This is a genomic window from Lentibacillus sp. CBA3610, assembly GCF_013373365.1.
GTDB lineage: Bacteria > Bacillota > Bacilli > Bacillales > Amphibacillaceae > Lentibacillus.
Genome location: NZ_CP035925.1, coordinates 922,747 through 1,038,089 on the forward strand (window position 1 = coordinate 922,747; position 115,343 = coordinate 1,038,089).

Here is a 115,343-nt window from a genome sequence, read left to right on the forward strand (position 1 = left end):
TGTGGGTGATTTTGATTCCATGGACGAAACAGATAAAGGTGAAGTACGGAAGCAGGCAAATGTGTTTGACCAATATCCAGATGAAAAGGATGAGACGGATCTTGAAATTGCACTGAATACAGCGTATGTCCTGAATCCAAAAAAAATTTATTTGCTTGGCGCCACTGGTGGACGCCTTGACCACGGTTTAATCAATATTCAGCTTCTGCACGCCATTATGGAGCGGGGGATACAAGGGATTATCGCTGATCATCAAAATCTGCTCGAATTAACACATCCGGGCAACTATGAAATCAGCCATGATTACCCGGCAGTTCTTTTTTTATTCGTTTCACTCGGTTTTTGTGAAAGGGCCTGACTTTAGAGAGGGTTTTTATTATTCGCTGACTGATGAAAAACCATTTCTGGGGATCAACACTCTGTATTTCAAACAAGCTTTTTTCAGATTTTGGTACTTTTTCGTATAAAGAAGGCATACTATTAGTAATAAAGAGTCGTGATGTATAGTCAGACCATAGAAAGCTTTGTTTGTAAACAGAGGAGGCGGAGATCTCATGAAATTTTATACCATTAAGCTCCCAAGGTTTATCGGCGGATTTGTCCGGGTGATTGCAGGCGTTTTCAAAAAAGATAAATAATAAGTAAGATTTAGCTTTTGTCATTTCTTTGGCAGAAGCTTATTTTTTGATAAAGGCCTTTTTCGTAAACTTGTTGCTTTAAGTGATGTATACTGCGAACACACTAAAAAATTGAGCGCGATGAACCACCGCTCCGGAAATACGCCTCCGCGCACTTAGGGCGGCTGGTGAGCCTCCTCGTGCTCGTCGTGTTGCAAGTGTTTTTCGTGGAACAGCACTCCTCGCAGAAAAAATCGCTAACGCGCTGCGGGGTCTCACCTATGGCCTATCCTCCCGCTGGAGTCTCCCGCGTATTTCTCCGCTGTTTGCTGTTTTATAATCTCATTTTGGTGTGTTTAATTAAAACCTCTCTTGTGGATGTTGATTGGAGTGAGGGCAGGGAGACTCCTGCGGGAAAGCGGGCAGCTAGACCTGAACAGGAAGCGGTTTTCTTCCGAGGAGGCTGAAGCGTTGCCCTAAGGTGCGCGACTGCCCGAAACGGAAATCAACAAAGCACTCTGTGTCGCAGTTTATGGGTTTGTGGCAAAAACAACAATCTTATAAACAATGTGAAAAAATCACGAAATGAAAAAGCACCCTTTATGCGGGTGCTTTTTAGACATTTATTAGTTAAACGCGTTGTACTTTGCCTGATTTCAAGGCACGGGTAGATACATAAACACGTTTTGGCTTGCCGTCGACCATAATACGAACTTTTTGCACATTAGCTTTCCAGTTGCGTTTACTTGCATTCATAGCGTGGGAACGATTATTTCCGCTGCGGGTTTTACGTCCAGTCACGGTACATTTTCTAGCCATGGTAATCCCTCCTGTTTAACACTTACTTATTTCCCATAATTACTTATCCAATTTACCATACTTGAATTGGTTATGCAATTATCATCGGAGTTATAAAGAAAAACAACTTGACAGAACAATATAAATCATTCATTGTAATAATGGGTTATCATCCAGTCATTCATTGAACGCTTTTAATACACGTATGATTATAGTAAAATATCCTTATAAATGACCGTGGTGTCAAAGGAGGATGAAGATGTCCATAGAATTGAATACAAACGATGGTCAGGTTACCATCACAAATGACGTGATATCTACAATTGCCGGTGGTGCGGCCGTTGAGTGCTACGGAATTGTCGGCATGGCATCAAAAAGTCAAATCAGGGATGGTATTGCTGAAATTCTCAGGAAAGAGAACTTTTCAAAAGGTGTTGTTGTCAGACAGGAGGAAACGCACCTCCATATTGATATGTATATTATCGTCAGTTATGGCACGAAAATTTCCGAAGTTGCGCATAATGTACAATCACAGGTGAAATACACATTAAGCAAATCATTAGGTCTTGAGATTGATTCGGTCAATATCTATATTCAGGGTGTCCGGGTAGCTAAGGATTAACCGCGGTATCCGGATCGCTCTTGTCGGCTTATTGCTGTTATGAGGGAGGAAAGTATTGTGGCGCAAGAAGAATTAAGTGGCACGATGTTTACACAAATGGTGCTGTCAGGGGCACACCATTTAAAAAACAATGCCGAAAAAATAGATGCATTAAACGTTTTTCCTGTTCCGGATGGTGACACTGGTACGAACATGAATTTATCGATCACGTCCGGAGCAGATGAAGTCAAAAAACTGAGCAGTGAAAACATCTCAGAAGTTGCAGGTGCCTTTTCAAAGGGTTTGCTAATGGGGGCGCGGGGCAACTCCGGTGTTATATTATCCCAACTGTTCCGCGGATTTGCAAAAGGGATGGAAAAGAAAGAAACGTTATCAGCCCAGGATTTGGCAGGTGCTTTTGACAATGGTGTGACGACAGCGTATAAGGCGGTCATGAAACCTGTTGAGGGTACAATTCTGACAGTTGCCAAAGATGCCGCAGAAACCGCAGTTGTCGAATCGGAAACAGAAAATGATGTAATCGCTTTAATGGAGAAAGTTATACAGGAGGCCAAATCATCCTTGAAGCGTACGCCGGATCTTTTGCCTGTCCTTAAAGAAGTTGGTGTTGTCGATTCCGGCGGGCAAGGGCTTGTGACGATTTATGAAGGTTTCCTGGCTGCGCTGAAGGGTGAAGAAGTGCATGAATCCGGGGCAGATGATATTGAGATGAATGAAATGGTCAATGCTGAGCACCATAAAATTGCTCAGGACTTCATGGATACCTCGGAAATCGAATATGGTTACTGTACGGAATTCATGGTCAGATTTGAAGCGGACAAGCTGAAAGAGTATCCATTTGATGAGGAAGCCTTCCGTAACGAATTGAGTGAATATGGTGATTCGCTGCTGGTTGTTTCAGATGATGACCTTGTCAAGGTGCATGTCCATGCGGAATATCCCGGTGAAGTGATGACTCTGGGACAACGTTTTGGTTCTTTGACCAATATGAAAATTGAAAACATGCGTGATCAGCATACAGCGATTGTTGGCGATGAAACGAAAAAAGCATCCCAGGGTGAAAAGGCTGAATATGGCATTTTGACGGTGGCGATGGGTTCCGGAGTCAAGGAACTGTTTGAAAGTCTTGGCGCAACAGTTGTGATTGAAGGCGGTCAAACGATGAATCCGAGCACGCAGGATATTACGGAAGCTATTGCAGAGGCGAATGCAAATAACGTGCTCATCCTGCCAAACAACAAAAATATTGTCATGGCAGCTGAACAGGCAGCAGAATTGGCAGAGGTAAATGCAGCGGTTATACCGACTAAAACCATACCACAAGGGATCAGTTCATTGCTGGCATTTCATCCGGAAACAGAAATCGGGGAAAACCGTGATGCAATGGAAGCTGCCGGCAAAGAAGTCAAATCCGGACAAGTTACATATGCGGTTCGTGACACACAAATTGACGGTATAACCATTGAGAAGGATCATTTTATGGGGCTGGTCGATGGGGCGATCAAAGCTTCCAATCAGGATCAGCTCGAGACGGTCAAATCACTGCTTGATGACATGATTACGGAAGACGATGAGATTCTGACCATTTTACAGGGCGAAGATGCCACTGATGACGATGTAAAAATGATCGAGCAATATGTGGAAGATAAGTTTGATGATATTGAGATAGAACACCATAAAGGCAACCAGCCGATATATTCATTTATTTTTTCAGTGGAATAAGAGATAAAAATTGCCTCCCTGCTAAAAAGGGAGGCAATTTTATAGTCCGGCAATCTTCATGATGAAGTAGGTCAGGAATAACCCAGAGATTATCAAGAGTACTGCCGGGAGATCTTTTTGTTTGCGCATGGCAATTTTTACAATCGGGTATGCAATGAACCCAAAAGCCATACCGTCTGCGATGCTGTACGTGAATGGAATCATCGCTGCAATCAGAAATACAGGAAGTGCTTCTGATAAATCATCCAATGGAACGTTGCGCAGATTTTGTGCCATCAACACACCGACAATGATCAAAATAGGGCTGATTGCCGTATCTGGAATCATGGAGATCCATGGAATGATGAATAACGTTAATAAAAATAGCAATCCTGCTGTGATAGCAGTTTTTCCCGTTCTGCCGCCAGATGTAACGACAGCTGCATTTTCGGCCGCTGAAACGGTTGGTGATGTTCCGAAAAAGGCGCTCATTAATGATGAAAAGGCAGTGGCCTGATAAGCTTTATTATAGCTGTTCTGCCGTTTCAGCATATGAAGTTGTCCATGCAGCAAGCCCATATTTTCGAAAATAAGAATAATGGTAAGCGGAAAAACAGCCAGCCAAAATTCAAAATCACCCATTGCTGTAAACGATGGGATGAACAGCATATCACCCGCGTTCACATCAATGTTTGTTTCGGTTGTATCCAACAGCCCAAACAGATAAGCAATGAGTGTTCCGGTTACGATGGTCACGAGGAAATTAGCCGGAATATTTTTCATGAATAAAAAGATCGCAATAAATAACGTCAGCAGGCTGGCAATAAATCCAGGTGATGTGAAGTCACCAATGGCAATGATCGTCTGTTCGCCACTTACGATAAGCCCGCTATTTTCAAGACCAATCAAAATAAGGAAAAAACCGAGCCCGACCGTAATCGCATGTTTTAACGATTCAGGGATTGCCTCTTTTAAAATAACGCCCAGTTTCGTGAACCCGGTGATAAGAAACAGAACGGCGGCAACGAGAACAACTGCCAGTCCTTCCTGGAATGAAAGGCTTGTACTGCCAACGATTGAGTAGGCAAACAGTGCATTAATACCCATTCCCGGGATAAGAATTAAGGGCAGTTTTGCGTACAGACCCATCAGTAAGGTGCCGGAAAAACTGGCAAGAATCGTTGCGACCATCCCGGTTTCCAGTGAAATACCAGCTTCACTGAGAATCGACCCGTTAACGATCACAATATAGACAGTTGTCAAGTAGCCGATCAAACCAGCCATTATTTCTTCGCGCCAATTTCCCTTGATGTCCTGTAACGACGTGTTGCTTTGATTGGACATGTTTATTCCTCGATGTTTTGCTGTCCCTCTCCCGCCCGATAATACATTGCTCTAATGTACAATCCACAAATGCTTATTATAGCGTTTTTTGTTATAATTAGCAAAGAAGAAAAAATCTATACGGGGAATAGGCGGTGTTGTGTTGTGAAATTCAATTCAGTATTTGACATCATCGGACCGGTTATGATCGGTCCATCCAGTTCACATACAGCAGGAGCAGCACGGATCGGGAAAGCAGCACGCAATCTATTGGGAAAAGAACCAAAATGGGCGCGTATCCATCTGTATGAATCATTTGCCAAAACATATAAAGGTCACGGGACGGATTTTGCTTTAGCTGGGGGGTTGTTGGGGTATGAGACGGATGACCCCAGAATGAACCAGGCATTGAAAATTGCTGAAGAGCATAATCTTGACATCGAATTTATTGAAGATAGTGCCGGTGTCGATTATCCGAACACGGCAAGGCTGATTATCGGTAATGAGACGGATCAAATTGAGCTTGTCGGTATTTCAATCGGCGGCGGAAAAATCGAAATCACGGAACTGAATGGATTTGAATTGCGTTTGTCAGGCAATCATCCAGCTATTTTGATTATGCACAATGACAGGTTCGGTGCCATTGCATCGGTTACAGAAATTTTGGCAAAACATGAAATCAATATCGGTCATATGGAAGTGAATCGTAAGGATGTCGGAAAAGAAGCACTGATGGTTATTGAAGTGGATCAGAATGTTGATGACCATGTGCTGAAAGAAATGGAAAATGCTGACCATATTGAACAGATTTCCAAAATTGTGAGTTAGCGAAAGTTAACAAATGGTTCCGCGCGTTCTATTTTACACGATAGTTATAAATATCGCGCAACACGTACCTTTTTTCGCGCGGCAAACGAAAATATCGCGCAATCAGCACCCAAAATCGCGCGATAATCGAGAATTTCGCGCGACAAACAGCCAAAATCGCGCGAGAAACGAAAATATCGCGCGACATCAAAAATAACGCGACCGGTAACTCATCAACATTTCGCTCGATACGCGCTTAAACCGCGCATTCATACTGATGCAATGTAAATAAATAACATGTTGTTCTTAGGAGAGGAGAAAATGGTATGTTTCGTACAGCTGCTGAATTGGTAGAAATAGCTGAAAATGAAAATATATTAATTTCGGAGGTCATGATCCGTCAAGAGATGGATGTAAAAGAAAAATCCCGGGAAGAGGTCTTTTCCGAGATGGAGAAGAATCTGGACGTGATGGAAAAGGCTGTGGAAGACAGTCTGAAAGGTGTTGAATCTGTTACAGGACTGACTGGCGGAGATGCCGTCAAAGTACAGGAATACATGAAAGAAAATACACCACTGTCGGGCAATATTGTCATGGATGCTGTCAGTAAAGCCATGGGCACTAATGAGGTCAACGCCGCAATGGGAACGATTTGTGCAACTCCGACAGCAGGCAGTGCGGGTTGTGTACCCGGAACATTATTTGCTGTTAAAAATCAGCTTAATCCGACTCGTGAACAGATGGTGCGTTACTTGTTCACGTCTGGTGCATTCGGATTTGTCGTGGCCAATAATTCGTTTATTTCCGGAGCAGCCGGCGGGTGTCAAGCCGAAGTGGGGTCAGCAGGGGCCATGGCATCAGCGGCCATTGTGGAAATGGCAGGCGGTTCACCGCAGCAATCGGCCGAAGCATTCGCCATGACACTGAAAAATATGCTCGGACTTGTTTGTGATCCGGTTGCCGGTCTGGTTGAAGTACCCTGTGTCAAGCGTAACGCGGGCGGTTCATCACTTGCTATCGTTTCCGCAGACATGGCACTTGCCGGCGTAACAAGCACAATTCCGTGTGACGAAGTAATTGGTGCTATGTACCGGATTGGCAAGCAGATGCCATCCAGTTTGCGTGAAACAGGTGAAGGCGGTCTTGCCGATACACCAACCGGACGTCTTTTAAAGGAGAAAATATTTGGAATGTCGGTATAGAAGGAAGTGATCAAATATGCTCAGTGATCCAGTAACAGCCATTAATGGTATCGGGGAAAAATTGGCAGAGGACTTAGGCGACATGGGGATCCAAACCGTGGATGATTTACTGAATTATTTTCCCTACCGTTATGATGTATTTGAAGTCAAGCCACTCAGCGAACTAATTCATGAGGATAAGGTCACTATCGAGGGAAGGATTGTCCATGAACCTTCCCTTAATTTTTATGGCAAGAAAAAATCCAGGCTGTCGTTTAATGTCGAAGTGGAAGGCATTGCGGTAAAGGCAGTCATGTTCAATCGGGCGTTTGCCAAAAAGCAGCTGAACCCCGGGGACACGGTGACATTAACAGGCAAATGGGATGCGTATCGTCTGCAAATAACGGTCAGCAATTACAAGAAAGGTCCGGCAAATGAGCAGACGGCCATCCAGCCGATGTATTCTTTAAAAGGCGATATAACCAATTATAAGGTGAAAAAAGCCGTCAGGAATGCTATCAAAGCTTACCAACATGAGATAACAGAACTTTTGCCGGAGCGTTATCTAAGTTCCTATAAACTTCCTGATCGGGCTTCGGCAGTGATGACAATGCATTTTCCAGTGAGCAGAGTTGACTTGAAACATGCACGGCGGCGCTTTACATATGAAGAATTTTTGCTGTTTCAGCTTAAAATGCAGTTACTGCGGAAAATAAAACGGGAATCTACCAGCGGGAACGCCCAGCATTACGAAGCATCCAGGCTGAATGAATTTATCAGCAGCTTTCCTTTTTCCTTCACAAATGCCCAGCAAAAAGCACTGAACCAGGTTTTGGCTGATATGAAATCGCCATACAGGATGAGCCGTTTGCTTCAGGGTGATGTCGGATCTGGTAAAACGGCGGTGGCAGAAGTAAGTCTTTATGCCTCGATTACTGCAGGCAAACAAGGAGCTTTGATGGTCCCGACTGAAATACTTGCTGAACAACATTTCGATTCATTAAAGGAGACATTTCGCGACAGGGCTTCCATCGTTTTATTGACCGGGTCTGTCAAAGGAAAAAAACGCAAAGAAACACTTGCGGCCATTGAAAATCATGAAGCAGATATTGTGGTCGGAACCCATGCTTTGATCCAGGATGATGTCTTTTTCAATGACCTGGGTTTTGTGATAGTCGATGAGCAGCACCGGTTTGGGGTGGAACAACGCCGGGCGCTGCGGGAAAAAGGGCTTCATCCTGATGTGTTATTCATGACGGCAACCCCGATTCCAAGAACATTGGCCATTACCGCATTTGGCGATATGGATGTTTCTGTGATTGATGAATTGCCATCAGGTCGAAAACCAATTGAGACGTATTGGGCCAAGGAAAATACATTCGAACGCATCCTGCAGTTTATCGATAAACGTGCCCGGCAAGGTGAACAGGCTTATGTTGTCTGCCCATTGATCGAGGAGTCGGACAAGCTGGATATTCAGAATGCCGTCGATTTATATCATCAGCTGGAAGAATTTTATACCGATTCCTTGCGAATAGGACTTATGCATGGGCGACTTTCAACCGATGAAAAAGATAGTATCATGAAACAGTTTGCCAATGGCGAAGTGGATGTCCTTGTATCGACGACCGTTGTGGAAGTCGGTGTGAACGTCATCAATGCAACGATCATGGTCATTTATGATGCGGAACGTTTTGGCCTGTCCCAATTGCACCAGCTGAGAGGCCGGGTTGGCCGTGGTGAGAAGCAAAGCTACTGCATTCTGATTGCCGACCCGAAAGGTGAAACCGGCAAAGAACGGATGCGGATTATGACCGAAACGAATAACGGTTTTGAGCTGTCCGAACAGGATCTGAAACTCCGCGGTCCGGGTGATTTCTTCGGGAAGAAGCAGAGTGGCTTGCCGGAATTTAAAGTTGCCGATATGATCCATGATTACCGGGCACTGGAAACTGCTCGGGGGGATGCTGAGGAAATGATTGAAAACGGCATGCTGGAAAATGATCCTGCTTTTAGGGACTTACAACGATATTTGGAAGATGAAGCTGTGTTACATGAAAAATTGGAATAAAATTTTTCAAGGATGTTATCTAAAAGATTGTTGTTTCCAACGCAACATCCATATACCGCGACGTAAGTGCATTGTTGATTTACGTTCCGGCCAGTCGCGCACCTTAGGGCAACGCTTCAGCCTCCTCGGAAGAAAACCGCTTCCTGCGGGGTCTTCAGCTGTTGCTTTTCCCGCAGGAGTCGACTGGCCTCCACTCCAATCAACAACCACAAGAGAGGTTAAATTACACGATAAATAATTTTGATTAAAAGTAAGTAAAAACAGCGTAGGAAATACGCGTAGACTCCAGCGGGAGGAAAGGCCTTGGTGAGCGTCAGCGCGAGGAGGCTCACCAAGCCCGCCGCGGAAAGCGGACGAAGCAAAAACATCCACTGAGTAAGCTACGAGTTGCGAGGAGTGCTACTCCCGAATCTCTTGCAACACGACGAGCACCAAGGTATTCCGAAGCGGTATTATTGCACTCAAATTTTTCACTGTGTCGCTGTTTATATCAACTGGTAATTAAAAGTAACATAGATTAACAAAAAGAGCCTTGTTTAAAAATCCGATATTATTTATGATAACTTGCATATTTTGATGTGGTATTATATACTATTAGTACAAGTCATAAGGATTACAGATAACATTTATTAAAGGAAAACAATGTTGCGCCGCACATGACTCGCGAATACCGGGTTTCCTATTGGACGGTGCTGTCAATGAAAATGAGTAAAGTAGAACGTCAACGGTTATTAAAAGAAACGATTGAAGCAACACCATTTATAACGGATGAAAAATTAGCGGAAAAATTCAGTGTTAGTATACAGACGATCAGGCTTGACCGTATGGAGCTTTCCATCCCGGAACTCCGTGAGCGCATCAAGTCTGTCGCTTCGTATCAGTGGAATGAGACTGTCAAAGCACTTCCTTTGGATGAAGTCATCGGCGAAATTATTGATCTTGATCTTGATAAACGCGCAATTTCGATATTGGAGATTAAACACGAACATGTTTTCCCGAATAAAGATTGCACGCGGGCATCATATATTATTTTGCCCAGGCCAATTCTGGCAGTTGCGTCATATAGACCTACAGAAAAAAAAAATAGTTCACCAGACAGTTAAAGCAGGGAACGTGTTGTCGCCAAGGCATTTGTTTGAAGAATGTGGAACGATAAAGGTTTGACCAAGTGATTCAAGTGAAACGTTTTGTCGATAAAATGAAGAAAAGTGTTTACCCGGTGTATTTCATATGTATCGTTCAGACAATCCAAAAGGGGACATTGGAAATGAAGATAGCAATTGATGCAATGGGAGGCGACCATGCACCAGAGGCAATTGTCAAAGGTGCAGAAGAGGCCGTATCCCACATTGAAAATTTGAATATAACGCTGGTCGGTGACGAAGAAAAAATTAAGCCGCATTTGACTGGTTCAGATCGAATCGACATTATCCATACGAATGAAATGATAACAGCTGATGATGAGCCGGTCAGGGCAGTCAGGAGCAAAAAGGATTCATCATTGGTATTAATGGCCAAAGAAGTGAAGGAAGACCGGGCGGATGCGTGTATTTCAGCAGGGAACACCGGTGCTTTGATGAGTGCGGGATTGTTTGTTGTCGGAAGAATCCGCGGAATTGATCGCCCGGCATTAAGTCCAACGCTGCCAACGACTGATGGAAAAGGCTTTTTGCTCTTGGATGTCGGTGCCAATGTTGATACTAAAGCACATAACCTTGTTCAATATGCCATTATGGGGTCGATTTATACCGAGCAAGTCCGATCGATTCAAAACCCGACTGTCGGTCTCCTGAATATTGGTACAGAAGAAGGTAAAGGCAATGAATTGACGAAAAAAGCATTCAACCAGTTAAAAGAGGCCCCGATTAATTTTGTTGGAAACGTTGAAGCACGTGATATTCTCTCAGGTGTTGCCGATGTTGTTATAACAGATGGTTTTAGTGGCAATATTGCCTTAAAAACAATCGAGGGTACGGCGATGACCATGTTTTCGATGCTGAAAGAAACATTTACGTCGTCCGTCAAAACGAAAATCGCTGCCGGCCTGGTGAAAGATGATTTAAAGGGGCTGCAGAGTCAATTGGATTATTCGGAGTATGGCGGTGCAGGGCTGTTTGGTCTTTCGTCACCAGTTATAAAAGCGCATGGATTTTCCAACAGCCGTGCCGTTTTCAATGCAATCCAGCAGGCTGCACATATGGTTGACAACAATGTAACAGATACGATCAGAACGACAGTCGAATCGATTGAGTGGGAGAAGGGAGACTAATCATGAAACGTGTCGCATTTTTATTTCCCGGTCAGGGGTCACAAGCGGTCGGCATGGGAAAAGATTTTTACGATCAGTATGCCGACGTAAAAGAACTCTTCCATCAGGCTGATCAGCTCCTGGGGAAAGAACTGACAAAGCTGATGTTTGAAGGTCCAAAAGAGGAACTGACCGAAACGGAAAATGCACAACCGGCATTATTATTGTCCGGAATTGCTGTCGGGAAGCTGCTGCAAAAAGAAAATATTCAGCCGGTGATGACTGCCGGTCATAGCCTCGGGGAGTACAGTGCACTTGTGGCTTCCGGTGCCATGTCATTTGAAGAGGCATTGCCGCTTGTTGCCACCAGGGGAAGACTAATGGAGGAAGCATTTCCAAAAGGCAGGGGCTCAATGGCAGCAGTGCTCGGCATGTCACAGGCTGAGATTGAACAGACATTGAACCAGTTGGATGACGATGAGGTTGTTGATCTTGCCAATCTGAACTGTCCGGGTCAGATCGTTATTTCCGGATCAAAAGAGGGCATTGATAGAGCTGCGGAACGGCTAAAGGAAAATGGTGCCAAACGTGTCATGCCTTTGAATGTTAGCGGCCCATTTCACTCCAGGCTGATGAGGCCGGCCAATGAACAGTTTACAAAAGAACTGGATGGCGTATCATTTAGGAACGCTGAGATCCCGGTTTATGCCAATGTAACAGCTGAACCAGTGACAGATAAAAACAACGTGAAAGATTTGTTGATCAGACAGCTTTATTCACCTGTCCGATTTGAGGAATCGATCCGCAATATGCTGAATGAAGATATCGATGCCTTCGTTGAGCTTGGAACAGGGAAAGTTTTGAGTGGTCTTGTGCGAAAAATTGACCGCAAAGCCAAAACGTTCGTCGTACAAGATCCCGATTCATTCAATACATTTCTATCGTGGTATAAGGAGGACTCCTAATGCTGGAAGGAAAAAATGCGTTAGTGACAGGTGCTTCTCGCGGAATTGGCCGTGCGATCGCCCTTGAACTGGCACGGCAAGGCGCAAATGTTGCTGTTAATTACGCTGGAAGTGAGGACAAGGCACAATCGGTTGTTGAAGAAATGAAGCAAATGGGTGTACAATCGTTAAAGATTCAGGCAAATGTTGCAGATGAAAATGAAGCAAAATCCATGATAAAAGAAGTTGTCAGTGAATTCGGCAGCCTTGATATTTTAGTGAATAATGCGGGTATCAATCGGGATAACTTATTAATGCGGATGAAAGAAGATGAATTCGATCAGGTGATTGATACAAATTTGAAAGGTGTCTTCCAGTGCATCAAAGCTGTCTCAAGACAGATGATGAAACAGAAAGGCGGCCGAATCATTAATGTATCGTCAGTCGTTGGCGTCAGCGGCAATGCCGGTCAGGCGAACTACACAGCTGCCAAAGCGGGTGTTATTGGTCTGACAAAATCAACAGCAAAAGAATTTGCATCGCGCAATATACTCGTTAATGCGGTTGCACCCGGTTTTATTTCAACGGATATGACCGATGCATTGACCGACGAACAAAAAGAAGGCATGCTCTCGCTTATACCGCTGGAAAAGTTGGGTGATGCGGAGGATGTGGCTCGTGTTGTTCGTTTCCTCGCCTCCGAGGATGCTAAATACATCACGGGTCAGACGATTAATATCGACGGCGGTATGGTGATGTAGAACAGGAGCCAGAGACCGGAAGCCGGATTTGGTGAAATCGGTGAATGAACTGATTTTGGTTATATAAAACAACTCGAAAGGGGGTGACGAATCGTGGCAGACGTATTCGATAAGGTAAAAGATATTATTGTTGATAAATTGGAAGTGGAAGAAGCACAAGTGAAAATGGAGGCATCTTTTAAAGACGACCTTGAGGCAGATTCACTTGATGTGGTTGAACTTGTTATGGAACTTGAAGATGAATTTGACATGGAAATTGCCGATGAAGAAGCCGAAAAAATCAATACGGTTGGGGATGCTGTGGAGTACATAAACAGCAATCAGTCCTGACTTCATATAACATTTGCAAGTCCCGCACTGTGCGGGGCTTTCTGTTTACGCTACATTCCGTCTTCAGTACAATGAATCTAATCTTAAATTTGAGTGGTGATCATCGATATGAACCTTTCACAACTGGAAGAACAGCTTGACATAACGTTTAACGATCAAGACCTGCTGAAGCAAGCTTTTACACATTCATCTTATGTGAATGAGCATCGGGATAAAAATTTTTCGGATAATGAACGCTTGGAATTCCTGGGTGATGCTGTCCTTGAACTGGGCGTTTCCCAATATTTATACAAGCAACAAGGGCAATTGCCTGAGGGGGACCTGACAAAACTGCGTGCATCGATTGTTCGTGAAGCCTCTCTGGTTGAGTTTTCCCGTGAGCTGAACTTTGGTGATTATCTTCTGCTCGGACGGGGTGAGGAGCAATCCGGCGGCCGTGAGCGACCGGCAATCCTGGCTGATGTGTTTGAAGCATTCCTGGGAGCATTGTACCTGGACCAGGGGTATGATGCCGTCATCCAATTCCTGAAACAATATGTCTATCCGAAAATAACAACAGGTGCTTTTTCGCATGCGATGGATTATAAAAGCAAGCTGCAGGAAGAAGTTCAGCGGCATCGTGATCATAGTATCGATTATGTGATTGCCGATGAAAAAGGGCCATCCCACGATAAGGAGTTCGTCGCGCAGGTGATTATAAATGGCGATGTCTCAGGCGAAGGGGCAGGCAATACCAAAAAAGAAGCCGAACAGCGTGCCGCCAAATATGCGCTGGATGCGTTGGATGAATAAAACAAAAGGCTGTGTGTTTTTGGATGAGCACCAGCCTTTTCGAGTATTCTGAGTGATAAACTGTCTTGGCCGCTTTTATGGCCATCAATTTCACATTATTATTTTATCCGATAAAATAATCGACTCATCAAACTAGTATTTTCGCTTTCCAATCATTAAACACTACCTAATCATAAGAGAAAAACTGGTTCCGCCTAATCGCGAACCAGTTTTCCACCTGCCAGGCTATTATGATGTTATGATTTCCTCACAGACCGCAGCTCAGCAATAAATGCCTGTGTCTCGGAAGCACTCAGATGCCCTTTTTGTTTCACCATATCATACATGAATTTGATGTCTTCATATTTTTCCAGATCATAGTCTGCCGAATCCAGCAACTCGGGATTGACCACACTCAATTGTTCAGCCAGTTCATCGAGCATAAATTTCAGGTTTTCCTGTGTCGGGTTTTCCAGATTCACGTGAACACTCCTCTATAAAATAGTTCCACAAAGCTTATGTATTGGATTAAGCCTTCTTTTGTGCTTCTCTTTATGATAAAATAAATGCGTTAAAAAGCCAACAGGCTGACGACATATTTTAAAAAGATAAAAAGGATAGGTCGGCTAAATTCGTCACGTCCTGTGCGTCGAGATAACTAGGAGAATGTTTATGTATTTGAAACGATTGGAAAGTGTGGGCTTTAAATCATTTGCCGAACGGATCAGTGTTGACTTCGTTCCGGGTGTGACATCAGTTGTAGGCCCAAACGGAAGTGGGAAAAGCAATATCACCGATGCAATCAGATGGGTGCTTGGTGAGCAGTCGGCACGGTCATTGCGCGGCTCGAAAATGGAGGACGTCATTTTCCAGGGAAGTGACACGCGGCGGGCGCTTAATGTTGCGGAGGTCACGCTGGTACTGGAGAACAGTGACAAAGAACTGCCGATTGATTATGATGAGGTCAGTGTCACCAGGCGTGTCTATCGTTCCGGTGAAAGTGAATTTTATATCAATAAACAGTCCTGTCGGCTGAAAGATATTGTCGATTTATTTATGGACTCTGGACTTGGACGTGAAGCATTCTCGATTATCAGTCAGGGAAAAGTTGAAGAAATACTCAGCTCCAAAGCAGATGAACGGCGGACGATTTTTGAGGAAGCCGCCGGTGTCTTAAAATATAAGCAACGCAAGAAGAAATCCGAGTATAAATTAGCCGAAACGCAAGAAAACTTAAACCGTGTGGAAGATATTATTCATGAAATTGAACAGCAAATAGAACCGCTGGAAGAGCAGGCGGAAACGGCACGCAACTATCTGGATAAAAAAGAACAATTGAAACAGCACGAAATTTCCTTGCTTATTACTGAGATTGAACAACTTCATGAAAAATGGCAGGCATTGCTGGATGAATTGGATAAAGAAAAAACGGATGAACTGAATCAGAAAACAGCCATTCAGACGAAAGAAGCCGAGCTGGAACATGAACGACAGGAACTTCAGAAGCTTGATGACGAAATCGAACAGCTGCAGGCGAATCTGCTGTCTACTACCGAACAGCTGGAACAATACGAAGGCAAGAAACAAGTGTTCAATGAACGGACCAAACATTTTACCGAAAACAAGGAAAAGCTTGAAGCACAAAAAAAGGAAACAGCCGAACGAATCGAAATGCTGCAGTATGAGCTCAACGAGGAAAACGCGAAACTATCGTCATTGCAGAGTAGCCGCAACGAAACGAAAGACCAGGTCAAACAGCTGGAAACAAAACTGACGACCGAGAGCGAAAATATTGCCGAACAAATTGAAGAACTAAAATCCGATTATATCGAATACTTGAATGAACAGGCTGCCAAACGTAATGAAAAACAATCGGTCCAGCAGCAGCTCCAGCAAATAGCCGGCAAAAAAGAAAAGCAGGCTGCAAAATTTGAGGATTTGCTGCAAGAACGGGAAGAACTTAGTACGAGAACGGAGAAGTTGAAGTCCGATTATGCGGAGCAGGAAGAAACTTGCCAGTCAAAATCTCAGGCTGTCCAACAGCTGAAAGATGACCTGACAAGCAAACGCAATGCTTTTCAGGAAGCACAGACTAAGCTGTATCAAGGCTATCAATATATCGAAAAATTAAAGTCTAAAAAAGAAATGCTGGAAGACATGAAAGAGGATTTTCAAGGCTTTTTCCACGGGGTTAAAGCTATCCTCAAAGCCCGGGAGGAAAAGAAACTTGACGGTATCCACGGGGCTGTCATTGAGTTGATCGATGTTCCGAAAAAATACATAACAGCAATTGAAACGGTTCTGGGTCCTCAGGCTCAGCATGTTGTGGTGAATGATGATCAGGCAGCACGCCAAGCAATCAGTTGGTTGAAAAAGACAAACAGCGGCCGTTCTACCTTTTTGCCGCTTAGGTCGATTCAGGCACGATTTGTCCCTAAAGGTTTGCTGGCCAAAGCGGAGAGTCATCCTGGCTTTGTAGGCGTTGCAGGTGATCTCGTATCGGCACCGCCTGAGTTTCAGAAGGCCGTCAACCATCTAATGGGTCATAATCTGGTTGCTGAAACATTACAAGATGCCAATGAAATCGCTAGCCTGATCAATCGGAAACACCGGGTCGTCACGCTGGAAGGTGATGTAGTCAATCCGGGCGGTTCCATGTCCGGCGGGGCACAAAAAAAATCAAAGCAATCATTATTCACGAGAGAAAAAGATTTACAGGAAGTGACTGAAAAACTCACGAACTTCCAGCAAAAAGCAGATGCCTTTGAGCAACAAGTTGACAACGAAAAGCAGCAAATCAGCGAGTTGGAAGAGAAGCTTGCAGAAGAAGAGAATCAAGTGTCAGAAGAACAGGAAAAGCTGCAGACGATTCATTCGTCCTTCAAAGAAACTGAAATGAAATTGGCATCATTAAATGATAACCTTGCATTATATGATCAGGACAAACAGCAATTTAATCAGGATACAAACGAATTGAACGAACGTGACGAACAGCTGACGAAAGCACTCGAAACCATTTCGGAGCAGCTCGAATCAACACAGCAGGAAATTGATAAGCTATCAGAACAGGAAGAGACGTTCCGGGAAAATCAGGAACAACTGAAAGAAGATTATCAGAGCGCACAAGTTGCTTTAGCTGAACAGGAAGAACGGTTAAAGAACCAGCGTGAAAAAACCAACAATGTCCAAACACAGTTGAATGATTATGAAGAGCAATATGAAATTTATGCCAATGACTTAAACGAGCTCCTGGATGTGCAGAATTCAGAAGAAACAGAGGAAGACATTGAAGCAACTATTTCGGAAGCGAAGGCCAACAAAGACACGATTACAGCCAAAACACAGGAAATGCGTTCGAATCGATCCGAACGCACCCAAATTTTGCAGGACCAGGACCGGGAGCTGAAAGAGGAAAATAAACAACACCAGGCGGTTAAAGAAGCTATTCAGGAAAAAGAAGTCAGAGCGAACCGTCTTGATGTTGAACTGGAAAACCGGTTGTCCAAGCTGCAAACGGAATACACGATGACATTTGAAAAAGCCAAACAGGATTACGATAAAACGGACAATGTCCAGGAAACACAATCGATGGTAGAACAAATCAAACAGGCTATTGATCAACTGGGCACTGTTAATCTTGGAGCCATTGATGAGTATGAACGTATATCCGAGCGGTACGAGTTTTTGTCGGAGCAGCGAAATGATCTTGTCGAAGCAAAACAGACACTGCATTCGGTTATTGCGGAAATGGATGAAGAAATGGAAAAACGCTTTGGTGACACGTTTGATCAAATTAAAAAAGAATTTTCCGTTGTCTTCAAACAATTATTCGGCGGGGGCAAGGCAGAACTGAAATTGACCGATCCGAAGAACCTGCTGGATACCGGAGTGGAGATCATAGCACAGCCGCCCGGGAAGAAATTACAGCACCTTGGACTTTTGTCAGGCGGTGAGCGGGCTTTGACGGCAATCGCCCTGCTGTTTGCGATACTCCGTGTCCGTCCGGTGCCGTTCTGTGTGCTGGACGAGGTTGAGGCAGCTCTGGACGAAGCAAATGTCGTCCGGTTTGCCACGTATTTGAAGACTTACAGTGAGGACACGCAATTCATTGTTATTACCCATCGCAAGGGGACCATGGAAGAATCAGATGTCCTGTACGGTGTGACCATGCAGGAATCCGGTGTGTCACGGCTCGTATCGGTCCGGCTGGAAGACACGGAAGAGCTTATCAACGCATAAGGAGGTATTCAATTAATGGGATTCATGGATAAACTTAAAAATAAATTCAAACAGAATGACGAAGATACAGAAGATGTTTCCAAAAAGTATAAACAAGGCATGGAAAAAACACGCAGCTCATTTTCCAGTAAAATCAATGACCTGATTGCCCGCTACCGCAAAGTGGATGAGGACTTCTTTGAAGAACTTGAAGAAGTGCTGATTGCAGCGGATGTCGGCGTCAATACGGTTATGGATCTTATTGACGAATTGAAAATGGAAGTGAAACGGCAGAACATTAAAGATACCAAAGAAATCAAAGACGTTATTTCGGAAAAACTGGTGGAAATCTACTACGGTGACGATGATGAAGAAGTTGAGAAGCTGAATATCCAGGAAGATGAACTCTCCGTCATCCTGGTTGTCGGTGTGAATGGTGTCGGCAAAACAACATCCATCGGAAAACTTGCCCATCAATTAAAACAGGAAGGCAAAAGCGTCATGCTGGCTGCGGGTGATACATTCCGCGCCGGTGCAATTGAGCAGCTTGATGTCTGGGGTGAACGCGCCGGTGTTGATGTCGTTAAACAAGGAGAAGGCAGTGATCCGGCAGCGGTTATTTTTGATGGGATTAAAGCAGCGAAATCACGCAACGCCGATGTTCTCATCTGTGATACGGCCGGCCGCCTGCAAAACAAGGTTAATTTAATGAATGAACTTGCCAAAGTGAAGCGGGTGATAGAACGGGAGGTACCGGGCGCACCTCATGACGTATTGCTTGTGCTTGATGCAACAACCGGTCAGAATGCATTAAGCCAGGCCAAGACATTTTCCGAAGCAACCGATGTATCAGGGATTATCTTGACGAAATTGGATGGAACGGCAAAAGGCGGGATTGTATTGGCAATCCGAAACGAGCTGCAAATCCCGGTTAAATTCGCCGGGCTGGGTGAAAGAATCGAGGATCTGCAGCGGTTTGATGCACACGCATTTGTTTACGGCTTATTTGCGGATCTGCTTGAAGATGATACTGAATGATGGTAAACTTTTTTGTAAAGGGATTTCACTTAACAATGGACCAAATAAATGTGCTAAGGGGTGGTTAAAATGCTGGAAAAAACAACGCGTGTCAATTACTTGTTTGACTTTTATCAGTCACTTTTGACCCCTAAACAGCGCAATTATATGGATATGTACTATCGGGAGGATTATTCACTTGGTGAAATTTCCGACTTATTGCAGGTGTCGCGGCAAGCGGTGTATGATAATATCAGACGAACCGAAACGATGCTTGAATCATACGAAAAAAAATTAGGTTTATATGATAAATTCCAAAAGCGTGCAGCAATTTTGGACAGGATGGATAATCATGCAACAGATAACAGTGAGATGCAGGCTTTTATCCATCAACTAAAAGAATTGGAGTAGGGGGGCACCTTCTATGGCATTTGAAGGATTGGCCGAGCGTTTACAAAGTACGATGAAAAAAATTACCGGAAAAGGGAAGGTTTCTGAGCAGGACGTTAAAGAAATGACGCGTGAAGTCCGCCTTGCACTGCTGGAAGCTGACGTTAACTTCAAGGTTGTCAAAGATTTAATCAAACGCATCAAGGAACGTGCTGTCGGACAGGAAGTAATGGATAGCCTGACACCCGGTCAGCAGGTCATTAAGGTTGTGAAAGAGGAATTAACCGAGCTGATGGGCGGCGAGCAGAGCAAGATAGCTGTAGCCGACCGTCCGCCAACTGTTATTATGATGGCAGGTTTGCAGGGTGCCGGGAAAACAACGACAAGCGGCAAACTGGCCAATCACTTGCGGAAGAAACACAATCGCTCACCACTCTTGGTGGCCGCCGACGTTTACCGGCCGGCAGCCATCGACCAGCTTGAAACGGTTGGAACTCAGCTTGATATGCCGGTTTTCTCCAAAGGCACAGATGCAGGTCCTGTCGATATAGCACGGGAAGCACTTGAACAAGCTAAGGAAGAACATCATGATTACGTGATTATTGATACAGCAGGCCGGCTTCATGTTGATGAAGATCTGATGGATGAGCTGGCGCAAATTAAAACAGCCGTCAATCCGGATGAGATTTTCCTTGTTGCTGATGCCATGACTGGACAGGATGCTGTCAATGTGGCTGAGAGTTTCGATCAACAGCTGGATCTCTCGGGTGTTGTCCTGACGAAACTTGACGGTGACACACGCGGTGGTGCTGCCCTTTCCATCAGAGCTGTAACCGGCAAGCCGATTAAATTTGCGGGTATGGGTGAAAAACTTGATCAGCTTGAACCATTTCACCCGGAAGGCATGGCATCACGTATCCTTGGTATGGGTGACGTATTGAGCCTGATCGAAAAGGCGGAAACGAACGTCAATGAAAAACAGGCGAAAGAACTTGAGGAAAAGATGCGTACAATGTCCTTTACATTTGACGATTTTCTGGAACAAATGGGTCAGGTTAAAAATATGGGACCATTGGAAGACTTGATGGCCATGATACCGGGCGCCAACAAAATGAAAGGGCTGAAGAATGCGCAACTTGATGAGAAACAGCTTGTTCAAGTAGAAGCGATTATTCAATCGATGACCAAAGCTGAACGCCAGGATCCAAATTTAATGAACGCAAGCCGCAAAAAGCGAATTGCTAAAGGTTCCGGCACATCCGTATCACAAGTGAACCGGTTATTGAAACAATTTAATGAGATGAAGAAAATGATGAAACAAATGACCAACATGCCAAAAGGCAAAAAAGGCAAAGGCATGAACCTGCCGTTTATGTAGATAAGAAAAATTCGGCGACGCCTCATTTTTCCAGATGCCGGAAGAGGTAAGATTTGCGGAAGTCAGCGAATTAGCCGATTTCTGAAAATACTGGTCTGTAATGGAAAAACACTTTACAGACATTATAACATCTGTTAGAATCTAAAATTGTGAAACAAAAGTTATTGGAGGTGACATCATGGCAGTAAAAATTCGTATGAAACGTATGGGATCAAAACGTAATCCATTTTACCGTATTGTCGTAGCCGATTCACGCTCACCAAGAGACGGACGTTTTATTGAACAAATCGGAACGTATAATCCTGTTGTGAACCCTGTGGAAGTTAAGATAAACGAGGAAAAAGCATTGGATTGGATGACAAATGGTGCTAAACCGAGTGATACAGTCCGTAACCTTTTCTCTAAACAAGGCATCATGAAAAAATTTCACGAACAGAAAAATTAATCGTAAAGTAGTGTGATAATCATGAAAGCCCTGATTGAAACCATTGTGACACCATTGGTTGATCATCCTGACGACATCGTTGTGACGGAAACAGAAGAAGATTCAAAAATTGTCTATCATCTGACCGTCAACCAAAACGATGTCGGCAAGGTAATTGGAAAAAACGGCCGAATTGCCAAAGCAATTCGGACAGTCGTTTATGCTGCAAAAACAGAAACAAACAAGCGTATTTATTTAGATATTATGTAAAGGGAGAGGGTATACCTTTCCCTTTTTACAAATCTGATGGATTCATCTCTATTTCAAAGTGTAGAGAGAGTGGGGAACCAATATGCAAATAATCAAAAAGGTCCTGGTTAAACAAGTGGTCACTGAGAAAAGCAAGGACAAATTACGAAAGAATTTTACTGATCACAAAATGCGGCTTGAACAAGAGTGTCAACAATTAAGGTTTGAACAGCGTAAACTTGAAAATAAACGCAATATGTCAAAACAGGAACTTTCCCAGCGATTTCAGCAAGAAATCAAAAATCGCAAAGAAAAGATCAAACTTGTTGATTTTAAAATCGAGCAGCTGGATATTCTTGAAATCGGCAGTGAAATCACCGAAAAAGAAGTTGAAGCTCTTGTTGAGGTCAAAGAAGGTTCGCATTGGAATGAAATTATGGAAGCGTCGGCCATTGTTATAAAGGATGATGTCGTTGTCCGAATTGATGAATAGCAGGTGATGACATGACAGACATGTTTAATGTAGGCAAAATTGTAAATACACATGGCATTAAAGGTGAAGTTAAAGTATATCGGATCACTGATTTTGATGACCGGTTTGAAATCGGTAATAAGTTAATTCTTGAGAAGAACGATAAATTGGTGGATTTGAAGATTGACGGACACCGGATTCACAAAGGGTTTGATTTGCTTCATTTCGAAGGCTATGACAATATTAACGATGTTGAACAATTTAAAGGGCTTCACCTGAAAATTAGTCATGATCAATTGACCGAACTGGATGAACATGAATTCTATTATCATGAAATCATTGATTGTGGTGTGTATCTGACAAACGGTGACTACATCGGGGTCATAAAGGAAATCCTATCACCAGGCGCGAATGATGTATGGGTGGTTGACAGGGAAAAGGAGAAAGATGTATTAATCCCTTATATTGCGGATATTGTAAAAGAAGTAGATGTTTCAGCACAAAAAGTAACCATCGAACCAATGGAAGGATTGCTTGACTGATGCATATTGATGTATTGACGCTATTCCCGGAAATGATATCAGGTATGTTTGATGCCTCGATTTTAAAAAAAGCACACGAGAAAGAAAAATTAAGTTATAACCTGGTGAATTTCCGTGACTACTCGGAAAATAAACATATGAAAGTTGACGATTACCCGTATGGCGGTGGAGCTGGAATGGTGTTGACCCCGCAGCCGGTGTTTGACGCAGTGGATTCGATAACAGCTGATAAAACAACGAATCCAAGAGTGATTTTAATGTGTCCCCAAGGCGAGCCATACAATCAGAAGAAAGCAGAAGAACTGGCTAAAGAAGATCATCTTGTGTTTATTTGCGGCCATTATGAAGGTTATGATGAGCGGATCAGGGAACATCTCGCTACTGACGAAATATCAATCGGTGATTATGTACTGACCGGCGGGGAACTTGGTGCCATGGTTGTGATCGACAGCGTTGCCAGATTATTGCCCGATGTACTTGGGAATGAGGCGTCTGCACCAGAAGACTCATTTTCCACCGGACTCCTGGAACATCCCCACTATACACGCCCTGCTGACTTCCGTGGTATGAAAGTTCCGGATGTGCTGTTATCAGGTGATCATGCAAAAATTGCCGAATGGCGCAGGAAAGAGTCGCTGAAACGGACTTGTGAGAGGCGAAAAGACCTGATAGATGAGAAAAACTTATCAGATAAGGATAAAAAAATATTGGGAGAAATAGAGTGTTGAACTCACCCTTTTAGTATGATATATTTATGATTGTGCTTAAGTACGTATGAGCGCGTAAAAACGATGTTCCGCTGTCCTGTAGTGAGATAAGAGCATTAGTTTGGAAGGAGTGAACCAGGATGCAAAATATTATCGATGAAGTGACAAAAGATCAGCTTCGTACAGATCATCCTGATTTCCGCCCGGGTGACACTGTTAAAGTTCACGTTAAGGTTGTTGAAGGTACCCGTGAACGTGTTCAGGTATTTGAAGGTGTTGTCATCAAACGTCAAGGCGGCGGAATCAGTGAAACATTCACGGTAAGAAAACTTTCCTATGGTATTGGTGTCGAGCGTACATTCCCGCTGCATTCACCACGTATTGCGAAAATCGAAGTTTCCCGCCGTGGTATTGTTCGCCGCGCGAAACTATACTATCTTCGTAATCTGCGCGGAAAAGCAGCACGTATTAAAGAACGTCGCTAATCCGTCAAATGAAGCGGTTATTGTAAAGGGGCTTGTTTTATTCACACAAGCTCCTTTTTACTTGGAAATCTCACTTGGATAACATGATATAATAGATATGTTATGACATATATGTTGCAGGCGGTGGGGAAAATATGGAGAAACTTAAAAGTGAATGGTTTGACTGGGTAAAGGCTCTATTAATAGCTTTTGGCCTGTTCTTTATCATTCGAACCTTCTTTTTTGCTCCGATTGTCGTTGACGGACCTTCCATGATGCCAACGTTGCATGATGGGGATCAAATGATTGTCAATAAGTTCATCTATCAAATACAAGAGCCTGAGCGTTTTGATATTGTCGTATTTCATGCTTCTGAAGGGAAGGACTTTATCAAACGTGTCATCGGCTTGCCAGGCGAACATGTGGCAGTAGAGGATGAAGAGTTATATGTCGATGGTGAAAATGTGGAAGAGGCCTTTTTACAGGAACGAAAAGAAAAAATGCCGTCCTATCAGCCATTGACTGGTGACTTTCAGCTGGAGGAGCTCCCTGGTGGGCACGAAGAAATTCCTGAAAACCATGTGCTGGTGTTAGGTGACAATCGGAATAACTCGACGGATAGTCGTATACTGGGTCTGGTTTCAATGGATCAGATTGTCGGAAAAACAAGTTTGATTTATTGGCCGCTCGATCGCATACAGATAATACATGATTAGGATGAGCGAAATGACGATACAATGGTTTCCTGGACACATGGCAAAAGCAAAGCGTGAAGTGGAAGAAAAACTGAAATTGGTTGACTTTGTAATGGAGCTTGTTGATGCGCGGGCACCTTTATCTTCACAAAACCCAATGCTTCAGGATGTTTTGCAGCAAAAACCGAAAATGATTGTCATGATGAAAAAAGATCTCGCGGACGATCGGGTAACGGATGAATGGCTGAATCATTTTAATAATCTTGGAATTCCGGCTGTTGCGATTGATGTCAATGATAAAGCCGATATGAAACGCGTTATTCAAACGGCTAAAATGCTAGGTCAGGCTAAAATGGATAAGTTGAAGAAAAAGGGCGTTAATCCGCGTCCTGCGCGTGCGATGATTATTGGTATACCGAATGTCGGTAAATCAACACTCATAAACCGTCTGGCGAATAAGAAAATAGCCCAAATCGGCGATAAACCGGGCGTGACCAAAAAACAGCAATGGATAAAAGTAAAAGATGATTTTGAACTGCTTGATACACCGGGTATTTTGTGGCCTAAATTTGAAGATGAAATAGTAGGTTATCGGCTTGCAGCTATTGGTACCATTAAAGATCAGCTATTGCCGCTGGATGATGTTGTCGCTTTTGCCGTAGAGTATATGCAGGAACATTACCCGGAGAGACTGGGAGAACGTTACGGGATTGACCGTGATATGGACGACATGTGGCATATATTCGTTTCCATCGGCAAGCAGCGAGGAGCACTGGAAAGCGGCGGGAATGTTAATTTTGACAAAGTTGCAGGTTTGGTTATCCATGATTTGCGATCAGGAAAACTTGGTGACATGACGCTTGAAACCCCTCCGGAAAGCGAATAGTTGCCGGTGACAGGTCCTTCCCCGCTGATTGAAATAAGCACAAAACAATCCATAAATCGTTTTGTGCCTATTTTTATTATAGTATCAATACTTAATGTTTACAGAGACTTCGAATCATCAAAACGCACCAGCACCGCCGCCACCAGTTGAAGAAGTGGTTGTATTGGTACTGTTAACGTGTATGGCAGTTGTGTAAAGTGCAATATTGGAGGCGCTGAATGATGTTGTCGCAAATATTGGATTCTTTAGCAGCGGATAATATACTTCCGTTGCAGGAAGTTGTATTGAAGATTTACACTGTTCTCCATATTCTTCTCCTGCGCCAAGTATAATGGCATATTCCAGCCTCTCTTCAATGGCAGTCGGATCCTCCCCAACAGGATAATGACTGCCCTTAAATGTACGATAAGCCTGTTTTATGGCATATTTCAGCTGTCTGATATCCTTAGTCCAATAAAATTCCGGAATCACTAATAGCGCTGTAACCGACAGACCGTAAAAAATCAGCGTCATAATCACAGCTGGTTCAAATGAAAAACCGATCGCTGTCATCAATAGCATAACGAAATAATAGCCCAAGAGCACCCATTTATTCCGGTTAAATAGAAGGCCAACAGCAGTTATACCACCTGCAATAAGCGGTAATACCCATTGTTCTGTCCTGCTGATCGTATCAATGGTGGTAAAGTAGTAGAACAGGCCAAAAGATGCTATGAGCAGTGGAATCGAAAACAATGGGAACCCTTTGAACGATTTTTTTAAACCTTGATAGTTATTCCGATTCTCCACTTTTTCTGTCCACTTATCAAAATGATTTTTGAAATGATCTGCTTTTTCTTCTTTTGCTTCATCGGATTCATCATCTTGAGCAATGAGAGACTCCAGTAAAAAATAAGCACCTTTGTCGTCTTTTTCGGTGAACAGCCAGTCAAGCAAGTATACGTCAGCTTCATCGACACCAGCCTGATGGCAGATCCGGTTAAACCTGTAAGTTTCTTTGCCGTCAGTTATTGACGAAGGGACCTTTTCAAGTGTTACGATCCCTCGCTGTTTTAATGAAAATAAGCCGGCAATAAAGCTGTCATCCGGAAATCGTCCATCATTATTCAGATATTTAACGAACAATGGATCGGTTTTTTCAACCAGTCGTTGCAACGAATCGATATCGTTACTCCCGCGGTATCGATTGGGGTGAAAGATGAACATGAATAGTGAACCGATTGCTAGTAAGCCAAGCAGGATCAGCACAACCGGTGTTATCCGGGACATATTTAACGCAAGGCTCTCAGCACGCTCAGCAAGCTCCTGTTCTTCTGCCAGAATCGTATCTTCCATATTGTTATCACGGTTTGCTTCCATACCTGTCAATTGATCAGATGGAAAAACAAATCGAATCTGTGAGTTGCTTCCGGCTTCAAGCAGAGAGCTTTTATATTGCACACCATTTTCTGATGCCGACAGTTTCCCTGTGTTATCTTCATGTAAAAAGAAGTGCTGATTTTCTGCACCAGTCCCCTCAGGCGGGCGTAGCGTAATGGTAACATCATTTAAATCCGTTTCGTTTGAATCATCAAAAAAGGCGTATTTTAAATCGGCGACATCGCTATACTTTTTAACAGATCCCTCCACGTCATAGCTATACAGTACACTTTTCGTTTCATTTGTTGAATCTGAAAATATTTGGTACGTATCATCCTCTTCTTCCGCTTCCAGGGAATCAAGATTTTCCGTTGAAACTGAAGGATCCTTGCCATCTGTGAGATAAGCATTAAAGTTTTTCACATCTGATTCAATTGACCGGGTCATCCCTTCATACGAGCCGTTAAATGTATACGTAAATAATTCCCGGACATGCATGGAGCCGTCCTTCTGAATTTGTGCATCGATGGTCACTTCATCTATGGAAAAGGACCGGTCGTCTGTACAAGCAGTAGAAATAAATATGAGAGATAATAGTATGACTCCGGTAAATAATTTTTTCATAAACGTGTTCCTCCTGATTAGCTTCTAATAATAATACGATTCAATCAAGAAAAAGTTTCAAGTGATAGATTGACATTGAGTATTTGCTTTTAATTCCGCTTTTATCAATGTAAAATAATTTAGTGACCACAGTATTCAGGTTCACGATATTTTAGCCGATATAATTACTATAGAATGCAGGTGATGAATTTGGAGAAACAATCGATAACAGTACTGAAACAATTATTCGAAGCAGATAAATTGAATGAAACATATATAAATGAACTGAAATCGGATAAGCGAAAAGGCGTTCAACAGCTGATTGAACGATATGAGCGAAAAAAATTAAACGAAAAAGCATTGGAAGAAAATTTTATCCGCATGTGCCGCCATGAACAACGAAATTATAGTGACGATTGCCATTACATAGCTGGTGTCGATGAAGCAGGGCGTGGTCCGTTAGCAGGTCCGGTTGTTGCCGCTGCCGTTATCCTGCCTCGGGATTTTAAACTGCTGGGATTAAATGATTCCAAACAGTTAAACGAAGCAACCCGGGATGAATATTTTTCTATTATAAAAAATGAAGCTGTGAGCTGCGGTATTTCCATTATCGATAATCTTAAAATTGATCAGGTCAATATCTATGAAGCTACGAAACTGGCCATGTATGATGCGGTTAATCAGCTTGACCCGTCTCCTGACCATGTATTGATTGATGCTGTGTCACTCGACCAATTGCCTTGTACGTCTGAAGCCATTACGAAAGGCGATCAGGAGAGCATCTCGATTGCAGCAGCGAGCATATTAGCAAAGGTTACCCGAGACAATTTAATGAAATCGTTACATAAGGAATATCCGGCATATGGATTCGCATCCAATATGGGATATGGTACAAAACAGCATTTGGATATACTTAAGGAGCAAGGAATTACACCGTATCACCGGAAATCATTTGCACCGGTACTTCTTGCTGAATAGGGGGAGATATTTTCATGAACGTGCAGCATCCTTCAGGAAACCGAATAACGTCATCACCCGCTATTTCCAATTCGGAACAGGCATTAAGACCCGGGCAAATTATTCAGGGAAAAATCATGAAAATATACCCGAATCAAACTGCGCAAATACAGCTTGGCGCTCAAAGAATGGTGGCCCAGCTGGAGGCCTCTTTAAATGTCGGTGGGAGATACCATTTTCAGGTACAGCCTTATATGAACGAAAAACGGCACAAAGCTGCGGCAATGCGATATGACCAGAAACATGAACAGGCACCAAAGGTTACTGCAGCGGGTAAAGGGCTGACGGCTAAAGCTATCATTCAAAAAGCCAAAGAAAATAATGTTCCTGTACAGGAAGACGAATCACTGGTTGAGCTGCTTGCCGAACTGAATATCAATGAAACGATTCCTGAAGAGCTGTATCAGGCTGTGGCTGAAGTGTTTGCTTTCGTGTACAGAACAGATCAGCGTATGGGAGAAAATTAAACAATACCCCTGTTCACTTATACAATCGAAAAAAATCGCAAAAAGGGGGCGTCGATTTTTAAAAATTTCATGCCCCTTTTTACAGATTGGATACGATTATAGTAGTGAATAGGATATATTTTGCTATAAACCTTCGACAGGGTTTGGCATGCACGGTCAATTATCCGCATCTTTACGGGGATAAACCGCTATTTCTTGTGAAATCTATCGTTTTTTTATACAATAGTGATGCAGTGAAATTTGATGGGAGGAAAAAAGATGAACATTCATGAGTATCAAGGCAAAGATATTTTGCGCGAATCCGGCGTAAATGTCCCGAACGGGCATGTCGCATATACGATTGATGAAGCAGTTAACGCTGCCAAAAAGCTGAACAGCGATGTGACCGTTGTAAAGGCGCAGATTCATGCTGGTGGACGGGGTAAAGCCGGCGGTGTCAAAATTGCTAAAAATTTGGATGATGTGCGTACATATGCAGATGAAATTTTGGGTAAAAACCTGGTGACCCACCAAACCGGCCCTGAAGGTAAAGAAGTCAAACGTCTGTTAATTGAAGAGGGCAGCGATATTCAAAACGAATATTATGTAGGACTTGTAATGGACCGCGCAACTTCCCGTGTTGTCATGATGGCATCAGAAGAAGGCGGGACAGAAATTGAAGAAGTTGCTGCCGAAACACCGGAGAAAATTTTTAAAGAAGTGATTGATCCGGTAGTAGGACTGTCCGGCTATCAAGCTCGCAGGTTAGCATTTAACATCAATATTCCGGATGAGTTGATCGGCAAAGCAGCTAAATTCATGATTGGACTTTATAACGTATTTGTGGAAAAAGATTGTTCCATCGCTGAAATCAACCCGCTTGTTACAACGGGTGATGGACAAGTAATGGCGCTTGATTCCAAACTGAACTTTGATGATAATGCTATGTTCCGTCAAAAAGATGTTATGGAATTGCGTGATTTGGAAGAAGAAGACGAAAAAGAAATCGAAGCTTCCAAATATGATTTAAGCTATGTTGCACTTGATGGCAATATCGGCTGCATGGTTAATGGAGCAGGGCTTGCGATGTCAACAATGGACATCATTAAACATTATGGCGGCGAACCTGCAAACTTCCTGGATGTTGGCGGCGGTGCAACAGCTGAAAAAGTGACAGAAGCATTCAAAATCATTTTGTCCGATTCACATGTTAAAGGGATTTTCGTGAACATTTTCGGCGGTATCATGAAGTGCGACGTCATAGCTGAAGGTGTTGTGGAAGCGACTAAACAAGTGGGACTCGATATTCCGCTCGTTGTGCGCCTTGAAGGCACTAACGTTGAATTAGGTAAACAAATTCTTGATGAATCCGGATTAAACATTACATCTGCCGGATCCATGGCAGACGGTGCAGAAAAAATCGTTTCCGCAGTTAAGTAATTTTTTTGATCGTGATTAGATAATTTAAGAAAGGACGGACGAAAATGAGTGTATACGTTAATAAAGATACAAAAGTAATTGTCCAGGGTATTACTGGTGGTACGGCCAAATTCCACACAAGACAAATGCTTGACTATGGTACCAAAATCGTCGGCGGTGTCACACCGAAAAAAGGCGGTACAGAAGTAGAAGGGGTGCCTGTATTCAACACAGTACAGGATGCTGTTGATGAAACAGGAGCTAATGCATCGGTCGTTTATGTACCGGCACCAGCTGCAGCAGATGCTATTCTGGAAGCAGTGGATGCAGAATTGGACCTGGTTATTTGTATAACAGAACATATTCCGGTTATGGATATGGTCAAAGTGAAACGGGCGATGGAAGGTAAAAAGACACGTCTCGTTGGTCCGAATTGCCCGGGCGTTATTACAGCTGATGAAAGCAAAATTGGTATTATGCCGGGCTATATTCATAAAAAAGGCCACATCGGCGTTGTATCCCGTTCAGGTACTCTGACATATGAAGCTGTGCATCAGCTGTCTGAAGCGGGTTATGGCCAGACAACCGCTGTAGGAATTGGCGGCGACCCTGTGAATGGAACAGATTTTATTGACGCCTTGTCAGCCTTCAATGAAGATCCGGAAACAGAAGCTGTCGTCATGATTGGTGAAATCGGCGGTACAGCTGAAGAGGAAGCATCTGAATGGGTCAAAGCGAATATGGATAAACCTGTCGTCGGTTTCATTGGCGGCGCAACTGCACCTCCGGGAAAACGGATGGGGCATGCCGGTGCGATTATTTCCGGTGGTAAAGGGACTGCCGAAGAGAAAATCCGTGTCATGAACGAATCCGGCATTCAAACAGCAGACACACCTGCTGATATTGGTGAAACCATGATTAACGTACTAAAAGAAAATGGTCTGCAGGAAAAATGCAAAACACACTAATTAAGAGCGGTTCTGTCGATTGTTGCTTTAAATGACAACAATCGATATGGCAAAGTTGAATATAATAGGGAACCCGGGACCCGGAATAATGGGTATTTGGGTTCCCATTATCAATATGAAATATAATAAGGTCGTGATTTATTGGAAGTATTTCGTAAACGCTTAATCCATATTCACCGTTGTCGTGGTGTTACCCGCAGGACCATCCGAAAGTTTATCCGCTATGATCCCACATTAAAAAGTATTTACAGCCTCAATGCCTCTGAAATCAGTCAATTTTTTTCTCTGCCTCTGAATAAAGCTTCTTTATTTCATTCAGATCTCCGAAATCCGGCATTAAAATCCAGGCTACGGCATGATTTAAAAACCGTAGATGTCATAACAGCAGTTGACGGTATCTATCCTTATGTGTTAAAAACTATTAAAGATGCGCCGCTGGTATTATATGCTATTGGTAACATAGATTTGCTGAAACAAAATCCAATTTTCAGTGTGATTGGTACAAGACGACCATCACGTGAAGCGATGTTAAAAATGGAAAAATACGTGCTGCCTTTAATTCAAAATAATTGGGTGATTGTCAGTGGTATGGCAACAGGAATTGACAGTTATGCACATCAGCTGACAATCAGCAATAATGGAAGTACAATAGCAGTGCTGGGCAGCGGCTTTAATCACATTTATCCAAGACAAAATACAAAGCTTTTCAGACGGATTGCCGAAAAAGGTTTATTACTATCCGAATACTCCCCGGACACCCCGCCGGAACGGTTTTACTTTCCTGAACGCAATCGGATCATCAGTGGTTTAAGTTTTGGCACATTCGTAATTGAAGCAACTGAAAAAAGCGGTACGTTGATTACAGTTGACCAGGCATTGGATCAGGGGAGAGAAGTGTATGCGCTCCCGGGATCCCCTTTGACACCGTACACAAAAGGATGTCATAAAATGATACAGGACGGTGCAAAACTTGTTCAGGAGCCGGAAGATATTCTGGAAGACTGGGTGAGAATCGAACCAAATTGGGTCATATGACTCAAATGAACTTCATAACATGTTTGACAAACACGGTGTAACTATTTAATATTTAGTGAAGATTTTCAATGCAATTTATGGATGCAAATCTGGGAGGAAACGATATGTCTGATTACCTGGTGATCGTGGAATCGCCGGCGAAAGCGAAAACGATCAAACGTTATTTGGGAAAAAATTATAAAGTAAAAGCTTCAATGGGTCATGTGCGTGATTTGCCCAAAAGTCAAACGGGTGTCGATCCGGATGACTCATTTAAACCAAAATATATTACAATCCGAGGCAAAGGTGATGTACTTAAGGAATTAAAGTCAGCTGCAAAAAAGGCTAAAAAAGTTTATCTTGCTGCTGACCCTGACAGGGAAGGCGAAGCAATTGCCTGGCATTTGGCATACGCTTTAAACGTTGATGAAGATTCTGAATGCCGGGTGGTTTTCAACGAGATTACAAAAGATGCGATTAAAGAATCGTTTAAAAACCCGCGTTCGATTGATTATGATTTGGTGGATGCCCAGCAAGCCAGACGTATCCTCGATCGTCTTGTTGGTTATAAGATAAGCCCGCTGCTATGGAAGAAAGTCAAAAGAGGTTTAAGTGCTGGAAGAGTTCAGTCGGTAGCAGTCAAGATGATCATTGATCGCGAAAAGGAAATTGAGAATTTCAAACCGGAAGAATACTGGTCCATTGATGCTCATTTCCAAAAAGACGATGATGTATTTGAAGGATCTTTTTACGGTATTGATGGTAAAAAGCAAGAACTGAAGTCTGAGGAAGATGTTAAAGCGATTACGGACCGATTGGATGGCAAGCAATTTTCAATTGATAAGGTGAACAAACGCGAGCGCAGACGCAATCCTGCCAAACCGTTCACGACGTCATCACTGCAGCAGGAAGCAGCACGGAAACTTAATTTTCGAGCCAAAAAAACCATGATGGTAGCTCAGCAGTTATATGAAGGGATTGATTTGGGCAAAAAAGCAGGTGGAATCACCGGTTTAATCACTTATATGCGTACGGACTCAACAAGGATTTCAGAGACGGCCAAACAAGAAGCTAAAAGCTATATTGAGGATAACTATGGCAAAAACTATTTGGGCTATCCCGGAAAAGCCAAGCAGCAGGAGGGTGCCCAGGATGCCCATGAAGCAGTAAGACCGACATCTGCTATGCGTGACCCGAAATCATTGAAAGAAGTATTGCCACGCGATCAACTTCGTCTTTATAAGCTTATCTGGGAACGTTTTCTGGCAAGTCAAATGGCGCCGGCCGTCATGGATACGATGACTGTCCATTTACTTAATAATGGAGCCGAATTCCGTGCAACTGGTTCAAAAGTTAAATTTAAAGGCTTTATGAAAGTATATGTCGAAGGTACCGATGATAAGAAAAAGGATGATAATAAGTATTTACCTGACTTGTCTGAAGGTATGGTTGTGGAAGCTAAAGATATCAAACCAAATCAGCACTTCACGCAGCCACCCCCCAGGTATACTGAAGCAAGGCTGGTCCGCACCATGGAAGAACGGGGGATTGGACGGCCTTCAACGTATGCGCCTACGCTTGATACGATTCAGCGCAGAGGATACGTTCAATTGGACAGTAAGCGGTTTGTCCCGACTGAGTTGGGTACCATTGTTACTGATATATTGAAGGAATTTTTCCCCAGAATAGTTGATCTTGAATTTACAGTAAAAATGGAAGAGGATCTTGATGCCGTTGAGGAAGGGAAAACTGAATGGATCAAGGTACTGGATGAATTTTATGGCGGATTTCGAAAACGCCTGGAGCGAGCGGAAGAAGAAATGGAAAAGGTTGAAATCCGCGACGAACCTGCTGGTATAACATGTGAAAATTGTGGACATGAAATGGTTTATAAAATGGGAAGATACGGTAAATTCCTGGCTTGTTCCAATTTTCCGGAATGCCGAAATACAAAACCGATTTTAAAGAAAATCGGCGTCACATGCCCGAAATGTAAAGAGGGCAATGTTGTCGAACGAAAATCAAAGAAAAACCGAAAATTTTTCGGGTGTGACCGTTATCCGGAATGTGATTTTGTTTCATGGGATAAGCCGGTTTCAAGACCCTGTCCGAAATGTGAATCATTACTCGTCGAAAAGAAAACGAAAAAAGAAACGCGAGTTCAATGTACGAACTGCGATTATAAAGAAAGTGCCGAAAACTGACTGCCTGTAATCAACAGGCAGTTTTCTTTGTGGCTTTTTGGGGTAATTGATTAACATTGAGGGATTTTCACGATTAAATAGGAATACTTTTCACATTTTGTACACAGAAGAGGAAGTTTTTTGATAATTCAATTCCTATTTGTTGACTATTTAAAGTGAAACAGATATAATTGCGCATTGGTAAGGTAATTTACTTGACAGGCCTAGTGACTGAGTCCTGAATTATAAATTGGATAAGTTAAATTTACTAATCTTATCAGAATGGATTGAGGCCATTTCAGAATTTTGTTATAATTTCGTTAAGTTTATTGCCTTGAAGTAATTTCTATGGTATGCTTTATTCGCTGCGTGAGCGGGGTGTGAAATTGGATAATTTTACTGAACAAAGCAATGCATTTAAGGTGTATTTGCAAATTGAAAAGAATGCTTCACCATTTACCGTTCAATACTATATGGATGATTTGAAAAACTTTTTCACTTTTTTGCAACAGGAAAATATCAGTAATTTTCAGGATGTCACTTATCGGACCATTCGTTTATATCTGACAAGATTATATGAAAGAAAACTCGGAAGAAGATCTGTATCCCGTAAAATATCCAGCTTAAAAAGTTTTTATCGTTTTCTGGAACGTAATCGTCAGGTGACAGATAACCCGTTCATCCATATCAGCCTTCCAAAAGCTGCAAAGCCTATACCGGGATTTCTGTATACGGAAGAATTGGAAAAACTGTTTGAGATAAATGATCTGACTGATCCAATAGGTCAGCGAAATCAGGCTTTAATTGAAACACTTTACGCAACTGGTATACGTGTCAGTGAGTGTCAGCGCATGAATATTGAAGATATTGATTTTAGCATTGGCACCATGTTCATTACCGGGAAAGGCAACAAGGAAAGATATATTCCATTTGGCCGTTTTGCTGAGGTCGCTCTGGAAACGTACATAAACAATGGAAGAGAAAAACTGCAGAGTAAATCAACTTCTTCTACCAACGCTGTCTTTTTGAATGCCAGGGGTGGTCCGTTAACCGCCAGAGGAATTCGCTTAATATTGAATAAAATGGTTGAGAAGGCAGCTTTGACCGTTCATGTACATCCACATAAGCTGCGCCATACATTTGCAACCCATATGTTGAATGAAGGTGCTGATCTCCGTACAGTTCAGGAGTTACTGGGGCATGATAATTTATCATCAACTCAAATATATACACATGTAACGAAAGATCGTTTGCGAAATGTGTATATGAACAGTCATCCACGCGCTAAAGAGTAATCTTCTCAGAGAGAGGTGATGGAAGTGGCAGCTGAGATACATGCAACAACAATATTTGCAGTCCGTCATGGCGGGCAATGTGCCATGAGCGGTGACGGGCAGGTAACGATGGGCAATGCTGTTGTAATGAAGCATAAGGCCAAAAAAGTCCGCACACTGTATAACGGCCAGGTGCTTGCGGGATTTGCCGGATCTGTAGCAGACGCATTCACATTATTTGAAAAGTTTGAAGGAAAACTGGAGGCTTTTGATGGCAATCTGACAAGGGCTGCAGTGGAATTAGCTAAAGAATGGCGGAGTGATAAAGTTCTTCGCAAACTGGAAGCGATGCTTATCGTTATGAATAAAGAAAAAATGTTTCTTGTGTCAGGAACCGGTGAGGTCATTGAGCCTGATGATGGTATTCTTGCAATTGGTTCTGGCGGGAACTATGCATTGAGTGCCGGCAGGGCATTAGTCAGACACACAAACAGGCTGACAGCTGAAGAAATTGCAAGGACAGCTCTGGAAATAGCTAGCGAGGTCTGTATCTACACGAATGACCATATTTCAGTGGAAGTCCTTGGTGAATAAGGAGGCTTTAGTGAATGGGAATTGACTATACTCCAAAACAAATAGTGGAGCAACTGGATCAATATATAGTAGGGCAGTCAGATGCTAAAAAATCGGTTGCCGTCGCATTAAGAAACAGATATCGCCGGCTGAAGCTTGAAGATAAAATCAAAGACGAAATTGTCCCTAAAAATATTCTGATGATCGGCGCGACTGGAATAGGTAAAACTGAAATTGCACGACGATTGGCAAGCATGGTCAGTGCTCCGTTTGTAAAAGTGGAGGCAACCAAATTTACCGAAGTTGGCTATGTCGGCCGTGATGTCGAATCAATGGTCCGGGATTTGGTTGAAATGTCTTTGCGGATGGTCAAAGATGAAAAAATGAATGAAGTAAAAGACCGGGCGGAAAAGGAAGCAAATAAAAAATTGGTCGAACTGCTCGTGCCGCAAGCCAAAAAACAAAACAATATGAAAAATCCATTTGAAATGTTATTTTCCGGCCAGGAAGAAGATGATGATAACAATGATACAACTGAAAAAGACGAGGAAATCAGGAATAAGCGCAAACGGGTTGAACATCAGCTGGCATTAGGCGAATTAGAGGATAGAACAGTAACAGTGGAGATTGAGGAGCCTCAGCCATCAATGTTTGATATGCTGCAAGGATCGGGCATGGAACAAATGGGGATGAACATGCAGGACGCACTCGGGCAGTTTATGCCGAAGAAGTCGAAAAAGCGCAAGCTCCCGGTTTCCGAAGCAAGGAAAGTATTAACAACACAGGAAGCCGGGAAACTTGTGGACATGGAAGAAGCAGCACAGGAGGCCATTAACCGGGCTGAGCAATCGGGAATATTATTCATCGATGAAATTGATAAAGTTTCCGGGAAACAGGAGAATTCCGCGAATGTGTCACGGGAAGGTGTGCAGCGGGATATTTTACCGATTGTGGAAGGATCAACGGTTGTTACCAAGCATGGCCCCGTGAAAACAGACCATATGCTATTTATTGCAGCAGGTGCATTTCATACGGCGAAACCATCCGACCTGATACCGGAACTCCAGGGAAGATTTCCGATACGCGTGGAATTGGAGAAATTAACTGTTGAGGATTTCAAGCGGATATTGATGGAGCCATCCAATGCCTTATTGAAACAATATTCCGCATTATTAAAAACAGAAGGTATAAATGTTGTGTTTACAGACCAAGCTGTAAATAGATTGGCAGAAATTGCCTTCCAGGTTAATCAGGAAACGGACAATATCGGTGCAAGAAGGCTTCATACGATATTGGAAAAACTTTTGGAAGATTTATCGTTTGAAGCTCCTGAGATTAACATGGAGACAATTGAAATTACAGATGACTATGTTGATCAGAAATTAAGTAATATTGTCAAAAATAAAGATTTAAGTCAATTTATTCTTTAAGTGAATTGAACGAAATGGAGGATATTTAACATGGAACTTTTAGAACGTGCAAGAAAGATTAATGCGATGCTGCAAAAAACGACAGGGAAATCAGTGAATTTTAACGACATGTCAGCGACACTCAGGGATGTTATCAAAGGTAATGTGTTTATTGTCAGCAGACGAGGAAAATTATTGGGTTATGCGATTAACCAGGAAATTGAAAATGAGCGCATGAAATCGATGCTGGAAGAAAGACAGTTTCCTGAAGAATATACACATGGATTGTTTAATATTTTTGAGACAACAGCGAACCTGGATATCGACAGTCCATTTACGGCATTCCCGGTGGAGAACCGTGAATTATTCAAAAACGGTTTGACAACAATAGTCCCGATCATTGGCGGCGGTGATCGATTGGGGACATTGGTACTGAGCAGATTATCAGAAAGTTTCAATGAAGACGATTTGCTGCTGGGCGAATACGGGGCAACGGTTGTAGGTATGGAAATTCTGCATGAAAAAACGGAAGAAATTGAAGTGGAAGCCAGAAGTAAGGCTGTTGTGCAAATGGCCATCAGTTCGCTTTCCTACAGTGAACTGGAAGCAATCGACCATATCTTTGAAGAGTTGAATGGTCACGAAGGATTGCTTGTTGCCAGCAAAATTGCTGACAGAGTTGGAATTACAAGATCAGTCATCGTTAATGCACTCAGGAAACTCGAAAGTGCCGGTGTCATTGAATCCCGTTCACTCGGTATGAAAGGAACGTATATTAAAGTATTAAACGATAAGTTCCTCGTTGAACTGGAAAAATTGCGTTCCAGATAAAATAGTCAATTCATATAAAAAACGGTTATCCAAACGATAGCCGTTTTTTTAATGCTGTTTTCTCAATATTGCTGTATTTGACCAAAAATCCATAAACTGCGACGTAGAGTGCTTAGTTGATTTCCGTTCCGGCCAGTCGCGCACCTTAGGGCACGGCTTCAGCCTCCGTTGCGGAAAACCGCCGCTGCTCAGGTCCAGACACGTGCTTTTCCCGCAGGAGTCGACTGGCCTCCACTCCAATCAACACTCACAAGAGAGGTTTAATTAAACAAGACAAAATGAGATTAACTTCAAACAGCGGAGGAAATACGCGGAGACTCCTGCGGGAACAGTGACCAACGTGAGACCCCACAGGGCGAATGCCCGAGGAGGCTCACGGGGCACCCGCGGAAAGCGGAGTGTATTTCCGGAGCGGTGTCATTACACTCTTCAGTGTCGCAGTTTATATCAACTGCGAGGTAAAAGACCATATGAAAATAGTAATGAAAAAAATTTTTAAGTCAATTTATCGTTGTAAAATTGATAAACAGACACAAATTTTGTCATTTTAAGGAATGAAAATGATTTAAAAGTCATAGGTACATATAACCAAATATTTCTTTCGTTGTGAAAAGTGTCGAAATATGATGGACTTTATAGTCTATTTAAATTACAATGTTATTCGTATGGAAAAAGTTGTTTACGTCCGTTGTTTTTAATTTGTAAAAACGATAGGAGGAAATGTCATGGAGTTTTTTTCAGGCTCCTTTCAGACGCTTGAAAATTCCTTGAAGTATGCGTCCGCTAAGAATCGCACTATTTCCAATAATATTGCCAATGTGGATACACCTGGATATAAGGCGAAGGATGTTGAATTTAAAAATGTTTTGAATGATGAATTAAACGCTTCTTTCGGGACAAAACGTACACACTCAAAACACCTTCCTTTTAATTCCCTGGATAGGGATCAAACAATACATACCGTTACACGCCAGGGAACGGCATATAACCATAGTGGAAATAACGTGGATATTGACAAAGAAATGGCAGAATTGGGGAAAAATCAAATTTACTATCAAGCGTTGGTTGATCGCATTAATGGCAAATTCTCAACCTTGAAAACGGTTATCGGAGGAGGGAATTAGAGTTGTCGATATTTCATGCGATAAACACAAGTGCAAGTTCGTTAACAGCCCAGCGCCTGCGTATGGACGTTGTGTCGTCAAACATTGCTAACGCGCAAACGACACGGGCTGTTTTGAACGAAGATGGCGAGTATGAACCTTACAGAAGGAAAATGGTAACGTTGGAACCATCCGGAAATAGCTTTCAGTCTTTTTTAAACCAAGCTGTCGATTCAGGTTCAGATGGTTCGGGTTCAGGCGTAAACGTATCACAGATTACCGAGGATGAGTCCCCATTTAAAGTTGTTTATAATCCGGGTCATCCAGATGCAAACGACGCCGGCTATGTAGAGATGCCCAATGTCGATCCGTTAAAAGAAATGGTTGATATGATGGGTGCAACAAGATCCTATGAGGCGAATATAACATCATTGAACGCAAGCAAAAATATGTTATTGAAAGCACTTGAAATAGGAAAATAGTCATGTGAGAGATCTAGTCTTAACTGTCAGACATAACGGTGTGTGACTAAAGACATAAGGAGAGGTACGATGAATACTTTTGTGAATGGGATTAACAACGATCCGGCCATGCCAAATTCTGAAATAGCAAAACAGACCGTTACGCCGAATGAAGCGCATCAAAATTTTGCCAACACACTCAAAACGGCGATTGAGAATGTTAATAATGCTCAGGCTGAGTCAGACAAAAAGACAGAAGCACTAGCGAAAGGGCAGATCGATGATTTGCATGATGTCATGATCACAGCTCAAAAAGCAAGTGTTACGTTGGAGACCTCCGTAGAAGTTCAACGTCAAGTGATTGATGCTTATAACAAAATAATGCGAATGCAGATATAATGAGAGACTTAGCAGGGTGGGTGATACCTGATACAGCAACTAAAAACAATTTTCTTCAGGTACTAAGAGTTACTTTTAAGCCCAGGTTTTAGAGAGCGTTTTATTTAAATCAGAAATTTTTGTTGACCTTTGAAGAAAAGGTTCGGCACCCGCATTGGTGAGGAGAATGCCGAATTTTTCCAGGGATTTGGCGGGGGAATATATGAAGAACAGGATAATTGAATTCAAGGATACAGCTAAATCTTTTTGGACTGAGCGATCCAGGAGTCAAAAAGGTATTTTCATAGGTTCTGCTGCAATCGTTTTTGCTTTGATTTTGACAATTATATTATTTTCCACTGGTTCAAAACTTGTACCGCTGTATAATGATTTATCAGTGCAGGAAGTCAGTCAAATCAAGGAGGAGTTGGATTCCCGGGGTGTGCCATATGAAGTGGAAAACGGCGGGACAACGATTAAAGTCCCGGAATCTGATGTTGATTCCCTGCTGGTTGACCTTGCCGGCCAGGGGATTCCGAACAGCGGTAACATTGATTATTCCTTTTTCAGTGAGAATGCGTCATGGGGTATAACCGATAATGAATTCGACATGATCAAGCTTGATGCCATGCAAACAGAACTGGCCAATCTTGTAAAAGGTGTTGAAGGCATTAACGAAGCTGAAGTTATGATCAATATGCCTGAGGAGCCTGTTTTTGTCAGTGATGCCACGCAGGAAGCCAGTGCTTCCATTGTTATTAATACCCAGCCCGGGTTTGACTTCGAGGGGAATCAGATTAACGCCCTATATCACTTAGTGGCGAAAGCAGTGCCTGACTTGAACGAGGAAAATATTGCTATTATGAATCAGTACTTTGAATATTTTGACCAGGATTCTCCTAATGGCTCGAATCAGGAAAATACATATACATACCAGCAAAACGTCAAGAAGGATATTGAAAAAGATATACAGCAGCGTCTTCAGCAAATGCTGGGGGCAATGGTCGGAATGGAAAATGTTATCGTTTCGGTGACAGCTGATATTGATTTTACTGAGGAAAATCGTGTTGAGGAATTGGTTGAACCGGTGAACCTGGAGGACATGGAAGGTCTGCCGGTAAGCATTGAGAGCATTGAAGAAACATATGAAGGGAATCCGCCTGTCGGTGGTGAGGCCGGTACAGGTGATGAGGACATCGCAAATTATGAAGGTACCGAAGAAGGCGGAGACGGTGAATATGAATTATCGCAAGAAACCATCAATAACGAGTACAATCGTATTCGCAAAGAAATTGTTGAAAGCCCATATAAGATCCGTGATCTAGGGATCCAGGTTGCGGTTGATGAATTAAAGGGTGAGCAGGATGGCGAAGTGCAATACTTGACGGCCCAGGAGCAGGAAACAGTGACTGCTGGTATCTCATCAATTATGAATTCGATAATCAGTACGTCCATTGATGGTGACTATGACGGAGAAATACAGCCGGAAGAAAATACATCGATTGTTTTTCAGGAGTTTAGTGAAAGTGTTGGATCACCACAAGCGTCAACACCAGTTATACCATTATGGATGTATATTGCCGGCGGTGTATTACTTGCTGTCATCATTTTGTTGATTATCCTCCTGCTGCGTAACCGTAAAGGTGAAGAAATAGAAGAAAGAGAAGTCGGGAATACAGTGTCGGTTGAATCGGAAAAAGAGGTGCCGGAAATTGGTTATTCAGGGGAATCAGAATCGGTAACACGCAAAAAACAACTGGAAAAAATGGCGAAAGAAAACCCGGAAGATTTCGCCAAGTTATTGCGTAGTTGGATTTCAAATGATTAAGGGAGAGATTGACGATGCCTAAACAAAAATCACTGACCGGAAAACAGAAGGCGGCCATTCTATTGATCTCTCTTGGCCCGGACGTATCTGCACAAGTTTATAAACATCTTTCAGAGGAAGAGATCGAGCAGCTTAGTTTGGAAATTTCCTCTGTGAAAAAAGTGGAATCCCATCTAAAGGAAGATGTATTGGATCAGTTCCACCAAATTGCTTTAGCACAGGAATATATATCCCAGGGTGGCATTGGCTACGCAAAAACGGTGCTGGAGAAAGCATTTGGAAACCAGGAAGCCAATAATATCATTGACCGCCTGACTGCTTCACTTCAGGTTAGACCTTTTGACTTTGCCCGGAAGGCAGATCCGCAGCAAGTGCTGAATTTTATCCAGACTGAGCACCCCCAAACGATTGCACTTGTGTTATCCTATCTCGATCCGGAACAGTCCGGACAGATTCTATCTGAACTTCCACAGGAAATGCAGGCGGAAATTGCCAAACGGATTGCGACAATGGATTCAACTTCACCGGAGATTATAAGTCAGGTCGAACAAGTTTTGGAACGCAAAATTTCATCTTCACTTACGGAGGATTACACACAAACCGGTGGAATTCAGTCAGTCGTCGAGGTGTTAAATGGTGTTGACAGGAGCACCGAGAAAACAATACTGGACACACTTGACATTCAAGAGCCCGAATTGGCAGAGGAAATCAAGAAACGGATGTTTGTCTTTGAAGATATTGTTGTTCTTGATAACCGGGCTATCCAACGGGTGATTCGGGAAGTGGATAACGAAGATTTGCGTCTTTCCCTCAAAGTTGCCAGTGATGAAGTGAAAGAAATTGTGTTTAAGAACATGTCACAGCGTATGGCAGAAACCTTTAAAGAAGAGATGGAATTTATGGGTCCTGTTCGGTTACGTGATGTAGAAGAGGCGCAAACAAGAATTGTCAGTGCTATCCGGCATCTTGAAGAAACCGGAGAAATAGTCATCGCACGTGGCGGGGGTGACGATATCATTGTCTAATAGCCATTCCTGCCAACCGGGAACAGCAAAGAAGAAACAGATAAATATCAGGCCAATCAACGTCAACAGACAAGTGGAATCTCAATCTGCTGAAGATAAAAACGTAACCAAACAGCAGGTACAGTCGGAAATTGATCAGGCGTATGAGGCATTACAGCGTATTAAAGATGAGCAGACAACCCTGCTGGAACAAACAAATGCGGAAATCGAAGCAGCCAAAGCGGATTGGGAAAAGGAAAAACAGAAATATATCGAAGAGGCGAAAGATGAAGGTTATACTGAAGGGTTTGAACAAGGCAAACAAAATGGACTTGAGCAATATAAACAATTAATTGCAGATGCCTATGAAGTGGTGAAGGCTGCAACAGAAGACTACCATTCTACTATAGAACAGAGTGAAGAAGCAATTTTAGATCTCGCAATCCACACGGCGGAAAAAATTATACATCAGCAGCTGGAAGAACATCCGGACAGATTCATGACCCTGGTCAAAGCAGCTATCAAAGAAGTGAACGATAAATCGGAACTTGCCGTTTATTTGCATCCGGCGAATTATCATTTTGTTATCAGGCAAAAGGATGAGCTTATACATTTTGATGACCGTAAGTTAAATGTTTCGTTTTATGCAAGTGATGCGTTAAATGAAGGGAGCTGCCTGATTGAGCATCCATCCGGACAGGTTGATGCCAGCATAGATTCACAGCTGCAGGAGGTACGGGAAGCGTTATACGAGGTTAGTATGGAGAATGATTCATGAATGTAAGCAAGTATCTTAAGAAAATTGAGCAGGCCGATTCATTTAAACGCTATGGAAAAGTTTCACGTGTTGTTGGCCTCATGATTGAATCACTTGGACCAAAAGCTAAAATCGGCGAAGTTTGTTTAATACATAGCAGTACACAAAATAAATCTGTTATGGCCGAGGTTGTTGGCTTCAGCAAAGAAAAGATTATTCTCATGCCCTATGCAGAAGTTAGTGAAATTGGCCCTGGATGCCTGGTGGCGTCAACAGGAAAAGCATTAACAGTCAAAATTGGCAGAAGTTTAATCGGAAAAGTGGTCAATTCAATTGGTGAAAGCTTGGATGATTCGAAGCTGCCGAAAGGATTGTCCAATTATCTAACCGAGCAGTCACCACCCAATCCACTAGCACGTCAGCCTATCTCAGAACCGATACAAGTAGGTGTGAAAGCAATTGATTCCCTTCTGACAGTCGGTAAAGGTCAGCGTATAGGTATTTTTGCCGGCAGTGGTGTCGGTAAGAGTACATTGCTCGGTATGATTGCACGCAACAGCAGTGCAGATGTCAATATCATTGCTCTGATTGGCGAGCGGGGCAGGGAAGTTCGCGAGTTTATCGATTATGAACTTGGAGAGGAAGGCTTGAGAAAATCGATTGTTGTTGTTGCCACCTCAGATCAGCCGGCCCTTATGCGGATTAAAGGGGCTTATACCGCAACAGCAATCAGTGAATATTTCCGGGATTTGGGGTTTCAGGTTAATTTAATGATGGACTCGGTGACCCGGGTTGCAATGGCTCAGCGGGAAGTTGGTCTGGCAACGGGTGAACCGCCAACAACAAAAGGTTATACACCATCAGTGTTTGCCGCGCTTCCCAAATTGCTTGAGCGAACAGGGACAAGCCAACATGGTACAATAACAGCTTTTTATACCGTATTGGTTGATGGTGATGATATGAATGAACCGATTGCTGATAGCGTCCGGGGCATATTGGACGGTCATTTCATCCTTGACCGCAAATTGGCTGAACAAGGCCAGTTTCCAGCTATTAACATTTTAAAATCCATCAGCAGGGTGATGAGCAAAATTGTGAGCCAGGACCATCTGGATGCAGCACAACAAATCAGAGCGTTAATGGCAACTTATGAAGAAAATAGTGAATTAATCCAGATTGGTGCCTATAAACGCGGAACAAACCAGGAAATAGATCGTGCCATTTCATACCATCCCAAAATAAACGCCTATTTGAAACAGGGAACATCCGATTATCATTCATTGGAAGATTCGATCGACGAGATGTATAAGTTGTTGAATGGAGGAGTTTAGTGGCGGGCACAGCAGCACTTTCAAAAGTCTTACATATCAGGGAAAATGAAAAAACACGTGCACAGAAAGCATATCAGAAGTCCATTGATGATTTTGAGGAAGTGGCAACACAGTTATATGAATTGCTTCGAAAAAAAGAAGCAGCGGAAAGCTTGTATGAAACGTATTTGCAGCAATCAAGTCCCATTGGCAAAATCAGGGAACAGGCGCTTTATATCGAGAATTTAAAAAAGCAGATAATAGCCCTGCAGCAGGAAGTACAGCATGCCAGAAGTGAAATGGAATCGAAACATGAAGATTTGTCCGAAGCATATGTCGAAGTGAAGAAGTTCGAAAAAGTAATCGAACATCGGGAAGAGGAAGCGGCCGCATTGATTAAGAAAGATGAAAAGGATTCGATGGACGAAATATCGATCCGACAGTATTTAAGCCGGAAAACGGGTGATTAATATGGCAGCGAAACCTAAAAACGAAAAAAAGAAAATGAATCCTCTTTTGTGGTTCCTGTTTGCGATTGTCATTCCCGGCGTGATAGCACTGACTCTTGCCATTATTATCCTGACAGTTGCCGGTGTTGATGTGGTCGGGTGGGCTAAAGAAAAAGGCAATGATGTCCCGGTGTTAGCCAGCGTCATTACAACTGATGAAGAAAAAGACAAACAACGGACAGAAGATCAAATGCAAGAAATGATCACAAGTAAAGATGAGGAAATTGCTGCATTAAATCAGCAAGTTACCGATTTGGAATCAGCGGTTGATGAAATGGAACGCGAAATCATCAGGCTGGAAAATGAAGAGGCCCCTGACGAAGAAAAAACAGAAAATGAGCAAACGCCTGAGAATGAATCATTAGCGGCCATTTCATCATCGTTCTCGGATATGGACAATGAACAGGCTGCACAAATTTTACAAAATATGGACCAGGATCTAGCGGTCTCGATTTTGGAAGATGTACCAAATGACGCACGCGGTGAGATCCTTGAAGAAATGGAACCTGATTATGCAGCCGCGTTAACACAAATGTTTGTTAACGAGACACAATAAGGCAGGTTATCACTTGAAAGGGGGTGATCAATTTGAATGCGGCAGGAACGATGCTTCAGCAAATCACACAATCAACGGACCAAGTACAGCCAGCTCGCAGTAAAGATGTGTCACCGGATCAGACAAGTGGTTTCCGGAATCTGTTAATGGGTTTCAGAAACAATACGGGAAATGTAGATGACAGCCAACATAATTTGGCCGACGTACGTGACTTGGTTAAGAAATTTTTGGATTCAGATGAGGTTAATAAACTGGCAGACCAAGCGTCATCAGAAAATGACGCGAAACAGATGCTGACCCGGCTCATGAATCATATTACCGGGCAGGATGGAACACTGCCAGTTAACAGTGGACAACTTCAAAACACTCTGAATCGTGATCTTGGAATCATGCAGGGTGGTGACGCAGAAGAGGATAATGTGGGTGAGTCACGTCTTGTAAATTTACAGCCACCCCATCAAATATTGAATGATCAGACTCTTCAAAAGCAATTTTCAGCATTGTTCGCAAAAGTTGAAGACCTGCTGGCACAAATAACCGATCAAAAAAGCATTTCCAAATCTGCACCTGAATTTCTGAAGCTATTAGAACAATGGTCGGCGCTGGCGAAGGATTCAACTAAACAAACGAGCGCTCTAATGCAATCATTACCGGCGCGCAATGAAAACAATAAGGCGGTTTGGCAGGAACTTGTTCAATCGTTTCAAAAACGAAATCAACTTGCTGTGAATCATCAGTATAATACGAATGCAAAAGTTACTATTAGGGACGTGGCTAAGTGGCTGCAGCATGCCATCCGGAATCAAACGCAATTGGATAAGGCAACGGCACAGCAGGCGTTAACGTTTACATCGTCAATGCCGATGTCGAAAGTTGAGCAGTATGTTATCCATTTGAACCAGACAAACACCCAGACTGTTGACCATCAATTAATCGAACAGTTTCAAAAGGTTATGAAATCAAGCAAATTTATGGCGATACAAAATGGAACATCACAGTTAAATCTATCATTACGTCCTGAAAATCTTGGGGACATGATGGTTAAACTGACGCAGATGAATGGTGAAATGACAGTCAAAATTGTCGTTACATCCGCAGCTGCCAAAGAAATGCTGGAGTCAAACATGCATCAGCTGAAAAATATGTTTTCACCACAACAGGTCGTGGTGGAAAAACAGGAAACCAGTTCACAGCAAACCCAAACCACTCAGCATGAAGAAGACGGACAGCCAATGGATGATCATAATCAGGAACACTCAGACGCCGACCAGGATGATAAGCCTCATACGGAAGAGGACGATTTTGACTTACAATTACAAGAGGTTTTAATGAATGAGAAGGTGTAGGTGAAAAACATGACGACTATTGATTCGTCACTTTATTTGCATAACCAGCAATTAGAGCGGGTCCCAAGCCCTGAGCTGGGCAAGGATGAATTTCTGAAGATTTTAATGACACAGCTGCAAAATCAGGATCCGACAAGCCCAATGGATGACAGCCAATTCATCTCACAAATGGCATCCTTTTCACAGCTCGAACAAACCATGAATATGGCTAATTCGATTGATCAGCTTGTTCAAAAGCAGAACGTTTCACCGATTTTACAATACAGCCACATGATAGGCAAAGATGTTTCCTATCATACTTATGATGAAGACACCGGTGCACAGCTGGATACAGAAATGAGTACAGTTATTGCTGTGAGTCAATACGAAGGCCAGGCTGTTCTGGAGCTCGAAAACGATGAAAAAATTTACGCTGAATCGATCACGCAGGTAAGTGAACCTGAAGCTGATACTGGCACTGAAAGCATAGGTGAAGATGGAGCAGGAGCAGGTGCCGGAGGTCGTGATTAATATGGATCACCGCATACAGCCATTACAGCAGCATCATTTGATGCCACAGCCAACTGTCAAAAAACCCGTGGATAATAAACCGGACATAAGTTTCAAAGATGTGCTGAAGGATGCCCAGGGGATTAAAATCAGCAAGCATGCAGAACAACGGCTGAATGAGCGAAATATCAACATCAATGAAACACAATGGGAGATGATTTCAGAGAAAATGTCGGAAGCAAAACAAAAAGGTGTTACAGATTCATTAGTTTTGACCGATGAAGCAGCGTTATTGGTAAGTGCTGCCAACAACACCGTCATAACGGCGATGAATAAACAAGAGGCAGCAAGTAAAATTTTCACGAATATAAATGGCACGATTCTGATAGATAAATAGGCCGGACCTGATGAGGAGGCCGAAACTGTTGACCGACGGATACAGTGTTGAATCGTAAAACAAAACTGATAAAGGGGAGATATGAAACATGTTACGTTCCATGTATGCAGGAATTTCCGGAATGAAAGGATTCCAAACAAAGTTGGATGTCGTGGGAAATAATATTGCGAACGTCAATACAAACGGATTTAAAAAAGGCCGGGTGACGTTTCAGGATCTACTAAGTCAGACGACAACAGGGGCATCGGGACCAACGGATAACCGTGGAGGTGTTAATCCTTCACAGGTCGGTTTAGGTTCACAGTTAGGTTCAATAGATGACATTCATACACAGGGGTTCAGTCAAACGACAAACAACCCGCTGGACCTTCAGCTGGAAGGAGATGGGATGTTCGTACTTGATACACCTGATGGACGTGCCTATACACGTGCAGGCAATTTTTACTTGGATTCTGAAGGCAGCATGGTAAATTCGGATGGTTATTATTTAGTTGGCAGTGATGGAACTGCGCCATTAAATATACCGGAGGATGCAACAAGCATCAGCATTGAAAAGGATGGCACCGTTACGTATGTGGACGGTGAAGGTGCCATGCAGGATGACCAGCAAATCGGTATCGCTATTTTTTCCAATCCTGAGGGTCTTGAAAAAGATGGCGGGAGTTTATACCTTGCATCAGGTAATTCCGGTGCAGCAAATTTAGTGGAACCGGAATCTGATGGAGCTGCCACCATCGTCAGCGGTGCTCTGGAAATGTCAAATGTTGATCTTGCTGAGGAATTTACCGAAATGATCACGGCCCAGCGCGGTTTCCAGGCGAACACACGAATTATTACAACATCAGATGAAATTCTGCAGGAACTCGTCAATCTAAAACGATAAATAAGGGGGTAGGGAGTGTTCAGGTAAAGAACACTCCCGCCAACATATGATCCAGCTGACGAAATTAAATGGCGATTTATTCACACTGAATGCATTGATGATTGAACAGGTTCAGTCATATCCGGATACAACCATAACCTTAACAAATGGGAAGAAAATCGTTGTCAAAGATTCAAAGTCCGATGTCGCGAAGTTGGTAACAGATTATTATAAGCAAATCGGGTTGAGTAGTGGATTTAAAGAGGCGGGTGATCGTAATGGGTAAACTGGCAAAAACAATGATAACGTCACTTGTTGTCCTTTTACTGGCGGGTGGCGGCACATTAATTGCCGTGTTATATATGACGGATGATCCAACTGAAGGCAGTGCCCAATCCATTGACACGGTTCTGGAGCACTCGTATGAAACACCTGAAATCACAACTGATTTAAAAAATGGCAGTTTTGTACGGATTCAATTCCAGGTTGTTACCGATAGTGATAAGGCGAGGGAAGAGGCTGAAAAAAGGGAATTTCAGCTAAAAAATATTCTGATCAAAGAGCTTGCTAAAATGGATGAAGAAAAGTTTAAATCCGGACTCTCTGATTTGGAGGACGCTGTTCAGCTGAAATTAAATGAAGTCATGACAGAAGGAAGTATCACGGATGTTTATACGACAAGCAAGATTTTACAGTAATGGTCCAGGTTGTTTAAAAGCAGGAAAAGCTGTTGTGGGGGTGAGGTTTTTTGGTCGAAGAAGTCTTATCACAAAATGAGATTGATGCATTATTGTCTGCTATTTCATCGGGTGAAATGAATGCGGAAGAGTTAAAACAGGAAAAGGAAGAGCAAAAGGTCCGTGTATATGATTTTAAAAGGGCACTCCGGTTTTCCAAAGACCAGATCAGAAGCCTTGCACGGATTCATGATAATTATGCCCGTTTACTGACGACCTATTTTTCAGGACAGTTACGAACATATGTCAATATTTCTGTAGCCTCCGTTGATCAAATACCATATGAAGAATTCATTCGGTCGATTCCGAAAATGACGGTATTAAATATATTCAGCGTTCAGCCACTGGATGGCCGGGTTTTAATGGAGGTCAACCCAAATATCGCTTACGCCATGCTTGACAGGCAGCTGGGCGGACGCGGCAGCAGTGTTAATAAAGTGGAAAACCTGACCGAAATCGAAACGATGCTGATGTCCCAGCTTTTTGAGAAATCCCGGATGAGTTTGTATGAGGCATGGTCATCAATCGTTGAAGTTGATCCGGTGCTGGAAGATTTTGAAGTCAATCCGCAATTTCTCCAATTGGTCTCACCCAATGAAACCGTTGTAATTGTTTCACTTGATACAACCATCGGAGAGACAAGCGGTATGATCAATATTTGTATTCCGCATATTGTTTTGGAACCGATTATCCAAAAGTTGTCGGTTCATTACTGGATGCAAACAAACACAAAAAAACAGGACCCGGAAGCTTACGAGAAAATAACAGACACTATTCAGCATGCTCGAGTCGAAGCCAAAACATTACTCGGTGAGACAACCATCAGTATTGATGAGCTGCTGCATTTACATACGGATGATGTCATTGCATTAGATCAGCCGATTGATCAACCATTACAATTGCAAGTCAATAGTCATCCCAAGTTTTACGTGCAGCCCGGCAAATCCAAACATAAAATGGCTGTGCAAGTGCTGGAGGAATTTAGGAAGGGGGAACGAAGATGAATGACGGAAAGCTTTCCCAGGATGAAATTGATGCTCTTCTGAAAGTCGGCGAGGAAGACGAGAATAGCCCCAATACAACTGAGTTATTATCGACTGTCGAAAAAGATACGTTGGGCGAGATAGGCAATATATCATTTGGCAGTTCAGCAACGACCCTGTCAACATTGTTAAACCAAAAAGTGGAAATCACGACACCTGAAGTATCCATCATAAGGAAAAGTGATTTTGACAATGAATTTGAATTGGAACAGGTGAGCATTCATGTCAATTATTCCAAGGGTTTTAATGGTCAAAATGTACTGTTAATGAAAGCAGATGATGCGGCGATTATCGCGGATATTATGCTCGGGGGAGATGGCGCCTCACCGGATAGCGTATTACAGGATATCCATTTAAGTGCCATTCAGGAATTCATGAATCAAATGATGGGGACAGCTGCTACCAGTATGTCGACTGTTTTTAATAAACGGATTGATATTTCCCCTCCAACGATAAGACTGGAAAAAGGGGAAAATGTCCAAAGTAATGAGGTCATTTCGGATGATGATTATCTTGCCAAAGTGTCATTTCGTTTGAAAGTCGGTCATTTAATCGATTCAAATATAATGCAGGTTATTCCGCTTTTATTTGCCAGGGAATTAGTTGAAGAGGTGACAGAGACTTCCTCAGAGAAGAGCAGAAAGGAAGTTGCTGTGACAGCAGAAGTGGACAAACAGGATCAATTGAACCATCAAACCTCTGACGGTGTGACTGAGCGTCCGCAATATTTGGGTGATAAAGTCAGTCAGGATGCTTCATCGATTCAACAGGCAGCCTTCACTGATTTAGAGCAGGCGGGTTTAGGTCAAAATGAAAAACGGAATCTTGATATGTTGCTCGATATCCCGTTAAAGGTCTCAGTTGAACTTGGGCGAACAAAGCGATCGATAAAGGATATTTTGGAATTATCTGCCGGGTCAATTGTCGAATTGGACAAGCTGGCCGGAGAACCAGTGGATATTCTGGTCAATGAAAAACTGGTTGCTAAAGGTGAAGTCGTTGTTATCGATGAAAATTTCGGTGTCCGGGTAACGGATATTATCAGCCAGTCAGATCGGCTTATGACATTGAAATAATAAACTGGAGGAAGGAGTCACCGTAATGGGACAACGTGTATTAATAGTAGATGATGCAGCATTCATGCGAATGATGATAAAAGATATCCTGGACAAAAATGGTTTTGAGGTGGTTGGTGAAGCGCGTGATGGTCAGCAGGCTGTCGATCAATATAAGGAGTTACAGCCGGATCTTGTCACACTTGATATTACCATGCCGGAAAAGGATGGCTTGACGGCATTAAAAGAAATTAAGGAAGTTGATGCAGACGCAAATGTCATCATGTGTTCAGCGATGGGGCAGCAGGCAATGGTAATCGATGCCATTCAGGCCGGAGCAAAAGACTTTATCGTCAAACCTTTTCAGGCAAATCGGGTCATCGAAGCAATCCGGAAAGCTATGGGATAGGAACGAGTGAGTTGCATGAAGTGGAAAATAATAGCATGTATGTATATAGTTGGGTTATTTTTTGTGATATCTCCAAGCGGATTTGTACAGGCTGACATGAATGTCAAAGAGTGTATTGAAAATGAAGATTGCGGTGAAGATGAAGCACCAGCCGGTACAGTTGAAGACAGTGATACGGAGGGAAGTGGCGGAACCGGTTCATTATTGATTAATTTAGTTAAGATGGCTTTTGCTTTACTGCTTGTTTTAGGTCTCATTTATATACTATTGAAGTTTATAAATAAAAGGAGCAAACGATTTCAACAAGTAAGGGGATTGGAAAATATTGGGGGAGTTTCAGTCGGTTCTAATAAATCGGTTCAATTAGTCAGGATCGGATCGAAAGTGTTTTTGGTTGGTGTAGGTGAAAATGTCGAGCTGCTGAGAGAAATTACCGATGATGAAACGAAAGAAGAAATTTTACATAATGACAGCTCTGAAGACAATCACCCAGTGGGGGGACTGGCCTCTCTATTACAGCAAAAAGCTGCCGGAAAGTCAGAAAATAAGCATTCGAGTCATTTCAGTCAATTGTTTACAACAGAACTGGAAAAATTGAAACGGACCCGAAGTTCACTCCTCAAGCAGTCGAAACAGAAGGACGATCATTATGAATGAATTTATTGATATATTTTCCGGATCTGACCCTGCAAATGTATCGACAGCGGTACAACTTTTGCTTTTATTGACTGTTTTGTCGCTGGCACCGGGTATTTTGGTCCTGATGACGAGTTTTACACGGATTGTTATCGTTTTGTCCTTTGTCAGAACATCACTGGCAACACAGCAAATGCCGCCAAATCAGGTATTGATCGGATTAGCACTGTTTCTGACGTTTTTTATCATGGCGCCGACGTTTCAAGAAGTCAATAATCAGGCATTGCAACCGCTTTTTGCAGAAGATATAACGTTGGATGAAGCATATGACCGGGCAAGTGCACCGATTAAAGATTTTATGGCGACGCATACGAGACAGCAGGATTTGCAGTTGTTCATGGATTATTCCGGAGCGGATCAGCCGGAAACGATTGAGGATATCCCGCTGACGACACTTGTTCCGGCATTTGCAATCAGTGAGCTGAAAACCGCTTTCCAAATGGGTTTTATGATATTTGTTCCATTTTTAATTATAGATATGGTTGTAGCAAGTGTTCTAATGTCGATGGGAATGATGATGCTGCCCCCTGTCATGATTTCATTACCATTTAAAATTCTACTATTTGTACTGGTGGATGGCTGGTATTTAATCACCCAATCCCTGTTACAAGGTTTTTAAGGCAGGTGTTGTCTTGTGAACAGTGAATTTGTTTTATCTCTGGCTGAAAGAGGCGTTTATGTTATTTTGATTGTTGCTGGTCCATTGCTGATTCTGGCATTGGCTGTCGGGCTATTGGTCAGTATATTTCAGGCTACGACTCAGATTCAGGAGCAGACGCTTGCTTTCATTCCAAAGATTATCGCTGTGTTTGTCGGAATTGTGTTTTTGGGTCCGTGGATGCTCTCGCAAATGGTCGAGTTTACAGTCAATTTATATCAAAATCTGAATCAGTTTACAGGGTAGCATATGCTGGAACTTATTAATCTTTCAGCGATACCTGTCTTTTTACTTATTTTTGTCAGAATAGCAGCGTTCTTTGTGACACTGCCGTTGTTTTCATATACAACCATCCCAACACCATTCAAAATCGGATTTTCATTTTTCCTGGCTCTTATCATGTACTATACCGTGGATGGTTCGGCAATCCCAATTGATTATAATTATGTGTTATTGCTCGCCAAAGAGGCGATCGTTGGATTACTGATTGGGCTGCTTGCTTATATTATTCTCTCAGCAGTCCAGATTGCCGGCGGTTTTATTGATTTTCAGATGGGTTTTGCGATTGCCAATGTTATTGACCCGCAGACTGGTGCCCAAAGCCCGTTAATCGGTCAATATTTTTATATTTTTGCCCTTCTGTTTCTATTATCGGTCAACGGTCATCATTTATTAATAGAAGGCATTTTTTACAGTTACCAGTTTATACCGGTGGAAGCCTTTATGCCCTTTCAGGATGGCAATATTGCTGAATTTATTATTCAAACATTTAATCAAATGTTTCTAATCGCTTTCCAAATGGCTATTCCGATTGTTGGCTGCCTATTTCTTGTGGATGTGGCACTTGGGATTATAGCCAGGACTGTACCTCAGTTGAACGTGTTTGTGGTGGGGCTGCCGTTGAAGATTTTTGTGAGTTTTGTTGCAATTTTGGTGTTCCTGGCCTTATATATCGTGCTGGTCGAAAATCTATTTGAAGCGATGTTCGCAGCCATAAGAGATTTGATGCAATTATTCGGAGGTGCTTGAATGCGGTTAAAACTGGATTTGCAATTTTTTGCCGATGCGGAAGAAAAAACCGAAAAAGCGACTCCGAAAAAACGCGAGGATGAGCGGAACAAAGGGAAGGTCGCTAAAAGTCAGGATGTCAATACAGCATTTCTATTGTTTTTTTGTTTTATGATTTTATTTGTATTTGGAAGTTTTATGTTAAACCACATGATGGCACTGTACCAGCATACATTCACGGAATATATTCATTGGGATCTATCCATCAATTCAGTCAATCAGGTGATGATGGAAGCTTTTATTGAAATGGCCACAATACTCGCTCCTGTTATGACTGTGGCCATTATTGCGGGACTGGCGGCTAATTTCACCCAAATCGGTTTCCTGTTTACAACAGAGCCGCTGAAATTTGATTTGAAAAAGATTGATCCCATTCAAGGGACAAAAAAAGTTTTTTCCACCAGGGCACTGGTTGAGCTTTTAAAGTCGTTATTAAAAATTGTATTTATCGGCGCTATCACATTTTTTGTCATCTGGATTTTTAAAGATGATATGATGATGCTTGCCTTTAAAACACCTGAAAATGCCATTGGTTTTTTTGGTGAAGTCACTATCATTATGGGGGTTGCAGCGGCAATTGCATTATTATTCCTCTCTGTTTTGGACTATGTTTATCAACGGTATGACTTTGAAAAAAACATAAAAATGTCCAAAAAGGATGTTAAAGATGAACATAAAAATATGGAAGGCGATCCCCTGATCAAATCGAAGCGAAAAGAAAGACAGCGTGAAATAGCAACCAGACGAATGATGAGTGAAGTGCCTTCAGCTGATGTTGTCATTACAAATCCGACACATTATGCGATTGCTGTCAAGTATGATGAAACAAGCGCGGCAGCCCCATTTATCGTTGCAAAAGGGGCTCATCAAATAGCTTTAAAAATAAAGGATGTCGCTAAAGCAAACCATGTCGTTACGGTCGAAAACAGACCACTGGCAAAAGAATTATATGACACGATCGAAATCGGTGATGAGATACCGGAAGCGTTTTATAAAGCCGTTGCAGAAATATTGGCATACGTATACAGGCTGGAGAAAAAAGTATAATTTTTTTCTTTAAATGTTGTTGATTTTAATCCGAAGTTTAATGGAATAAGGGGGGTCACCTTTCATGAGAGCACGTGATTTATCTGTATTATTAGGCGTCATTTTAATCATTATTATGCTTGTTGTGCCATTGCCGGGATGGCTGTTAAGTGTTCTTATATTATGTAATATTTCTTTGGCGCTTGTCGTCATACTGGTATCCATGAACACTCAGGAAGCATTGCAATTTTCCATATTTCCTTCATTATTATTGCTGCTGACTTTATTCCGGCTTGGCTTGAATGTGTCCACAACGCGGTCCATTTTATCAGAAGCTGATGCCGGCGGTGTTATTGATACATTTGGCTCGTTTGTCATTGGTGATAACCCGCTGGTTGGTTTTGTTGTATTTGTTATTTTGGTTATCATTCAATTTCTCGTGATTACAAAAGGGGCTGAGCGGGTGTCAGAGGTCGCGGCGCGTTTTACCCTTGATGCGATGCCTGGTAAACAGATGAGTATCGATGCTGATTTAAATGCCGGTTTAATTTCGGAGCAGCAGGCGAAAGAACGCCGTGAAAAAGTGGAGAATGAAGCCGATTTTCATGGAGCGATGGATGGAGCCAGTAAGTTTGTTAAAGGTGATGCAATAGCAGGTATTGTGATTGTTTTAATTAATATTATATTTGGTTTTATCATTGGCATGGTTCAGATGGGATTCACTTTTACCGAGGCAGTCAATACATATATGCGTCTGACAGTCGGTGATGGTCTTGTGAGTCAAATACCTGCTTTATTGATCGCCACAGCTACAGGCATCGTTGTTACAAAAACAACGACATCAGGTAATTTGGGCAGCGATGTATCCGAACAGCTGCTGCAATATCCTAAACTGCTGTTTATTGCAGCAGGGACCATCTTTCTGCTGGGATTAACACCCATTAATTTTATTTTAACGACGTTGCTTGCCGGTTTTTTAGCTATAGGGGGGTACATACTTCTACGGCAGACGAATGAACCGGAAGAACCCGATGCAGCGGAAGAGGAGCAGGCAGAAGCATCTTCCATGAATGCACCTGAGAATGTTATCAATTTATTGAACATGGATCCAATCGAATTTGAATTCGGTTATGCACTTATTCCCTTGGCAGATGCAGACCAGGGTGGTGATTTGCTCAATCGGGTTGTCATGATTCGCCGGCAGCTGGCGATTGAACTCGGTATTGTTGTCCCTGTTGTCAGGATCCGTGACAACATTCAGCTTGAGGCGAATGCATATCGACTGAAAATAAACGGGAATGAAGTGGCATCCGGAGAGCTATTGCTGGATCATTATCTGGCGATGACGCCTGAATTGGAAGACGATGAAATCGATGGTATTGACACGAAGGAACCAGCATTCGGACTGCCTGCCAAATGGATTAGTGAAGACAATAAAGATGAAGCAGAACTTTCCGGTTATACTGTTGTTGACCCGCCATCTGTCGCGAGCACACATATTACTGAAGTCATCAAACGACACGCACATGCCCTGTTAGGACGCCAGGAGACAAAACAATTAATCGATCATTTAAAAGAAAGTTATCCAATTTTGGCCGAAGAAGTCACGCCTGAGCCATTGTCCGTCGGTGATGTGCAGAAAGTGCTTGCAAAACTGCTTCGGGAAAATATTTCGGTCCGTAATTTGCCGATCATTTTTGAGACACTGGCGGACTTTGGAAAAATGACAAATGATACCGATTTGCTGGCTGAATATGTCAGACAGGCATTGGCACCGCAAATCACCAAACAATATGCCGGTGATGATATGGCACTTAAAGTGATAACTGTCTCAGGAAAGGTCGAGAAAATGATTGCAGAAAACATCCAACAGACCGAATACGGGAATTATTTGGCTTTAGATCCTGAATCACAGGAACAAGTCATCAAGACGATACATGAAGAAGCTGAGAAGGCAGCGTTACAGGAGGAAACTGCCGTTGTATTATGTTCACCGGCTATCAGAATGTATTTGAAACAGCTCCTGGAACGTTTTCTGCCGCAAGTGGCTGTGTTATCGTATAACGATTTGGAACCGGGTGTTAACGTACAAAGTATCGGGGTGGTGAATGTAGCATGAGGGTCAAAAAGTTTGTAGCACCAACAATGCCGGAAGCTATGAACCATATTCGCAAAGAACTGGGTCCGGAAGCTGTCATTTTAAATTCAAAAGAAGTTTTCAAAGGCGGCATTCTGGGTCTGTTTAAAAAACGGAATATTGAGGTTGTTGCTGCCCTGGATCCGCAGCCTAAGCCGCAAAAACAGGAAAAAACGGACGTGCGGCAGTCCGCCGCTTCTGAAACCCGAACAAGTCATAATCCTGTTATTATAAATGAAGAATCAAACAGCTGCGGAAGATGGTGAAGCACAAGGCTGCCAATAATACGGACTATCCCAGCTGATTATCAAGTCCATCTATCATTATTTGCTCATGCAAGAGATAAATGAAGATTTGGCAAAAGATCTAGTGGATGAAGTCATCCAAAAGCACCAAAATACAGGTCACTGTCTAACTGATCACGATGCGATTTTGCAGGATGTGAAAGCCGAAATAGAAAATAGATTAAAGGCATTAACCTCTAAGGGATTATCTGCTGATAAAAAACTTATTCAGTTTGTCGGCCCAACAGGTGCAGGGAAAACAACAACGATCGCCAAGTTGCAGCATCCAGTGTGGATGATGACCATAAGCGGGATTGCACTCATTACCGCTGACACTTATCGGATTGAGCAATCGAACAGCTAAAACTATGCCTAGATATTCTCAATTATCGCTTTGGAAGTTGTTTACAATCGATGATACAAGCTGCTATCAAAATTTGCGTCTTTTAATGATTCAATTCTTGTTGATACAGCCGGGAGAAATTTCGTGACGAAAATTATGTACGGATCTTGAAAAAACATTTCAATTTACGGAGGACGAGAAACGTGTCTGGTCCTTTCCTGACAGCAAAAGCAAAAGATAATTAACGGAAATATATATCATTTCAGCATTGCCGATAGAAACGTCATTTTCACAAAAATAGATGAGACACGGCAATACGGAAGTATATTGAATATCACATTAAAGAACAAATTGGGTATTGCTTTTCTGACAAATGGCCAGGATGTTCCGGATGATATTCTGAAACCATCAGCGCAAATGATCAGAGTGAAATGATAGCAGGTGAACCAAATGGTGGCAATGATCAGGCAGCAAATTGGCGGCAAAACTCGAAACCATGCCCGGACCTGCACGAAGCCAAAACAATTGCGATTGCGAGCGGTAAAGGCGGAGTGGGCAAGTCGAATGTGGCATTAAATTTTTCGCTGGAACTATTGAATCATGGGAATAAAGTGCTTTTGTTTGATCTTGATATCGGGATGGGGAATCTTGATATTTTACTGGGCTGAAACAGAGGCAACGCTTGCAGATATGTTCACAGAGTCTTTTATCCGTGGCATGATGTTATTGCAGCAGGCCCCGTGGTTTGGCTTACACGCAGCGGCTGGTCGGCACTTAACGATTTCCAGGGCATTGGATCAACACAAGAAGGATTACTTTTTCCAGCAATATGAAGAACTGATTCATTTAAATGATTATATTATTTTTGATATGGGGGCTGGCGCAGCACAAGACATGCTTTCATTTGTATTTGCAGCTAATGAATGTATTGTAGTGACAACACCTGAACCAACATCCATTACAGATGCATATGGACTAATCAAACATATTGTGAACAACAGGCCGGATATGCCAATTTCCGTCATTATGAATCGTTCAGCCTCAACTAAACAAGGTCACCAAGCCTTAGAGAGGTTTCGTCAGGTGATTAGGCAATTTCTGAATATCGAGATCCGAAAAATGGGGGCCCTTCCTGAAGACAAAACGGTTTCAGCTGCTGTCATTGCGGCAAGCGCCATATGTACTATTAAAATGAAAAAGCTGCCATTTTCAAAAGCCATGAAGAAATGGTCCATTGTTTATCTTGAAGACAAACGACAGACAAGGGCTATCAAACATCGTTTCCTTTGTCCAAAAATTAAAGAAGCTCATGCTGGAGCGATATCTATGGAATCAAACGAAAACCATTTTTGTTATTTTAGAAAGTTAACATGAGGGTGGGCTGAAATTATGAGCACTAATGAATCTCCTCGAGTACAGTCATTGTGGAAGCAGTGGCTGGAAAATAACGATCAATCAGCTGCTAATGAATTGATTGATCATTATATGTACCTTGTCAGTTTCCATGTCGAAAGGATTTCAAGTAATCTTCCTGGTAATGTCAGTAAAGATGATTTAAAAAGCTTTGGCATGATGGGGCTGTTTGATGCGTTAACAAAATTTCAGCATGATCGTGAATTGAAGTTTGATACATATGCATCCTTTCGTATCCGCGGTGCAATTATTGATGGATTGCGAAAGGAAGATTGGCTGCCGAGATCCATCAGAGAAAAAACAAAAAAAGTGGAAGTGACTTCACAGGAATTGGAACAATTGTATCAGCGGGAACCAACCTCCGATGAAATTGCCGAAAAACTGCAAATAACAGCAAAGAAGTAGAGAAATCACACGGGATCAACTAATCGCCATATATTATCCATTGAGGAAAAGCCGAATAAAGACAGCAAGCATCGTGAGGGTATCGGCTACACCATACCGGATTTCACAGTCGTACAACCTGATGATCACATGCTGCAATCAGAATTAAAAGAGGAATTGATTGAAAGCATGCAATCACTTAATCAAAATGAACAAATGGTAGTCAGTCTGTTTTTACATCAGGGGAGCTGGACATTGAGAGATTGGCCGGTGCTGGAATTGACAACATCAAGGATATCACAATACATCGTAAAGCGATTTTAAATTGCGGAAATCACTGCAGAAAATACAAGCCAATTCATAAACTTTTAAATGAAGCCTCTTTTTTGGCACCAAAATTGATTTTAATGGATAGAGGGATTTTATGACATCGATGCTATTATTTTTAAGTTTATTATTGCACATCATTACATTAACGGTCATTTTTCAATTGTTTAAACAGGTGCAGTTGCTGAAGCAAAACAACTCAGGAGAAATGGCTGATTTAATGGAAACCTATTTGGAAGATATAAAAGAAGAAAACCGTCTGCTGGAAAATGCTTTGTTTCACAGAAGTGCATCATTTGAATCATCTGCACGAGAAAGAACAGACAATTCGTCTGAAACAGCCATAAAAAATGAAGATGACTATATACCGAAAACACATGTAACGGATAAAAATGAATTATCGCTTGAAGCACAAATTTTACAGCTGCATGATAAAGGGATGACAGTGATGCATTTGCTCGTCAATTACTGTGGCAAAACGAAGCGGAACTGATTATAAATAAACAAGAAGCTGATAATAATGCTTGATTGGTCATGATGTTGTGATATATTTATTTTTGGTGTAAACTGTGGTTTGCAGGCAGAATGTAACATAAACACACGCTCCAGTGATTGTATATTGGTGCCATGGTAAAAGGGTTTCAAAAGGCTGGAACTTATCGTCATGGTCTTATGCAAAGATGACTGAAGCGGAGGAAAACCAATAGGAGGAATTTTTTTTTATGTCAGTTATTTCAATGAAACAATTGCTGGAAGCTGGGTGTGCATTTCGGGACATCAGACCCGCCGTTGGAATCCGAAGATGAAGAATATATATCTTCATTGTCTGCAAATGGCGGTTCACTTCTTTTCGTAGGTACGAAAAAACAGGCTCAGGATTCTGTCCGTGATGAAGCAACCCGTTTTCTGGTATGTTTTTACGTTAACCAGCGCTGGTTAGGCGGAAACGTTAACAACTTCTCAAGACCAATCCCGGTAAACATATTCAATGATAATTTGAAGCGCATGGAAGAAGGATGGCACGTTGGATGTGCTGCCGAAAAAAAGAAGTGGTCGGTCTGTTGAAAGAAAAAGACCGTCTTGTTAAATTCCTTGGTGGAATAAAAGAAATGAATAAACTGCCTGATGCTATGTTTGTTATTGACCCGCGCAAGGAACGCATCGCAATCGCTGAAGCACATAAATTGAACATCCCGATTATTGCAATGGTTGATACAAACTGCGATCCGGATGAAATTGATTATGTTATTCCAGCCAATGATGATGCCATCCGTGCTGTTAAATTGCTAACATCAAAAATGGCAGATGCTATTCTTGAAGTGAAACAGGGCGAAGAAACAGAAGAAGTGCAGGCTGAAGCAGAGCAACCTGAAGAAGAACCGGTTGCTGCTGAATCTGAAACAAATAACGAGTAGTATTTTAAAAGGACAGGTGATAAGAGGGACAAGAGCCTTTTATCACCTTTTTTTCAAGATGAAAATGATTTGATAACTTAAGGAGGATTCACAATGGCGATTTCGGCTAAATTAGTTAAAGAACTTCGTGAAACAACCGGAGCCGGTATGATGGATTGTAAAAAAGCTCTTCAGGAAACTGATGGAGATATGGATAAGGCAATCGAATTCCTGCGTGAAAAAGGAATGTCGAAAGCGGCGAAAAAAGCAGATCGCATTGCTGCAGAAGGTTTAGCCCATATTGAACTTGACGGTAATACTGCGGTAATTTTGGAAGTTAATTGTGAAACAGATTTTGTCACAAAAAATGATCAATTTAAACAATTACTTTCAGAGCTGGGCAAGCATCTTGTCAAGCAGCAACCTGAAACAGTTGAAGAAGCATTGAGTCAGCCGCTGCATGGCGATGGCGATACAGTTGAAAAATACATCAGCGCAACAGTTGGTAAAATCGGTGAAAAAATTTCACTCCGCCGCTTCTCATTGATGAATAAAACAGATAATGATGCATTTGGCGCCTATCTTCATATGGGCGGATCAATTGGTGTCCTGACTTTGCTTGAAGGCACTACAGATGAAGAGCTGGCAAAAGATATTGCCATGCATGCCGCTGCAGTAAGCCCGCGTTATGTATCAAGAGATGACGTTCCGGAAGAAGAAGTTAACAGCGAGCGTGAGGTGCTTAAGACGCAAGCATTAAATGAAGGAAAACCGGAACATATTGTGGAGAAAATGGTCGAAGGTCGTCTCGGTAAATTCTTTGAAGAAATTTGCTTGCTGGAACAGAATTTTGTAAAAGATCCAGACCAGAAAGTGAAAAAATATGTATCTGATAAAGGTGCTGAGGTGAAGACATTCACCCGTTATGCTGTGGGTGAAGGCATGGAAAAACGGGAAGAAAATTTTGCAGAAGAAGTTAAAAACCAAATGAAAAAATAGCAGGATGGAAATTGCGGCCGATTATTACCTATTTCGCTAATAGATGATTAAATACAGCGAGAAAACCTATATAAAACACTATATCATTCCGATGGAGGTAAACATGACAACAGCTCGATACCGTAGAATTGTGTTAAAATTAAGTGGTGAAGCATTAAGCGGCGAACAAGGCTATGGAATTGAACCGCAAGTCATTCAGTCGATTGCATCCCAGATAAAAGGGGTTGCTGAATTGGGTGTTGAAGTGGCTGTAGTTGTTGGCGGCGGAAATATCTGGCGCGGCAAAGTCGGAAGTGAAATGGGCATGGATCGTGCTACAGCTGACTACATGGGGATGCTGGCGACGATTATGAATTCCCTGGCGCTTCAGGATAGCCTGGAGAATAATGGTATTCCGAGTCGTGTACAGACTTCCATTGAAATGCGGCAAGTTGCTGAACCTTATATAAGGAGAAAGGCAATACGCCATCTTGAAAAAAAACGTGTTGTCATTTTTGCTGCAGGAACCGGAAATCCTTATTTTTCAACAGATACGACAGCAGCATTACGGGCTGCTGAAATTGAAGCGGAAGTTATTTTAATGGCTAAAAATAATGTCGATGGTGTCTATTCCGACGATCCGAAAGTTAACAAAGATGCGGAAAAATACACAGAGATTTCTTATATGAAAATGCTGAATGAAGGACTGGGTGTTATGGACTCTACCGCCTCTTCGTTATGCATGGATAATGATATTCGCTTAATCGTATTTTCCATAACGGAAGAAGGCAATATTAAACGAGTTGTTCAAGGCGAGCCGATTGGTACAACAATAAAGGGGGACCGATGATGTCCGATCAAACCATTAAGGAAACGCGAAGTAAAATGGAGCAAGCTGTTCAAGCTTTTTCTAAGAACCTTGCAACAATAAGAGCTGGACGGGCAAACCCGTCTATTTTAGATAGTGTTGTTGTTGATTATTACGGTGCTGCAACACCATTGAATCAATTATCGACAATTTCAGCACCGGAAGCGAGACTTCTGGTCATTACACCCTTTGACAAATCATCAATAAGCAATATTGAAAAAGCCATCCAAAAAGCTGATTTAGGTTTATCACCGTCCAGTGATGGCAACGTCATTCGGATTAATATTCCTGCGTTAACCGAAGAACGCCGCAAAGAATTAGTGAAAGTTGTCGGTAAATATGCTGAAGAAGCACGTGTTCAAGTAAGAAACATTCGACGGGAATCCAATGACCAGCTGAAGAAAGCCGAGAAAAATAGTGATTTGACGGAAGATGACCTTAAAAAAGAACAGGCAAATGTACAAAAAGAAACCGATAAGCATATCGATCAAATCGATCAGCTTGTTAAGGATAAGGAAAAGGAAATATTGGAAGTATAGGATGAAGGTATAGTCAAAAAATGCTGTGGCCCTCTTATTTAAGAGGGCTTTTGTTTCTAACGTCATGAAATTTAATATCTTTCGGGAACGTTAATTCGAATATCTTTAAAATATAAGAAAAGCTCAGGCTTACATCTTAAGACAGGTTTTTCTTATATTTTAAGGAATTCATAATAAAATATTGACTAACAGTGATATAATGGTAACTCATCCTAATAGGATAATAATATCGCATCATTCTTTGATCAGTTGCATCGAGAAGTTATAGATGCAAAATGATTTAAAAGCTTCATCAATGGTATCGGAGGACAAACTATGTCAATGAAACTTCCCTTTTTTAACAATAAGAAGATAAATAAAAATGAAGAACCGGAGTTGGATAATATCCCGAAACATGTGGCAATCATTATGGATGGGAATGGACGCTGGGCCAAAAATCGGGGTCTTCCAAGGGTTGCCGGTCATAAAGAAGGGATGGATGTTGTAAAAAAAGTAGCTAAAACGGCTGCAAATTGTCATGTGGAGATTCTGACGCTATATGCTTTTTCAACAGAAAATTGGAGCCGGCCAAAATCAGAAGTTGATTATCTTTTAAGGCTCCCTAAAGAATTTTTACATATATATTTACCTGAACTGATTGAAAACAACGTCAAAATAAAAACAATTGGTAATTTCGATGTGCTGCCTGAGCATACAAAGGAAGCCGTCAATTATGCTAAAGAAAAAACAAAAGATAATGATGGATTAATATTAAATTTTGCTTTAAACTATGGAAGTAGATTTGAAATTATACAAGCTGTCAAGCAAATCATTAGTGATATGAACACCTCCGGATTGACAATGGATAAACTGGATGAACATTTATTCTCGGAATACCTCTATACAACAGGGCTGACGGAACCGGATTTATTAATTCGGACGAGTGGTGAGCAGCGGTTAAGTAACTTTTTGTTATGGCAGATCGCTTATTCCGAATTTTGGTTTACGGATGTTTTATGGCCGGATTTCACAGAGGAAACATTTATGCAGGCCCTGTATGATTTCCAGCAAAGAAAACGGCGGTATGGAGGTTTATAAGGTGTGGAGTAATCAATGAAACAACGAATCCAAACATCAATTTTGGCTTTTCTTATATTTATCCCCTTAGTTGTAATTGGTGGAATCATTTTTGAATTATTTGTTTACCTATTAGCTGTTATTGCCTTGATGGAACTGACCCGTATGCGAAATACGACCAATGGTTATTTACCGGTCATATTTTCGGTTATATTTTTAGTGTTATTATTGCTCCCTGAATCAGTTGGTATTTTGCAGGGTATTGAGAAACCTGAGCTGCTGATGCTATTCGTCTTAATCCTGTTGTCATATACGGTGGTGGCGAAGAATAAATTTACATTTGACGATGCCGGTTTTATTTTGCTGACGATTGTTTATGTTGGAATGGGATTTTATTATCTGATCGAAACTCGGGATGGAAATAGTGCTTCTGGTTTAGCAAATCTCTTTTATGTTCTGGTAGTCATTTGGGCAACTGATACCGGGGCGTATTTCTTTGGGCGTGCCTTTGGCAATCGTAAACTATGGCCGAAAATCAGCCCGAATAAAACGATTGAAGGCGCAATCGGAGGTATTGTACTTGCTACTCTCGTTGGTATCATTTTTCATATTGCCTATCCGTTTTCGTATGATATCATAATTATAATTGCGGTGACCATTTTAGTATCAATCGCAGGTCAGATCGGGGATTTGGTGGAATCGGCGTACAAACGTTATTATGATGTTAAAGACTCCGGGAAGTTATTGCCGGGGCACGGTGGCATTCTCGATCGGCTGGATAGTCTTTTATTCGTTTTGCCGCTGCTGCACTTCATCAATTTCTTTACATAATACCGTTATACGAATAGGATTGATAAATCAGAAGATGGTATTTTCTGATCTGTGTATTAAGAATATAACCTCTATCATTTAAAGGACGGTGCTGCTAATGACCACAGTTATAGCTTTTGTATTCATGTTTGGTCTGCTTGTGTTCATTCATGAATTCGGTCATTTGATTTTTGCCAAGCGGGCAGGAATGCTTGCTCGCGAGTTTGCTATCGGCTTTGGACCTAAAGTGTTTTCTTTTATGAAAAACGAAACGGTTTACACAATCCGTCTGCTTCCAATAGGGGGTTATGTACGTGTAGCCGGAGAAGACCCGGAAATCATTGATTTAAAACCTGGTCAGCACATTGGTCTTGAATTCAATCAGGATGAAAAAGTGAACAAAATAATTGTGAATCATAAATCGAAACATCCAAACGCCCGTATTATCGAGGTTGAGCACGTTGATTTAGACCACGAGCTGCTCATTCAGGGGTATGAGCCTGATGAGGAAGATGGGAAATTAACGTTTCAGGTGGATCGTAAAGCTTTTTTTGTTATGGACGAGGAAGAGACGCAAATCGCGCCATACGACCGGCAGTTTGCTTCAAAGAGTGTCGGCAAACGCGCTATGCAATTATTTGCCGGTCCGATGATGAACCTGCTCTTGGCAATCGCCATTTTCGTTATCGTTGGAATGGTTAATGGTGTGCCGGTTGATGAAGCCAAAATAGCCAGTGTTGTGCCGGATAGTCCGGCTGATGAAGCAGGCTTCCAGGTGGGGGATGAGGTTGTCCAGATCGATGGCACATCCATTTCCACGTGGGAGGAATTTACCGAAATCGTTCAGAACAATCCGGAAGAAGAACTTTCGATGACGGTACAACGGGATGAAAGCACGGAAATGCTGACGATAACACCGGCCAAACTTGAAACACAACAGGACATTACCATCGGACAGGCTGGCGTCCATCAGGCATCTGAAAAAACATTCTTCGGATCATTCGAGTACGGTTTTGAACAGACATATGATACGACAACATTAATTTTGACGAATCTTTTTAAGTTGGTTACCGGACAATATTCAATTGAAATCATATCTGGCCCTGTCGGTATTTATAACGCCACAGATCAGGTTGTCCAGACGGGTATTATGAATTTCCTGATGTTTACAGCGATTATAAGTGTTAACCTGGGAATTATTAATATGGTGCCGCTTCCGGCGCTTGACGGGGGTCGCCTGATGTTTGTTGGGATTGAAGCTGTTCGAGGGAAACCGGTTGAACCAGAAAAAGAAGGGATTTTTCACTTTGTTGGGTTCGCGTTGTTAATGTTATTGATGCTTGTCGTCACATGGAATGACATTCAGCGGTTGTTCTTGTAAATGTACCAGTAAAAACGCTGCACTGTTGAAACCCTTGTCTGAAACTGGACCGGCAAGGGTTTTCTATCATGTCAGGATTGACCAATCATTGGGAGGAAGTATAATGAGTATCTCAACACAAGAAAAAATGAATTTGCTCCTGGAACAATTGGAAATTCCCGGAGATTACACAGATGCTTATTTTAGTGATAGTCAGTTAATCAAACTTGAAGTTCATAAGCAATCAAAAATGTGGCATTTCCACATTCGAATCAAACAACTGCTGCCGACAGAAATATACGCTTTGCTTCATGCCAAGTTGCAGGAGACATTTCAGCAATTTGCACAAGTTGACCTGACGTTATATACCGATGAAAAGGATTATGACAGCGAGACGATTTGTACCTATTGGCAAACATTTCTCCAGTCTGTATCCAACTTATCACCAGCCTATAAAGATCTTGTACTTAATCAAAAACCCAAAGTTGACAATAATAAAATTATGTTAACTGCGAGGAATGAAGCAGAAGGTAACGCACTTAAAAAAAGGCTGGAAAAACCATTTCAGGAATTTTGCCAAAAAATCGGAGCACGTCCTTTTTCGATGCATATTGACGTGAAACCGGAAATGGCCGAACTGAAAAAATTCAGGGAGCAAAAAGCGCTGGAAGATCAAGAACTGGTTTTAAAAACGGTTCAGGAAAAAGAAAAACGTGACAAGGAAAAGCAAAATACAGAGCGAAACCAACCGTTTATGCTCGGTTATAACATTCAGGATGAACCGATTCAGATGGAAGAAATTCAGGAGGAAGAACGGCGTGTAACTGTACAGGGGTATGTTTTTTCCGCAGATATTCGCCAGCTTCGTTCCGGAAGAAGTTTATTAATCGTTAAAGCGACTGATTATACCGATTCACTGCAAATTAAAATGTTTTCAAAAGGTGATGAAGATGCAGCGGCGTTTGAACAACTGAAGGAAGGCATGTGGATCAAGGCCAGAGGAAGTATTCAGACAGATATGTATACGAATGAGCTGGCAATGATGGCAAATGACATTCATGAAATCAAGGTTGAAACACGCCGGGATACAGCCGGTAAAGATGAAAAGCGTGTTGAATTTCATGCCCATACGACAATGAGTCAGCTGGATGCGGTGGTGTCACCATCAGCTCTCATTGAACAAGCGGCAAATTGGGGCCATAAAGCAATTGCGATTACCGACCACGGTGGTGTCCAAGGTTTTCCGGAAGCACATGCCGCCGGTGAGAAACATGGTGTTAAAGTACTCTACGGTGTCGAGGCCAATTTAGTTGATGATGGTGTACCGATTGCGTATAACGAGAATGATGTTGGTTTAGAAGAGGGCACCTATGTTGTTTTTGACGTTGAAACGACAGGTCTTTCAGCCGTCTATGATACGATTATTGAGCTTGCAGCAGTGAAAATCCATAAAGGTGAAATCATTGATCGGTTTGAATCATTCGCCGATCCGCATCAGCCTTTGTCACAAACGACGACTGATTTGACCGGTATAACTGATGACATGGTCAAAGGTGCACCTGAGGTTGATGAAGTTTTGAGAGATTTTCATGGTTGGATGGAAGATAGTATTCTGGTAGCACATAATGCAAGTTTTGATATCGGATTTTTAAATCAGGGATTCCAAAAAATCGATTATGACAAAACAATTAACCCGGTTATCGATACGCTTGAATTATCACGGTTTTTGTATCCGGAATTGAAGAATCACCGCTTGAATACGATGTGCAAGCATCTGGATATTGAACTTACACAGCACCACCGTGCCATCTATGATGCGGAAGCAACGGGTTATCTATTATGGAAGCTGGTAAAAGGGTTGCTTGCTGAAAGTATTAGCAATCATAATCAATTAAACAACCATATGGGCGAGGGTGATGCCTATAAGCGTTCACGTCCGTCCCATTGCACATTAATTGCACAGACAAACGAGGGTCTGAAAAACCTTTATAAGCTTGTCTCTTATGCTCATGTGAACTACTTTTACCGAGTACCACGAATTCCAAGATCACTCCTCGAGAAACATCGTAAAGGTCTTCTTGTCGGATCTGCCTGTGATCAGGGCGAAGTGTTCGAAGCAATGATGCAAAAATCAGCAGATGAAGCAGAAAAAAAGCTGCCGGGTTCTATGATTATATTGAAGTTCAGCCGCCTGCCAACTATGCGCATTTAGTTGAGAAAGAGCTCGTTCAGAATGAAGCTCAAATTTTGGATATCATTTCAAAATTGACTGAAATGGGAGATCGTTTGAATAAACCTGTTTTAGCAACAGGAAATGTTCATCATCTTGAGGAGCATGATAAAATCTACCGGCAAATTTTAATTGCGTCACAAGCCGGTAATCCATTAAACCGGCAGACATTGCCAGACACATCATTCCGGACAACTAATGAGATGATTGATATTTTTGGTTTTCTGGGAGAAAATGAAGCGAAGAAAATCGTTGTGGATAACCCCAATGTGCTGGTTGACAAAATCGAGGATATTTCCCCGGTCCAGGATGGTCTTTTTACACCAACAATTGAAGGGGCGGAACAAGAAATACGTGATCTTTGTTACAATCGCGCCAAACAAATTTACGGTGATTCAGTGCCGGAAATCGTGACGGACAGGCTGGAAAAAGAACTTTCCAGCATCATTGGAAATGGTTTTTCGGTCATCTATTTAATTTCACATAAACTTGTCAAAAAATCGCTTGATGATGGTTATTTGGTAGGGTCACGGGGATCAGTCGGCTCATCACTTGCTGCCACCATGCTGGAAATAACCGAAGTCAATCCACTGCCGCCGCATTATGTCTGTACGGAATGCCATTATCATGATTTTATAACAGACGGGTCAGTCGGCAGCGGCTTTGACTTAAAAGATAAAGCGTGTCCGGACTGTGGCAGGCCGTTAACAAAAGATGGACATGATATTCCATTTGAAACATTTCTCGGTTTCGAGGGTAACAAGGTACCGGATATTGACTTGAATTTTTCCGGTGAATATCAGCCGGTAGCCCATAACTATACAAAAGTTCTGTTTGGTGAAGAGAAAGTATATCGTGCCGGAACGATAGGCACGATTGCCGAAAAAACAGCCTATGGTTATGTGAAAGGCTATGCATCTGACAAACAGTTAGTCTATAAGAATGCGGAAATTGATCGACTTGTGCAGGGATGTACAGGCGTGAAGCGGACAACCGGACAGCATCCGGGCGGTATCATTGTCGTACCCGAGGAAAAGGAGATTTTTGATTTCACGCCGATTCAGTACCCGGCAGATGATCGGAACAGTGAATGGCAGACAACGCATTTTGACTTCCATTCCATTGAGGATAATTTATTGAAACTGGATATACTCGGGCACGATGATCCTACTGTTATCCGGATGTTACAGGACCTGAGCGGGATTGATCCGAAAACGATCCCGACTGATGACGAAGAAGTGATGAAGATATTTTCCGGTCCGGAATCGTTAGGGGTGACACCTGAACAGATTAATTGTAAAACAGGTACACTGGGGGTTCCGGAATTTGGAACCAGGTTTGTAAGACAAATGCTTGAGGATACAAAGCCGAACACATTTGCTGAACTTGTTATTATATCCGGACTGTCGCACGGTACGGATGTATGGCTCGGGAATGCCGAGGAACTGATTAATGACGGTATTTGCGAATTGCCTGATGTTATCGGCTGTCGTGACGATATTATGGTTTACCTGCTTCATAAAGGGCTGGAATCATCACTTGCCTTTACCATCATGGAGTATGTCCGTAAAGGAAGAGGACTTAAAGACGAATGGATCGACGAAATGAAAAAACATGGTGTGCCTGACTGGTACATCGAATCATGTAAAAAAATTAAGTATATGTTCCCGAAAGCCCATGCTGCTGCTTATGTCCTTATGGCAGTTCGCATTGCATATTTTAAAGTTCATTACCCGATCTACTTTTATGCTGCCTATTTTTCAGTACGTGCCGGTGATTTTGAGCTGGATACAATGGTTAAAGGTTCCAATGCCATCAGGCAGCGTGTCGAAGCTATTATGGCCAAAGGAAATGATGCCCCACCAAAAGAGAAAAGTCTCCTGACTGTATTGGAAGTAGCTTTGGAGATGTGTGAGCGGGGCTATTCATTTCAAAAGGTTGACTTGTACCGGTCAAAGGCTTCTGAATTTATCGTCGACGAGGGTACATTGATTCCACCATTTGATGCAGTGGATGGCCTCGGTACAAACGCTGCCATAAATATTGTCAATGCACGGGAAGATGGGGAGTTTCTCTCCAAGGAGGATCTGCGCCAGCGCAGCAAAATCTCCAAAACAGTACTTGAATATCTTGATAATCATGGCTGCCTTGAGGGTATGGCCGATCAAAACCAGTTATCGTTATTTTAATATGACGATCCTGTTTGACGGTAAACGCATCAATCAATATTCTTGCAACTTTATCAAACCTATGCTATAGTCTAACGGTATGGAATGATTCGAACGGTTAAAGAGTGGGCCCCGCCCACTCTTTATTCATACAGCCATTTTTCTGCACCTAGCTTCCCTTGCCACGTCATCCGGCAGGGGTTTTATATTAAAAAGCCATTAATACAGCTTCTTTCCGGGGATGAGATGGAAGGTGCCGGATTTGAACCCCTGGAAATTGGTATAACGGTGCAAATGAAATGGTATATGATGGTTCATACTAATCATAACGACAACTGAATAAAGGAGGTTATATCTTGAGTTCCGAAATTGTGAAAACAACAGAGGAATTAGCAGAACCGATTCTGCGGGAAAAAGGATTGGAATTAGTTGATGTTGAATATGTAAAAGAAGGTAAAAATTGGTTTCTTCGGGTTTTTATTGATAAGGACGGCGGCGTGGAGATTGATGAGTGTGGTATTGTATCAGAACAATTAGGCGAAAAGCTGGACCAGGTCGACCCAATCAAGGGAACCTATTTTTTGGAAGTGTCATCACCGGGGGTTGAACGCCCGCTGAAGACCAAAGAAGATTTTAAGAAACACGTGGGCAGTAATGTCTATGTCAAACTTTATGAGCCAATTAACGGTGAAAAAGAGTATGAAGGACTATTGCAGTCGTTTTCGGATGAAACGGCAATTATTGCCTACAAGATAAAAACAAGAGAAAAGCAGGTTGAAATACCATACCAAAAAATTGCTAAAGCAACACTAGCGGTATCATTGTAAAGGGGGAACGAAGAGTGAGCGATCAGCTGTTTGATGCGATTGAGTATTTGGAAAAGGAAAAAGGAATTGACAAGGATATACTAATGGAAGCTTTAGAGGCTGCTTTAATCTCTGCCTACAAAAAGAACTTTAAATCGGCAACAAATGTCCGGGTGGATATTGATGAAGAGACAGCTTCAATGCGCGTTTTTTCACGGAAAACGGTTGTGGATGAAGTTGAAAACAACCAGGAAGAAATATCATTGCAGGAAGCCCGGGAGATTAATCCAAACTATGAAGCTGAAGACGTTATTGAGGTTGAAGTCACACCAAAAGATTTTGGTCGAATTGCTGCTCAAGCTGCAAAACAAGTTGTTACCCAACGTGTCAGGGAAGCAGAACGCGGTGTTATCTTCAGTGAATATGTTGATCGTGAAGAAGATGTTATGACCGGAATCATTTCAAGGAAAGATCCGCGTTTTGTTTATGTGAACCTGGGAAAAATTGAAGCAAAATTAGCGGAATCAGAACAAATGCCGACCGAAGATTACTATGTGCATGACCGCTTGAAAGTGTTTGTCAATAAAGTGGAAAATACAAGTAAGGGACCACAGATTTACATATCCCGCTCACATCCGGGATTGTTGAAACGTCTGTTTGAAATGGAAGTACCGGAAATATATGATGGTACTGTTGAAATAAAATCTGTTGCACGCGAAGCAGGCGACCGTTCCAAAATTTCCGTTCATGCTGATGATCCGGAAATCGATGCTGTCGGTTCCTGTGTCGGGCAGAAAGGGCAGCGTATTCAAGTTGTCGTCGATGAACTTAAAGGCGAAAAAATCGATGTTGTTGAATGGTCAGACGATCCTGTCGTGTATGTTTCCAATGCACTGAGCCCTTCAAAAGTGGTGGATGTATTGGTCGATGAAGAAGATAAAGCAACAACAGTCATCGTCCCGGACTATCAATTGTCCCTGGCAATTGGGAAACGGGGTCAAAATGCTCGTTTAGCTGCCAAGCTAACAGGATGGAAAATTGATATAAAAAGTGAATCAGAGGCTCGTGAACAAGGGCTTTTAGACGATTATGACGGTGAAGAGGCCGAAGATTCCTATTCTGACATTGACGAAGACTTGTTTGAATAAGGGGGAAGACATATGGCCAAACAGAAAAAAGTACCACAGCGAAAATGTGTCGTAACGAATGAAATGAAGCCAAAAAAAGAATTGATTCGTATTGTCCGTAATAAAGAAGGCGAGGTATTTGTCGACCCGACAGGTAAAAAAAATGGCCGTGGGGCATACCTGTCAAATGATATAGCCGTTATTGAAAAGGCGGAAAAAACGGATATTTTAAATCGCCAGCTGGATACACAAATTGACCCAGTGATTTATGATGAACTTAAAGAATTCGTCAAAGGAAACTCAGATGAAAAATAATTATTTAAATCTAGTCGGTTTAGCCTATCGAGCCAGAAAGTGTTCATTGGGGGAAGAAACGATTGTTAAAGATATTCAGCAGAAAAAGGCAAAACTCGTTCTTCTGGCAAGTGATATCGGGCCCCAAACACGGAAAAAAATTACAGACAAATGTAATAGCTATGAAATTCCTTATAAAATAGTTGATGATAGAGAAACATTATCGAATGCTATTGGAAAATCCCAAAGGGTAGCTGTAGCAATTTTGGATGCGGGATTCGCCGCCAAAATCAGAACGCTCTTGGGATAATTAATCTTGGGGGTGGACTTATGAGCAAAATGCGTATATATGAATATGCGAAGCAGAATAATACAACAAGCAAGGAAGTTATTCAGCATTTAAAAGACTTGAATATTGACGTTAAAAATCATATGTCAACGGTTTCGATTGAAACGATTGTAGAATTGGATAAAAAGTTTGGTTCGAAGCAGCCTGAGAAAAACACAGAACAAAAAAATGATCAGCAAAATCGAAAATCATCCAATCAATCAGGTAATAAAGATAATCAGCAAAAGAAACATAAACCAAACCAGAATCCAAAGGGCCGGAATCAGGAACGCAAAGGAAACCAGCAAAATAAAAATAAAAAACATAAAAACAGCAAAAAAGGAAATAAAAACTACTCTGCATCAAATTCACAGCAGCAGAAACGCCAACAAAAGCCTGTGAAAAAAATACCAGAGAAAATCACCTATAGTGAAACATTGACTGTTGCTGATTTAGCCGGGAAGTTGAATAAGGACACGTCAGAAATCATTAAAAAATTAATGTTTTTAGGTGTCATGGCTAACAAAAATCAGGATCTTGATGATGATACTGTCGAGTTGTTATGTGACGAATTCGGTGTAGAAGTTGAAAAAGAAATTATTTTGGAAGATACCGATTTTGATAAGTATCTTCAGGAAGACGATCCAGCTGATTTAGTTGAACGTCCGGCTGTTGTTACGATTATGGGCCACGTTGATCACGGAAAAACGACACTCTTGGATGCAATCCGTCAGACGAAAGTAACCGCAGGCGAAGCAGGAGGCATAACACAGCATATCGGGGCTTATCAGATTGAAAATGACGGTAAAAAAATCACGTTTCTTGATACACCGGGGCATGCTGCATTTACCAGCATGCGTTCCCGCGGTGCTCAAGTAACGGATATTGCCGTATTGGTTGTTGCAGCAGATGATGGTGTTATGCCTCAGACAGTTGAAGCAATCAATCATGCCAAAGCTGCCGAAGTACCAATTATTGTAGCTGTCAACAAAATGGATAAAGAAGGAGCCAACCCTGATCGTGTCATGCAGGAATTGACGGAATATGAATTGCTTCCTGAAGATTGGGGCGGTAATACCATTTTCGTTAACATGTCGGCGATGAAATACGAAGGTATCGATGACCTTCTGGAAATGCTGCTGCTTGTAACCGAAATGGAGGAATTGAAAGCGAGTCCGAATGCCAATGCATTTGGCACTGTTATTGAAGCACAGCTCGAAAAAGGAAGAGGATCTGTCGCAACCTTATTGATCCAGAATGGCACATTGCATGTCGGTGATACGGTTGTTGTCGGCAATACGTTTGGCCGCGTACGTGCCATGGTTAACGATGAGGGTGAACGTGTTAAAACTGCTGACCCGTCAACACCTGTTGAAATCACAGGGTTAAATGACGTTCCGCAAGCCGGGGATCAGTTCCTTAAGTTTACAGATGAGAAAAAAGCGCGGCAAGTTGGTGAAGCACGTCACCAAAAACACATTCAGGAAAGCCGGTCAGAATCATCGAAAGTTAGTCTGGATGATTTATTCGAACAGATTAAACAAGGTGACATGAAAGAGATCAATATTGTTATTAAAGCAGATGTTCAAGGCTCTGCCGAAGCTCTTGCATCATCACTTGAAAAAATTGAAGTGGAAGGCGTTAATATTAAGATTATTCATACTGGTGTAGGAGCTATTAAGGAATCGGATATCATTTTGGCATCAGCATCGAATGCCGTTGTGATTGGCTTCAATGTACGCCCGGATGCCAATGCGAAAAAAGCCGCAGAATCCGAGAAAGTCGACGTCCGTCTGCATCGTGTTATCTATAAAGCAATTGAAGAAATAGAGTCTGCCATGAAGGGAATGCTTGATCCGGTATACGAAGAGAAGGTTATCGGACAGGTAGAAGTCCGCGAAACGTTCAAAGTATCCAAAATCGGAACAATTGCAGGGAGCTATGTAACAGATGGCAGAGTTACACGTGACTCAGGGGTGCGCCTGATCCGTGATGGTGTTGTTCAATTTGAGGGTGAAATTGACACACTGAAACGCTTTAAGGATGATGTGAAAGAAGTAGCTCAAAATTACGAATGCGGGATAACGATAAAAAACTTTAACGATATTAAAGAAGGCGATATACTGGAAGCCTTCGTTATGGAGGAAATTGAACGCACATGATTATGTATGCTGAAGTGGAATGCATGCTGTATGATAATCATTCGCTGAAGCAAAAACGTTCAGTCATCAAACGTATTACCGCTAAATTGCGGAATGATTTAAATGTTGCCGTCACAGAACTGGATTATCATGATTTATGGCAGCGCACAAAGCTGGGGGTCGTTACCCTTTCCAATGACAAAACACATGCCGAACAAGTGATGCAAACAGCTTTTAAAATCATTGACACGTATACCGAAGTAGAACGTACGATCACGGATGTGGAGTCTCTGTGATCTAAAGAGTTAAAGACCGTTCATTTTATCGAGGTGAATCAATATGAGTGATATTCGTGCAAACCGTGTAGCAGAACAAATGAAGAAAGAGTTGGGCGAGATTATCGGTCAAAAACTTAAAGATCCGCGCGTCGGGTTTGTGACGGTTACAGACGTGGAAGTTACCGGAGATGTGCAGCAGGCAAAAGTGTTTATTTCCGTGCTTGGAAGTGAGGAGGAAAAGCATGATACACTGCTCGGTCTCGCTAAAGCGAAAGGGTTCATCCGTTCGGAAATCGGCAAACGTATCCGGTTAAGGAAAACACCCGAAATAACGTTTGAATTTGACGAAGCTTATGAGTATGGCAAACGTATTGAGGAAATACTGCGTGAGTTAAATAAATAGGTAATGTAATATGCAGGTTAATCTGACTCCCCCGCCTGAGTCAGATTTTTCCATGCATACTGTGGGTTAATTATTGGAGCTGGTGATATAATGAATGGGATTTTACCTTTATGGAAGCCAAAGGGAATGACCTCACATGATTGCGTTATGAAAATACGCAAATTATTTCAAATAAAAAAAGTTGGGCACACCGGGACGCTTGACCCCGAAGCTGAAGGGGTTTTGCCGGTTTGCATTGGTCAGGCCACTAAGATCGCGCCTTTTCTGACTGATACAAAAAAAACCTATCTGACCGAGGTGAAACTTGGTGCTGCAACAGAAACTGAAGACAATTGCGGAACGGTTGTGGAAACGGAGCAGGTAATAAATCCTCCATCTCAACAGGAAGTTGAAAACGTGTTACAATTATTTCGGGGATCGATAACCCAGGTTCCGCCTATGTATTCTGCAATTAAAGTTAATGGGAAGAAATTGTACGAGTACGCCCGGGCGAATGAATATGTTGAGCGCCCGAAACGTGAGACTTTTATCTATCAATTGAACCAGTTGGAGAATAATCGTCATCACGATCGTTTTTGGTTAAGAGTCGTATGCTCGAAAGGTACATATATCCGAACGCTATGTGTCGATATCGGGAATTGTCTTGGATACCCGGCACATATGTCTGCCTTGTACAGAACGGGGACAGGTGCTATAAACAAGGAAAACACTGTAACGTTCGGCGGAATTGAACAGGCACTCAAGGTAAACAAAGCCGACCAATTATTGCTGTCAATCAGCAGCTGTCTGACACATATGCAGCGGACTTATGTGGATGGACCAACGGGAAAACGGGTTCTTCATGGTCAAAAACTGGCAAAACCCGATAATCTTCCTGAAAAAGATCCCTTTTTGGTTATGTATGAAAACCAGGTTATAGCAGTCTATAAAACACATCCCGAAAATAAAACGATTATGAAACCGGTGCGTGTTTTTAATGATGACTAAGTAAAGTGCAGGTGAAATAATTTGCGGACAATCAGATTAACGTATCCTCATACATTATTGTTGGATGAATTACCGGAAACAGCTGCTGCCATCGGTTTTTTTGATGGTATTCATAAAGGCCATCAAAAGGTTATTAATACAGCTGTAAGTAAAGCGAAGGATCAAAATATGGAAAGTGCTGTGATCACTTTTCATCCGCATCCCTCCGTCGTTTTGAAAAAAGATGTGCAGCATGTTCAATATATAACACCATTGCAGGAGAAACAGAAAATACTGCAGCGATTGGGAGTAGACCGACTTTATATTATTGCTTTCGATAAAGAGTTGTCTTCCCTTGAGCCGCAAGCATTTATTGATCATTTTATTATACATTTAAACATAAAACACCTTGTATCCGGATTCGATTTTTCATACGGTTTTAAAGGCAAAGGGAATGTACAAACGATCAGGGAACATTCAAAAGGATTGTTTGATTATACGATGATTGATGAAGTTCAATCAGGTGATCAAAAAATAAGTTCTACAAGAATAAGAGAGCTCCTGCAATCCGGTGAAATTGGAAAAGCCAATGCGTTATTGGGCAGGCCTCTGATTGTCCGGGGTATTGTCAAAGAAGGCGAAAAACGCGGCAGAGAAATCGGATATCCGACAGCGAATCTGGAAGTTTCCACCGATGCGCTTCTCCCTAAAATAGGCGTTTATGCTGTTAAAGTGCTGTTTAAAAATGAAGTATACGAGGGGATGGCCAGCTTGGGTTATAATCCAACCTTCACCGCTGACAGGGACGAACCTATAATTGAAGTGAATATATTTGATTACAATAATGATTTATATGGTGAAGAACTTGTTCTCGAGTGGCATCAATATATACGGGATGAAATAAAATTTGACAGTGCTTCGAAGCTTGTGAAACAAATTGAAGAAGATGAAGAGCGTATCCGAGACTATTTTTTCCCCGCATGTAACGGGCAATAATTATTAAAATTCATGCTGACTCTTGCATTTTTGATGAAAAAGATGTACCCTTGAATACGTAAACCATCGCTCGGCAAATCGTAACTCCGGCGATTGCTGGGGGAATGGGGATATTTATCAATTTATGGAGGTGAACCGGTTGGCTATTACAAAAGAACGTAAAAATGAAATTATTAGTGAATATAAGGTTCATGATGATGATACGGGTTCCCCGGAAGTACAAATTGCTGTATTGACTGAGGAAATCACAAAATTAAATGAACATTTGCGCGTTCACCAAAAAGATCACCATTCACGCCGGGGTCTTTTAAAAATGGTAGGTAAGCGTCGTAATTTATTGCACTACTTACGAAATAAAGACGTTACACGCTATCGTGAATTAATTAAAAAACTCGGCCTGCGCAGATAATTGTAAAAGTAGGTACAAAAGGGTTTTAAAAAGCAGGAGAAATCCTGCTTTTTTTCTTCTTATACACATAAAATTTACATTTATGCTTATTAACTATAAAATGAAGGTAGTAAGTGTTTTGGAAGGGAGTTTTAATACGAATGACAGAAGAGAAAAAAGTGTTCTCCATGGAAATAGCCGGTAAAACCTTTACTGTAGAAACCGGGGAACTGGCAAAACAGGCAAATGGTGCATGTATGATCCGTTATGGTGATACTGCTGTATTATCGGTGGCGACTGCATCTGATGAACCAAAGGACCTGCCATTTTTCCCGTTAACGGTTAACTACGAAGAGCGATTATATGCTGTAGGTAAAATTCCTGGGGGATTTATTAAACGAGAAGGGCGTCCAAGTGAAAAAGCAACGTTAACATCCCGGCTGATTGATCGCCCCATCCGTCCGCTCTTTCCTGACGGATACAGAAATGAAGTACAAGTTATCAGCACAGTAATGAGTGTTGATCAGGACTGTTCTACTGAAATAGCGGCGATGATTGGTTCATCGATTGCACTATCCATTTCGGATATTCCGTTTTCCGAACCGATAGCAGGTGTTCATGTTGGACGAGTCGATGGTGAATTTATTATTAACCCGACCGTTGAGCAGGAAGAAAAAAGTGATATTGATTTGACTGTAGCCGGAACAAAAGATGCCATCAATATGGTTGAAGCCGGGGCAGATGAGGTTCCGGAAGACGTTATGCTTGAAGCGGTCATGTTCGGACATCAGGCAATTATTCGTTTGATCGAATTCCAGGAAACCATCATTGAATCAGTCGGCGTAACAAAGCAGGAATTCAATGCCGAAACAGCAAGTGATGAACTGGTTGCTAAGCTTGAGGACCAAGCGAGAGGCAAATTGCTTGAAGCTATTCAGACTGAAGGCAAAAAAGAGCGGGAAGCAGCAATCGATAAGACGAAGGATGAGGTTCTTTCCCTTTTCGAAGAGGAAGAAGATGAAGTTATTGATCAGGTCAAATCAATTTTGAAAGATATGGAAAAGGAAGAAGTCCGTCGTCTAATAACAAAAGAAAAAATCCGTCCTGATGGGCGTAGAGCTGATGAAATTCGCTCACTGTCATCGAGAGTCAATGTGTTGCCGAGAACACACGGGTCTGGTTTATTTACACGTGGACAAACTCAGGCTTTGAGCGTGTGTACATTAGGAGCATTGGGTGATGTACAAGTATTGGACGGCCTTGATCTGGAAGAATCCAAACGGTTCATGCATCATTACAACTTTCCGCAATATAGTGTCGGGGAAACTGGCCCGATCAGAGGACCAGGCCGACGGGAAATTGGACATGGTGCATTAGGTGAACGGGCTCTTGAAAAAGTTGTACCATCTGAAAAAGAATTTCCATATACAATCCGTCTCGTTTCAGAGGTGCTGGAATCAAATGGATCGACATCACAGGCAAGTATTTGCGCCAGCAGCTTGGCGATGATGGATGCAGGTATACCTATAAAAGCACCTGTCGCAGGTATAGCAATGGGTCTTGTTAAATCCGGTGAAGACTATACGATTTTAACCGATATCCAGGGCATGGAAGACGCTCTGGGCGATATGGACTTTAAAGTTGCCGGGACGGAACAAGGTGTAACGGCACTGCAAATGGACATCAAGATAGAGGGCTTATCCAAAGACATTCTGGAAGAAGCTTTGTCACAAGCTAAAAAAGGCCGCATGCAAATTCTTGACTCGATGCTCGCAACGATTAAGGCACCAAGATCCCATCTGTCAGAACACGCACCTAAAATTCTGACAATGAATATCAATCCGGATAAAATTCGTGATGTGATTGGACCGAGCGGGAAACAAATCAATCAAATCATTGATGAAACAGGCGTCAAAATTGATATCGAACAGGATGGAAGTGTATTCATTTCCTCGCCTGATGCTGAAATGAACCAAAAGGCAAAACAGATCATAGAAGATCTTGTCCGGGAAGTTGAAGCAGGTCAAATCTACTTGGGCACAGTTAAACGGATAGAAAAATTCGGTGCGTTTGTTGAATTGTTTAAAGGAAAGATGGCTTAGTCATATATCGAATTACAGGAAGAACGTACGAAAAAGTGGAACGCCGTATCGATGTGACCAAATTATGGTAAAAGTAAAGGAAATCGATAACCAGGGGCGCGTTCAATCTGTCACGTAAAGCTGTTATTGAAAGAAAGAACGGAAAAGCAGGAGAAATCACGATCATAGTTAAACGAAACAAGAAGCTGGAAAACCAGTTTCTTTTTTTATGTCTGAAAAATAAGTGATGTGTTTAATCATGATTATAAAGCGAGCACCGTCTGTTCTTTTTATCGCAAAACCATAACTGCGACGTAACCAATACTCCGCTTTCCCGCGGGGGGAACGCTTTTTCGCAAAGCCTCCCCTCGCCCTTCGCCGGGCCCACACGATGTTTGGGTCAACAAAGGCGTTGCCACAGGACGTGGCGAATTTAGCCTTTGTTCCTTGAACGCTCGCTGTGGGGTCTTCAGACTGTTCCTTTCCCGCAGGAGTCTCGCTTTTTTCCGCAGCGGTGTCATTGCACACCAATCAATTCTTTGTCGCAATTTATATCTATTACGTTAATAGCAACAAAGCTTACGAAAAGGGCTTTTCATAACTTGTCCATCCTCTTCATATGAATTAGTGAGGGGGGATATGGATGTATCGCTATCACTGGCTTGTACATGTTTGTGTATTTATACTGATTGTCACCGTTTCATTCGATTTTACGTATGATCCGTTTGAACCCAATCACACTGTTACATTTTCCAATGCAGTTGAGGAGGTTACAAAGACTGACGATCCGTTGTATGAAAAAATACAGGAGAAACGAACGGATTATGAAGAAGCTCCCCAGGATGCCAAGATTGATCAGGTCTGGAAGAAGGTGCCCGGACGAAATGGTGTAAAAGTGAATGTTGATAAATCATATGAACAAATGAAAGAGAATGGCGTTTTTGATGAAACATTGCTCGTTTATGAACAGATCCCTCCGGAAATTACAATGGATGATTTACCGGCTGCACCGATTTTTCGGGGAAATCCGAATAAAGAGATGGTTACTTTTTTAATTAATGTATCATGGGGAACAGAACATATACCTGCCATTTTGAATATTTTAAAGGAACATAACGTAAAAGCTACCTTTTTTGTTGAAGGAAAATGGGCAATGGAAAATACGGATTACGTTAAAATGATTCATGAACAGGGACATGTGATTGGGAATCATGCTTACAATCATCCTGTCATGTCACGCCTTTCAAGACAGGATATTTTGGAGCAAATCAGTCAAACCAATGAAATTCTGGAAGCTATAACAGGTGAAACACCAAAATGGTTTGCCCCGCCCAGTGGCGATTACAATGACCAGGTAGTGAAAGCAGCAGCTGAGCAAAATATGGAAACGATTCTTTGGAGTGTTGACACGATTGATTGGAAGAATCCATCAACATCTGTTATGATGAATCGAGTAAACAGCAAAATTCATCCTGGTGCAACGTTGTTAATGCACCCAACGCCTTCGATTGCAGAGGGGTTGGATTCAATAATCAGGAGTATTAAAGACAGAGGTTATAAAATTGGAACTGTCAACACTATGTTGAGTGCCGACAGATGAATTCGAGTGGATAACAGCTTAGGAGGCAATACATTGGTGGAAAAACATACAAGTGACAACGGACTTCGAATTGTTCTGGAAAATATACCGGCTGTGCGGTCTGTAACGATTGGCATATGGGTGAAGACTGGCTCACGTAATGAAACAGAAGAAATAAACGGTATTTCACATTTTTTAGAGCATATGTTTTTTAAGGGAACCAGCAGCAGGTCCCCCCAGGATATCGCCGAAGCTTTTGATGCAATTGGCGGGCAGGTTAATGCGTTTACTTCAAAAGAGTATACCTGTTTCTATGCCAAAGTGATGGATACGCATAAAGAAAAAGCTCTGGAGATTCTGGCAGATATGTTCTTCAATTCTTCTTTTGATGAAGAAGAGATGGAGCGTGAGAAAAAGGTTGTACTAGAAGAAATTAAAATGTATGAAGATACCCCGGATGATATCGTTCATGATATTCTTGCGCGTGCATCATTTGGTGATCATCCGCTGGGCAATCCGATTCTGGGGACGGAAAAACAATTGCAATCATTTACTCCGGATACTTTAAGAGGCTATATAAATGAACGTTATACACCCGGGAATGTTGTTGTGTCGATTGCAGGTAATGTGGACGATACATTTATACAGACGGTTGAAAACTACTTTAACAGGTTTCAAGCAGATGCCGGACATATAGAAGTAGAGAAACCAGCGTTTTTAGGTAAACAAATTGAGCGGCATAAAGATACGGAGCAGGCACATTTATGCCTTGGTTACAATGGTTTGCCTGTGGATGATGAGAATATGTTCAGTCTGGTTATTATGAATAATGTTCTTGGCGGCAGTATGAGTTCCCGCCTTTTTCAGGAAGTCAGAGAAAAACAAGGTTTGGCATATGCTGTGTTCTCGTATCACGCATCATTTCTGGATAACGGTTTATTAACCATTTATGCCGGTACAGGGAATGATCAGCTGCCACAATTAAAAGATACGATTAATCGAACAGTTGACGATTTAATGCAAAATGGGTTGACGGATAAAGAATTAATAAACAGTAAAGAACAATTGAAAGGTAATTTAATGTTGAGTCTGGAAAGTACCAGCAGTCGTATGAGCCGCAATGGCCGGAATGAATTAATGTTAAATAAGCATCGCTCGCTGGATGAGATGATTGCAGAAATTGATGCGGTCAACCATGACAAGATTCAGCAAGTGATTGATTCAACTTTCCGGCATGCGCCATCGAGTGCACTCATTGCACCGGAGCCTGTTGCACAAGCATAATTTCCAGCCATTTAACATATGTATATGTAAAATGGGTTGACCCGGGGGGATTTTTTTGCGATATAAGGATATTAGTGCCAAGGAAATTGTTGATATCAATCAGGGTGCACGACTTGGTGTCTTAGGTCAGACAGATCTTGAAATCAATGAAAGGACCGGACAGATCGAATCGTTTATTATCCCGAATTATAAGTGGTTTGGTCTGAAAAAGGAAGGTGCTGAAACAAAAATCAGGTGGCGTTCCATCCGGAAAATCGGCGAGGACATGATTATGATTGAGTCAGATTAATATATAAAGCTGGTGTCATTTCGATATGATGCCAGCTTTTTTTGTGACGTCAGGAAAGATCAATTATGGATGACCTTATGGGAAAAACTTCGACACACGTTATAAGACGAGACGAATGTCGCGTTTTTTTATGTTGGTAATCACTAACTTGCAAGAAACACATAAGCTATTTTGAACACCTATTTAGAAGAAAGGCGTACGGAGGGATTTTTTAGTCATGACGCAACAAATTGCTGTAATAGGCGGTGATGCACGCTATTTGGAATTGATACGCCAGCTGCAGGCACTGCCTGAGGTTACCATTTCGTTAGTAGGTTTTGACAAATTGGAAAAGGGATTTACGGGATTAAACCAAACCGACTTTGCCGATTTGAATCAGGAAAATCTGGATGCGGTCATTTTGCCTATCACAGGGACAGATTCTCAAGGCTATGTGGAAACCGTTTTTTCAGATCAAACCGTTCAGCTGACAAATGAGTGGTTTGACGGATTAAATGATCGTACTGTCGTTTTTACCGGGATTTCGAATGACTATCTGGATAACGCAGCGGACCAGGCGAATGTCGAACTGATTCCATTACTTAACCGTGATGATGTAGCCATTTATAATTCGATTCCGACAGCTGAAGGAATGATCATGATGGCGATAGAACATACCGATTATACCATTCATTCTTCACGTGTAATCGTTGTCGGATTTGGCCGGGTTGGAAACACTGTAGCAAATAAATTTGCAGCGCTTGGGGCGAAAGTTTCGGTTTGTGCTGAAAGTATTATGGATTTAGCCAGAATAACGGAATTGGGTCATACGGCCATTCCATTTGATCAATTGCATGAACATACCCGTGACGGCGATTTATTAATCAATACGGTTCCGGCTCAAGTTGTCACAAAGGAAGCGATTCAGCATTTACCACCGCATGGAATTATTTTTGATCTTGCCTCGAAGCCCGGTGGCACTGATTTTGCATATGCCAAACAGCGAGGCATTAAATCGATTCTGGCTAAAAGTCTTCCGGGGATTGTCGCTCCGAAAACTGCCGGAAAGATTTTGGCCGATGTGATTAAACAATTATTGCTTAAGAAGGAGGAGAGGATATGATGGAACTGGAAGGAAAACGGATCGGATTTGGTGTGACCGGATCGCACTGCACATATGATGACGTATTTCCACAGCTGGAGAAACTGATGAAAGCAGGTGCAGAAGTGATACCAGTTGTATCCTATACAGTGCAGAATACTGATACCAAATTCGGAAAGGCAGATGATCATGTCGCAAAAATTGAATCGATAACAGGTAAACGCGCCATTAAAACCATACCTGAAGCAGAACCGCTCGGACCGCAACTACCGCTTGACTGCATGGTCGTTTCGCCTTTAACCGGGAATTCGATGAGCAAACTGGCCAATGCACTGACTGATACACCGGTATTAATGGCGGTAAAGGCAACAATACGGAATCAAAATCCGGTTGTATTGGGAATTTCAACGAATGATGCCCTGGGATTAAATGGTGTCAACTTGATGCGGCTTATGGCCAGTAAATTATTTTATTTTATTCCATATGGGCAGGATAATCCGTATAAAAAGCCGAATTCTCTCGTGTCTGATATGAATTTACTTTCTGATACTGTTAAGTCAGCATTAAACTATCAACAACTTCAGCCAGTGATTATTCCTCATATTGATGATAATATGATAGAATAAATGGAAACAATCTTTTAGTGAGGTGTCTTATAGAATGGCAGAAAATAATCCAGTTAACATTGCAGTAGTTGGTGCTACTGGAGTAGTAGGAGAAAAAATCATCGAAATACTTGAAACTAGGAACTTTCCGATTAACGAGATCAAACTGTTGTCATCGAAGCGATCAGCGGGCAAGAAAGTTTCCTTTAACAGCCGGGAGTTGACGGTGGAAGAAGCTAGGCCGGAAAGTTTCGATAATATAGATATTGCCTTATTCTCAGCCGGTGGATCAGTTTCCAAAAAATTAGCGCCGGAAGCAGTGAAACGAGGAGCAGTAGTCGTCGATAACACAAGTGCTTACAGAATGGATGAAAATGTACCATTGGTTGTGCCTGAAGTAAATGAAAACGACCTTCAATCACATAATGGTATCATTGCAAACCCAAATTGTTCCACGATTCAGATGGTCGCAGCACTAAACCCGCTGCAGGAAGCATTTGGATTGTCACGTGTCATTGTCTCGACCTATCAGGCTGTTTCCGGAGCGGGAAATGAAGCAAATAATGAATTGGAAGAACAAACCAGACAGTATTTAAATAATGAGGAGATGACAGCGGAATTGCTCCCTGTCAAAGGGGATGAAAAACATTTCCCGATCGCGTTTAACGCATTACCGCAAATCGATGTATTTCAGGAGAGCGGCTATACATTTGAAGAAATGAAAATGATCAATGAATCGAAAAAAATTCTTCATGCACAGAATTTAGCAATAGCTGCTACCTGTGTCAGACTGCCGTTTTTTACGTCACATGCAGAAAGTGTCTATATTGATGTTGAAAAAGACGGTTTAAAAGTTGAGGATCTATGGAATGTACTAAAGGAAGCAGATGGTGTAACACTTCAAGATGACCCGGGCACACAGACGTACCCGACACCGCTCGATGCAGCCGATAAAGAAGATGTCTTTGTCGGGCGTGTCCGCAAAGATCTGGACAATGATAAAGGCTTCCATTTATGGGTTGTATCTGATAATCTTGTCAAGGGTGCTGCCTTGAATACAATTCAAATCGCAGAACGTTTAATTCAAAATAAATGGCTTTAAGATAGAGGTGAAACAATGCAGATATTAGTCCAAAAATTTGGTGGCACATCTGTTCAGACTGAAGAAAATCGTCATCATGTTATCAGGCACATTAAAAATGCACTCATGAACGATTATAAAATAGCCGTCGTTGTATCTGCATTAGGTCGAAAACCCGATCCGTACGCAACTGACTCGTTGCTGGATCTGGTTGGCTTCCCGAAAAATTATAATTCCAATCGTGAATTGGATATACTAATGTCATGTGGTGAAACAATTGCATCTGTCGTATTGTCAAATGAACTGCAAAAAAACCATATCAATGCCACAGCTTTGACAGGGGCTCAGGCAGGATTCATTACAAATGATGATTTTAATCAGGCAAAAATCAAAGAAGTAAAACCGGATCGTGTTCTGGATGAATTTAACAACCATGATGTTATCGTGGTTGCCGGTTTCCAGGGTCAGACTTCTGAAGGTGAAATAACAACGATCGGCAGAGGCGGGAGTGACACAACTGCCGCCGCAATGGGGGCTGCACTGAATGCAGAGCGGATTGAAATTTTCACTGATGTTAATGGGATAATGACGGCTGACCCGAATATGGTGTCAAAAGCCAGGCCGCTGGATATCGTGACCTACACGGAAATAAGCAATCTTGCATATCAAGGGGCAAAAGTGATCCATCCAAGAGCTGTGGAAATTGCAATGCAGGCAAAAATCCCGATGCGTGTACGATCGACTTATGTTGAGGATGAGGGCACGCTGAATTAAGGAATTCCAGATTGGAGCAAGAATCACCGGAAAATGCCCCTGATCATGTTCCTTCAAAATAACACAAATAAAACCAGACAAAAAAAATGAAAACTCATGTCTCCAGTCTGATGTTTTAAAGCTTATGGCTGAAGCAGTATTTCTGTTGACTTTATCAATATTTCACCTACCGGGGTTATTTATACGGTTCCGGATACACACACAAAGACAGCTGCAGACACTTGGCTTTTATCCGGAAATCACTGAAAACTGTGCCTAAAGTTTCCGCAGTCGGTGCAGGAATGACCGGCGTACCGGTGTCCGCATCAAAAATCGTACAATCGCTGACAGATGCCGGTTCAATACTTGCAATCAGCAGATAGTCACACAACCCATTTGTGCTATTAAAAATGTGAAAACGGCAGTAAATGCATTGCATGATGTTTTTGCACTGAACATTGCGGATAGAAATCCTGTATAAGTGTTGTAGTGAGCCGATTATAAATGACTGCTGCAATCACCTGTGAACATTCTTAAAGAAAGGTGTTATGTCCATGGATTGTAGCGTATTGACAGCGATGGTAACGCCATTTGATGCGCATGGGCAAATTGATTTTATAAACAACACAATTAGTTGAATATCTGCTTGACAATGGAACAGAAGGCTTGGTGTTGGCGGGCACAACAGGCGAATCGCCAACGCTTTCAACAGAAGAAAGAATAGCTTTCAGACATACCCGTTAAAGATGGATAATCGGGTGCCATAGCCGGACTGGGAGCAACAATACGAACGCGTCGATTGCATTAACAAAAGAAGCTGAAAAAACGGGAAGTAGATGGGATAAATGGGGGCTCCTTACTATAATAAAAACCGAGTCAGGAGGGCTTTACACCATTTGCAGCAATTGCCCAATGAGACAGCATTACCGATTATACTTTACATATCCCTGGTCGGTCAGTTGTAAAAATGGATGCAAATACGATTATCCGTCTAAGCAAAATTGATAATATTGTATCTGTAAAAGAAGCAAGCGGTGATCTTGATCAGGCAGCCGAAATAATTGAACAAACTGATGATTTAGTGTTTACAGTGGTGGAAGACAGTATGACATTGCCACTTGCTTTCATTGGTGCAGGTGGTGTTATTTCGTGGTATCGCATATTGCCGGCAATGAAATGCGGATATGGTGAGTGCCTATCAATCCGGAAATCCGTGAAAGCCCGCCTCGATACATCGGCAATTGCTTCCGGTTATGAATGGTTTGTTTGCCCAGCCTTCACCCGTACCGGTTAAAACAGCATTGAATATGAAAGGAATCGATGTAGGCAGTGTTCGCCTGCCACTGATACCTCTGACGGATTCGGAAAGTAACATTTTGAAAAGGTTAATCGAACGTTAAAAATATCGGCCACTTGCCGATATTTTATTGCATGCATGGTCGCCTTATAGGCATACACAACTCACAGAGCTGTTTAAAATGGATTAGTAATGAAGAAGAGTGTCCATACATGGAAACATCAAAGAAAGATAATCAAATAGGACAGGCGAAGGACAATCAGCCTCTGTTCAAAGATTCAGCCAGTTAGGCCAATCCAATGTTCCACAAGCACCTGATTCCAATATTCATGTATTGTCGATCATTGGACAAGTGGAAGGGCATGTGCAATTGCCCGCACAGAATAAAACGACCAAATATGAACATATGCTGCCGCCAGTCGCAACAAAATCCCCAAAATAGAGGGATTGATTGTTCTATTGAATACAGTTGGCGATGTGAGGCCGGTCTGGCATTGTCGGATGATTTCTTCCATTTCCAAACCAACTGTTTTCAATTGTATTAGGCGGCGGACATTCCATTGGTGTTCCGATTGCGGCTCAGCCGATTACTCTTTATAGCACCAACCGCAACGATGACAATTCATCCGATCCGGCTGAATGGCTTAGTGATTGGTGTACCGCAAACGTTTGAATACATGGATAAAATGCAGGATCGCGTAATTGATTTTGTTGTCCAGCATTCAAACATTGAAGAAGAGAAGTTTAAAGAGCTTATGTTTGCTAAAGGAAATCTGACCAGGGATATTGGAACGAACGTTATTGGAACAGATGCTGTCGACTATGGATTAATCGATGGAGTTGGCGGTGTCGGGCAGGCAATGGTCAAATTAAATGAAATGATTAAGGATAATCAGGGGCCGGAAAATCAGGTGATGCAGTAATGTTGTATACCCCATTATCGACAACAGATATTTTTCCGTCTTCAGAGCAGGAATTTCAAAAACGGCAATGTATTTCCCATAATGGAAAACAGTTATATGTTGAGGAAATGGAAGATGGTCAATTTCAAGTGCTGCAATTGCTTTCGACTGACCCCCAGGATTTTATGAATTCTGACTATCTGCCTGGCACTATTTTGCGGTAAATTAACGCTAAATATTGAAAAACTGTGCTTATAGGAACAAATTGTATTGAAAAACTTGGCTTTCACCGAGTCCCTTTTAATCGTGAAAGCCAAGGTTTGATTTATAAGGTTATCCTGAATTGATAAAAGCGACCCCTGCCTGCATGCCGGCAGGTTGACGGTAAGCTGCGAAATCCTAAAATCTCTGGAAGAAATAGAATATTATTCACGCCTTGATTAAGTGAGGTGAAAAATTTGGCAAAGAAAAAAAGAAGAAAAAAGAAAAGACAGTTAAATAAACAAGTGAAATTTGAACTGCTCGGACTGCTGTTTATATTTCTGGCTATTTTCGGCAGTGGAGCGAGTGCTATTAGTGACGGTGCGATCCCTGGCGGACTTGAACATATTTTCAGGTTTTTCTGGGAATCTGGTATTTCATTGCCTCACTGTTTTTGCTTGTTACAGGTATTGTTTTAATGATAAACGCAGTACCCTGATTTCACCAATAAGAAATAATAGGTTTTTATATCTATTTGCCGTACTCTACTGCTTACTCACATACAAACATATGAAAGATGCTTGTCTCATCGAAGAGGTATCGATTCTCGCGGCAACATGGGAAATTCTTTGCTTTCGTTGATGGGAGTGGCAATGCCATTCAAACGGGCGGCGGAATGATAGGAGCTATCTTATTTACGTTCTGCTATTATTTATTTTCCTCCGTTGGCGCCAAGATTGTGTCTGTTTTTTCTATTTTAATAGGTATTATATTTATGACGGAGTTTTCCTTAGGTCAATTTTTCTCTAAATGGAGTGAACGACTTGCTGAAATGGGAAAATCAGTAAAAGAACGTTTATAGCAACACGTCTAATCATAATCAGTCAGATAATGACGCATTAACATATGCAGCCGTGACGCATCATGAAACTGAACAGGACGAGCCTGTTATTCAGGATTCCACGGATGGTGGCCTATTCATTCGACACACAGGAATCAGAAGCTGATAGTGCTCCGACTGATACAGACAATGCAGATAGCACAGAAGTAAAAGAGCAGGACAGCCCGCTGCCAATGACGGAAACTGAAAATCATGAATACGAGTTACCATCGCCGAATCTGCTGGCTGAACCAAAGCAAAACTCACAGCAGCAGGAAAAATCACAAATTCAAGCAACCGTCAGAAAACTGGAACGGACATTTAATAGTTTTGGTGTCAAGGCAAGAGTTACAAAGGTACATGTCGGGCCTGCTGTCACAAATATGAAGTGTATCCGGACGCTGGTGTCAAAGTAGCAGATTGTTATTTACATGAACGATTTAGCCTTGGCGCCGGCAGCCAAGGACATTCGTATGGAAGCACCAATACCAGGCAAGTCAAGCTGTTGGTATTGAAGTTCCAAATCAGGAAATTGCAAAGGTTTCATTGCGGGAAGTTCTGGATACGACGTATCGGAACAATCTCCAAACCTATATTTGCTCTGGCCGTGATATTTCAGGGATGCGATTATATCTGAATTAAGCAAATGCCGCATATGTAATTGCCGGTGCAACCGGAAGCGAAAGTGTGTGTGTCAATGGTATCAATTACGACCATTTTGATGCGGGCTAAACCACATGAGGTCAAAATGATGATGATCGATCCAAAAAAAGTGGAGTTAAACGTCTATAACGGTATTCCACATTTATTGACACCCGTTGTAACCGATCCGAAAAAAGCGTCAAGGGCACTGAAAAAAGTGGTAGCGGAAATGGAAAGAAGGTATGATTTATTTTCGGAAACAGGCACACGTAACATTGAAGGATACAATGAGTATATTCGAAAGTATAACCAAACGGCATCAGAGGATGAAAGACAGCCTAATCTGCCTTATATCGTTGTATTAGTTGACGAGCTGGCAGATTTGATGATGTCGCTTCAACGATGTTGAAGATGCATTACAAGGCTTTGCCCCAGATGGCAAGGCTGCCGGCATTCATTTGATTCTTGCCTACACAGGCGGCCATCGTGGATGTCATTACAGGCGTTATTAAAGCGAACATCCCTTCACGAATCGCATTCAGTGTCTCTTCAGCAACCGATTCCCGGACCATCCTGGACGCTGGTGGTGCTGAAAAACTGTAGGCGCGTGATATGCTGTTTATGCCAGTCGGATCATCGAAGCCTACAAGGGTACAAGGGGGCGTTTTATCCGATGAGAAGTCGAACGGATTGTTGACCACTGCATCGAACAGCAAAAAGCGTCTTATCAGGAAGAAATGATCCCGGAAGACAAGTTAAGTTGTCTCGGATGTCGATGATGCGTTATATGATGATGCTGTAACAGTTGATAACTGAAAATGCAGAGTGCCAGGTATCCATGCTGCAGCGACGCTTCCGAATCGGCTATACACGGCGGCACCGATAATCGACCGCCATGAAGATCGTGTATAGTTGTCCCTATGAAGCAAACACGGACTGTCCTTGTTCCCAGCCCAGTGAAGAAAAGACATCATACGATCCATGAAACGGACATTTCCTGTTATAGGATGTCGTTTTCAAATGGACAACCTTAACTCTCTAGTAATTTTGAAAAACTTTGCCTGAAATCTATTTATTTATTTTGTAGGACATGTTATATTTATGTCGAACTATCGATAGTCATACGTCAGATGTCAGATCTCTAATAGGTTGTACACACTATAAAATGTAAGGTGAACATCATGTCGCTGAAAATAGATTCACGTCACTTATACTTACAAGTTATTGATCAAGTTAAACGTGAATATGAAAGCGTAAATTAAAACCAATCAAAAATTGCCTTCTGAATTTCAGCTGTCAAAGGATTTAGGCGTATCTCGTGCGACATTGCGTGAAGCTTTGCGTATTCTTGAGGAAGAAAACATCGTTACACGCCGGCATGGTGTAGGTACTTTTGTTAACCCGAAACCTATTTTCTCATCAGGCATTGAACAATTGAACAGTGTTACATATATGATCGAGCAGTCCGGGAAAATACCGGGATCACAATTCCTGTCAACTGAATTTCTGGAACCGACGGAGGATGAGCGATCAAAATTTGCACCAATAGAAATCAGCACATTGGCAAAGGTAGAACGTGTGCGGACAGCAGATCATGAGCCAGTGGTATTTTGTATTGATAAATTGCCGGAAGGATTAATACCTTTAGACCGTGTACACAGGGCAGACTCCATATTTAAATTGATGGAAGAATTTTCGGGAAAAACGATAGCTATGCTGTACTATATCGAACCTGTCAGTTATCAGGACCGAATCTATGAAGTTTGAAATTGTGACCCCGAGCAATCATTATGTATTGAAGCAAATGCACTATACCCATGATGATGAACCGTACTCTATTCTGCAAATTTCTCCGTTCTGATGTATTCAGCTTTCATGTTTTACGGAAACGCGTGTAAAGGATTTCATACTCTGTTTAGGGAGGTGATGTCAACATAAAAAGTAAATGTTGATGCAGTAAGTTCCGTCTATCATTATTATTTAAAATCAGGGGGTTTTAATCGTGAAAAATCGCAAAATTCTGCTGTTAGCTTTATACTGACCGTCGGATGCTATTGGCAGCGTGTGGCGATGGGTGATCTGAAGGAGAAGATACAGGTTCTGGCAATGGTAATGTTCAGACAATGAAGCGAGTGAATATCTGATTTCTCAGCTGCAATGGTAACAGACGTTGGCGGTGTTGATGACAAATCGTTTAACCAGTCTGCGTGGGAAGGACTCACAGCATGGGGCGAAGAGCATGGTCTTGAAGAAGGTGAAGGATATGACTATGCCCAGTCAAATAATGATTCTGACTATGCGCCAAACTTAAATCGTCTTGTACGCGAAGACTATAACATGGTCTTTGGTATTGGCTATTTATTGGAAGATGCGGTTAGTGATGTTGCTGAACAATACCCGGATACAAATTTCGCCATTGTTGACTCTGTCGTTGAAGGTGATAATGTAGCCAGTATTACATTTGCCGACCATGAAGGTTCTTTCCTGGCAGGTGTTGCGGCTGCTCATAAAACAAACACAGATAAAGTCGGGTTTGTCGGCGGAACGGATTCCGACCTGATTAACAAATTTGAATCCGGTTTCAGAGCAGGCGCCAAAACAGTCAACCCGGATATTGAAATTGATGTTCAATACGCAGAAGCTTTTGATGCACCGGACGATGGAAAATTGATTGCCAACAGTATGTATAATGATGATATCGATGTTATTTATCATTCTTCCGGTGCGACAGGCAATGGTGTGTTTGCCGAGGCAAAAGACATTAAAAACAATGAACCCGATCGTGAAATTTGGGTCATTGGCGTTGATCGCGACCAATATGAAGAAGGCGAGATTGGCGACCAAAACGTTACGTTGACATCTATGATCAAACGTGTGGACAACTCTGTTCAAGAAGTAAGCAACATGGCCATGAATGGTGAATTCCCGGGCGGTGAAGTGCTCGAATTTGGCGTTGAAGACGAAGGTGTCGGTCTGGCGGAAACGCATGAAGAGGCTTATACGGATGAGATCGCTGAAGCCGTTGATGAATGGAAACAACAAATCATTGATGGTGAAGTAGACGTGCCGCAAACACACGAGGAACTGGACGACTATTTGAATTCATTGTAAACCTATAGAAAAAGGCTGGTAAAGGCCAGTCTTTTTCTTCTTAATTTAGCGTCAATTAATTAAAAATTTTCAAATGAAAAGCTGATCTCAGCCCCTTTTCATTTGGCAATTTTTAAAATGAACAGCCAGAATAAAGGAGTGATCACACGTGGATTATGTGGTGGAAATGTTAAACATACGCAAGGAATTTCCTGGTGTTGTTGCGAATGATAATATAACACTTCAATTAAAAAAAGGTGAAATTCACGCCCTGTTAGGTGAAAATGGTGCCGGGAAATCAACATTGATGAATGTGCTTTTTGGACTGTACCAACCGGACAAAGGTGAAATTCGTGTGAACGGGGAACCAGTAAATATAACGGATCCAAATGTTGCAAATGATCTGGGAATAGGGATGGTCCACCAGCACTTTATGTTAGTTGAGCCATTTACCGTCACACAAAATATTATTTTAGGAAGTGAACCAACAAAATTTGGTAAAATCAATTTAAAAAAAGCCGAAAAGGAAGTTCAGGAACTTTCTGACCGATATGGCCTGCGGGTTGATGCAACTGCCAAAATCAGTGATATATCAGTAGGCATGCAGCAGCGTGTCGAAATTCTCAAAACGTTGTACCGCGGTGCAGAAGTCCTGATTTTTGACGAACCCACTGCTGTATTGACACCGCAGGAAATTACTGAATTGATGGAGATTATGCACGCGTTAACTGCTGAAGGCAAATCGATTATTTTAATTACGCATAAATTGAAAGAAATCATGGAGATCAGTGAGCGGTGTACGGTTATCCGGAAAGGTAAAGGAATTGATACATTAAATGTGGCTGAGACGTCCGTGACCGAGCTTGCTTCACTGATGGTGGGCAGAGATGTCAGTTTCAAGATTGAAAAAAAACCTGCTGAACCAAAGGGAACGGTCCTGAGTATTCAAAATTTAAGCGTGAAGGATAAACGAAAAGTTGACATGGTCAAAGGGATGGATTTGGAAGTACGTGCCGGAGAGATTGTTGGGGTTGCCGGTGTGGATGGCAATGGACAATCGGAATTGGTGGAAGCCATTACTGGGCTGCAAAAATCTGAATCGGGAACGGTTCGATTAAACAATAAGGATATTACAAATCTATCACCCCGAAAAGTGACAGAAAGCGGTATTGGACATATACCACAGGACCGGCATAAATATGGATTGGTACTGGATTTTACAGTGGGGGAAAATATGGTTCTGCAGACGTACTATCAGAAACCATACTCCAAATATAAGACGCTCAACTATAAGGAAATTTACCAAAAAGCTGAAGAGCTGGTTGACGAATATGATATTAGAACGCCAAGTGTCTATACGAAGGCCCGGGCTTTATCAGGCGGCAACCAGCAAAAAGCGATTATTGGACGAGAGATTGACCGGTCTCCGGATTTATTGATTGCAGCGCAGCCGACAAGGGGATTGGATGTTGGTGCGATTGAATTTATTCATAATCGATTAATTGAAGAACGTGACAAAGGAAGAGCTATTCTATTAATCTCGTTTGAACTGGACGAAATTATGGATTTAAGTGATAAGATTGCTGTCATGTTTGACGGAAAAAATATCGCCGAAGTGAAACCGGAAGAAACGGATGAAAATGAATTGGGCTTATTAATGGCTGGAAGCACGAAAGAGAAGGCAGGTGGTCAGAAGTGAATACCAATAGACTTTTTAATTTACTTGTGCCCCTGATATCGGTACTAATCGGGCTGGTGGTTGGCGCACTTATTATGCTCGGCTTCGGTTATAACCCAATTACAGGGTATATTGCATTGTGGAATGGTGCGTTTGGTGATGCTTACTACGTTGGTGAAACTGTCCGCCAAGTGACACCTTACATATTTACCGGTTTGGCAGTAGCATTTGCTTTCAGATCCGGATTGCTTAATATTGGTGCTGAAGGTCAGGTTATTGTAGGATGGCTTGCTGCGGTATGGATTGGTACAACGGTTGAAGCCCCGATGTATATTCACCTGCCTCTTGCCATTATCGTTGCGGCACTTGCGGGTGCTGTTTGGGGCTTTATTCCCGGTCTTTTGAAAGCAACCCGCGGCGTACATGAAGTGATTGTAACGATTATGTTAAATTATACTGCTTTATATTCTGCCAATGCGATCGTCCGCAGTGTTCTTTCCGATAATGAGGATAAAACCCCTGATGTGGCGGGAACAGCATCACTGGCTTCGGAATGGTTTCAGAATATGACGTATTTTTCACGGATGCACTATGGTATTTTTATTGCCTTATTTGCAGCTGTTATCATGTGGTTTATTATCGAACGGACGTCTCTGGGATATGAACTCAAGGCAGTCGGTTTTAATGAACATGCTTCGAAATATGCCGGTATGAATGTTAAACGGAATATTATATTATCCATGGTCATTGCCGGAGCATTTGCCGGATTGGCCGGTGCCATGGAAGGGTTAGGGACATTTGGCTATATGTCTGTGCAATCAGGTTTTAACAATCTTGGTTTTGATGGGATAGCAGTAGCACTGTTAGGCGCCAATACCGCTATCGGCGTTGTGTTTGCGGCCATTTTGTTCGGAGCGCTTAAAGTTGGCGGCTTAAATATGCCGACAGAAGCAGGGGTGCCTACTGAACTGGTTGATATTATTATTGCACTGATCATTTTCTTCGTTGCCTCAGGTTATATTATTCGCTGGGTCATACTTCGCTTTAAAAAGGAGGAGAAATAAATGGGATTTGTTGATCTATTACAGTCGATCATTCCACCGGCACTTTTCTTTTCAGCACCCTTAATATTTACAGCATTGGGCGGAGTATTCAGTGAACGGTCCGGCGTTATTAATATTGGATTGGAAGGTCTGATGGTCATGGGAGCGTTTGTCGGTATTGTATTTAACCTTACGTTTGCCGACGTATTTGGCGCTTGGACACCATGGGTATCGATCATTGCCGCTGCTATTGTATCAGCCATATTTTCGCTGATTCATGCAGTAGCTGCCGTTTCATTCCGTGCAGATCAGGTCGTCAGCGGCGTTGCGATTAACTTTTTGGCGCTTGGTTTAGGTGTGTTCCTGACAAAGCAATGGTACGACAAAGGTCAAACCGACATGGTATCACAACAATTTTTCACCCGTGATATCCCGTTGCTCGCAGATATTCCGATCATCGGCGAAATATTTTTCCAGGGTATTTACTTAAGCTCTTACTTAGCTATCGTTCTCGCTGTTGTCGCTTGGTATGCACTCTATAAAACGCCATTTGGATTGCGGCTCCGTTCTGTCGGCGAACATCCAATGGCAGCTGATACGAACGGGATAAATGTTTACAAAATGCGTTATGTTGCTGTTATCCTGTCCGGAGCCCTCGGTGGTCTTGGCGGATCAGTATTTGCTTTAACAATTGCGTTAAACTTTTCTCACGCGACCATTGTCGGTCAAGGTTTCATGTCTCTGGCAGCTGTCATTTTTGGAAAATGGCATCCATTGGGGGCAATGGGAGCTGCATTATTCTTTGGTTTTGCCCAGAGCTTGAGTGTTATCAGCGGTGGTGTCCCACTGCTTGAAGACGTTCCGCAAGTATTCCTGCTGATTGCACCGTACGTCTTAACAATCCTGGCCCTGGCAGGGTTCATCGGACGCGCCGAAGCACCAAGAGCCAACGGAGAGCCATATATAAAAGGAACGAGATAATAAGCAATAAATTAAGAAAAAACGCTGACGCGTCTTTTCAGATGCCAGAGGTCGGATTGGAAGAAATCGGCGAGTTAGCCGATTTCCATATTGACAACGTCATCCGAGATTTTATACTTTTCGATTTAAAACAGCTTGCGTTTTAATCATGAGCCTGAGTTGCTTGGAAGAAAAGTAATTCAGGTTTTTGCTATAATATATATAATGTGAGCTACACTAAAGAAAGAACGGATATTATTACATAAGGAGGATCCTGAATGAACGGAGCCTATGAGAATGCAGTGAATGAACAAGGCGTTCGGTTCCATATTGTACCAACGAAAAAATTTAAAACCATATCCATTACGGCTAAATTCAAAGCACGATTATCGCGTGATACGATAACGAAACGTGCATTACTGCCGCTTATTCTTCAGCAGGGAACAGAATCATATCCGGATCGAAGTGCACTTCAGATTAAACTGGATAGTTTGTACGGAGCGGTTTTAACCATGAATAGCTCCAAAAAAGGTCATTATCATATTATGACAATCAGCCTTGAAACGGCCAATCAGAAATTTATTTCGGATGAATCCGCCATTATGGATGAAGCCATTGCGTTATTAAAGGAAGCTATTTTTAATCCAAATCGTCAACAAGATTCTTTTTTTCCATCAGTTGTCGCCAGGGAGAAAGATACACTAAAACAGAAAATCAATGCAATCGCCGACGATAAAATGCGTTATGCTAATATGCGGCTGCTTGATGAAATGTGCAGTGAAGAACGCTATAAGCTGCATGTACATGGCTACGTTGAAGATCTTGAATCGATCACACCTGAAAATCTGTATGCTTACTACTGTTCGATGCTGCAGGAAGACCAGCTCGATATTTATGCAGCAGGTGATGTAGACCGTAACGAAATGGAAAAGAAACTGAAATCGGTTTTTCATCGTGATGACTATAACAGATCAGTGGCCAAAGAGGATGACACAGAAAAACTTGTGAACGAGCCTCAAACAATCGTTGAAAAACAAAATATTCAACAGGCAAAATTGCACTTTGGCTACCGAACGCATATAGCCTTCCAGGATCATGACTATTTTGCCCTGCATGTTTTTAACGGGCTGTTTGGCGGATTTCCAAGTTCAAAATTGTTTACCAATGTCCGGGAAAAAAATAGTCTTGCTTATTATGCAGCCTCAAGGTTTGAAAGCCACAAGGGATTGTTGTTTGTTTTCAGTGGTATTGCGCCTGAAGATTATCAGCAAGCACGGGAAATTATTGAGCAGCAGGTGGAGGCCATGAAAAACGGCGACTTTACGGAAGAAGAAATGGCTAATACAAAAGAATTAATTGTTAACCAGCTGCTTGAAACCATGGATCATTCTAAAGGGATGATTGAACTTATGTACCAGCAGGTTGCAGCCGATACTGAGCGGTCACCAGATGCGCTGATTGATGGCATCAAGAATGTCAGTAAAGATGAGGTTGTTCAGGTTGCGAATAAATTAATGTTGGATACGATTTACTTATTGACCAATCAAGGGGGCGATACGGATGAATAAACTGTCATATGACCATATTGAGGAAGTTATTTATAAGGAAAAACTAAGAAATGGTCTGTCCGTCTTTCTGCTGCCTAAACCTGAAATGGCAAAAACGTATGGGATATTTTCAACTGATTATGGTTCAATTGACCAGACGTTTGTACCCATTAATGGCACCGAACACGTTACAGTTCCGGAGGGTGTTGCCCATTTTCTGGAACATAAAATGTTTGAAAAAGCGGATCGCGATGTATTTGACGACTTTGGCAAACAAGGGGCATCAGCTAATGCCTATACGTCCTTTACCAAAACAGCATACCTGTTTGCAGCAACCAATCATATCGAACAAAATGTTGAAACATTACTTGATTTTGTTCAGGATCCATATTTTACAGAGGAATCAGTCGAGAAAGAAAAAGGTATTATCGCTCAGGAAATTGAGATGTACAATGATCAGCCTGATTGGCGATCGTTCACGGGAACATTGAAGGCTATGTTCCATCAGCATCCGGTAAAAATTGACATTCCGGGTACGGTCGATTCGATTCAGACAATGACAAAAGATGATTTATATACGTGTTATAATACCTTTTATCATCCGGAGAACATGACGCTGTTTATTGCCGGTAATTTTGATGTGCAGCAAATGATGGATTTGATCCGGCACAATCAGGCATCCAAGGATTTCGCCAAAATGGAGGATATCAATCGTGCATACCCCAAAGAGCCCGATTCGGTTGCTGAAAAAGAGAAAAACATAACAATGCCTGTTCAGGTTCCGAAATGCACGGTCGGCATAAAAGAATCATCATCTGAACTCACTGGTGAGGCGTTTTTAAAACAGGATTTGCTGCAGGATATGGTTGTTGATTTTTACTTTTCCAAAGGTGGGCCGTTTTACCAGCAGCTCTATGATCAGCAATTGATTGATGCCAGTTTTTATTTTGATACAAGTCTGGAGAAAAATTTTGGGTATACATTTATCGGTGGTAATACAAGTGAACCGGATCAGTTTGCAGATAAAGTCCGTGAATTGCTCGGGTCCACTAATAATAAAGTGTTCAGTGCTGAAGAAGTCGAGCGTATGAAGAAAAAGAAAATCGGACAATTACTGCGTGCGATGAATTCATTGGAGTTCATGGCAAACCAGTATATACACTATGATATCGTCGGTGTTGATTTATTTACCATTATTCCGTTTATCCAGTCATTGACGGTTGATGATTTTAATGCATTTGTACAGAGTTGGATTGACGATAAGCGTGTAGCGGTTTGCAAAATAGTGAATGAGTAGGGGATTTTAATGGGGAGAAACGTACTGATTATTGGTGCGAGCGGTGATATTGGCACCGCGATTGCCAAACAGCTGGCTGAGGAAGGCTATCAGCTGATATTGCATTATTATCAAAATAAACAGGCAATGGAAGATAATTGGGCGAATTTAGAGGCGGAGTCCATTTTAATGGACATACAGGCGGACTTAAGTAACACAAAAGGCATCAGCCATCTTATAAGCCAGGCTGTATTTCCTGTTGATGCCATTATTTTTGCTGGTGGTAATGCACATTATGGTTTATTTCAGGATATGAACGAAACGTTAATGGACCGAATGCTCACGCTTCATGTTAAGGCTCCCTGGATGATTACAAAGCATCTATTGCCCTCGATGATTCAGCATAAACAAGGCAGAATTATATTTATAACGTCGGTTTGGGGGGAAGTTGGTGCCGGTAATGAAGTGGTTTACTCTTCTGTTAAAGGAGCACAAAACAGTTTCGTTAAAGCACTGTCTAAAGAAACTGCTCCTTCCGGTGTAGCAGTGAACGCAGTCAGTCCGGGATTTATTGATACAAAGATGAATCAGCAGCTGCTGCGTGAGGAAAAAGAAAAGATTATTCATGATATCCCGGCTAACCGTGCCGGTACCTCAGATGATATCGCTCATACGGTCAGCTTTTTGATGAGCAAACAATCCGATTACATACATGGCGAAATCATTCATGTAAGCGGCGGCTGGAGATCGTAATAAATCCTATGCATAAACAGGCACATAAATCAAATACTATCCATGTAAAAAAATTTGAGGGAGGCAGATTGACATGTCCGTTCTTGATAATTTTGACACATGGAAGGCATTTTTGGCTGACAGACTACAGCAGGCAGAGTCCGAGGGTATGGGTCAGGAAACCATTTCAAATATGGCCTATGAAGTTGGCGATTATCTTGCAGCCAACACAAGCGCTAAAAATAGTGAAGAGGCTGTTTTACAGGAGATTTGGACTGCTGCATCTGAGGATGAAAGACATGCATTGGCCAGCGCAATGGTTAAACTTGTACAAAATCAGGGAAATGCATAAATGGAATAATCAGGTAAAGAAGCTGTATTCTCTCATGCAGCTTCTTTATTTTTTCCCGATTATTGCATTAATCTCCTTTTCTTCATACCGAAAATACTTTATTATAGTAATATAACGTGAAACTTCATTCAGTGGAGTGAATTTCTCCAATGATACCAAGGTACAAAGGCTAAAGGCTCGAGCGTCCTGTGCGGGCGCCTCCCGTGACCTGCATCGTGCAGGCCCGAACAGAATCGGACCTTTATGGGCAGTTGTTATCCTCTCTAATTTTAGACTTTCTGCAATTTTGAAATGGGTAACTTACTGTCCGTTAAGGCGGGATAATCAGTTTGAATTCAGCATGCATATAAAAGGGGTTTACTATGGAGAAAACAGAATGGTACCTTGAATATGAGATACAATATAATCGTCCGGGTTTATTAGGGGATATTTCTTCTTTATTAGGAATGCTCTCTATTAATATCGTTTCGATTAATGGTGTAGCAAAATCAAGAAGAGGTATGCTGCTGCTTACCAGGGAAGAGGAACAAATTTTACGCCTGAAGTCGATTATGCAAACGATGGACACGATAAAGGTCACAAAAATCAGAAAGCCAAAACTGCGTGATAAACTTGCCGTAAGACATGGCCGGTACATTCAAAGTGACAGTGATGACAGTAAAACATTTCGATTTGTCCGGAATGATCTGGGAATATTAGTGGACTTTATGGCGGAGTTGTATAAAAAAGAAGGACATAAATTAATCGGGATACGCGGAATGCCACGTGTCGGCAAGACGGAATCAGTTGTAGCAGCCAGTGTTTCCGCCAATAAACGGTGGCTGTTCGTATCAAGCACTTTACTTAAACAAACTGTCCGCAGTCAACTTATAAAAGGTGAATATGATAGCAATCATATATATATTATTGACGGGATTGTTTCAACACGCCGCGCTAATGAAAAACATTGGGAGCTTATTCGGGAAATTATGCATCTTCCGGCAATCAAAGTTGTAGAACACCCTGATATGTTTGCACAATCCACCGAATATAGTCTGGATGATTTTGATTATATTATTGAACTCAGGAGCGATGAAAACGAGGAAATTACATATGAACCTGTTCAAAATAATCATTTTATCCAGGAAGATGGTTTTTCGATGTTTGATTTTTAACAGACAGGGAAATTATTTTGTTTACTGTCTGTATAAGTGCAACTAAGGATTTGGTATAAACGGTTGGCAATCAGCTAAGTTTTCTAAAATGGACGGTGTTTTGGATGGAGATAGGTGAAAGGTTAAAGGAAGCAAGAGAAGAACAAAATTTGTCTTTGGAAAGTTTGCAGGAGACAACCAAAATACAGAAAAGGTATTTGGAAGCAATTGAACAAGGCAATTTCAAAATCCTGCCAGGAACATTTTATGCCCGTGCATTTATTAAAGAGTATGCCTCAGCAGTAGGGCTTGATCCTAATGAATTACTCGAGGAATACAAAGAGGACCTTCCACAGACAGAAGAGGATAACAAAGAACATTATTCGCAAATTCACCGGTCACGCAAAGATAATAATCCCAGTAAAAATACAAATGTTTTTTCTTTCATACCAACTGTCATTGTTGTACTGCTAGTGATCGGTATCATTTTTATCGTATGGCTTTTTTTACAGGATTCATTTTCAGAAGATAGTACACAACCTGCCGGTACACAAGACGATAATGAAATTATCCGTGATTCTGATAGTGACAGTCAGGAAGATGGACAAACTGAAGACGATGGCTCCGCCGGCAGTGATGCAGAAAATGATTCACAATCCGAAAATAGTAGTGATGCGAACACGGATACCGAATCAGCTGAAGCTGAAGATTCACAACCTGAATTCGTGATTGAGGAAGAAGGAACAGGGAGTGCACCTGAATCTACTCTGACACTCGAAAATGCGAGTGACGATACAACAGCCGTAATTGAAGCAACAAACGACTCCTGGCTCGAAGTGGAAAATGATGCCGGTGAAAGTTTATTTTCAGGTATGGTCACCACTGACAATTCCCCTGTTGAAGTGGATTTATCAGAAGCAGATCGTGTGTGGTTCAGTGTCGGAAGTGCGCCGGCTTTGGATATAACGATTGATGGAACTGATTTGGAATATCCGGTTGATCCTGACGAAGAAGTATTTCAAAAAATTTGGATTAACATTGAAAGAGCAGGGGAATAATTCAAATCCAAAGGAACATTATTTCTAATAGCCCTTCCTTACTGTTAACGGGGAAGGGTTTTATATGCAGGAGGGAAACCTTGTGAATATACCAAACAAGATGACACTGTCACGAATTCTTTTAATACCGATTTTTATTATTTTGTTAACTGTTCCATTCAATTGGGGTGAATGGGACATTGGTGAAACAGTATTGCCTGTATCCCACTTTGCTGCAGCCTTACTGTTTATTATTGCAGCGGCAACTGATTGGGTTGATGGGTATTATGCGAGAAAAAATAACCTGGTTACAAATTTGGGAAAATTTTTAGACCCGCTGGCAGATAAACTGCTTATAGCTGCCGCATTGATTCTGCTGGTGGAACTGGGCCTGGCCCCTGGATGGGTTGCCATTATCATTATCAGCAGGGAGTTAGCTGTAACCGGTTTGCGTCTTGTTGCCGCGGGAGAAGGAATCGTACTGGCAGCGGGAAGCATGGGAAAATTAAAAACAGCGACCCAAATGATTGCGATAGCATTATTGCTTCTTCATAACTTTCCATTTTCATTTATCGCAATTCCGTTAGGCACGATAATGCTATATGCAGCTTTATTCTTTACGATCGCATCAGGTTATGATTATTTTGTGAAAAATTGGCATGTCATGAGGGATTCAAAATAATGAAAAACATTAGTGCTGAAATTGTTGCAGTTGGTACAGAGTTATTATTGGGACAGATTGCTAATACGAATGCACAGTGGATATCTGAAAAATTAGCATCAATTGGAATAAATGTTCATCATCATTCTGTTGTTGGTGACAACCTCAAACGCGTCGAAAATCAGTTTCGCGTTTCAGGTGACAGGTCTGATGTCTTAATCATCACGGGAGGCCTGGGACCGACAGAAGATGATTTGACCCGCGAAGCTTTTCAGCAAATTACCGGAATGGGCATCGTTGAACATGAACCATCCATGCGCAAAATTGAAGCGTATTTTCAAAATCAAATAGCGGACATGACACCTAATAACAGAAAGCAGGCACGTGTTTTTACCGGGGCAGATGTTATCGAAAATCAGACAGGAATGGCCCCGGGAATGATCGTCTCATTTGAGCGTAAAACATGGATTTTTTTACCTGGGGTTCCGCGGGAAATGAAACGCATGATGACAGACAATGTCCTCCCGCATTTGCAATATCTGTCGGGAGCAGATACCGTTATCAAATCATCAATGCTCCGTTTTATCGGGATTGGTGAATCATCCCTGGAACATGAACTGAGTGATCTGATTCAATGTCAGACAAATCCAACGATAGCTCCCCTGGCTCAAAATGAAGGTGTAGCCATCAGGTTGACAGCTAAAGCGGATAATGACGAAGAAGCAACTGCTGTTATTGACCGGACGAAACAGGAAATTCTTGATAGGGTTGGCGGGTATTACTATGGTGATGACGACCAAACATTGGCAGAAAAAGTGTTAGAATTACTTCAGCAGACAAATAAATCAGTCGGAGCAGCTGAAAGCCTTACGGGCGGTCAGTTCACTGATAAGTTAATTTCTGTTCCAGGGGCTTCAAACGTATGCCGTGGTGGAATTGTCTGTTATGATACGAAAGTAAAAGAGCGTGTACTGCATGTTAAACCAGAGCTTATTCAGCAATATGGAACGGTCAGTAAAGAATGCGCCCTGTCTATGGCTGAAAACGTCTGTTCACTTCTGGACGCGGATATCGGAATTAGTTTTACAGGGGTTGCTGGACCGGACTATAGTGAAGGGCATCCGCCGGGGACGGTGTTTATTGCTGTCTATACAACATCGGGAAAACAGCAGGCGGAAAAATATACGTTTCAGGGAGATAGGCAAACGATACGAAAACGTACGGTTTTAAAGGGTTATGAACTTTTATATAATTTGTTAAAATGAATTTATTGGCTCATAAAACACGTAAAAAATTCGTTTTTATCCTCGCGTTGCCTATTAAAATTCACTTTTCACACAATAAACGCCTTTAAAAAACGGGAACATTTATTCGTTTTATTCTTGGCAAATCCTTTAAAAAAGAGTATGATGTAACTAGCTCATTTAATATAAGGAGGTAAACTCGTTGGGAGATAGAAAACAAGCTTTAGACATGGCGTTAAAACAAATTGAAAAACAGTTTGGAAAAGGTTCCATTATGAAACTGGGTGAACAGGAAGGGCAGAAGGTGGCAACGATTCCAAGTGGTTCACTGGCTTTAGACGTAGCTTTGGGAATCGGGGGTTACCCAAGAGGACGTGTTGTGGAAGTTTACGGTCCGGAGTCTTCCGGTAAAACGACAGTCGCTTTGCATGCCATTGCTGAAGCTCAGCAGCAGGGTGGACAAGCTGCTTTTATTGATGCTGAACATGCACTTGACCCAACTTATGCCCGGGCACTTGGTGTGGATATTGAGGAATTGCTCTTATCACAGCCGGACACCGGAGAACAGGCACTGGAAATCGCTGAAGCCTTGGTACGCAGTGGAGCGGTTGATATAATTGTAGTAGATTCTGTGGCAGCATTGGTTCCAAAAGCAGAAATTGAAGGTGAAATGGGAGACTCGCACGTCGGTTTGCAGGCACGCTTGATGTCCCAAGCATTGCGAAAATTATCCGGGGCGATCAACAAGTCAAAAACGACTGCTGTCTTCATTAACCAAATCCGGGAAAAAGTTGGGGTTATGTTCGGAAATCCGGAAACGACTCCGGGCGGCCGTGCCCTTAAATTCTATTCATCTGTCAGACTGGAAGTGCGCCGTGCCGAAACACTTAAACAAGGAAATGACATGGTAGGGAATAAAACAAGATTAAAAGTTGTTAAAAACAAGGTTGCTCCACCGTTCAAACAAGCAGAGGTCGACATTATGTATGGTGAAGGGATTTCGAAAGAAGGCGAAATCCTGGACATTGGTTCGGATTTGGATATCGTTACAAAAAGTGGTGCATGGTATTCTTATAATTCAGAACGGCTTGGACAAGGAAGGGAAAATGCTAAACAGTTCCTCAAAGAAAATGAGAATGTCAAACAGGAAATTCATCAGGCCGTCCGCGGACATTATAATCTGGATGACACACCGGATGAAGAATCGGAAACAGAAGAACCCAATCAGGAAAGCCTGGATGTATAAGCATTGTCTAAATCCTTTGCCGGTAAATTAGCGGCAAAGGATTTATCATTTTAGAAAAGGATGAAAAAAATACTGGCATCCACTTTCAAGGATGGTGAATGCCGTTGTTTTTCAATTGAGGCTGTTTTCTAAAAGATTATTGTTCTTGCCATAAAAACTATAAACTGCGACACAACTTTTGAAAATGTCTTCTACTCTTTCATCGCTGGCTGCGGAAAATACTCCCTCTTTCCGCGGGGAACACGCTTCAGCCTCCTCGCTCGCGGCCAACACGATGTTGGGTCTCGGGAGGCCGTTTGGCTATTGACGTGGCGTTCTTAGCCTTGTTTCCTTAAGCGCTCGCTGCGGGGTCTTCAGACTGTTCCTTTCCCGCAGGAGTGTCGTATTTTTCCGCAGCTTTGTGTTGCGTTCTGTCCAAGCGAGAAAACATTCAATGTACAGAAAGTCAACACCAGCGGAGCGTATTTCCGGAGCGGTATTATAGCACACTTTTTCATTGTGTCGCATTTGACATCTGAAAAGACGCGACAGCATTTTTTCTTACATTCCATATGATTAACTGTTACGATTTCTTGACATTGGTTACTGGTAACAGTAAAATTAAATTGTATAATTTTCTATTTTATTATACAATAAGTTATTTATTATTGAACATTGTACATGCCGACAATAATGAATTAATTGTACAACTTTATAGCAATAGGAGGTGAAATCATGGACAATCCCTTAATCATCTCCATTTTGCTTGCCGTAATCCTGATCGTCGGTATTGTTGTTGGTTATCTGATTCGTAAATCTATTGGAGAAGCTAAAATTTCCAGTGCGGAAAATTTAGCTAAACAAATAGTGGACGAGGCACATCGAAATGCTGATGCTGCCAAGAAAGAGGCGCTTCTCGAGGCGAAAGATGAGAACCACAATCTTCGCCAGCAGACTGAAGAGGACTTACGTGAGCGTCGATTGGAAGTACAGAAACAAGAAAATCGTCTGATGCAAAAAGAAGAAAATCTGGACAGGAAAAGTGAAACGCTTGATGAGCGAGAAACGACACTGGAAGGAAGGGAAGAATCATTAACAGAAAAACAACAACAAATTGAAGAAATGGAAAGCAAAGTGGAAGCGATGCTTAACGAGCAGCAAACGGAGCTTGAGCGAATTTCCGGTTATACAACCGACCAGGCTAAACAGGTTATTTTGGAACGGGTTGAGCAAGAGGTTAATCACGAATCTGCTTTAATGATTAAGGAAGCTGAAAATCGTGCCAGGGAAGAAGCGGATAAGAAGGCCAAAAGCATTCTTTCACTAGCTCTGCAGCGCTGTGCTGCAGATCACGTTGCGGAAACGACCGTGTCTGTGGTCAACCTTCCAAACGATGAAATGAAAGGTCGAATTATCGGTCGTGAAGGACGTAATATTCGAACACTGGAAACACTGACGGGTATTGACCTGATTATTGATGATACACCAGAAGCAGTCGTGCTATCAGGGTTTGATCCCGTCCGCCGTGAAATAGCCCGTATTGCTCTTGAGAGACTTGTACAGGACGGAAGAATCCACCCGGCCAGAATCGAAGAAATGGTTGATAAAGCAAGACGCGATGTTGACGATTATATTCGCGAGGTTGGAGAAGAGACAACGTTTGAAGTTGGGATACACGGCCTGCACCCGGATTTGGTCAAAATACTCGGCCGCTTAAAATACCGGACAAGTTATGGTCAAAATGTACTGAAGCATTCCACGGAGGTCGCTTATCTCTCCGGATTGCTTGCTGCTGAATTAGGCGAAGATGAAACACTGGCAAAAAGGGCCGGCTTGCTTCATGATGTTGGTAAAGCCATTGATCATGAAGTTGAGGGAAGCCATGTTGAGATTGGTAAAGAACTTGGCGTCAAGTACAAAGAGCATGAAGTTGTCGTCAATTCGATTGCATCGCATCACGGTGACGAAGAGGCAACATCCATCATTTCTGTTTTAGTGGCAGCAGCCGATGCACTCTCAGCTGCCAGACCTGGAGCAAGAAGTGAAACACTGGAAAACTACATTAAACGACTTGAGCGATTGGAAGAAATTTCAGAGTCCTTTTCCGGTGTTGAGAAATCATTTGCTATTCAAGCCGGGCGAGAAATTCGAATTATGGTTAAACCTGATGAAATCAATGATATCGATTCTGTTCGAATTGCGCGTGATATTCGGAAGCAAATTGAAGGAGAACTTGAATATCCAGGCCATATAAAAGTTACTGTCATTCGTGAAACACGAACAGTAGAATATGCAAAATAAGCAAAAAAGCGGCTGTCAAGTCGCTTTTTTGCTTTACAGGGACATGCGATTATGAAACACTTAACTTACTTCATAGATAGGATGTGAACAATGAAAATATTATTTATAGGAGATGTGACAGGGTCTCCAGGCCGGGAAATGGTGGAGACGTATTTACCTAAATTGAAGGAAAAGTATCGTCCGAATATGACGATTATCAATGGAGAGAACGCAGCGGCCGGCAAGGGTATAAATAAAAAAATTTATAAGCAATTTTTGGAGTGGGGTGCCCACGTTATAACAATGGGCAATCATACATGGGACAAAAAAGAAATATTTGAATTTATAGATGATGCGAACAATCTGGTTAGACCTGCTAATTTTCCGGAAGGGACACCGGGAAAAGGCATCGTTTTTGTCAATATAAACGGGACGGAGGTTGCTGTTATAAATCTGCAAGGGCGGACATTTTTACCAGCCATCGACGATCCCTTTCGAAAAATGGATGATTTGATTAAGGAAGCGAAAAAGCGGACAAACATTATTTTTGTCGATTTTCATGCTGAAGCCACAAGTGAAAAACAGGCAATGGGATGGTATTTGGATGGAAAAGTCAGTGCAGTTGCAGGCACACATACACATACACAGACTGCCGATGAACGCATTTTGCCAAAGGGAACAGCATATATTACCGATGTTGGTATGACAGGTCCTTATGATGCCATATTAGGGATGGAAAGAGAAGCAGTTATGAAAAAATTTTTGACGAGTCTTCCGGTTCGTTTTGAAATTGATAAAAAGGGAAGAACTCAACTGAATGGACTGTTAATGACAATAGATGAAAAAACTGGAACCGCATCCAACATTGAGCGTGTGTTGGTGAATGATGACCATCCATTCGTTGACTGAGAGGGTGAATGTAAGTTTGCTCATTCCACTTTTGCGAGTTGATTATTTGAATGTTTAGAATTATTGGTGCATAATAAGGTAATAAGCTAACATCTCCAAGAATATAGTAGGATTAGAACTACAATAGTAAATTAAGGAGGTACTAGTAGTGGAAGTATTAAAAGTGTCAGCTAAATCAAACCCAAATTCAGTAGCAGGTGCACTTGCAAACGTTTTACGGGAAAGAGGTTCAGCGGAGATACAGGCTATTGGCGCCGGGGCATTAAACCAGGCCGTTAAGGCAGTTGCGATTGCGAGAGGATTTGTTGCACCAAGTGGAGTTGATTTAATTTGTATACCGGCTTTTACCGATATTATGATCGAAGAAGAGGAACGGACAGCGATTAAATTAATTGTGGAACCGAGATAATCATTAAATCATTCATTTTCAGTGTTGTGCACTTGCGCAGCACTTTTTTATTATAGAATGTTGTTCGCTCCCTATACGGGTCATGTATTGTTTATTTTGACTGTAGCATTTATAATGACATAATGTATGGGTATGCAAACAAACATTTAGTGATTTTTATATAGAAGAAAGGAGTCTGGTTATGAACGAGCAGCAGCGGAAAGAGCAATCACAAATAAAGCAGGCCGAAAATCCGGCGGACATAAAATCCGGTGCGGACAATATAGAACGGCTGAAAAAAACATCCAGTGATGATATGATTGCCAAGTATTTTGAGACAACATATGAGCCGCCCAATTTGAGTAAAGCGAGAAAACGCGGACGTGATGATGTTGAAGTTCATTATGATTTTGGCATCCCGGAAGATATGGAAAACATTGGTGAAGGCAAGAAATTCATGATCCGTACATATGGATGTCAAATGAATGAACATGACACGGAAATCATGGCAGGAATCCTGTCCGAAATGGGGTATGAATCAACCAACGATACCAATGAAGCGGACATTATTTTACTGAACACATGCGCGATTCGGGAAAATGCGGAAAACAGAGTGTTCGGTGAAATTGGCCACTTAAAGGCTTTGAAACGGGAAAATCCGGATTTGATTCTTGGTGTGTGCGGCTGTATGTCGCAGGAAGAAAAAGTTGTCAATCGCATCCTGAAAAAACATCCGCAAGTTGATTTGATTTTCGGGACCCATAATATTCACCGCTTGCCGCACCTTGTCAAAGAGGCAATGTTTGGTAAAGAAAAAATTGTTGAGGTATGGTCCAAAGAAGGCGATATCATTGAAAACCTTCCAAAAGCACGGAAAGGCAAAACCAAAGCATGGGTCAACATTATGTATGGCTGTGACAAATTCTGCACGTACTGCATTGTACCGATGACCCGTGGAAAAGAACGAAGCCGTCTTCCGGAAGATATCATTCAGGAAGTCCGTCATTTGACGGCACAAGGCTACAAAGAAATTACACTGCTTGGTCAGAACGTCAACGCTTATGGTAAAGACTTTGAGGATTCGGATTATGGTCTGGGTGACTTAATGGATGATCTCCATAAAATCGATATACCCAGAATCCGATTTACGACATCCCATCCAAGAGATTTTGATGACCGTTTGATTGAAGTGCTTTCAAAAGGCGGCAATCTGCTTGATCACATCCATCTGCCGGTGCAATCAGGCAGCAGCGAAGTTCTTAAGAAGATGAACCGCAGATACACACGCGAAGAATATTTGGAACTGGTAAGAAAAATCCGTGAAGCAATGCCAAATGCAACACTGACAACTGATATTATCGTTGGTTTTCCGAATGAGACTGAAGAACAATTTGAAGAAACGATGTCCCTGGTTGAAGAGGTTGGCTTTGAATCAGCATTTACATTCATTTATTCGCCTCGTGAGGGAACACCGGCAGCCCGGAAACAGGATGATATTCCTGAAGATGTGAAAAAACAGCGTCTTTACCGTTTGAATGAGCTTGTGAATAAACAATCCGCTGAATCAATGAAACAGTATCAGGATAAAGTTGTACAGGTTCTTGTTGAAGGTGAAAGCAAAAAAGATCCGGATGTGCTTGCGGGTTACACTGAACGGAATAAATTGGTTAACTTTAAAGCTCCGAAATCAGCCATTGGCAAAATCGTTGATGTTAAAATAACGGAAACCAAAACGTGGTCATTAAACGGTGTTATGGCAGAAACTGCAGCTGAGGTGAAATAATATGGCGGAATACACACGTAAAGAAATACTCGATGAATCAAAAAAACTGGCTAACATGCTTGCGAATACAGAGGAAATTGACCGTTTCAAACAAGTTGAAGCTAAGCTTAATGATAACAAGAAAGTTCAGCAGCTAATTAAGAAAATAAAAACGTTACAAAAGCAGGCCGTTAATTTTCAGGCATACGGAAAAACAGAGGCACTCAAAAAAGTTGAAGAAGAAATTGACCGATTGCATGCTGAAGTGGATGAAATTCCGATTGTCCAGGAATTCAAGGAAACACAAGGCGTTGTAAATGATGTCCTGCAGCTCGTTTCCGGCACCATATCCCGTGAAGTGACCAACAATGTGATCACTTCAACCGGTGGTGATATTCTGTCAGGTGAAACCGGGACAAAATATGAAGACGAATCGTCAGCTAGGCAGTAATCATCAGTCAGGCCAGGTTGTACCTGCCTGGCTTTTCTATATTTAACAGTTCATCCCGCTATCTTAACACTTTTTCATAAATTCATTATGCACTTTAGGTATTTGTCTTGCATAAAATGACTATGAGTAAAAGGAGGTAGCGAAGATATGTCATTTCTAGATCACGAATATAGAGAAATTATCACGAAAGCGGTTTGTGGCAAAGGCAGGAAATTCACGCAGGCAACCCACCATGTCTCACCATCACATAGACCTACCAGTATTCTCGGCTGCTGGGTGATTAACCATTTGTATAACGCTAAGAAAAAGTCTGAGGATACAGTTGAAGTGAGCGGCAGCTATGACATCAATATATGGTATTCTTACAATGATAATACCAAAACAGAAGTAGTTACTGAACGTGTGACATATACTGATTATGTTCCACTGTCAGTAAAGGACGATAAAAGCATAAATGATGAATATGATGTTATTGCTA

118 protein-coding genes and 8 pseudogenes (2 of these 126 only partly in view) are annotated in these 115,343 nt (G+C 42.0%); 121 read left to right on the top strand and 5 right to left on the bottom strand.

Features of this window, described 5'->3' with window-relative positions:
- Both Len3610_RS04650 and spoVM read left to right on the top strand, forming a co-directional pair.
- Nucleotides 1-358 carry the 3' portion of a thiamine diphosphokinase gene (locus Len3610_RS04650; RefSeq protein ID WP_255259799.1) on the top strand. Its footprint begins 143 nt before the window's first position, so 358 of the gene's 501 nt are visible here — the last part of the coding sequence; its start codon lies off the left edge, out of view; its stop codon occupies nucleotides 356-358.
- Nucleotides 359-554: 196 nt separating this feature from the next.
- The gene (spoVM, locus tag Len3610_RS04655; protein WP_010530495.1) at nucleotides 555-638 is read left to right on the top strand and encodes a stage V sporulation protein SpoVM; all 84 of its coding nucleotides are present in this window, start codon (nucleotides 555-557) and stop codon (nucleotides 636-638) included.
- Between the two features lie 609 nt (nucleotides 639-1,247).
- Here spoVM and rpmB read toward each other — a convergent pair.
- Nucleotides 1,248-1,436, bottom strand: a complete 189-nt coding sequence (gene rpmB / locus Len3610_RS04660; RefSeq protein ID WP_176446922.1) for a 50S ribosomal protein L28 — start codon at nucleotides 1,434-1,436, stop codon at nucleotides 1,248-1,250.
- A gap of 238 nt (nucleotides 1,437-1,674) precedes the next feature.
- On the opposite strand from rpmB, the gene Len3610_RS04665 reads away from it, so the two are divergent.
- Together Len3610_RS04665 and Len3610_RS04670 are read left to right on the top strand one after the other, a co-directional pair.
- Nucleotides 1,675-2,037 carry an Asp23/Gls24 family envelope stress response protein gene (locus tag Len3610_RS04665; protein ID WP_176446923.1) on the top strand — a complete coding sequence of 121 codons (363 nt, stop codon included), beginning with the start codon at nucleotides 1,675-1,677 and terminating at the stop codon, nucleotides 2,035-2,037.
- Between the two features lie 57 nt (nucleotides 2,038-2,094).
- Entirely contained in the window at nucleotides 2,095-3,759 is a 1,665-nt protein-coding gene (locus Len3610_RS04670) for a DAK2 domain-containing protein (RefSeq protein WP_176446924.1), read from the top strand.
- Between the two features lie 39 nt (nucleotides 3,760-3,798).
- Here Len3610_RS04670 and Len3610_RS04675 read toward each other — a convergent pair whose 3' ends face one another.
- Nucleotides 3,799-5,082, bottom strand: coding sequence for an NCS2 family permease (locus Len3610_RS04675; RefSeq protein WP_176446925.1), 1,284 nt, complete (start codon nucleotides 5,080-5,082; stop codon nucleotides 3,799-3,801).
- A gap of 144 nt (nucleotides 5,083-5,226) precedes the next feature.
- Here Len3610_RS04675 and sdaAB point away from each other — a divergent pair, with 144 nt between their 5' ends.
- The 9 genes from sdaAB to rnc all read left to right on the top strand — a co-directional run bounded on the left by sdaAB (nucleotide 5,227) and on the right by rnc (nucleotide 14,195).
- Nucleotides 5,227-5,889, top strand: a complete 663-nt coding sequence (gene sdaAB, locus Len3610_RS04680) for an L-serine ammonia-lyase, iron-sulfur-dependent subunit beta (RefSeq protein ID WP_176446926.1) — start codon at nucleotides 5,227-5,229, stop codon at nucleotides 5,887-5,889.
- Nucleotides 5,890-6,194: 305 nt separating this feature from the next.
- Nucleotides 6,195-7,070 (top strand): L-serine ammonia-lyase, iron-sulfur-dependent, subunit alpha, encoded by an 876-nt coding sequence (gene sdaAA / locus Len3610_RS04685; protein WP_176446927.1) that lies wholly within the window; start codon nucleotides 6,195-6,197, stop codon nucleotides 7,068-7,070.
- A 16-nt stretch (nucleotides 7,071-7,086) separates the two neighbouring features.
- A complete protein-coding gene (gene recG / locus Len3610_RS04690) occupies nucleotides 7,087-9,120 on the top strand; it encodes an ATP-dependent DNA helicase RecG (RefSeq protein ID WP_176446928.1) in 2,034 nt (677 codons plus the stop codon).
- 698 nt (nucleotides 9,121-9,818) lie between these two features.
- Nucleotides 9,819-10,223: a hypothetical protein gene (locus Len3610_RS04695; protein ID WP_255259800.1), complete on the top strand. Its 405-nt coding sequence runs from the start codon at nucleotides 9,819-9,821 to the stop codon at nucleotides 10,221-10,223.
- Between the two features lie 164 nt (nucleotides 10,224-10,387).
- Nucleotides 10,388-11,389, top strand: a complete 1,002-nt coding sequence (plsX, locus tag Len3610_RS04700; protein WP_176446929.1) for a phosphate acyltransferase PlsX — start codon at nucleotides 10,388-10,390, stop codon at nucleotides 11,387-11,389.
- A gap of 2 nt (nucleotides 11,390-11,391) precedes the next feature.
- Nucleotides 11,392-12,333 (top strand): ACP S-malonyltransferase, encoded by a 942-nt coding sequence (gene fabD, locus Len3610_RS04705; protein WP_176446930.1) that lies wholly within the window; start codon nucleotides 11,392-11,394, stop codon nucleotides 12,331-12,333.
- Nucleotides 12,333-13,073 carry a 3-oxoacyl-[acyl-carrier-protein] reductase gene (gene fabG / locus Len3610_RS04710; protein ID WP_176446931.1) on the top strand — a complete coding sequence of 247 codons (741 nt, stop codon included), beginning with the start codon at nucleotides 12,333-12,335 and terminating at the stop codon, nucleotides 13,071-13,073. Before fabD ends, fabG begins: the two co-directional genes overlap by 1 nt.
- Before the next feature lie 93 nt (nucleotides 13,074-13,166).
- Nucleotides 13,167-13,403, top strand: coding sequence for an acyl carrier protein (gene acpP, locus Len3610_RS04715; protein ID WP_176446932.1), 237 nt, complete (start codon nucleotides 13,167-13,169; stop codon nucleotides 13,401-13,403).
- Nucleotides 13,404-13,511: 108 nt separating this feature from the next.
- A complete protein-coding gene (rnc, locus tag Len3610_RS04720; protein ID WP_176446933.1) occupies nucleotides 13,512-14,195 on the top strand; it encodes a ribonuclease III in 684 nt (227 codons plus the stop codon).
- A 236-nt stretch (nucleotides 14,196-14,431) separates the two neighbouring features.
- Here the strand turns inward: rnc and Len3610_RS04725 are convergent, their stop codons facing one another.
- Complete coding sequence (locus Len3610_RS04725) at nucleotides 14,432-14,656, bottom strand: DUF1128 domain-containing protein (RefSeq protein WP_176446934.1); 225 nt, start codon at nucleotides 14,654-14,656, stop codon at nucleotides 14,432-14,434.
- 190 nt (nucleotides 14,657-14,846) lie between these two features.
- On the opposite strand from Len3610_RS04725, the gene smc reads away from it, so the two are divergent.
- From smc to ylqF, 12 genes are all read left to right on the top strand, one after another.
- A complete protein-coding gene (gene smc / locus Len3610_RS04730; protein ID WP_176446935.1) occupies nucleotides 14,847-18,413 on the top strand; it encodes a chromosome segregation protein SMC in 3,567 nt (1,188 codons plus the stop codon).
- Between the two features lie 15 nt (nucleotides 18,414-18,428).
- Nucleotides 18,429-19,430, top strand: a complete 1,002-nt coding sequence (gene ftsY / locus Len3610_RS04735) for a signal recognition particle-docking protein FtsY (protein WP_176446936.1) — start codon at nucleotides 18,429-18,431, stop codon at nucleotides 19,428-19,430.
- A gap of 69 nt (nucleotides 19,431-19,499) precedes the next feature.
- Nucleotides 19,500-19,820 carry a putative DNA-binding protein gene (locus tag Len3610_RS04740; protein WP_176446937.1) on the top strand — a complete coding sequence of 107 codons (321 nt, stop codon included), beginning with the start codon at nucleotides 19,500-19,502 and terminating at the stop codon, nucleotides 19,818-19,820.
- 13 nt (nucleotides 19,821-19,833) lie between these two features.
- Entirely contained in the window at nucleotides 19,834-21,177 is a 1,344-nt protein-coding gene (gene ffh / locus Len3610_RS04745) for a signal recognition particle protein (RefSeq protein WP_176446938.1), read from the top strand.
- Nucleotides 21,178-21,355: 178 nt separating this feature from the next.
- Nucleotides 21,356-21,622 carry a 30S ribosomal protein S16 gene (gene rpsP, locus Len3610_RS04750; protein ID WP_176446939.1) on the top strand — a complete coding sequence of 89 codons (267 nt, stop codon included), beginning with the start codon at nucleotides 21,356-21,358 and terminating at the stop codon, nucleotides 21,620-21,622.
- Between the two features lie 21 nt (nucleotides 21,623-21,643).
- The gene (locus Len3610_RS04755; RefSeq protein ID WP_176446940.1) at nucleotides 21,644-21,871 is read left to right on the top strand and encodes a KH domain-containing protein; all 228 of its coding nucleotides are present in this window, start codon (nucleotides 21,644-21,646) and stop codon (nucleotides 21,869-21,871) included.
- A gap of 82 nt (nucleotides 21,872-21,953) precedes the next feature.
- Complete coding sequence (locus Len3610_RS04760) at nucleotides 21,954-22,343, top strand: YlqD family protein (RefSeq protein ID WP_176446941.1); 390 nt, start codon at nucleotides 21,954-21,956, stop codon at nucleotides 22,341-22,343.
- 11 nt (nucleotides 22,344-22,354) lie between these two features.
- Entirely contained in the window at nucleotides 22,355-22,864 is a 510-nt protein-coding gene (gene rimM, locus Len3610_RS04765; RefSeq protein ID WP_176446942.1) for a ribosome maturation factor RimM, read from the top strand.
- A complete protein-coding gene (gene trmD, locus Len3610_RS04770) occupies nucleotides 22,864-23,592 on the top strand; it encodes a tRNA (guanosine(37)-N1)-methyltransferase TrmD (protein ID WP_176446943.1) in 729 nt (242 codons plus the stop codon). The genes rimM and trmD overlap by 1 nt, the downstream gene beginning before the upstream one ends.
- A 119-nt stretch (nucleotides 23,593-23,711) precedes the next feature.
- Entirely contained in the window at nucleotides 23,712-24,056 is a 345-nt protein-coding gene (rplS, locus tag Len3610_RS04775; RefSeq protein ID WP_176446944.1) for a 50S ribosomal protein L19, read from the top strand.
- 134 nt (nucleotides 24,057-24,190) lie between these two features.
- On the top strand, nucleotides 24,191-24,751 hold the full coding sequence (gene lepB, locus Len3610_RS04780) for a signal peptidase I (RefSeq protein WP_176446945.1): 561 nt from the start codon (nucleotides 24,191-24,193) through the stop codon (nucleotides 24,749-24,751).
- Nucleotides 24,752-24,761: 10 nt separating this feature from the next.
- Complete coding sequence (gene ylqF, locus Len3610_RS04785; RefSeq protein ID WP_176446946.1) at nucleotides 24,762-25,616, top strand: ribosome biogenesis GTPase YlqF; 855 nt, start codon at nucleotides 24,762-24,764, stop codon at nucleotides 25,614-25,616.
- 117 nt (nucleotides 25,617-25,733) lie between these two features.
- Here the strand turns inward: ylqF and Len3610_RS04790 are convergent, their stop codons facing one another.
- A complete protein-coding gene (locus Len3610_RS04790) occupies nucleotides 25,734-27,599 on the bottom strand; it encodes a DUF2207 domain-containing protein (protein WP_176446947.1) in 1,866 nt (621 codons plus the stop codon).
- Between the two features lie 189 nt (nucleotides 27,600-27,788).
- Here Len3610_RS04790 and Len3610_RS04795 point away from each other — a divergent pair, with 189 nt between their 5' ends.
- From Len3610_RS04795 to Len3610_RS21690, 68 genes and pseudogenes are all read left to right on the top strand, one after another.
- The gene (locus Len3610_RS04795) at nucleotides 27,789-28,556 is read left to right on the top strand and encodes a ribonuclease HII (RefSeq protein WP_176449551.1); all 768 of its coding nucleotides are present in this window, start codon (nucleotides 27,789-27,791) and stop codon (nucleotides 28,554-28,556) included.
- Nucleotides 28,557-28,789: 233 nt separating this feature from the next.
- Complete coding sequence (locus Len3610_RS04800; protein ID WP_176449552.1) at nucleotides 28,790-29,062, top strand: EscU/YscU/HrcU family type III secretion system export apparatus switch protein; 273 nt, start codon at nucleotides 28,790-28,792, stop codon at nucleotides 29,060-29,062.
- 258 nt (nucleotides 29,063-29,320) lie between these two features.
- Complete coding sequence (gene sucC / locus Len3610_RS04805; RefSeq protein ID WP_176446948.1) at nucleotides 29,321-30,481, top strand: ADP-forming succinate--CoA ligase subunit beta; 1,161 nt, start codon at nucleotides 29,321-29,323, stop codon at nucleotides 30,479-30,481.
- 44 nt (nucleotides 30,482-30,525) lie between these two features.
- Nucleotides 30,526-31,428, top strand: coding sequence for a succinate--CoA ligase subunit alpha (sucD, locus tag Len3610_RS04810; protein WP_176446949.1), 903 nt, complete (start codon nucleotides 30,526-30,528; stop codon nucleotides 31,426-31,428).
- Nucleotides 31,429-31,569: 141 nt separating this feature from the next.
- Complete coding sequence (gene dprA, locus Len3610_RS04815) at nucleotides 31,570-32,463, top strand: DNA-processing protein DprA (protein WP_176446950.1); 894 nt, start codon at nucleotides 31,570-31,572, stop codon at nucleotides 32,461-32,463.
- 104 nt (nucleotides 32,464-32,567) lie between these two features.
- On the top strand, nucleotides 32,568-34,646 hold the full coding sequence (topA, locus tag Len3610_RS04820) for a type I DNA topoisomerase (RefSeq protein ID WP_176446951.1): 2,079 nt from the start codon (nucleotides 32,568-32,570) through the stop codon (nucleotides 34,644-34,646).
- A 365-nt stretch (nucleotides 34,647-35,011) separates the two neighbouring features.
- Entirely contained in the window at nucleotides 35,012-35,920 is a 909-nt protein-coding gene (xerC, locus tag Len3610_RS04825) for a tyrosine recombinase XerC (protein ID WP_255259801.1), read from the top strand.
- Nucleotides 35,921-35,944: 24 nt separating this feature from the next.
- The gene (gene hslV / locus Len3610_RS04830) at nucleotides 35,945-36,493 is read left to right on the top strand and encodes an ATP-dependent protease subunit HslV (protein WP_303700060.1); all 549 of its coding nucleotides are present in this window, start codon (nucleotides 35,945-35,947) and stop codon (nucleotides 36,491-36,493) included.
- 14 nt (nucleotides 36,494-36,507) lie between these two features.
- Nucleotides 36,508-37,902 carry an ATP-dependent protease ATPase subunit HslU gene (hslU, locus tag Len3610_RS04835; protein ID WP_176446954.1) on the top strand — a complete coding sequence of 465 codons (1,395 nt, stop codon included), beginning with the start codon at nucleotides 36,508-36,510 and terminating at the stop codon, nucleotides 37,900-37,902.
- Nucleotides 37,903-37,932: 30 nt separating this feature from the next.
- Nucleotides 37,933-38,712 (top strand): GTP-sensing pleiotropic transcriptional regulator CodY, encoded by a 780-nt coding sequence (gene codY / locus Len3610_RS04840; RefSeq protein WP_176446955.1) that lies wholly within the window; start codon nucleotides 37,933-37,935, stop codon nucleotides 38,710-38,712.
- Nucleotides 38,713-39,437: 725 nt separating this feature from the next.
- The gene (gene flgB, locus Len3610_RS04845) at nucleotides 39,438-39,836 is read left to right on the top strand and encodes a flagellar basal body rod protein FlgB (RefSeq protein ID WP_176446956.1); all 399 of its coding nucleotides are present in this window, start codon (nucleotides 39,438-39,440) and stop codon (nucleotides 39,834-39,836) included.
- A gap of 2 nt (nucleotides 39,837-39,838) precedes the next feature.
- Nucleotides 39,839-40,297: a flagellar basal body rod protein FlgC gene (gene flgC / locus Len3610_RS04850; RefSeq protein WP_176446957.1), complete on the top strand. Its 459-nt coding sequence runs from the start codon at nucleotides 39,839-39,841 to the stop codon at nucleotides 40,295-40,297.
- Between the two features lie 69 nt (nucleotides 40,298-40,366).
- Nucleotides 40,367-40,675: a flagellar hook-basal body complex protein FliE gene (gene fliE / locus Len3610_RS04855; RefSeq protein WP_176446958.1), complete on the top strand. Its 309-nt coding sequence runs from the start codon at nucleotides 40,367-40,369 to the stop codon at nucleotides 40,673-40,675.
- Between the two features lie 202 nt (nucleotides 40,676-40,877).
- Nucleotides 40,878-42,482: a flagellar basal-body MS-ring/collar protein FliF gene (gene fliF, locus Len3610_RS04860; protein WP_176446959.1), complete on the top strand. Its 1,605-nt coding sequence runs from the start codon at nucleotides 40,878-40,880 to the stop codon at nucleotides 42,480-42,482.
- Between the two features lie 14 nt (nucleotides 42,483-42,496).
- The gene (gene fliG / locus Len3610_RS04865; RefSeq protein ID WP_176446960.1) at nucleotides 42,497-43,507 is read left to right on the top strand and encodes a flagellar motor switch protein FliG; all 1,011 of its coding nucleotides are present in this window, start codon (nucleotides 42,497-42,499) and stop codon (nucleotides 43,505-43,507) included.
- Nucleotides 43,500-44,264, top strand: a complete 765-nt coding sequence (gene fliH, locus Len3610_RS04870; protein WP_176446961.1) for a flagellar assembly protein FliH — start codon at nucleotides 43,500-43,502, stop codon at nucleotides 44,262-44,264. Before fliG ends, fliH begins: the two co-directional genes overlap by 8 nt.
- Complete coding sequence (fliI, locus tag Len3610_RS04875) at nucleotides 44,261-45,574, top strand: flagellar protein export ATPase FliI (protein WP_176446962.1); 1,314 nt, start codon at nucleotides 44,261-44,263, stop codon at nucleotides 45,572-45,574. Before fliH ends, fliI begins: the two co-directional genes overlap by 4 nt.
- Entirely contained in the window at nucleotides 45,574-46,023 is a 450-nt protein-coding gene (gene fliJ, locus Len3610_RS04880; RefSeq protein WP_176446963.1) for a flagellar export protein FliJ, read from the top strand. The genes fliI and fliJ overlap by 1 nt, the downstream gene beginning before the upstream one ends.
- A 1-nt stretch (nucleotide 46,024) precedes the next feature.
- A complete protein-coding gene (locus Len3610_RS04885) occupies nucleotides 46,025-46,618 on the top strand; it encodes a MotE family protein (RefSeq protein WP_176446964.1) in 594 nt (197 codons plus the stop codon).
- Between the two features lie 32 nt (nucleotides 46,619-46,650).
- Entirely contained in the window at nucleotides 46,651-47,964 is a 1,314-nt protein-coding gene (locus Len3610_RS04890; protein ID WP_176446965.1) for a flagellar hook-length control protein FliK, read from the top strand.
- A 9-nt stretch (nucleotides 47,965-47,973) separates the two neighbouring features.
- A complete protein-coding gene (flgD, locus tag Len3610_RS04895; RefSeq protein ID WP_176446966.1) occupies nucleotides 47,974-48,474 on the top strand; it encodes a flagellar hook assembly protein FlgD in 501 nt (166 codons plus the stop codon).
- Nucleotide 48,475: 1 nt separating this feature from the next.
- The gene (locus Len3610_RS04900) at nucleotides 48,476-48,850 is read left to right on the top strand and encodes a TIGR02530 family flagellar biosynthesis protein (protein ID WP_176446967.1); all 375 of its coding nucleotides are present in this window, start codon (nucleotides 48,476-48,478) and stop codon (nucleotides 48,848-48,850) included.
- An 88-nt stretch (nucleotides 48,851-48,938) separates the two neighbouring features.
- Nucleotides 48,939-49,733 carry a flagellar basal body rod protein FlgG gene (gene flgG, locus Len3610_RS04905; RefSeq protein ID WP_176446968.1) on the top strand — a complete coding sequence of 265 codons (795 nt, stop codon included), beginning with the start codon at nucleotides 48,939-48,941 and terminating at the stop codon, nucleotides 49,731-49,733.
- Between the two features lie 46 nt (nucleotides 49,734-49,779).
- Complete coding sequence (locus Len3610_RS04910) at nucleotides 49,780-49,998, top strand: flagellar FlbD family protein (RefSeq protein WP_176446969.1); 219 nt, start codon at nucleotides 49,780-49,782, stop codon at nucleotides 49,996-49,998.
- Nucleotides 49,991-50,410 carry a flagellar basal body-associated protein FliL gene (gene fliL / locus Len3610_RS04915; protein ID WP_176446970.1) on the top strand — a complete coding sequence of 140 codons (420 nt, stop codon included), beginning with the start codon at nucleotides 49,991-49,993 and terminating at the stop codon, nucleotides 50,408-50,410. The genes Len3610_RS04910 and fliL overlap by 8 nt, the downstream gene beginning before the upstream one ends.
- Nucleotides 50,411-50,460: 50 nt before the next feature.
- The gene (gene fliM, locus Len3610_RS04920; RefSeq protein ID WP_176446971.1) at nucleotides 50,461-51,453 is read left to right on the top strand and encodes a flagellar motor switch protein FliM; all 993 of its coding nucleotides are present in this window, start codon (nucleotides 50,461-50,463) and stop codon (nucleotides 51,451-51,453) included.
- Complete coding sequence (fliY, locus tag Len3610_RS04925; protein WP_176446972.1) at nucleotides 51,450-52,568, top strand: flagellar motor switch phosphatase FliY; 1,119 nt, start codon at nucleotides 51,450-51,452, stop codon at nucleotides 52,566-52,568. The genes fliM and fliY overlap by 4 nt, the downstream gene beginning before the upstream one ends.
- A 25-nt stretch (nucleotides 52,569-52,593) precedes the next feature.
- Nucleotides 52,594-52,956, top strand: coding sequence for a response regulator (locus tag Len3610_RS04930; RefSeq protein ID WP_176446973.1), 363 nt, complete (start codon nucleotides 52,594-52,596; stop codon nucleotides 52,954-52,956).
- A gap of 15 nt (nucleotides 52,957-52,971) precedes the next feature.
- Nucleotides 52,972-53,613, top strand: a complete 642-nt coding sequence (locus tag Len3610_RS04935) for a flagellar biosynthetic protein FliO (protein WP_176446974.1) — start codon at nucleotides 52,972-52,974, stop codon at nucleotides 53,611-53,613.
- Nucleotides 53,606-54,271 carry a flagellar type III secretion system pore protein FliP gene (gene fliP, locus Len3610_RS04940; protein ID WP_176446975.1) on the top strand — a complete coding sequence of 222 codons (666 nt, stop codon included), beginning with the start codon at nucleotides 53,606-53,608 and terminating at the stop codon, nucleotides 54,269-54,271. The genes Len3610_RS04935 and fliP overlap by 8 nt, the downstream gene beginning before the upstream one ends.
- A 15-nt stretch (nucleotides 54,272-54,286) precedes the next feature.
- On the top strand, nucleotides 54,287-54,556 hold the full coding sequence (gene fliQ / locus Len3610_RS04945) for a flagellar biosynthesis protein FliQ (RefSeq protein ID WP_176446976.1): 270 nt from the start codon (nucleotides 54,287-54,289) through the stop codon (nucleotides 54,554-54,556).
- A 3-nt stretch (nucleotides 54,557-54,559) separates the two neighbouring features.
- Nucleotides 54,560-55,339, top strand: coding sequence for a flagellar biosynthetic protein FliR (gene fliR, locus Len3610_RS04950; protein WP_176446977.1), 780 nt, complete (start codon nucleotides 54,560-54,562; stop codon nucleotides 55,337-55,339).
- Nucleotides 55,340-56,425, top strand: a complete 1,086-nt coding sequence (gene flhB / locus Len3610_RS04955; RefSeq protein ID WP_176446978.1) for a flagellar biosynthesis protein FlhB — start codon at nucleotides 55,340-55,342, stop codon at nucleotides 56,423-56,425. It abuts the gene before it with no gap.
- A gap of 64 nt (nucleotides 56,426-56,489) precedes the next feature.
- Complete coding sequence (flhA, locus tag Len3610_RS04960; protein ID WP_176446979.1) at nucleotides 56,490-58,523, top strand: flagellar biosynthesis protein FlhA; 2,034 nt, start codon at nucleotides 56,490-56,492, stop codon at nucleotides 58,521-58,523.
- Nucleotides 58,520-58,693 (top strand): annotated as a pseudogene (locus tag Len3610_RS20685) (flagellar biosynthesis protein FlhF); the annotation flags it as partial. The gene flhA and the pseudogene Len3610_RS20685, both read left to right, overlap by 4 nt.
- Nucleotides 58,694-58,895: 202 nt before the next feature.
- The gene (locus Len3610_RS04970) at nucleotides 58,896-59,189 is read left to right on the top strand and encodes a hypothetical protein (protein ID WP_176446981.1); all 294 of its coding nucleotides are present in this window, start codon (nucleotides 58,896-58,898) and stop codon (nucleotides 59,187-59,189) included.
- Between the two features lie 246 nt (nucleotides 59,190-59,435).
- Nucleotides 59,436-59,603, top strand: a complete 168-nt coding sequence (locus Len3610_RS21685) for a hypothetical protein (RefSeq protein ID WP_369693679.1) — start codon at nucleotides 59,436-59,438, stop codon at nucleotides 59,601-59,603.
- Nucleotides 59,600-59,836: a P-loop NTPase gene (locus Len3610_RS04980; RefSeq protein ID WP_176446982.1), complete on the top strand. Its 237-nt coding sequence runs from the start codon at nucleotides 59,600-59,602 to the stop codon at nucleotides 59,834-59,836. Before Len3610_RS21685 ends, Len3610_RS04980 begins: the two co-directional genes overlap by 4 nt.
- Nucleotides 59,817-60,542: a P-loop NTPase family protein gene (locus Len3610_RS04985; protein ID WP_176446983.1), complete on the top strand. Its 726-nt coding sequence runs from the start codon at nucleotides 59,817-59,819 to the stop codon at nucleotides 60,540-60,542. Before Len3610_RS04980 ends, Len3610_RS04985 begins: the two co-directional genes overlap by 20 nt.
- 15 nt (nucleotides 60,543-60,557) lie before the next feature.
- Complete coding sequence (locus Len3610_RS20690) at nucleotides 60,558-60,986, top strand: sigma-70 family RNA polymerase sigma factor (RefSeq protein ID WP_255259802.1); 429 nt, start codon at nucleotides 60,558-60,560, stop codon at nucleotides 60,984-60,986.
- Nucleotides 60,987-61,115: 129 nt separating this feature from the next.
- On the top strand, nucleotides 61,116-61,289 hold the full coding sequence (locus Len3610_RS20695) for a hypothetical protein (RefSeq protein WP_255259803.1): 174 nt from the start codon (nucleotides 61,116-61,118) through the stop codon (nucleotides 61,287-61,289).
- A 100-nt stretch (nucleotides 61,290-61,389) separates the two neighbouring features.
- Nucleotides 61,390-61,785, top strand: a complete 396-nt coding sequence (locus tag Len3610_RS04995; RefSeq protein ID WP_176446984.1) for a hypothetical protein — start codon at nucleotides 61,390-61,392, stop codon at nucleotides 61,783-61,785.
- A 229-nt stretch (nucleotides 61,786-62,014) separates the two neighbouring features.
- A pseudogene (rpsB, locus tag Len3610_RS05000) lies at nucleotides 62,015-62,707 on the top strand (30S ribosomal protein S2).
- A gap of 93 nt (nucleotides 62,708-62,800) precedes the next feature.
- Nucleotides 62,801-63,685, top strand: a complete 885-nt coding sequence (tsf, locus tag Len3610_RS05005; protein WP_176446985.1) for a translation elongation factor Ts — start codon at nucleotides 62,801-62,803, stop codon at nucleotides 63,683-63,685.
- Nucleotides 63,686-63,788: 103 nt separating this feature from the next.
- A complete protein-coding gene (gene pyrH, locus Len3610_RS05010) occupies nucleotides 63,789-64,514 on the top strand; it encodes a UMP kinase (protein ID WP_176446986.1) in 726 nt (241 codons plus the stop codon).
- A complete protein-coding gene (frr, locus tag Len3610_RS05015; RefSeq protein WP_176449554.1) occupies nucleotides 64,514-65,071 on the top strand; it encodes a ribosome recycling factor in 558 nt (185 codons plus the stop codon). The genes pyrH and frr overlap by 1 nt, the downstream gene beginning before the upstream one ends.
- 315 nt (nucleotides 65,072-65,386) lie before the next feature.
- Nucleotides 65,387-66,148 (top strand): undecaprenyl pyrophosphate synthase, encoded by a 762-nt coding sequence (locus Len3610_RS05020; RefSeq protein ID WP_176446987.1) that lies wholly within the window; start codon nucleotides 65,387-65,389, stop codon nucleotides 66,146-66,148.
- A 15-nt stretch (nucleotides 66,149-66,163) separates the two neighbouring features.
- Nucleotides 66,164-66,958 (top strand): phosphatidate cytidylyltransferase, encoded by a 795-nt coding sequence (locus tag Len3610_RS05025; RefSeq protein ID WP_176446988.1) that lies wholly within the window; start codon nucleotides 66,164-66,166, stop codon nucleotides 66,956-66,958.
- A 97-nt stretch (nucleotides 66,959-67,055) separates the two neighbouring features.
- Nucleotides 67,056-68,318 (top strand): RIP metalloprotease RseP, encoded by a 1,263-nt coding sequence (rseP, locus tag Len3610_RS05030; protein ID WP_176446989.1) that lies wholly within the window; start codon nucleotides 67,056-67,058, stop codon nucleotides 68,316-68,318.
- A gap of 103 nt (nucleotides 68,319-68,421) precedes the next feature.
- Nucleotides 68,422-72,716 (top strand): annotated as a pseudogene (locus Len3610_RS05035) (PolC-type DNA polymerase III).
- 335 nt (nucleotides 72,717-73,051) lie between these two features.
- Nucleotides 73,052-73,522: a ribosome maturation factor RimP gene (gene rimP, locus Len3610_RS05040; protein ID WP_176446990.1), complete on the top strand. Its 471-nt coding sequence runs from the start codon at nucleotides 73,052-73,054 to the stop codon at nucleotides 73,520-73,522.
- 14 nt (nucleotides 73,523-73,536) lie between these two features.
- The gene (gene nusA / locus Len3610_RS05045; protein WP_176446991.1) at nucleotides 73,537-74,649 is read left to right on the top strand and encodes a transcription termination factor NusA; all 1,113 of its coding nucleotides are present in this window, start codon (nucleotides 73,537-73,539) and stop codon (nucleotides 74,647-74,649) included.
- A gap of 12 nt (nucleotides 74,650-74,661) precedes the next feature.
- Nucleotides 74,662-74,943: an RNase P modulator RnpM gene (gene rnpM / locus Len3610_RS05050; RefSeq protein WP_176446992.1), complete on the top strand. Its 282-nt coding sequence runs from the start codon at nucleotides 74,662-74,664 to the stop codon at nucleotides 74,941-74,943.
- Nucleotides 74,933-75,232, top strand: coding sequence for a YlxQ family RNA-binding protein (locus Len3610_RS05055; RefSeq protein WP_176446993.1), 300 nt, complete (start codon nucleotides 74,933-74,935; stop codon nucleotides 75,230-75,232). Before rnpM ends, Len3610_RS05055 begins: the two co-directional genes overlap by 11 nt.
- A 20-nt stretch (nucleotides 75,233-75,252) precedes the next feature.
- Nucleotides 75,253-77,412, top strand: coding sequence for a translation initiation factor IF-2 (infB, locus tag Len3610_RS05060; RefSeq protein WP_176446994.1), 2,160 nt, complete (start codon nucleotides 75,253-75,255; stop codon nucleotides 77,410-77,412).
- A complete protein-coding gene (locus Len3610_RS05065; protein ID WP_176446995.1) occupies nucleotides 77,409-77,687 on the top strand; it encodes a DUF503 domain-containing protein in 279 nt (92 codons plus the stop codon). Before infB ends, Len3610_RS05065 begins: the two co-directional genes overlap by 4 nt.
- Nucleotides 77,688-77,730: 43 nt before the next feature.
- Nucleotides 77,731-78,072 (top strand): 30S ribosome-binding factor RbfA, encoded by a 342-nt coding sequence (gene rbfA / locus Len3610_RS05070; protein ID WP_176446996.1) that lies wholly within the window; start codon nucleotides 77,731-77,733, stop codon nucleotides 78,070-78,072.
- A 90-nt stretch (nucleotides 78,073-78,162) separates the two neighbouring features.
- Nucleotides 78,163-79,059 carry a tRNA pseudouridine(55) synthase TruB gene (truB, locus tag Len3610_RS05075; protein WP_176446997.1) on the top strand — a complete coding sequence of 299 codons (897 nt, stop codon included), beginning with the start codon at nucleotides 78,163-78,165 and terminating at the stop codon, nucleotides 79,057-79,059.
- 21 nt (nucleotides 79,060-79,080) lie between these two features.
- Nucleotides 79,081-80,034, top strand: coding sequence for a bifunctional riboflavin kinase/FAD synthetase (locus Len3610_RS05080; protein WP_176446998.1), 954 nt, complete (start codon nucleotides 79,081-79,083; stop codon nucleotides 80,032-80,034).
- A gap of 139 nt (nucleotides 80,035-80,173) precedes the next feature.
- Nucleotides 80,174-80,443, top strand: coding sequence for a 30S ribosomal protein S15 (gene rpsO / locus Len3610_RS05085; protein ID WP_176446999.1), 270 nt, complete (start codon nucleotides 80,174-80,176; stop codon nucleotides 80,441-80,443).
- A gap of 140 nt (nucleotides 80,444-80,583) precedes the next feature.
- Nucleotides 80,584-82,655: pseudogene (gene pnp / locus Len3610_RS05090) on the top strand (polyribonucleotide nucleotidyltransferase); the annotation flags it as partial.
- A gap of 491 nt (nucleotides 82,656-83,146) precedes the next feature.
- Nucleotides 83,147-84,103 carry a polysaccharide deacetylase family protein gene (locus tag Len3610_RS05095; RefSeq protein WP_176447000.1) on the top strand — a complete coding sequence of 319 codons (957 nt, stop codon included), beginning with the start codon at nucleotides 83,147-83,149 and terminating at the stop codon, nucleotides 84,101-84,103.
- Nucleotides 84,104-84,136: 33 nt separating this feature from the next.
- Nucleotides 84,137-85,366, top strand: coding sequence for a M16 family metallopeptidase (locus tag Len3610_RS05100; RefSeq protein WP_176447001.1), 1,230 nt, complete (start codon nucleotides 84,137-84,139; stop codon nucleotides 85,364-85,366).
- Between the two features lie 55 nt (nucleotides 85,367-85,421).
- Complete coding sequence (locus Len3610_RS05105) at nucleotides 85,422-85,655, top strand: YlmC/YmxH family sporulation protein (protein WP_176447002.1); 234 nt, start codon at nucleotides 85,422-85,424, stop codon at nucleotides 85,653-85,655.
- 217 nt (nucleotides 85,656-85,872) lie between these two features.
- Nucleotides 85,873-86,757, top strand: a complete 885-nt coding sequence (gene dpaA / locus Len3610_RS05110; RefSeq protein ID WP_176447003.1) for a dipicolinic acid synthetase subunit A — start codon at nucleotides 85,873-85,875, stop codon at nucleotides 86,755-86,757.
- Entirely contained in the window at nucleotides 86,757-87,362 is a 606-nt protein-coding gene (gene dpaB, locus Len3610_RS05115; RefSeq protein WP_176449555.1) for a dipicolinate synthase subunit B, read from the top strand. The genes dpaA and dpaB overlap by 1 nt, the downstream gene beginning before the upstream one ends.
- A 34-nt stretch (nucleotides 87,363-87,396) precedes the next feature.
- Nucleotides 87,397-88,443 carry an aspartate-semialdehyde dehydrogenase gene (gene asd, locus Len3610_RS05120; protein ID WP_176447004.1) on the top strand — a complete coding sequence of 349 codons (1,047 nt, stop codon included), beginning with the start codon at nucleotides 87,397-87,399 and terminating at the stop codon, nucleotides 88,441-88,443.
- A gap of 15 nt (nucleotides 88,444-88,458) precedes the next feature.
- Complete coding sequence (locus tag Len3610_RS21690; protein WP_369693644.1) at nucleotides 88,459-89,196, top strand: aspartate kinase; 738 nt, start codon at nucleotides 88,459-88,461, stop codon at nucleotides 89,194-89,196.
- 175 nt (nucleotides 89,197-89,371) lie between these two features.
- On the opposite strand, the gene Len3610_RS21695 is transcribed toward Len3610_RS21690, so the two are convergent.
- Nucleotides 89,372-89,614, bottom strand: coding sequence for a hypothetical protein (locus Len3610_RS21695; RefSeq protein ID WP_369693645.1), 243 nt, complete (start codon nucleotides 89,612-89,614; stop codon nucleotides 89,372-89,374).
- Nucleotides 89,615-89,844: 230 nt separating this feature from the next.
- Here Len3610_RS21695 and Len3610_RS21700 point away from each other — a divergent pair, with 230 nt between their 5' ends.
- The 28 genes and pseudogenes from Len3610_RS21700 to Len3610_RS05255 form a co-directional block, all read left to right on the top strand.
- A complete protein-coding gene (locus Len3610_RS21700) occupies nucleotides 89,845-89,919 on the top strand; it encodes a hypothetical protein (RefSeq protein WP_369693680.1) in 75 nt (24 codons plus the stop codon).
- 223 nt (nucleotides 89,920-90,142) lie between these two features.
- Nucleotides 90,143-90,469 carry a dihydrodipicolinate synthase family protein gene (locus Len3610_RS21705; protein WP_369693646.1) on the top strand — a complete coding sequence of 109 codons (327 nt, stop codon included), beginning with the start codon at nucleotides 90,143-90,145 and terminating at the stop codon, nucleotides 90,467-90,469.
- Nucleotides 90,429-90,575 carry a dihydrodipicolinate synthase family protein gene (locus Len3610_RS21710; protein ID WP_369693647.1) on the top strand — a complete coding sequence of 49 codons (147 nt, stop codon included), beginning with the start codon at nucleotides 90,429-90,431 and terminating at the stop codon, nucleotides 90,573-90,575. Before Len3610_RS21705 ends, Len3610_RS21710 begins: the two co-directional genes overlap by 41 nt.
- A gap of 156 nt (nucleotides 90,576-90,731) precedes the next feature.
- Nucleotides 90,732-91,395 (top strand): annotated as a pseudogene (locus Len3610_RS05135) (ClpP family protease); the annotation flags it as partial.
- A complete protein-coding gene (locus Len3610_RS05140) occupies nucleotides 91,395-91,598 on the top strand; it encodes a YlzJ-like family protein (RefSeq protein ID WP_176447005.1) in 204 nt (67 codons plus the stop codon). The pseudogene Len3610_RS05135 and the gene Len3610_RS05140, both read left to right, overlap by 1 nt.
- A 234-nt stretch (nucleotides 91,599-91,832) precedes the next feature.
- Entirely contained in the window at nucleotides 91,833-92,054 is a 222-nt protein-coding gene (locus tag Len3610_RS05145) for a hypothetical protein (protein WP_176447006.1), read from the top strand.
- Between the two features lie 197 nt (nucleotides 92,055-92,251).
- Nucleotides 92,252-92,437: a hypothetical protein gene (locus Len3610_RS05150; RefSeq protein WP_176447007.1), complete on the top strand. Its 186-nt coding sequence runs from the start codon at nucleotides 92,252-92,254 to the stop codon at nucleotides 92,435-92,437.
- Nucleotides 92,438-92,643: 206 nt separating this feature from the next.
- A pseudogene (locus Len3610_RS05155) lies at nucleotides 92,644-93,971 on the top strand (DNA translocase FtsK); the annotation flags it as partial.
- Nucleotides 93,972-94,278: 307 nt separating this feature from the next.
- Nucleotides 94,279-94,995, top strand: a pseudogene (locus tag Len3610_RS05160) (GntR family transcriptional regulator).
- 150 nt (nucleotides 94,996-95,145) lie between these two features.
- Nucleotides 95,146-96,208, top strand: a pseudogene (locus Len3610_RS05165) (BMP family protein).
- A gap of 148 nt (nucleotides 96,209-96,356) precedes the next feature.
- A complete protein-coding gene (locus Len3610_RS05170; RefSeq protein ID WP_176447008.1) occupies nucleotides 96,357-97,886 on the top strand; it encodes an ABC transporter ATP-binding protein in 1,530 nt (509 codons plus the stop codon).
- Nucleotides 97,883-98,929, top strand: coding sequence for an ABC transporter permease (locus Len3610_RS05175; protein WP_176447009.1), 1,047 nt, complete (start codon nucleotides 97,883-97,885; stop codon nucleotides 98,927-98,929). The genes Len3610_RS05170 and Len3610_RS05175 overlap by 4 nt, the downstream gene beginning before the upstream one ends.
- The gene (locus Len3610_RS05180; protein WP_176447010.1) at nucleotides 98,930-99,889 is read left to right on the top strand and encodes an ABC transporter permease; all 960 of its coding nucleotides are present in this window, start codon (nucleotides 98,930-98,932) and stop codon (nucleotides 99,887-99,889) included.
- Nucleotides 99,890-100,146: 257 nt separating this feature from the next.
- Nucleotides 100,147-101,436, top strand: coding sequence for an EF-P 5-aminopentanol modification-associated protein YfmF (locus tag Len3610_RS05185; RefSeq protein ID WP_176447011.1), 1,290 nt, complete (start codon nucleotides 100,147-100,149; stop codon nucleotides 101,434-101,436).
- The gene (locus tag Len3610_RS05190) at nucleotides 101,429-102,712 is read left to right on the top strand and encodes an EF-P 5-aminopentanol modification-associated protein YfmH (protein WP_176447012.1); all 1,284 of its coding nucleotides are present in this window, start codon (nucleotides 101,429-101,431) and stop codon (nucleotides 102,710-102,712) included. Before Len3610_RS05185 ends, Len3610_RS05190 begins: the two co-directional genes overlap by 8 nt.
- 9 nt (nucleotides 102,713-102,721) lie before the next feature.
- Nucleotides 102,722-103,444, top strand: a complete 723-nt coding sequence (locus Len3610_RS05195) for an elongation factor P 5-aminopentanone reductase (protein ID WP_176447013.1) — start codon at nucleotides 102,722-102,724, stop codon at nucleotides 103,442-103,444.
- A 73-nt stretch (nucleotides 103,445-103,517) separates the two neighbouring features.
- Complete coding sequence (locus tag Len3610_RS05200; protein WP_176447014.1) at nucleotides 103,518-103,775, top strand: DUF3243 domain-containing protein; 258 nt, start codon at nucleotides 103,518-103,520, stop codon at nucleotides 103,773-103,775.
- Nucleotides 103,776-104,137: 362 nt separating this feature from the next.
- The gene (locus Len3610_RS05205; protein ID WP_176447015.1) at nucleotides 104,138-104,929 is read left to right on the top strand and encodes a YmfK family protein; all 792 of its coding nucleotides are present in this window, start codon (nucleotides 104,138-104,140) and stop codon (nucleotides 104,927-104,929) included.
- A gap of 104 nt (nucleotides 104,930-105,033) precedes the next feature.
- Entirely contained in the window at nucleotides 105,034-105,966 is a 933-nt protein-coding gene (locus Len3610_RS05210) for a helix-turn-helix domain-containing protein (protein WP_176447016.1), read from the top strand.
- Nucleotides 105,967-106,048: 82 nt separating this feature from the next.
- Nucleotides 106,049-106,627: a CDP-diacylglycerol--glycerol-3-phosphate 3-phosphatidyltransferase gene (gene pgsA / locus Len3610_RS05215; RefSeq protein WP_176447017.1), complete on the top strand. Its 579-nt coding sequence runs from the start codon at nucleotides 106,049-106,051 to the stop codon at nucleotides 106,625-106,627.
- Complete coding sequence (locus Len3610_RS05220; protein WP_176447018.1) at nucleotides 106,627-107,871, top strand: competence/damage-inducible protein A; 1,245 nt, start codon at nucleotides 106,627-106,629, stop codon at nucleotides 107,869-107,871. The genes pgsA and Len3610_RS05220 overlap by 1 nt, the downstream gene beginning before the upstream one ends.
- A gap of 181 nt (nucleotides 107,872-108,052) precedes the next feature.
- The gene (recA, locus tag Len3610_RS05225) at nucleotides 108,053-109,096 is read left to right on the top strand and encodes a recombinase RecA (protein ID WP_176447019.1); all 1,044 of its coding nucleotides are present in this window, start codon (nucleotides 108,053-108,055) and stop codon (nucleotides 109,094-109,096) included.
- 714 nt (nucleotides 109,097-109,810) lie between these two features.
- Entirely contained in the window at nucleotides 109,811-111,376 is a 1,566-nt protein-coding gene (gene rny / locus Len3610_RS05230; RefSeq protein WP_176447020.1) for a ribonuclease Y, read from the top strand.
- A gap of 90 nt (nucleotides 111,377-111,466) precedes the next feature.
- Nucleotides 111,467-112,264 (top strand): TIGR00282 family metallophosphoesterase, encoded by a 798-nt coding sequence (locus tag Len3610_RS05235; protein ID WP_176447021.1) that lies wholly within the window; start codon nucleotides 111,467-111,469, stop codon nucleotides 112,262-112,264.
- A 148-nt stretch (nucleotides 112,265-112,412) separates the two neighbouring features.
- Nucleotides 112,413-112,673, top strand: coding sequence for a stage V sporulation protein S (locus tag Len3610_RS05240; RefSeq protein ID WP_010530699.1), 261 nt, complete (start codon nucleotides 112,413-112,415; stop codon nucleotides 112,671-112,673).
- Between the two features lie 181 nt (nucleotides 112,674-112,854).
- Nucleotides 112,855-114,435, top strand: coding sequence for a tRNA (N6-isopentenyl adenosine(37)-C2)-methylthiotransferase MiaB (gene miaB / locus Len3610_RS05245; protein WP_176447022.1), 1,581 nt, complete (start codon nucleotides 112,855-112,857; stop codon nucleotides 114,433-114,435).
- A gap of 1 nt (nucleotide 114,436) precedes the next feature.
- Nucleotides 114,437-114,865 (top strand): YlbF/YmcA family competence regulator, encoded by a 429-nt coding sequence (locus tag Len3610_RS05250; RefSeq protein ID WP_176447023.1) that lies wholly within the window; start codon nucleotides 114,437-114,439, stop codon nucleotides 114,863-114,865.
- 147 nt (nucleotides 114,866-115,012) lie between these two features.
- On the top strand, nucleotides 115,013-115,343 hold the 5' portion of the coding sequence (locus Len3610_RS05255) for an outer spore coat protein CotE (protein WP_176447024.1). Its footprint extends 236 nt past the window's final position; the window shows 331 of its 567 coding nt (coding positions 1-331); it begins with the start codon at nucleotides 115,013-115,015; its stop codon lies off the right edge, out of view.

Excerpts from the sequence above, each read along its gene's own strand:
- spoVM (WP_010530495.1), top strand. The coding sequence starts at position 555 with ATGAAATTTTATACCATTAAGCTCCCAAGGTTTATCGGCGGATTTGTC.
- rpmB (WP_176446922.1), bottom strand. The coding sequence starts at position 1,436 with ATGGCTAGAAAATGTACCGTGACTGGACGTAAAACCCGCAGCGGAAAT.
- Len3610_RS04665 (WP_176446923.1), top strand. The coding sequence starts at position 1,675 with ATGTCCATAGAATTGAATACAAACGATGGTCAGGTTACCATCACAAAT.
- Len3610_RS04675 (WP_176446925.1), bottom strand. The coding sequence starts at position 5,082 with ATGTCCAATCAAAGCAACACGTCGTTACAGGACATCAAGGGAAATTGG.
- sdaAA (WP_176446927.1), top strand. The coding sequence starts at position 6,195 with ATGTTTCGTACAGCTGCTGAATTGGTAGAAATAGCTGAAAATGAAAAT.
- recG (WP_176446928.1), top strand. The coding sequence starts at position 7,087 with ATGCTCAGTGATCCAGTAACAGCCATTAATGGTATCGGGGAAAAATTG.
- Len3610_RS04695 (WP_255259800.1), top strand. The coding sequence starts at position 9,819 with ATGAAAATGAGTAAAGTAGAACGTCAACGGTTATTAAAAGAAACGATT.
- plsX (WP_176446929.1), top strand. The coding sequence starts at position 10,388 with ATGAAGATAGCAATTGATGCAATGGGAGGCGACCATGCACCAGAGGCA.
- fabD (WP_176446930.1), top strand. The coding sequence starts at position 11,392 with ATGAAACGTGTCGCATTTTTATTTCCCGGTCAGGGGTCACAAGCGGTC.
- fabG (WP_176446931.1), top strand. The coding sequence starts at position 12,333 with ATGCTGGAAGGAAAAAATGCGTTAGTGACAGGTGCTTCTCGCGGAATT.
- rnc (WP_176446933.1), top strand. The coding sequence starts at position 13,512 with ATGAACCTTTCACAACTGGAAGAACAGCTTGACATAACGTTTAACGAT.
- smc (WP_176446935.1), top strand. The coding sequence starts at position 14,847 with ATGTATTTGAAACGATTGGAAAGTGTGGGCTTTAAATCATTTGCCGAA.
- ftsY (WP_176446936.1), top strand. The coding sequence starts at position 18,429 with ATGGGATTCATGGATAAACTTAAAAATAAATTCAAACAGAATGACGAA.
- Len3610_RS04740 (WP_176446937.1), top strand. The coding sequence starts at position 19,500 with ATGCTGGAAAAAACAACGCGTGTCAATTACTTGTTTGACTTTTATCAG.
- ffh (WP_176446938.1), top strand. The coding sequence starts at position 19,834 with ATGGCATTTGAAGGATTGGCCGAGCGTTTACAAAGTACGATGAAAAAA.
- rpsP (WP_176446939.1), top strand. The coding sequence starts at position 21,356 with ATGGCAGTAAAAATTCGTATGAAACGTATGGGATCAAAACGTAATCCA.
- Len3610_RS04755 (WP_176446940.1), top strand. The coding sequence starts at position 21,644 with ATGAAAGCCCTGATTGAAACCATTGTGACACCATTGGTTGATCATCCT.
- Len3610_RS04760 (WP_176446941.1), top strand. The coding sequence starts at position 21,954 with ATGCAAATAATCAAAAAGGTCCTGGTTAAACAAGTGGTCACTGAGAAA.
- rimM (WP_176446942.1), top strand. The coding sequence starts at position 22,355 with ATGACAGACATGTTTAATGTAGGCAAAATTGTAAATACACATGGCATT.
- trmD (WP_176446943.1), top strand. The coding sequence starts at position 22,864 with ATGCATATTGATGTATTGACGCTATTCCCGGAAATGATATCAGGTATG.
- rplS (WP_176446944.1), top strand. The coding sequence starts at position 23,712 with ATGCAAAATATTATCGATGAAGTGACAAAAGATCAGCTTCGTACAGAT.
- lepB (WP_176446945.1), top strand. The coding sequence starts at position 24,191 with ATGGAGAAACTTAAAAGTGAATGGTTTGACTGGGTAAAGGCTCTATTA.
- ylqF (WP_176446946.1), top strand. The coding sequence starts at position 24,762 with ATGACGATACAATGGTTTCCTGGACACATGGCAAAAGCAAAGCGTGAA.
- Len3610_RS04790 (WP_176446947.1), bottom strand. The coding sequence starts at position 27,599 with ATGAAAAAATTATTTACCGGAGTCATACTATTATCTCTCATATTTATT.
- Len3610_RS04800 (WP_176449552.1), top strand. The coding sequence starts at position 28,790 with ATGAACGAAAAACGGCACAAAGCTGCGGCAATGCGATATGACCAGAAA.
- sucC (WP_176446948.1), top strand. The coding sequence starts at position 29,321 with ATGAACATTCATGAGTATCAAGGCAAAGATATTTTGCGCGAATCCGGC.
- sucD (WP_176446949.1), top strand. The coding sequence starts at position 30,526 with ATGAGTGTATACGTTAATAAAGATACAAAAGTAATTGTCCAGGGTATT.
- topA (WP_176446951.1), top strand. The coding sequence starts at position 32,568 with ATGTCTGATTACCTGGTGATCGTGGAATCGCCGGCGAAAGCGAAAACG.
- hslU (WP_176446954.1), top strand. The coding sequence starts at position 36,508 with ATGGGAATTGACTATACTCCAAAACAAATAGTGGAGCAACTGGATCAA.
- codY (WP_176446955.1), top strand. The coding sequence starts at position 37,933 with ATGGAACTTTTAGAACGTGCAAGAAAGATTAATGCGATGCTGCAAAAA.
- flgB (WP_176446956.1), top strand. The coding sequence starts at position 39,438 with ATGGAGTTTTTTTCAGGCTCCTTTCAGACGCTTGAAAATTCCTTGAAG.
- fliE (WP_176446958.1), top strand. The coding sequence starts at position 40,367 with ATGAATACTTTTGTGAATGGGATTAACAACGATCCGGCCATGCCAAAT.
- fliF (WP_176446959.1), top strand. The coding sequence starts at position 40,878 with ATGAAGAACAGGATAATTGAATTCAAGGATACAGCTAAATCTTTTTGG.
- fliG (WP_176446960.1), top strand. The coding sequence starts at position 42,497 with ATGCCTAAACAAAAATCACTGACCGGAAAACAGAAGGCGGCCATTCTA.
- fliI (WP_176446962.1), top strand. The coding sequence starts at position 44,261 with ATGAATGTAAGCAAGTATCTTAAGAAAATTGAGCAGGCCGATTCATTT.
- Len3610_RS04885 (WP_176446964.1), top strand. The coding sequence starts at position 46,025 with ATGGCAGCGAAACCTAAAAACGAAAAAAAGAAAATGAATCCTCTTTTG.
- flgD (WP_176446966.1), top strand. The coding sequence starts at position 47,974 with ATGACGACTATTGATTCGTCACTTTATTTGCATAACCAGCAATTAGAG.
- Len3610_RS04900 (WP_176446967.1), top strand. The coding sequence starts at position 48,476 with ATGGATCACCGCATACAGCCATTACAGCAGCATCATTTGATGCCACAG.
- flgG (WP_176446968.1), top strand. The coding sequence starts at position 48,939 with ATGTTACGTTCCATGTATGCAGGAATTTCCGGAATGAAAGGATTCCAA.
- Len3610_RS04910 (WP_176446969.1), top strand. The coding sequence starts at position 49,780 with ATGATCCAGCTGACGAAATTAAATGGCGATTTATTCACACTGAATGCA.
- fliL (WP_176446970.1), top strand. The coding sequence starts at position 49,991 with ATGGGTAAACTGGCAAAAACAATGATAACGTCACTTGTTGTCCTTTTA.
- fliY (WP_176446972.1), top strand. The coding sequence starts at position 51,450 with ATGAATGACGGAAAGCTTTCCCAGGATGAAATTGATGCTCTTCTGAAA.
- Len3610_RS04930 (WP_176446973.1), top strand. The coding sequence starts at position 52,594 with ATGGGACAACGTGTATTAATAGTAGATGATGCAGCATTCATGCGAATG.
- Len3610_RS04935 (WP_176446974.1), top strand. The coding sequence starts at position 52,972 with ATGAAGTGGAAAATAATAGCATGTATGTATATAGTTGGGTTATTTTTT.
- fliP (WP_176446975.1), top strand. The coding sequence starts at position 53,606 with ATGAATGAATTTATTGATATATTTTCCGGATCTGACCCTGCAAATGTA.
- fliR (WP_176446977.1), top strand. The coding sequence starts at position 54,560 with ATGCTGGAACTTATTAATCTTTCAGCGATACCTGTCTTTTTACTTATT.
- flhB (WP_176446978.1), top strand. The coding sequence starts at position 55,340 with ATGCGGTTAAAACTGGATTTGCAATTTTTTGCCGATGCGGAAGAAAAA.
- flhA (WP_176446979.1), top strand. The coding sequence starts at position 56,490 with ATGAGAGCACGTGATTTATCTGTATTATTAGGCGTCATTTTAATCATT.
- Len3610_RS04980 (WP_176446982.1), top strand. The coding sequence starts at position 59,600 with ATGATAGCAGGTGAACCAAATGGTGGCAATGATCAGGCAGCAAATTGG.
- Len3610_RS20690 (WP_255259802.1), top strand. The coding sequence starts at position 60,558 with ATGAGCACTAATGAATCTCCTCGAGTACAGTCATTGTGGAAGCAGTGG.
- Len3610_RS20695 (WP_255259803.1), top strand. The coding sequence starts at position 61,116 with ATGCTGCAATCAGAATTAAAAGAGGAATTGATTGAAAGCATGCAATCA.
- Len3610_RS04995 (WP_176446984.1), top strand. The coding sequence starts at position 61,390 with ATGACATCGATGCTATTATTTTTAAGTTTATTATTGCACATCATTACA.
- tsf (WP_176446985.1), top strand. The coding sequence starts at position 62,801 with ATGGCGATTTCGGCTAAATTAGTTAAAGAACTTCGTGAAACAACCGGA.
- pyrH (WP_176446986.1), top strand. The coding sequence starts at position 63,789 with ATGACAACAGCTCGATACCGTAGAATTGTGTTAAAATTAAGTGGTGAA.
- frr (WP_176449554.1), top strand. The coding sequence starts at position 64,514 with ATGTCCGATCAAACCATTAAGGAAACGCGAAGTAAAATGGAGCAAGCT.
- Len3610_RS05020 (WP_176446987.1), top strand. The coding sequence starts at position 65,387 with ATGTCAATGAAACTTCCCTTTTTTAACAATAAGAAGATAAATAAAAAT.
- Len3610_RS05025 (WP_176446988.1), top strand. The coding sequence starts at position 66,164 with ATGAAACAACGAATCCAAACATCAATTTTGGCTTTTCTTATATTTATC.
- rseP (WP_176446989.1), top strand. The coding sequence starts at position 67,056 with ATGACCACAGTTATAGCTTTTGTATTCATGTTTGGTCTGCTTGTGTTC.
- rnpM (WP_176446992.1), top strand. The coding sequence starts at position 74,662 with ATGGCCAAACAGAAAAAAGTACCACAGCGAAAATGTGTCGTAACGAAT.
- Len3610_RS05055 (WP_176446993.1), top strand. The coding sequence starts at position 74,933 with ATGAAAAATAATTATTTAAATCTAGTCGGTTTAGCCTATCGAGCCAGA.
- infB (WP_176446994.1), top strand. The coding sequence starts at position 75,253 with ATGAGCAAAATGCGTATATATGAATATGCGAAGCAGAATAATACAACA.
- Len3610_RS05065 (WP_176446995.1), top strand. The coding sequence starts at position 77,409 with ATGATTATGTATGCTGAAGTGGAATGCATGCTGTATGATAATCATTCG.
- rbfA (WP_176446996.1), top strand. The coding sequence starts at position 77,731 with ATGAGTGATATTCGTGCAAACCGTGTAGCAGAACAAATGAAGAAAGAG.
- truB (WP_176446997.1), top strand. The coding sequence starts at position 78,163 with ATGAATGGGATTTTACCTTTATGGAAGCCAAAGGGAATGACCTCACAT.
- Len3610_RS05095 (WP_176447000.1), top strand. The coding sequence starts at position 83,147 with ATGTATCGCTATCACTGGCTTGTACATGTTTGTGTATTTATACTGATT.
- dpaA (WP_176447003.1), top strand. The coding sequence starts at position 85,873 with ATGACGCAACAAATTGCTGTAATAGGCGGTGATGCACGCTATTTGGAA.
- dpaB (WP_176449555.1), top strand. The coding sequence starts at position 86,757 with ATGGAACTGGAAGGAAAACGGATCGGATTTGGTGTGACCGGATCGCAC.
- asd (WP_176447004.1), top strand. The coding sequence starts at position 87,397 with ATGGCAGAAAATAATCCAGTTAACATTGCAGTAGTTGGTGCTACTGGA.
- Len3610_RS21690 (WP_369693644.1), top strand. The coding sequence starts at position 88,459 with ATGCAGATATTAGTCCAAAAATTTGGTGGCACATCTGTTCAGACTGAA.
- Len3610_RS21695 (WP_369693645.1), bottom strand. The coding sequence starts at position 89,614 with ATGCAATGCATTTACTGCCGTTTTCACATTTTTAATAGCACAAATGGG.
- Len3610_RS21705 (WP_369693646.1), top strand. The coding sequence starts at position 90,143 with ATGGATGCAAATACGATTATCCGTCTAAGCAAAATTGATAATATTGTA.
- Len3610_RS21710 (WP_369693647.1), top strand. The coding sequence starts at position 90,429 with ATGAATGGTTTGTTTGCCCAGCCTTCACCCGTACCGGTTAAAACAGCA.
- Len3610_RS05140 (WP_176447005.1), top strand. The coding sequence starts at position 91,395 with ATGTTGTATACCCCATTATCGACAACAGATATTTTTCCGTCTTCAGAG.
- Len3610_RS05150 (WP_176447007.1), top strand. The coding sequence starts at position 92,252 with ATGATAGGAGCTATCTTATTTACGTTCTGCTATTATTTATTTTCCTCC.
- Len3610_RS05180 (WP_176447010.1), top strand. The coding sequence starts at position 98,930 with ATGGGATTTGTTGATCTATTACAGTCGATCATTCCACCGGCACTTTTC.
- Len3610_RS05185 (WP_176447011.1), top strand. The coding sequence starts at position 100,147 with ATGAACGGAGCCTATGAGAATGCAGTGAATGAACAAGGCGTTCGGTTC.
- Len3610_RS05190 (WP_176447012.1), top strand. The coding sequence starts at position 101,429 with ATGAATAAACTGTCATATGACCATATTGAGGAAGTTATTTATAAGGAA.
- Len3610_RS05195 (WP_176447013.1), top strand. The coding sequence starts at position 102,722 with ATGGGGAGAAACGTACTGATTATTGGTGCGAGCGGTGATATTGGCACC.
- Len3610_RS05200 (WP_176447014.1), top strand. The coding sequence starts at position 103,518 with ATGTCCGTTCTTGATAATTTTGACACATGGAAGGCATTTTTGGCTGAC.
- Len3610_RS05205 (WP_176447015.1), top strand. The coding sequence starts at position 104,138 with ATGGAGAAAACAGAATGGTACCTTGAATATGAGATACAATATAATCGT.
- Len3610_RS05210 (WP_176447016.1), top strand. The coding sequence starts at position 105,034 with ATGGAGATAGGTGAAAGGTTAAAGGAAGCAAGAGAAGAACAAAATTTG.
- Len3610_RS05220 (WP_176447018.1), top strand. The coding sequence starts at position 106,627 with ATGAAAAACATTAGTGCTGAAATTGTTGCAGTTGGTACAGAGTTATTA.
- rny (WP_176447020.1), top strand. The coding sequence starts at position 109,811 with ATGGACAATCCCTTAATCATCTCCATTTTGCTTGCCGTAATCCTGATC.
- Len3610_RS05235 (WP_176447021.1), top strand. The coding sequence starts at position 111,467 with ATGAAAATATTATTTATAGGAGATGTGACAGGGTCTCCAGGCCGGGAA.
- miaB (WP_176447022.1), top strand. The coding sequence starts at position 112,855 with ATGAACGAGCAGCAGCGGAAAGAGCAATCACAAATAAAGCAGGCCGAA.
- Len3610_RS05250 (WP_176447023.1), top strand. The coding sequence starts at position 114,437 with ATGGCGGAATACACACGTAAAGAAATACTCGATGAATCAAAAAAACTG.